Here is a 114483-nt window from a genome sequence, read left to right as displayed (position 1 = left end):
GCTCGCCATCGGCATCGTCGTCGACGACGCCATCGTCGTGGTGGAGAATGTCGAACGCAACATCGAGAACGGGCTGACGCCGCGCGCCGCCGCCTATCAGGCGATGAGCGAGGTGTCGGGCCCGATCATCGCCATCGCCCTGGTGCTGGTGGCGGTGTTCGTGCCGCTCGCCTTCATCACCGGCCTGTCCGGCCAGTTCTACCGCCAGTTCGCGCTCACCATCGCCATTTCGACGGTGATCTCCGCGATCAACTCGCTGACGCTGTCGCCCGCGCTGGCGGCGCTGCTGCTGCGCGGCCACGACACCCCGCCGGACGCGCTCCAGCGTGTCATCAACTTCCTGTTCGGCTGGTTCTTCCGTGGCTTCAACTGGGTGTTCGCACGTGGTTCGCGCGGCTATGGCGGCGGCGTGCGCGGCACGCTGAAGGTGAAGAGCCTGGTCATGGTGTTCTACGCCGTGATGCTCGGCGCCACCTGGTGGCTGTTCCAGGCGGTGCCGCCCGGCTTCGTGCCGGCGCAGGACAAGCAGTATCTCGTCGGCTTCGCCCAGCTTCCCGACGGCGCCACGCTCGACCGCACGGAAGAGGTGATCCGGCAGATGACCGAGATCACGCTGGCGCAGCCCGGCGTGTCGAGCGCGGTGGCCTTCCCCGGCCTGTCCATCGCCGGTTTCTCCAACTCGTCTAATGCCGGCATCGTGTTCTCGGTGCTCGACCCGTTCGAGGAACGCACGAGCCCGGAACTCTCCGCCGGCGCCATCGCCGGGGCGCTGAACCAGAAATATGGGGTGATCAAGGGCGCGTTCATCGCCATGTTCCCGCCCCCGCCGGTGCAGGGCCTCGGCGTCGTCGGCGGCTTCAAGATGCAGATCGAGGACCGCGCCGGCCGTGGCTATGAGGCGCTTAACGAGGTCACCAATGCCTTCATGGCCAAGGCCATGGCGGCGCCGGAACTCACCGGCCAGTTCACCACCTACCAGATCAACGTGCCGCAGATCTTCACCAATGTGGACCGTACCAAGGCGCGCCAGCTCGGCGTGCCGATCCAGGCGGTGTTCGAGACGCTGCAGGTCTATCTCGGCTCGCTCTATGTCAACGACTTCAACAAGTTCGGCCGCACCTACTCGGTGCGGGCGCAGGCCGACGCGCCGTTCCGCGCCCGGCCCGAGGACATCGGCAAGCTCAAGGTGCGCTCCAATAGCGGCGAAATGATCCCGCTCTCGGCGCTGCTGCGGGTGGAGACCACGGCCGGGCCGGAACGCGCCCAGCGCTATAACGGCTTCCTCACCGCCGACTTCAACGCCTCGCCGGCGCCGGGCTATTCCTCCGGACAGGCGCAGGAAGCGGCGATGCGGATCGCCGCCGAAGTGCTGCCGCCGGGCTTCGATTATGAATGGACCGACCTCACCTATCAGGAGATCCTCGCCGGCGATTCCTCGCTCATCGTCTTCCCGCTCGCCCTGCTGCTCGTCTTCCTGGTGCTGGCGGCGCAGTATGAAAGCCTGACGCTGCCCATCGCGATCATCCTGATCGTGCCCATGGGCCTGCTGGCGGCGCTCTATGGCGTGTGGATGGGCGGCGGAGACAACAACATCTTCACCCAGATCGGCCTTGTCGTGCTGGTCGGCCTGTCGGCGAAGAACGCGATCCTGATCGTCGAATTCGCCCGCGAGCTGGAGTTCATGGGGCGCAACCCGGTGGAGGCGGCGATCGAGGCCAGCCGCCTGCGGCTGCGGCCAATCCTCATGACCTCCTTCGCCTTCATCATGGGCGTGCTGCCGCTGGTGCTCTCCACCGGCGCCGGCGCCGAGATGCGCCATGCCATGGGCATCGCCGTGTTCGCCGGCATGATCGGCGTCACCTTCTTCGGGCTGTTCCTCACGCCCGTCTTCTACGTGCTGCTGCGGCGCCTGGCGGGCAACCGCCCGCTGCGGCAGCACGGCGAGGCCCATATCGCGCCGCTTGCGGCCGAGTGAGCCTTGCTACCCGGCCGGGAGGCCGCTTCCCGCGCGTCGGTTGCCCCCTCGACGCAAGAGAGCGCGGTTCTTCCGGCCGGTCTCGTTCGACAGGAGCGGCGGGGAATGGCACATAGAGCCTCCCGCCGCCAGGATGCCGCTGCGCATGAAGCCGATCAAAGCCGACTGGACCGATGTGGTCCTCGTCTGCCGCAAATGCGCGAAGAAGCTGGACGGCGGCTTCGGCCCTGATGCCGACCAGCCCCTGCCCAAGGCGCTGCGCGCCGCCATCGCCGCGCGCAAGGGCGGCAAGCCGATGAAGAAACCGCGCCGCAAGGGCGCTCATGTCGCGGTGGTCGAGGTGCCCTGCCTCGACATCTGCCCGAAGAACGCCGTGGTGGTCATTCCCGCCGGCCGGCCGGGGCGCTGGCTCAGCGTCGAACGCGGCACCGAGCTCGACGCGCTGCTCGACACCCTCGCCCCGGCGGCGGAACCCGCATGATCAGGCCGGCGTCTGCGCTGGCTTGTCCGCCTTCGCGGGAGGATTGAACGCCCACACCAGCGTGGTCATCAGGCTCACCCCGATGACGATACCGATCAGCCGCTCGATCGGCGGGGCCAGGCTGTCGGGCGGCGAGGTGCTGACCAGCGTCACCAGATAGGCGATGGCGCACTGGGTGCCGATATAGGCCTGGCCCGATTTGCCCAGGTGGATGCGGGCGAAGGAGAACACGCCGAGAAACAGCATCGTCGCCCACCACCACACATGCACCGCGTCGATCAGGATGACGAGCAGCGCCGCCGCCCCACCCAGCACGCAGCCGAGAATGCGCTGGAAGCCGCGATGGCGGGTCGCCAGCGGATCGCTGTCGACGACGATGAGGCTGGAAATCAGCACCTGCGGCAGTTGCGGCAGATTGAACAGCGACCACACGATGATGATGGTGAACGCCCCCAGCCCGGCGATCAGCGCCTGCCGCTCGGCGTTGAGCGCGGTGGTCGCCGCCGCCTGTGCTTTCAGACGCGCATGAAGCTCGCCGGCCCGGGGGCCGAGCGCCCAGCTCGACAGCGTGGCGCACACCACGCCGATGACGATCTCGAAACAGCGATAATGCGCGAAGCCGAAAAGCTGCGCCGGCTGGGTCATGGTGTAGAGCATCACCAGACCGAAGGTGAGCCCGCCGTAGAACCAGGCATAGCCATAGGCACTGCGCTGCCGGCCATAGGTACCCACCGCCGCGGCGATGGTGACCAGTGCAAGTTGCATCGGGTTGTATCCCTCCGCCCACTGGCCGATATAATAGCCGCTGACGACGCCGATGAAGGTGCCGAGCACGCGCAGCACGCCCTTGGTGAACAGCGCGTCACGGTCGACATTGGCGATGATCATGACGCTGAGCGCCGCCCAATAGGGCTCGTCCAGCCCCATAAGCAGCGCGACATAGACCGCGGCGAGCACGCCGGTGGCGGTGGCGAAGGCCTGCCGGTCGATGTCGCTGAAGCCGGTACCGCCCTCCTCCGCCATGGATCAGAACCAGATCAGCACGCGCGCATCCGCGCCGTTGAACAGGCCAAGGCCTTCCGGCCAGTGGTCCAGTGTCACCTCCACCGGAAAGCGGCGGGGCAGGCGGACCCAGTCGGTGGTCGGTTCGACATAGGGAATGACCTGCGGGTTGCTCGGCGTGCGGGCGACGCCGACCGCAATGCCGCTCACTCGCCCCCAATGCAGCGCCCAGGGGTCGGAGCCCAGCGTCAGCAGCGCCCGCTGGCCGACCTTGATGCGGGCGAGATGGCGTTCGCTGATATTCGCCACCACCCGGCGACGGCGGTCGGTGACGATGGCAAGCACCTCGCTGCCGGGACGCAGATAATCGCCGACGCGGGTGACGAAGGGCGCGACACGGCCGGCCTCCGGCGCGTTGACCACGGTTTTCGACAGATCGTACTTTGCCTTGGCAAGCGCCGCTTCCGCCGAGGCGATCGCCGCCTGCGCAACCGTCACCCGGCGCACCGAAACCGCAAGCTGCGCCTCGGCCGCGCTGACATTGGCCCCGGCGGTGGCGACATCCCGGATAGAGACATCAAGCGTTGCCTCGGGCGAATAGCCATCCTTCTCCAGCGCCTTGACGCGCACCAACTGGTCCTGCGCATTGGTCAGCACCGCCTGCGCCGAGGTGACGGCGGCCTTCGCGGCGCTCACCTCGTCCTGCGCGAGGTCGAGATTAGCGCGGGCGGTGGAGAGCGCCGCCTGCGTCTCCTGCACCTTCAGCGCATAGGGGGTACGCTCGATCTCGAACAAGAGCTGATCGGCCGCGACGGCCTGGTTGTTCTGCACCGCGAGCTTGGACACCGGCCCTTCGATCTCCGAGGCGAGCACCACGATGTCGCTGTTGACATAGGCGTCGCCGGTGTAGGCGAAGAACCGCACGCAGATCTCGTAGGCCGCGAACAAACCAAGGATCACCCCGACGATCAGCGATATGGGGTGGCGGACAAGTCGGCTGAGCATGAAAGACGCGGCTCCACGGATTCCGGCCCGGGGCCGGCGCGGCGCATCATCGCGGCTTTACCTCCCGCGCTCAATCCTCTCCAGCTACCGTTCCGCGGCGTGCGCGCATCGCCCGGCGCTTTTATTGCCGCCGCTCCTCGATGGCGGGCAGCATCGGCTCCTCGTCCTCTTCGCTGCGCTCGCGCGCGCCGGGATGCTCCTCGATCATCGGCCCCGGCGTCGCGGCGGCGCGGGCGGCGGCACGACGGGGCCGCGCGGGCGGGGCAAGCTCCTCCGCGCTCTGGTTCACCACCCGCAGCGGCGGCGCCATGCCCTTCTTGTCGGTGCCCAGATAGACCGTCTGATGCGGGTACGGCATCTCGATGCCGCGCACGTCGAAGGCGGCCTTGATGCGGCGGTAGAATTCGCGCCGGACGTTCCACTGGCCGAGGGGGCGGGTCTTGAAGCGCCCGCGAAGCTGGATGTGCGAGGGGTCGAGCGCCTCGACACCAACCACCTCGAACGGTTCGATGATGGTCTCCGCCAGCGGCCCGTTCGCCGCCATGTCGGCCGCGACTTCCGCCATCAGCGCCAGCGCCTCGTCGATGCTCTCGCGATAGGCGACGCGCACATCCACCACCGCATAGGCGAAGTCCTTCGACATGTTCTTGACCGTCTGCACCTCGCCGAACGGGATCGAGTGCACATTGCCGTCGAAATCGCGCATGTGCACGGTGCGGATGGTGATCTTCTCCACCAGCCCGGCATGGGCACCGACCTCCACCACGTCGCCGACGGAAATGGTGTCCTCCATCAGGATGAACACGCCGGTGATGACATCCTTCACCAGAGTCTGCGCGCCGAAGCCGATGGCGAGGCCGAGCACGCCGGCGCCGGCGAGCAGCGGAGCGATGTTGATGCCGATCTCCGACAGCAGGATCAGGCTGCCAATGGTCAGCAGCACCACGCGGAAGGCGTTCTGCAGGAAGGGCAGCAGCGTCTTCAGCCGGGTGGAATTGGGGTTGGCGACCCGCAGCCGCTCGGCGAAGGCGGTGGAGATTTCCCACAGGACGAGTCCGATCAGCACCACCACGCCGATGGAAATGAGCCGCCCGACCGCCAGCCGCCCGCCTTCCGAAGCCAGCCGCTCGAACGGCCGCGCGCCCCAGATTTCCAGCAGCACCAGCGCCGCGACCAGCATCACCAGCCCCTGCATGGCGCTGCGCAGCGCGGGCAGGTAGCGATTGGCTCGCGCCTCCAGCAAGGGATAGCGCGCGCGCATCTCGGCATTGAGCTTGAACACCCGCTCGAAGGCCCGCAGCATCAGCGCGATCACCGCCGCGGCGAGGCCGAGGGTGAGCAGCGAAAGCAGGGTGGCGCGGGCCAGGAAGGCGAAGCCGCCATCGACATCGAGCGTCCAGACCAGGAAGCCGGCGATCACATAGGCGATGGCGAGGACGTGCCAGAAATCCGCCACCGCATTGCGCAGCCGCGCCGCCCGCCCCTCGCGCGCGCCGAGACGGCGCAGACGCTGGCCGACACCCGCCCGGACCTGCAGCACGAACACCACGCACATGCCGGCGACGAACAGGGCGAGGACATTGCTGAAGAACAGATAGGTCGGCAACGCCAGGCCGAGCACCCAGGCGGCGCGCAGCAGGAAATGGCCATAGACCAGCGTGTAGGTGAAGCGGCGGACCCAGAGATAGCCATAGGCCGCGCTTTCATGATCGAGCGGAAACAGCCGCATCTGCGGCGCGTCCGGCGTCAGCACCGCGCGGGCGCCAACCAGGATCAGCCGCGCCAGCACATTGGCGTTGATGACGGTGACGACGGCGAGGCGGACGATGAAGGCCAGTTCCACCAGCGCCAGCACGCCGAAGGCCGCGGCCGCGAAGGCGGCGATGGGCACGATGTCGATCAGCGTACGCAGCGCCAGCAGCAAGGCGCGCATGAACAGACCACGCGCCGGCCGCGCCTCGATCGCCCGTCGCAGCCCCGCCAGCAGCCGCTTGGCGAGGAATTCCGCCAGCAGCGCGGCGGCGAGCACCGCGATGATCATCGTCACGGCCCAGCCGACACGCTCCAGCACCAGCGGATCGGACAGATCGGTGAAGAGCTGTTCGACCTGCGCCGGCAATTGCTCGATCTCGCCGACCAGCGACAGCACCGAGCCGGAGAAGGCGCCGAGCGACTGGGTGGCGCCGGACAGCCAGTCGTCACGGTCCGGCGCCAGCGGCTGCGCCGCCACCGGCCCGGCTGCCGGAGTTGTCGCCACACCGGTTTCGCTGTCCAGCAAGGCCCGCAGCCGGCTAAGGAAACGCGCGCGCGCCTCGTTGTCGCTCAGCGTGTCGAGCAGCGCCCGGAGGTCGGCCTGGCGCACCTCAGGCGCGGGGGCCGACGATCCGCCGGCGGCTGGTTCGGCGGCGGAGGCTCCGGAGGCCGGAGGCGGAGCGATACTGGTGGGGGCGCCGGCGGTCTGGGCCGCGAGCGGGCCGGCAAGGAGGGGAAGCGCGAGGAAACAAAGGGCGAGGACGAGGCGGCTGAGGGCACGCAGCGGCATGAGGCCTTCCGTCGGTCGCGGCCCCAGGCGGCGAAGCCACGAGGACGCAGAGTGTGGGGAGCCGGAATGGCGGGTGCGGCTTCTTAAACGCGCGAGCCGGCGATTGGTTCCGCGCGTCGCGCGATTTAACCGGCAGAGCGACAGCGACGCGATGTCGCCCCGGCCTTGCTCCCGACACCTTCATCGGCACATTGGCGCCATCGCGCTGCGGCTGTGAGAGGACATGGAAGCTTTATCCGCCGAGGTGGTCGCGTTTCTGAACGGCCACGACTATCTGATCCCGCTGGTGATCGGCCTCATCGCCTTCGGCGAATCGCTGGTGCTGGTCGGCCTCGTCATCCCCGCCACCGCGCTCATGCTCGCCATTGGCGGACTGGTCGGCACCGGCATCGTCTCGCCGCTCCCGGTCATCGCCGCCGCCATTGCCGGCGCCGTGCTCGGCGATGTCGTCTCCTATTGGCTGGGACGCTGGCTCGGGCCGCGCGTCGTGCACCGCCGCCCGCTGCTGCATTATCGCGAGCAGGTGGCGCAGGCGCGGCTGTTCTTCCGCCGCTTCGGCTTCGCCTCGGTGTTCGTCGGCCGCTTCTTCGGCCCGGTGCGCGCCACCATGCCGCTGGTCGCCGGCATGATGCGGATGGACCAGCGCCGCTTCCAGTTCGCCAATGTCTCCTCGGCCATCGTCTGGGCGCCGGTGATGCTGGCGCCCGGCTGGGTGGCCGGCAGAAGCGCGGGCGAACTCGGCGCCCACAGCCAGGGCGAATGGCTGGTGCTGATGGTCGGCATCACCCTCGTCATGCTGATCGCGACGGTCGTCGTGCTGCGGGTGATCAAGGGTCGCATCGCCAAGCGTCCGCGCGCCCGGCGCCGGCCCAGCGGGGTACCGGCGGCGTAAAGCCGGCAAGGTTTCCGACCGTCTTAACCATTTCGTAAGGATTCGTCCGCCCGGACGGCGCCTTGCGCTACTATGGCGCCCAAGAGGCTTCTGGCGGCCCGCCCGGCGCGGACGTCCGGGGCCGCAGGTCGGACGGCGGACGGATAGGCGCAATGATCGACAAGCTAGAGCCCTCCATCGGTCCCGCGCGGGCGCGTGCCGGCGAGGAAAGCGGCGGCGCGCCGCGTCCGCCGGCGCCGGCTTCCGCCCCGCGGCCCAAGGGTCCGCCGCAGGACCCGGTGGCGTTCCAGCGCTGGCTCGGCATCGAGCAATTGAAGCTGCAGATGCGCCGGCTGGAGATCGAGACCAAGCGGGCGGAGGCGCCGCCCTCCCGCGCCGCGCATCCGGCTCTGCCGGTGCTGTACGGGCTGGTGCTGGTGCTGCTGCTGGCCGGTGTCGCCTTCCTCACGGCGCAGGTGCTGAGCCTGCGCGACGAGGTGGCCACGCTGCGCGGCGCCGAAGCCACGCTCTCCGAACGTGTCGAGGCGCTGGAAGTCCCGCCGGCGCCGCAGGCCACCGCGCCGGCCACGCCACCCGCCGCGAGCGCGACGGCCCCCGCCGCGCCGGCATCGGCCGCTCCCTCACCCGCGATGCCCGGGCCCGCGACCTCCGCGCCGGCCGATCCTCTGGTGCCTCTGGCGGGCACAACGCCGACTCCGGCCCAGAATGCGCCCGCTGCGAACCCGCCCGCTCCGGCGACCGCGGCTCTGCCCGGCGCGGGCTATACGGTGCGCATCTTCGCTCCGGTCAACACCGTGCCCAAGGCGCGGGTCGACGCCTTCACCGCGCCGCTGAAGGCGGCCGGCTTCGATGTCGTGGTGTCGGATACCGGCGTGGTGCAGACCACCAGCAACACCCTCTCCTTCCACGCCGGCAGCGCCGAAATGGCGGAGGAGGTGGCGGCGCTGATCCAGAAGCGGCGGCCGGCGCTCGGGGTCGAACTGCGCGCCTCCCCCTCCATTCCCGACAGCGCGCGGCAGGTGCTGATCCTCAACCTGACCGAGGACGCCTTCAACTGAGGCGCGGGACCGCGAGCGCCCGCGCTCAGGCGGCGGCACGCCCGCGCCGGGCGGTGCGGCCGGCCTCGCGAATGGCGGCGATGTTGGCGGCATAGGCCTCGCGTCCGCCCTTGAACACGGCCGAGCCGGCGACCAGCACATTCGCCCCGGCCGAGGCGCAGAGCGCGGCGGTCTCCGGTGTCACCCCGCCATCGACTTCGAGATGGATCGGCCGCTCGCCGATCATCGCCCGCAGCCGGTAGATCTTCGGCAGCACGTCGGCGATGAAGGCCTGGCCCCCGAAGCCGGGATTGACCGTCATCGGCAGGATGAGGTCCACCTTGTCGAGGACATAGGCGACCACGCTCTCATGCGTCGCCGGGTTCAGCGCCACGCCGGCCTTCTTGCCGAGAGAGCGGATGAGCTGGAGGCAGCGGTCGAGATGATGCGTCGCCTCGGCCTGCACGGTGATGATGTCCGCCCCCGCCTTGGCGAAGGCCTCAATGTACGGCTCCACCGGCTCGATCATCAGATGCACATCGAACAGCCTGTCGGTGTGCGGGCGCATGGCCTTGATGACATCCGGCCCGAAGCTGATGTTGGGCACGAAATGCCCGTCCATCACGTCGAGATGAATCCAGTCGGCGCCGGCGCTGGCGACATCGCGCACCTCTTCGCCGAAGCGGGCGAAGTCGGAGGCGAGCATGGAGGGGGCGATGAGAACCATGGGTGTGTCTCCTGGCGAGGCCGCGTGGCGAAGTCCTGGCACCGAGTCATCCCCGGGCCTGGCCCGGGATCAACGTCTTGGGTCGCGCGTGAACAAGGCATGGATGGCCGGGCCAAGCCCGGCCATGACGCTCGAAGGCGCTCACCTGAGCGGCGGGTAGCTGTCGATGCCGCCGGAAAACACCCGGCTGGCGAGAATGTCCTCGGCAGCGAGGGTGACGAGGTCGTCCGCCGTCACCGGCCGCTCGGAGTTGAACAGCCGGTTGGCCTGGCGCAGCCGGGCACGGTCCAGCGCGTTGCGGATCGAGCGGCCATTGGCGAAATGCGGCTGCGCCATGCGCAGCTCGATATAGCGGCGGAACGCCTCCTCCGCCTCGCGGTCCATGCGGTAATTCATGGTGTCGAGAATGCGGGCGCCGATGGCGTCGAGCTCGTCGGCGGAATAGTCGGGGAAGTCGACATGATGGGCGACGCGCGAGCGAAAGCCTGGGTTGGCGGTGAAGAAGCGCTCCATCCGATCGGCATAGCCGGCCAGGATGACGACGAGATCGTCGCGCTGGTTCTCCATCACCTGCAGCAATATCTCGATCGCCTCCTGCCCGTAATCGCGCTCATTCTCCGGCCGGTAGAGATAATACGCCTCGTCGATGAACAGCACGCCGCCCATCGCCTTCTTCAGGATCTCTTTCGTCTTCGGCGCCGTATGGCCAATGTACTGGCCGACAAGGTCGTCGCGGGTCACGGTGACGAGATGACCCTTGCGGACATAGCCGAGCTTGTGGAGGATCTCCGCCATCCGCAGCGCCACGGTCGTCTTGCCGGTGCCGGGATTGCCGGTGAAGCTCATATGCAGGGTCGGGCTCACCGCCTCCAGCCCGAAGCGGCGGCGGGCGGTGTCGACGAGAAGCAGCGCGCCGATTTCGCGCAGCCGGCGCTTCACCGGCACCAGCCCCACCAGTTCGCGGTCGAGCTGGTCGAACACATCCGCCAGCCCGCTGGAAGCGAATTCGGCCTTGAGGTCGATGGAGTCCGGCACTTTCGGCGTCTCGCCGGCGCCACGGGTGGGATCGTCGATCACGGCGTCCATGGGAGCCTCCATTGGCGGTTTGGTCACCCCGGCGGCGCGCGTCGCGGCGGCCGGAATGAGGACCGGGCAGAGAAAGAAAAGGGGACCGATGCCGGGCGCGGCATTCCGACATCGGTCCCTCGCGGCCGGGGAGGAAACCGGACGACCGCGATTCTCCGTCGGGGGAGTAGTGGGGAGCCGACGGATCAGTAGCGCGCGCCTTCCGGGCGGTTAGCCGCATAGGCGCGCGTCGTGTAGCGGATCGACCTGCCGTCGATTTCCTGCCGTTCCAGCGCGAAGCCGGGTTCGTCAGTGGGACGGTCGGTGATGAAGGAGAGGCGCAGCGATTCCCACGTATGGGTGGCGTCGAAGGCGCTGACGCGGATGTATTGCCGGCCGCCATAGGCCTTGCGGCACTCGTTCAGTTCGAACATCACGCCGGCAGCGTCCGGCACGTCGAACATCGGCTGGCCCCACAATTCCCAATAGGTGTTGCGCGGGTGCGGATCGTCGGTGAACTCGATGTTCACCGCCCAGCCCTTGTCGATGCAGTACTGGACTTGGCGGGCGATCTGCGCGTCGGTGAGATCGGGCAGGAAGGAGAAGGCTCCCTGAGTCAGGCGCATGGTGGTGTCTCGCTCTCGTCATCCCGGTCGGCCGGAGGCAGCACCAGGATCGGGTTCCGGAAAAGGGTTTCCACTCTGGTCTCGCGATCCCGGATCACGCCTGCGGCGCGTCCGGGATGGCGGAACTCACTCCGCCGCCGTGGCCTGCGGCACGAAATCGGGCGTGTCGGTGGAGGAGTAGTTAAAGGTCACGTCCTTCCACGTCTCCAGCGCCTGCTTCAGCGGCAGGCAGTGGCGCGCAGCGTCCTTGAGGATTTCCGGACCCTCATTGACGATGTCACGCCCCTCATTGCGCGCGAGGATCATCGCCTCCAGCGCCACGCGGTTGGCGGTCGCACCGGCCTGAATACCCATCGGGTGGCCGATGGTGCCGCCGCCGAACTGCAGCACCACATCCTCGCCGAGCAGGTCGATGAGCTGGTGCATCTGGCCAGCATGGATGCCGCCCGAGGCGACCGGCATCAGCTTGCGGGTCGAGGCCCAATCCTGATCGAAGAAGATGCCATGCGCGAGGTTCTGCGGCACAAAATCCTCGCGGCAGAGGTCGTAATAGCCCTTGGTCGTGTGGGGGTCGCCCTCCAGCTTGCCCACCACGGTGCCGGCATGGATGTGGTCGACGCCGGCGAGGCGCATCCATTTGGTGATGACGCGGAAGGAGACGCCGTGGCTCTTCTGCCGGGTATAGGTGGAGTGGCCGGCGCGGTGCAGATGCAGGATCATGTCGTTGCGCCGCGCCCATTTCGCCATGGACTGGATCGCGGTGTAGCCGATGATCAGGTCGATCATGACGATGGAGGAACCGAGGCTCTTGGCGAACTCGGCGCGCTCATACATGTCTTCCATGGTGGCGGCGGTGACGTTGAGATAGGTGCCCTTCACCTCGCCGGTGCCGGCCTGCGCCTTGTTCACCGCCTCCATGCAGTAGAGGAAGCGGTCGCGCCAGTGCATGAAGGGCTGCGAGTTGATGTTCTCGTCGTCCTTGGTGAAATCGAGCCCGCCCTTCAGCGCCTCATAGACCACGCGGCCATAGTTGCGGCCGGACAGGCCGAGCTTGGGCTTCACCGTGGCGCCGAGCAGCGGCCGGCCGAACTTGTCGAGCCGCTCGCGCTCCACCACGATGCCGGTGGCCGGACCGTCGAAGGTCTTCACATAGGCGACGGGCAGGCGCATGTCCTCGAGGCGCAGAGCCTTGAGCGGCTTGAAGCCGAAGACGTTGCCGATGATCGAGGCCGAGAGGTTGGCGATCGAGCCCGGCTCGAACAGGTCGAGATCATAGGCGATATAGGCGAACCAGGAGCCGGGCGCGTTCGGCACCGGATCGACCCGGTAGCACTTGGCGCGGTACTTGTCGCAGGCGGTCAGGCGGTCGGTCCACACCACGGTCCAGGTGGCGGTGGAGCTTTCGCCGGCCACCGCCGCCGAGGCCTCGATCTCGTCGACGCCGTCCTGCGGGGTGATACGGAACACGGCGATCACGTCCGTGTCCTTCGGCTCGTAGTCAGGCTGCCAGTAGCCCATCTTGCGGTATTCCATCACGCCGGCGCTGTAGCGGCTGCGCTTCTCCTCGGCGGGCTTGGTCTTGTCGATCGCGTTCATGGATCTTCTCCCTGTGCGTTCCCGTCGGCGCCGCGGCTGAGGCGCGCGCCTGAAATCTCGTTGAACAGCTCCCGTCGCGGGGAGCGATTACTCCGCCGCCACCCGCGCGCCGCCGATCACCGGATCGAGGCTGCCGGAGGCGTAGCGCTTGGCCATGGCGGCCAGCGGCAGCACCTTGATCTGGCTGGCGTGACCCGCCGTGCCGAACTGCTCGAAACGCTCGCGGCAAAGGTCGCGCATCGCGTCCATGGCGGGTTTGAGGAATTTGCGCGGATCGAACTCGGCCTTGTTGGCCTGCGCCACCTTGCGGAACTGCGCCGTCATGGCGAGGCGGCAATCCGTGTCGATATTGACCTTGCGCACGCCGTGCTTGATGCCGCGCACGATCTCCTCCACCGGCACGCCCCAGGTCTGGGGCATCTCGCCGCCGCTGGCATTGAACAGATCCTGCAGCGGCTGCGGCACCGAGGAAGAGCCGTGCATCACCAGATGCACGTTCGGCAGCCGCCGGTGGATTTCCTCGATGATGTTCATGGCGAGGATGTCGCCGTCCGGCTGGCGCGAGAATTTGTAAGCGCCATGCGAAGTGCCCATGGCGATGGCGAGGGCGTCGACCCGGGTAGCGGCGACGAAATCCACCGCCTGGTCGGGATCGGTCAGCAACTGGTCATGGCTGAGCTGGCCTTCGGCGCCGTGGCCGTCCTCCTGCTCGCCGGCGCCATGCTCCAGCGAGCCGAGCACGCCGAGCTCGCCTTCCACCGAGGCGCCGACCCAGTGGGCGGCATCCACCACGCGGCGGGTGATGGCGACGTTGTAGTCGTAATCCGCAGGCGTCTTGGCGTCCTCTCTCAGGGAGCCGTCCATCATCACGGAGGTGAAGCCGTGCTGGATGGCGGAAAGGCAGGTCGCCTCGTTGTTCCCGTGGTCCTGATGCATGCAGATCGGGATCGCGGGGTACATCTCGGTCAGCGCGTCGATCATCCGCGAGAGCATGATGTCGCCGGCATAGGAACGGGCGCCGCGGCTCGCCTGCATGATGACCGGCGCGTCGACGGCCTGCGCCGCCTCCATGATCGCGATGCCCTGCTCCATATTGTTGATGTTGAAGGCCGGGACGCCGTAGCCATACTCGGCGGCGTGGTCGAGAAGCTGTCGAAGGGTGATGCGGGCCATTGGCTCTTCCTCTGGCTCAGGCGCAGGTGAGGAGGTCGCAGGTCGCGTCGACCACCGCCTCCGGGGTGATGTTGAAGTGGCGGTAGAGATCGCCCGCCGGGCCGGAAGCGCCGAAGCTCTCCATGCCGATGAAGCGTCCGCGCTCGCCGATCCAGCGGTCCCAGCCGAGCCGGGCCGCCGCCTCGATGGCGACGCGCGGGGCGGTGCCCAGCACGGCGCGGCGGTACTCATGGCTCTGGCGCTCAAACAGCTCCCAGCACGGCATGGAGACGACGGCGGCGTCGACACCGCGCTCGGCGAGCAGGTCCGCGCCCTTGAAGGCGATCTCGACCTCCGAGCCGGTGGCGAGCAGCGTCACGTCGCGCCGGCGCTTGGGCTTGCGGGCGACATAGGCGCCATAACCGACGAGGTTCTCTTCCGAATGCTCGGTGCGGAAGGTCGGAAGGTTCTGGCGCGAGAGCGCCAGCACCGAGGGCGTACCCTCCGCATGCAGAGCGAGCTGCCAGGCTTCCAGCGTCTCCACCGCATCGGCGGGGCGGAACACATAGAGGTTCGGCGTCGCCCGCAGCATGGCGAGATGCTCGACCGGCTGGTGGGTCGGCCCGTCCTCGCCGAGGCCGATGGAATCATGCGTCAGCACATAGACGACGCGCTGGCCCATCAGCGCCGAGAGCCGCATGCCGCCGCGCGCATAGTCGGAGAACACCATGAAGGTGCCGCCATAGGGAATGCTGCCGCGATGCAAGGCGAGGCCGTTCATCACCGCCGCCATCGCGTGTTCGCGAATGCCGTAATGAATGTAGCGGCCCGCGTAATTGCCCGGCGTTACCGATTCCATGCCCTTGGTCAGGGTGAGGTTGGAATGGGTGAGATCGGCCGAACCGCCAATGGTGAGGTCGGTGGCGCGGTTGATGACGCCGAGCGCCATCTCGGAGGCCTTGCGCGTCGCCACCTTCGGCGCGGTCTGCGAGAGTTCACGCTTATAGGCGGCGAGTTTCTCGTCGAAATCGGCCGGCAGGTCGCCTTCCATCGCCGCCTCGAAATCGGCGCGGCGGCCGGAGGCGGAGAGCCGCTTCTCCCAGGCCTCGCGCGCCTCGCGGCCGCGCCGGGCGATGGCGGCAAACGCCGCACGCACGTGCTCGGGCACTTCGAAGGGCGGGTGGTTCCAGCCGAGCGCCTCGCGCGCGCCCTCGATCTCGGCGGCGCCGAGCGGGGCGCCGTGCACGGCTTCCGTGCCGGCCTTGGTCGGGGCGCCGAAACCGATGGTGGTGCGGCAGGCGATCAGCACCGGCCGGTCGCTCGTCCGCGCCTCTGCGATGGCGTCGACCAGCGCGTGATGGGCATGGCCGTCGACCCGCAGCACCTTCCAGCCGGACGCCGTGAAACGGGCGAGCTGGTCGGTGGAGGTGGACAGCGCGGTGCTGCCGTCAATGGAGATGCCGTTATCGTCCCACAGCACGGTGAGCTTGGCGAGCTTGAGGTGCCCGGCGAGGTCGATGGCCTCGTGGCTGATGCCTTCCATCAGGCAGCCATCGCCGGCGATGACCCAGGTGCGGTGGTCGACGAGATCGTCGCCGAAGCGGGCGTTGAGCATGCGCTCGGCCAGCGCCATGCCGACCGCCGTGGTCAGCCCCTGCCCCAGCGGGCCGGTGGTGGTCTCGACACCGAGCGTGTGGCCGTGCTCGGGATGGCCGGCGGTGACGGCGCCGAGCTGGCGGAAGCTCTTGAGCTGCTCCGTGCCCATATCGGCATAGCCGAGCAGATGGTTGAGCGCGTAGAGCAGCATCGAGCCGTGACCGGCGGAGAGGATGAAGCGGTCGCGGTCCGGCCAGTCGGGACGGCTGGGGTCCAGCGTCACGAAGCGCGCGAACAGGGCGGTGGTGACATCCGCCATGCCCATGGGCATGCCGGGATGGCCGGACTTGGCCTTTTCCACCGCGTCCATGGTCAGGGCGCGCAGGGCATTGGCCATGTCGTCGTGCGGAAGCGCGCCGAGTTCGCGCAGGGGCGTGGCGGTCGATGGGCTGGTCAACATGCTGTCCTCCCGTTTCACGCGGCGCGCCGCTTCTTCTCGACGATGTTGAGGATCATCGGCGTGAGGATGAGCTGCATCGCGATGTCGAGCTTGCCGCCGGGGATCACGATGGAATTGGCGCGGCTCATCCACGAGCCCTGGATCATCGAGAGCAGGTAGGGGAAATCTATGCCGCGCGGGCTCTTGAAGCGGATGACGACGATGGATTCGTCGGCCGTGGGGATCCAGCGGGCGATGAACGGGTTCGAGGTATCGACCGTCGGCACACGCTGGAAGTTGATGTCGGTGTGGGTGAACTGCGGGCAGATATAGTTCACATAGTCCGGCATGCGCCGCAGGATGGTGTCGGTCACCGCCTCGGTGGAATAGCCGCGATGCGAACGGTCGCGATGGATCTTCTGGATCCATTCGAGGTTGATCACCGGCACGACGCCGATCTTGAGATCGGCATAGCGGGCAACGTCAATATTGCCACTGACCACCGCACCGTGCAGCCCTTCATAGAACAGCAGGTCGGTCGGCGTCGGGATCGGCTCCCAGGCGGTGAAGGTGCCGGGCGCGCCGCCATATTCGGCGGCTTCCTTGTCGTCATGAACATAGTGGCGGAACTTGCCGGTGCCGGTGTGGGCATAGGAGCGGAAGGTCTCCTCCAACTCCTCGAACAGGTTCGAGTCCGGCCCGAAATGGCTGTAATGGTGGTTGCCGCGCGAGGCTTCCTCGGCCATGACGCGCTTCATCTCGGCGCGGTCATAGCGATGATAGGCGTCGCCTTCGATATAGGCGGCGGTGACATCCTCGCGGCGGAAGATCTGCTCGAAAATACGCCGCACCGAGGTGGTGCCGGCGCCGGACGAGCCGGTGACGGAGATGATGGGGTGATGGATCGACATGGGTCCTCTCCGTCAGGCGCGCAGCAGGCCGCGACGGCCGAACAAAGGCGAGCGCTCCGGCATGGCGGCGGCGTCGCGGTGATAGCGGGCGATGCGCTCGACTTCGGTGCAGGAGCCAAACACCAGCGGCACGCGCTGGTGCAGATGCTCGGGCACGATGTCGAGGATCGGCAGCCGCCCATCCGTGGCGCAGCCCTGCGCCTGCTCCATCAGGAAGGCGACGGGGTTGGCCTCATAGACCAGCCGCAGGCGGCCATGGCCGTAACCTTTGCGGGCGTCGCCGGGATAGAGATAGACCCCGCCGCGGACCAGGATGCGGTAGACATCGGCCACCATGGAAGCGACCCAGCGGGTGTTGAAGTCCTTGCCCCGCGGGCCGTCGGCGCCGGCCTGGCAGTCCTCGACATAGGAGCGGATGGCAACGTCCCAATGCCGCAGATTGGAGCCGTTGATGGCGTATTCCGCCGTCTCCGGCAGCACCATTGCCCGCTCCTCGGCCAGCAGGAAGGCGCCGCTGGCGCGGTCGAGAATGAAAATCTGGGTGCCGGCGCCGACGGTCATCACCAGCGCGGTCTGCGGCCCGTAGAGCAGGAAGCCGGCGGCGAGCTGGGCGCGGCCGGTCTGCAGGAGCGAATCGCTGCCGATGAAGGGCAGGATCGAAAAGATCGTGCCGACCGTGGCATTGGTGTCGATATTGGACGAGCCGTCCAGCGGATCAACCGCCACCGCCAGCGTGCCGGCGGGATTGAGCGTCACCGCCTCATCGGCTTCCTCGGAGCCGAACAGCGCGACCGGCGCCTGCGACAGCGCCTCGCGGATGAGATCGTCGGTGATGACATCCAGTTCCTTCTGGCTGTCGCCATCGGCGTGATAGCCGCGCACCGTGGCGAGCGAGCCGGCCAGCGGGCCGGCGGCGAGCAGCTCTGAAATCTGGCGGCCGGCGTCAGCCAGCGCGATCACGGCGCTGGCGATGTCGCGACGCAAGGCGTCTGCCTGAGACCACCCCTCGAGGTGGCCCTGCAATGTCGGGCGTGTCATGGCGTTCCCCAGTTATGTTCTTGTGGGCTTGGGCCCTTTGGCGTGTCGTTTCCGGAAGCCTTCGGGCGGGGACCCGAAGCGGCGGACGCCTTTTGTTGAGATCAGACTGCCCGATTTGCCGGCGTAAGGAAATTCGAATAAATTGACCTTCAGTTTCAATTTAGCTGAAATGTAATGGTTTATGCGTAATGCCACGCTGAAGCAGCTTCGCGCTGTCGCCGCCATCGTCGAAACCGGCAGCGTCACCGGCGCCGCCAAGAAGCTGAACGTCACCCCGCCGGCGGTGACGATGCAGGTGCAACTGCTCGAACATTATCTCGGCCTGCCGCTGCTCGACCGTGCCGGCGACCGTTTCCAGCCGAGCGCCGCCGGCCGGGAGATTCTCGCCGCGACGGCGCGCATCGAGCAGGCGCTGGCCGATTGCGGCGCCGCGCTCGACGCGATGAAGGGGCTGCGCTCGGGCCGGGTGTCGGTCGGCCTGGTGTCGACGGCGAAATATTTCGTGCCGGCAGCCCTCGGCGCCTTCACCCGCGCCCATCCCGGCATCGACGTGGTCATCTCGGTCGGCAACCGTGAAGCCATTATCGCCGGCCTGCGGGCCGACGCCATCGACGTTGCCATCATGGGGCGCCCGCCGCTCGATATCGAGGTCGACAAGACGCTGATCGGCGATCATCCGCATGTGCTGATCGCACCTGCGGATCATCCGTTGCTGGGTCGGCGCATCGCGCCGTCGGCCCTCGCCAACGCGACCTTCATGTCGCGCGAGCCGGGCTCGGGCACACGCGGGCTGATGGAGCGGTTCTTCCAGCAATGGGGGCTCGACCCGCGCATCGGCATGGAGATCGATTCAAACGAGACCATCAAGCAGGCCGTCATGGCCGGGCTGGGCCTCGCCTTCATCTCCGCCCACACCATCGCCGCCGAAGTGGCGGACGGGCGGCTGGCCGTGCTCGATGTCGAGGGGCTGCCGGAGGTGCGGCAATGGTTCGTGGTGAAGCGCTCGGCCAAGCGCCTCACCCCGCCAGCGGCGGCGCTGACCGAGTTCCTCTCGCGCCGTGGCCCGGAATTCCTCCCCGACACGCTGCACCTGCCGGGTGTCGCCGAAGCGCGCGCGGCGCTGGAAGCGGAGCGACGCAAGGCACAGGCACAGAGCGGCGTATAGCCGTGCCGGTGCGCTCAGGCGTCCGGCGCGGCCTTCGCCAGCCGGCTCTGGCGCCAGCGCAGCAGGCCGGCAAGCCCGGCGAGGCACAGCGTGCCGATAATGAGCAGGAACGCCGCCGCCGCGATGGTCGGGCTGACATTCTCGCGAATGCTGGCGAACATCTGCCGCGCCAGCGTGCGTTGATTGGGGCCGGCGACAAACAGGGTGATGACCACCTCGTCCAGCGAGGTGGCGAAGGCGAACACCGCCCCCGAGACCACGCCCGGCAGGGCGAGCGGCAGGGTGATGCGCCGAAACACCGTCGCCGGGCTGGCGCCGAGACTGCTCGCCGCCCGCTCGATCGAGCCGTCAATGCCGCCCAGCGACGCCGATACGCTGACGATGACGAAAGGCACGCACAGCACCGCATGGGCGACGATGACGCCGAGATAGGTGCTGGCGAGGCCGAGGCGCGTATAGAGAATCTGCATGCCGACGCCGAGCACCACCGCCGGCACCACCATGGGCAGCAGGAAAACCACCCGCAGCAGATTGGCGAAGGGCAGCCGCGCCTCACGCAGGCCGAGCGCGGCCAGCGTGCCGATCACCGTCGCCAGCGCGGTGGCGCCGGTGCCGATGATCAGGCTGTTGAGAATGGAACGCCGCCAGGTTTCGCTGGTCTGCAGTTCAACGAACCAGCGCGAGGACACGCTCTCCATCGGATAGTTCAGGAACACGCTGGAATTGAACGCCAGCGGCAGGATGGCGATGATCGGCGCCACAAGGAAGAACACCACGGCGGCGCCGAAGGCGATCTGGGCGGCGCGGAAGACCGGCGAGTTGGCCGCCATCGCTAGGCCCCCACCATGTTGGGCGAGCGCGACAGCCGGCCATAGACGAGATAGAGCGCCGTCGTCGTCACCAGCAGGATCAGGCCGAGCGCGCCGGCCATGCCCCAATTGGCCGTGCCGGTGGCGAAGAAGGCGATGACGGAGGAAATCATCTGGTCCTCCGCCCCGCCGACCAGCGCCGGCGTGATGTAGTAGCCGAGCGCCACCATGAACACGAGCAGCGCGCCGGAGGCGACGCCCGGCAGCGCCATCGGCAGCAGCACATGCCAGAAGGCCCGCAGCCGGCTCGCCCCCAGCGAGGACGCTGCCGGCATGAGGTTGCGCGGAATGCCGAGCAGCACCGAATAGATCGGCAGCACCATGAAGGGCAGCAGCACATGGGTCATGGCGATGACCACGCCGGTGCGGTTGAAGATGAGTTGCAGCGGCTGGTCGACAATGCCGATGGCTATCAGCGCGTTGTTTATCAATCCCTCATTCTGCAGCAGGATCACCCAGGAGGCCGTGCGCACCAGCAGCGAGGTCCACAATGGCAGCAGCACGGCGAGCAGCATGACATTGCGCACCCAGCCGGTCGCGGCGGCGGCGATCATCGCATAAGGCAGGCCGATCAGCGCGCAGAGCACCGTCACCAGCGCGGCGATGGTGAAGGTGCGGATCATGATGACGCGGTTGGCCGAGCTGTCGGCGGTGATGCTGCCCTCGGTGTCGCGCTTGAGATCGACGGCGGCGAGCAAATTGCGGTCGGTATAGTTGGGCATCGCCCGCTGCAGCGCCTGCCAGTAGCGCCCCTCGCCCCAGCGCGGATCAATGCCGGCAAGGTCCACCGGCTGGCCGGGCGGCGCGTCGCGCACCGCACTGGCGGTACGGCTGAGCAAGGTGCGGAAGCCCGACACCTCGCTGTTGAGCCGGCGCACCGCATCGCCAAACGCCATCTGCTCGCTTGGCGCGCGCAGATCGGCGACAAGGGCGTCCTGCACCTCTCTCGGCGGCAACCCGTCGCCGTCCCAGGCGCCGATCACCGCCGCCGTTTCCGGCATCACCTGCCGCACCGTGCCATCGGTGACGGAGACGGTGATCATCATCACCAGCGGCCAGATGAAGAACGCCGCGAGGAACAGGAACAGCGGCGCCACCAGCAGCAGCGCGGAGAGGCGGGCGCGGGCCGGGGAGCCGCTCATGCGCCGCGCCCCGCCGCCTGGTCCGGCGCGATCAGCGTGCATTCGGACGGCTCGAAACAGGCGAAGGCGGGGCTGCCCACCGGGCCCACCGGCACGCGCCGCTGCACCTTGGCGACAAGCTCGATGCCCGGCCCGGCGAGATGGGTGCGCAGATGATCGCCCTGATACACATGATCGGTGACGGTGACGGCGATAGCATTACCCCCCGCCGCCCGCTCCTGCAGATGCAGCCGCTCGGGCCGCACCGAGGCGAGGATCGGCGCGCCAACCTCCACCGGGCCGAGCTGGGCGGCGCGCACCACCACGCCGCTGGCGATGGCGATCTCGGCGATGCCGTCGGCGACCTTGTTCACCACCCCCTCGAACAGATTGGTCTCGCCGATGAACTCGGCGACGAAGCGGGTGCGGGGGCGGTCATAAATGCCTTCCGGCGTGTCGAGCTGCTCGATGCGGCCGTGATTGAACACGGCGATGCGGTCCGACATGGTCAGGGCTTCGGACTGGTCGTGGGTGACGAAGATCACGGTGAGGCCGAGCGTGCGGTGCAGGTCGCGCAATTCGAGCTGCATGTGCTCGCGCAACTGCTTGTCGAGCGCGCCGAGCGGCTCGTCCATCAGCACCACGGTGGGCTCGAACACCAGGGCACGGGTGAGCGCGACGCGCTGCTGCTGGCCGCCGGAAAGCTGGGCCGGGCGGCGGTCCCTGAGGTGGCCGAGCCGCACCATATCGAGCGCCCGCGTCACGCGGGCGGCGGCCTCCGCCCTGCCGACGCCGCGCATGGCCAGCGGAAAGGCGACATTCTCCGCCACCGTCATGTGCGGGAACAGCGCGTAATTCTGGAACACCACGCCCATATTGCGCTTATGCGCGGGCAGGTTCTCGATGCGGGTGCCGTCAAGCCAGATGGCCCCGTGCGAGGGCTGTTCGAAGCCGGCGAGCATCATCAGCAGGGTGGTCTTGCCGGAGCCGGAAGGGCCCAGCAGGCTGACGAACTCCCCCTTCGCCACTTCCAGGTCGAGCTTGTCGACCACTTTCAACGTGCCGAAGGACTTGGTGACCTGATCGAAATGGATGAAGGGCGCCAAGCGCAATCTCCGAGTGGTGGCCTTAGCGTGTTGGCCTTAGCCCGACGTTACCCGGCCGGAAAGCCCGCTCCAAGCGAGCGAGGGCAGAAATCAAGGCATTATCCCGGACCGGTCGGGGGCCGGTCCGGGGACGCGCGGTCGACGCAACCCACGCGCACCCCGCTTGCGGGAGGGCGCGCGGATCGTGCATCGCGAGGGAGCGCGCGGACGGGCCGACAGCGCCAGCCCATCCATTCACGCGGCGAGCGCGTTATCTCACCCGCCGCTAACAGCCGCTCACTTCGCCAGCCAGGCGTTGAAGCGCTTGGTCAGTTCCTCGACATTGTCGACCCAGAAGGCGCCATCCAGCGCGATCGCGCCGGTGAGGTTGGCCTGCGTGGTCGGCAGGTCCTTCTGCAGGGCGGCGGGCACCATCGCGGCGGCTTCCTTGTTGGGCAGGCCGTAGGCGATGTATTCCGGCAGCTTGGACTGATTGGCCGGCTCGCTGGCGAAGGCGATGAAGTCCATCGCTTCCTTGGCGTTGGGGCTGTCCTTGAGGATCACCCAACTGTCGATGGCGTAGATGCTGCCCGGCCAGACGCCCTGGAAGTTCTTGCCTTCGGTCTTGTTGATGCCGGCGAGACGGCCATTATAGGCCGTGGACATCACCACCTCGCCCGAGGCGAGCAGGGAGAGCGGCTGCGCGCCGGCTTCCCACCACACGATGTTCGGCTTGAGCTCGTCCAGCTTCTTGAACGCGCGGTCGACGCCTTCCGGCGTGCCGAGAACCTTGTAGACATCCTCCGGCTTCACGCCATCGGCCATCAGCGCGAATTCGAGCGAGTATTTCGGTCCACGGCGGAAGCCGCGCTTGCCGGGGAACTTCTTCACGTCCCAGAAGTCCGCCCAGGAAGTCGGCGGGGTCTTCAGCCGATCGGCGTCGTAGCTGAGCATGGTCGACCAGACGATGGCACCGACGCCGCAGTCGCTCACCGCCGCCGGCAGGAACTTGTCCTTGCCGCCCAGCTTGGCCCAGTCGATCTTCTCGTAGAAGCCGTCGGCGCAGCCGAGTTCGAGTTCCTCGGTCTCGACCTGCACCACGTCCCAGTTCGGAACGCCAGCCTTCACCTTGGCGGCGATGACGCCGATGCCGCCGTCCCAGCTCTCGTCGAGCACGGGCTTGCCGATCTTCTTGGAGAAGGGCTCGAAATAGATCTTCTTCTGGGCGTCCTGATAGTTGCCGCCCCAGGAGACGACCGTGAGATCGCGCGCCGACGCGGTGCCGCCGGCCATCATCAGGCCGAGAGCGAGGCCGGCACCGCCGATGCGCAGAAGAGTGGACGTGGCCTTCATGGAAGTTCCCCCTGTTGTCGCTGGTGCCGCAGCAAAGCACGCTGCCAGCATGGCTAATAGAATGACCCGCCCCCTGCGGGGTGGCCCGGTTAATATAATAACCGCCTCTGCCGCGTTTTGAGGCGACCGCGCCTAGTATGTGGGCGGGTTGATGGCGCTGACAATCTCGCTCGGCTCGTCCGCCACATTGCGGAAGCGGTGCGGCAGTTTGCTGTCGAAATAATAGGCGTCGCCCACATGGAGAACCTTGGAGTTGTTTTCCACCGTCACCTCCACGGCGCCGCGGATGATCATGCCGGCTTCCTGCGCGGTGTGGGAAAACGCCTCCCCGGTATCGGCGCCAACGGCATAGGTTTCGTGCAGCACCAGAATCTGCCGGTTGGGATGATTAATGCCGATCACCCTGTAGGAAATCGCCTCGCCGCTGCCGACTTCCGGCAGTTCGGACGCCTCATAGAACGGCGAATAGGACGACATCTGCTGCAGTTCGGAAAAGAAGCCCACCAGCGTCGTCCCCAGCGCCTCCAATATGGCGGCGAGCGTGTCGATGGACGGGCTGATGCGGTCGCGCTCGATCAGCGAGATCGAGGAATGCGAGACGCCGGATCGCAGGGCGAGGCGGCGGATGCCGAGATTGCGGCGCCGCCGCAATTCGCGAATTCCCGGTCCGATATTGGGCATGGCAGGCCTCGTCTCGCGCGCAATCCTTCAGCAGTGGAGAATATAATAGACAGCCGCGCACGCGCCAATTGCCGGCATGCCCGGGGGGCCTCACCATCGCAGCGCCCACACAGGAAAGTCGCCATGCCCGCGCTCAGCTCCGCCTTTGCCGACCAGATTCACCCGCTCAAGGCGCCGCGCCCGGATGATGGCCGCGACACCAATGAGATCGCCGCTACCGTCAAGGAGGTGCTGGACGCGGTGCGCAGCCGTGGCGACGCGGCGGTGCGGCACTATTCCAAGCTGTTCGACAAGAGCGACGTGACCGCCATCGAGGTGAGCGCGGAAGAGCGCGCGGCCGCGCTGGCCGCCCTCGACCCGCAGACCCGCGCCGACACCGAATTCGCCATCGAGCGGGTGCGGGCCTTCGCGCAGGCGCAGCTCGCCACCATCCTGCCGCTGGAAGTCGAGGCGCTGCCGGGGCTTCATCTCGGCCACCGCGTGATCCCGATCGAGCGCGTCGGCGCCTATGTGCCGGGCGGGCGCTATCCGCTGCTGTCCGCGCCGATCATGACGCTGGTGCCGGCCAAGGTGGCGGGCTGCGACGAGGTGATCGCCTGCCTGCCGCCGACCGCCCACCCCGCCATGATCGCCGGCTGCCACCTCTCCGGCGCTGACCGCATCTTCCGCGTCGGCGGGGCGCAGGCGATTGCCGCCATGGCCTTCGGCACCGAAACCATTCCCGCCGTCGACAAGGTCGTCGGCCCCGGCAATGCCTATGTCAACGAGGCCAAGCGGCAGGTGTTCGGCCCCGTCGGCATCGACCAGTTGGCCGGGCCGAGCGAGATCTTCATCGTCGCCGACGAAACCGGCGACGCCGAGATGATCGCCACCGACCTTCTGGCGCAGGCCGAGCATGATGTGCGCACCCGCGTCGGCCTCATCACCACCAGCCGCGCGCTGGCCGAGGCGACGCTGGTCGAAGTGGAGAAGCAGCTCAAAACCCTCTCCACCGCCCCGGTCGCTGGCAAGGCGTGGGAGGATTTCGGCGAAATCGTCGTCTGCGACAGCGAAGAGGCGATGATCGCCTATTCCGACCATATCGCCGCCGAGCATCTGCAGGTCCATACCGCCGATCCGCACGCCACCGCCGCCAAGCTGCGCAATTACGGCTCGCTGTTCATCGGCACGCTGGCGAGCGTGGTTTATTCCGACAAATGCTGCGGCACCAACCACACGCTGCCGACCATGGGCGCCGGCCGCTACACCGGCGGGCTGTGGGTCGGCTCCTTCGTCAAGATCTGCACCCATCAGTGGCTGGACGCGCGCGGGGTCGCCGCCGTCGCCCCGCCCGCCGTGCGCCAGAGCGCCAGCGAAGGGCTGGAAGGTCACCGCCGCGCCGCCGCCTTCCGCCTGCAGGGCTGAGCGGCGGCAGGCCCAGCGCGCCCCCGTCCCCCGAGCCCCGTCGGACGGGGGCGCGCCGGGTCTGCTTTATGGAACGACGACAGAAGCCTCCACGGGCCGGAGACGCGCCGGCGGTGGAGGCTTTTGACATGAAGGGCAGGCCGGCGCGCAGCAGCCGCCCGCGCGCGGCAGCCGAGCCCGTCGCGAGCGGCGCGGCACTCAGTCCCGCTTGCCGCCGGTCAGCCAGGAGAGCAGCGGATTGGCGGGTTCGGCGGATTTCGGCATCGCCTCGACCACCACGACTTCCTCGATCTCGCCCTTCTTGAAGGAAACGAGGAAGGCATCGTAATCGGCGAGCGAGATGCAGCCATTGGAATCGCCGCGCGGCCCGAGCAGGTAGGGGTGCAGCAGGAAGCCGTTGCGCCCATACATCTTGCCGTCGCCCACCGGCGTCATCCGCACCGCCTCGGTGCCGTGGAACAGCGCCTCCCGCATGCGCAGCTTGTAGCGGTTCGGCGGGGTCGGGCCGACCATCTTCACATGCACGTAGCGCGGGTCGTCAAACTTGTCGCCATAGCCGGAATGCGCCTCCAGCTTCTTGCCATTGGGCAGATAAAGCTTCTTGGCGCGGATGTCGTAGATGGCGAACTTGTCCTCGCGCGTGGGGTAGCGCAGTTCGTCCTTGGGCGCCTCGGTGGCGGCGGGCGCCTCCGGCTCGGGGGCCACGTCTTCCTCCATCGGCGGAGGCAGCGCGGCGACCTCGGTTTCCATCGCCGGCTTGCGCGGCGGGCGCGGAGCGAGGGTCAGCGTGTCCTCGGGCTCGTCGCCGGACATCACCCGGCCGGCAAAGAGCGGGTTGGCCATGGGCAGCGGCACGGTACTCACCGTCTCCATCGGCGGCACCACCTCGTCCGGGGCGGCAGCGACGGCGGCCGGGCGCGCGACCATCGGCGCGGGATCGAACAGCCAGTCGCGCGGCGGCTCGAACACGCCGGCGGCGCGGAAATTGCGGATGTCGTCGACCGTGTAGGTCGGCGGCGGCGACGGCTCGTCCACCACCACGCTGTCCACCTCCGGCGCGACCGTCGCCGCGAGCAGCGGAGGATCGACACGCGCCGCATCGGCCGGGGTCGGAATCGCGGTGTTGGAAATCCACGCGACAGCGACCGCCACGCCAACAAATCCCGCCGAGCCGATAAGGAACGAGCCAACTAGCCGCATAGGCATCTCTATACAGACGACCGACGTTCGTGCACGACCCGCAGATTGCGCACGCCCGGTGTCAGCCTTCGGTTGCACACAGCACCGGCGCCCAAGCCCTGGCTCGCCGATGGCCCCCAAGCCAAATGGTTCCTAGCCAAGTTTAGGTAATATTTCATTAATGACGTGACGACAACCCGGCCATGGCACCGATGCACGCCGCATCCGGAACGCCCCGGGCAAGCGTGCAGCAGACGTTCAGCGCCGCGCCAGCAATGGCTTGGCCGATGGCCTTCTCCTCGTTTAGAACGACTATAGATTGGAGCGGCAAGGGGCGCCCCTCGCCGAACCCTGAGGTGATGTCTTGCCCGCCCCCGCTGTCGCCGGCCTTGCATCGCGTCTCCTGTCGCCCCTGCGGTGGCTGCTGCTGCCGGGCCTGCTGGCCGCGCTGGCGGCGGGCGGCCTTGCCTGGGCCGTCGGGCAGGACCTTCTCGCGCAACGCATCTGGGCGGGGGCGACGGCGCTGGTGCTGGCGCTGCTGGTCTTCCACATACTGGCCAGCCTGCGGCGCGGGGAATTCGGGCTCGACCTGATCGCCGCGCTTGCAATGGGCACGGCGCTGGCGTTTGGCGAGACCCTGGCCGGCGCCATCGTCGCGCTGATGTTCACCGGCGGCGAGGCGCTGGAAGCCTATGCCCAGCGCCGCGCGGCGCGGGAAATGACCGCCCTGCTCGCCCGCCTGCCGCGCACGGCCGCGCGCTATGAAGGTGGCGGGCTGACCGACGTGCCCCTCGACGCGCTGCGTCCCGGCGACCGTGTGCTGGTGCGGCGGGGCGAGGTGGTGCCGGTGGACGGCACGGTGGAGAGCGCCCAGGCGATTCTCGACCAGTCAGCCCTGACCGGCGAGCCGCTGCCGGTGCACCGGCGACAGGGCGAAGCCATCATGAGCGGCTCGACCAATGCCGGGGACGCCTTCGATCTTCGCGCCGTTCACGCCGCCGCCGACAGCACCTATGCCGGCATCGTCCGGCTGGTGGAGGCCGCGCAGCAGTCCAGGGCGCCGATGGTCCGCCTCGCCGACCGTTACGCGCTGGGCTTCCTGGCGCTGACGCTGGTTATTGCGGGCGCGGCCTGGGCGTTCAGCGGCGATCCCGTGCGGCTGCTGGCGGTGCTGGTCATCGCCACGCCCTGCCCGCTTATTCTCGCCGTGCCGGTAGCTATCATTTCCGGCATTTCCCGCTGCGCCGCGCGCGGGGTGCTGGTGAAGGATGGCGGCGCGCTGGAGCGGCTGGCCGAGCTGCGCACCGTGCTGATCGACAAGACCGGCACGCTCACCGGCGGCCGGCCGCGCATCGTCGCCATCGCCGCGCGCACGGGGCTGGCGCCGGAGGAGGTACTGCGACATGCGGCCGCGCTCGACCAGGCCTCCGCCCATGTGGTGGCCGGGGCGCTGGTGGAGGCGGCAGAAGCACGCGGCCTCGCCCTACCCTCGCCGAGCGGCATCGCCGAAGCGCCCGGCGCCGGGCTCACCGGCCGCGTGGCGGGACACGATGTGGCGGTGGGCGGCTGGGATTTCGTCACGGCGCGGCTGCCTCCACAGGCGATGGACCCGGCGATCGTCAGCGAGCGCGCCCGCTGGGCGTCCCGCCCGGGCACGGTGGTGGTCGCCGTAGCGCTGGACGGCGAACTGGCCGGCGCGCTGCTGCTGGCCGATGCGGTGCGCGAGGAGGCGCAGGCCGTGCTCGGCGCTCTGCGCGACTTGGGCGTTACCCGTCTCATCCTCGCCACCGGCGACGAGACGGCACGCGCCGAAGCCATCGCCGCCGGCCTTGGCTTCGATGCGGTGCTCAGCCAGATGACGCCGCAGGACAAGGCTGCCGCCGTCATCGCCGAGCGGCCGCACGGTCCGGTCATGATGATCGGCGACGGGGTGAACGATGCGCCCGCCCTGGCGGCCGCCGACATCGGCGTCGCCATGGGGGCCAACGGCGCCACCGGCGGCGCCTCCTCGGAAGCCGCCGGCATCGTCATTCTGGTCGACCGGCTGGACCGGCTGATCGACGCCATGCGCATCGCCCGCCGCGCCCGCGCCATCGCGCGGCAAAGCGTGGTCGCCGGCATCGGCCTGTCCACGCTCGGCATGATCGCCGCCGCCTTCGGCCTGCTGGCGCCGGTGGAAGGCGCGCTGCTGCAGGAAGCCATCGACGTGGCGGTGATCCTCAATGCGCTGCGCGCCCTGCGGGCGCCGCGCGGCGCGGCGCAGGGCTGAGCCACCGCCGATCAGCTCAGCGGTGCGATCACCGCCCACCAGCCCCAGGCCGTGAGCAGCGACAAGGGCACGCCGAGGCCGATGAGCAACGCCACCAGGTCCGGTTCCAGCTCATGCTCCAGGGCGATGATGCTCGCTCCCAGCATGGGCGGCATCGCCATTTCCAGCATCGCCACCTTGGCGACAGGATCGCCCGCCTGGCCAAGCGCGAGATAGAAGCCGATGAGCAGAGCCGGGGCGAGCAGGAGCCGGTGGCACAGGCCTAGCGCCACCGGCCCGGCGCGGCCGGCCAGCCGGTCGAGCCGCAGCGCGAAGCCCACCGCCGCCAGCGCGATCGGAGTTAGCGTGTTGGCGAGGATCTCGATCAAGTGCTGCAGCCAGTCCGGCCGGGCGAGATGGTTGGTCGCAAAGGCGATCAGCACGGCATAGAAGGGCGGGAAGGTGGCGATCCGCCGCCCTACCACGGCCAGATCAAAGCGGCCGGAGGCCGCCACCGTCGCCACCGCGATGCCCAGCGTCGAGACGGCGAGATAGGTGCCGAACAGGTCGATGACGATACCGAGCCCGAGCCATTGGCTGCCGGCGAAGGCGGCGATCATCGGCAGACCGACAAAGGAGGTGTTGCCCCAGCCGGCCACCAGGAGGATGGCGCCGGTGCGCTCCCGCGACCAGCCGAGTCCACGGCAGAGCGGCACCAGAATCACGATGGAAACCAGCACGCCGAGCCAGGGCGTCGCCGCCGCCAGCCACCAGTCCGGCCGCAGCCTCACCCCCTGCACGCTGTGAAGCGCCGCCGCCGGCAGCGCGACATTGATCACCCAGCCACCGAGCACCTTGGTCGCGCTCTCCGGCAACCGGCCGGACAGGCGTAGCAGCACGCCGATGGCGAGACACAGCACGATCAGCAGGATTTCCGACATCGCCAGCGCCCCCACGGAACCGCGTTGCGGTACCACGGTCAGGAATGCCGCAAATCCGCCGGGGCGTCACGCGGGCGGCTTGCGAGATCGCCGTGCCGTCCCGGGAGCGCTCACTGGTGTTGCCGATCCGCATCACTATATGAGCCGTGGCCGAGCCCTACCTGAAAGGGAAAAGGGCTCGCCCCAGGAGAACCTCATGAAGAAGACTGACCCCCGCCTGTGGATGTGGTCGGACGCGGTCGAGATGCTCAACCGGGCCGATCGGCTGCACCGGCAGATGTTCCAGCCGGCCGCGCGTGCCGAGGCGCCGGCGCGCCACCGCGCGCCCTGCTGGGAGCCGCCGGTCGACATGCTGGAGACCGACCATGAATTGCTGGTGCTCGCCGCGCTTCCCGGCGTCGATCCCGACCGTATGACGGTCTCGATCCAGAACGGCGTGCTCACCATCGCCGGCGCGCGCATCCTGCCGCCCGAGCTGCACAACGCCACCATCCACCGCATGGAATTGCCGCAGGGCCGGTTCGAGCGCCAGCTCGCTTTGCCGCCCGGCCGCTATGAGGTGAACCGTCCGCGCGTCGTCAATGGCTGCCTCGCCATTGTGCTGCGCAAGGTTTGAGGAGGGGGAGACCGACCATGACACACCCCGATTTCGAAAGATTTTCCCCGCTGCGCATGGCCGATGCCGGCAGCAGCAATGGCGGCGTCAACGCCCATGTGCCGGAGGATCAGATGATCCTGCTGCCGGTGCGCAATCTCGTGCTGTTCCCCGGCGTCGTCATGCCGGTGGCGGTGGCACGCCCGGCCTCCATCGCCTCCGCCCAGCAGGCGGTGCGCGAGGGGCGGCCGGTCGGCATCGTGATGCAGCGTGACGCCAGCGTGGAGGAACCCGGCCCGACCGACCTGCACCGCATGGGCGTGATCGCCAACATTCTGCGCTACGTCACCGCGCCCGATGGCACGCATCACCTCATCTGCCAGGGCGAGCAGCGCTTCCGCGTCGATGAATTCGTGCGCGAGAAGCCTTTCCTCACCGCCCGGGTGACGCGGATCGAGGAGAGCGAGACGCGCTCGTCGGAGATCGAAGCGCGCTTCGTTCACCTGCAAAGCCAGGCCAATGAGGTGATGGAGCTGCTGCCGCAGGCCCCGGCTGAGTTGGTCGCCGCCGTGCGCGGCGCCAATTCGCCTGCCGGCCTCGCCGACCTCATCGCCGCCTATGCCGACATCTCGCCGGACGAGAAGCAGGAGCTTCTGGAGACGGTCGACATCGCCGCCCGCATGACCAAGATCTCGCGGCTGCTCGCTCACCGCATCGAGGTGCTGCGGCTGTCGCAGGAAATCGGCAAGCAGACCAAGGCCTCGCTGGACGAACGCCAGCGCGAGGTGCTGCTGCGCGAGCAGATGGCCGCGATCCAGAAGCAGTTGGGCGAGGATGGCGGCAACAGCCAGGAAATCGCCGATCTGGAACAGGCGATCGCGGATGCCGGCATGCCGGAGGATGTCGAACAGATGGCCCGCAAGGAGCTGGGCCGGCTGCGCCGCATGCAGGACGCCAGCGCCGAATATGGCATGATCCGCACCTATCTCGACTGGCTGATCGCCCTGCCCTGGCGGCTGCCGGAGACGGCGCCGATCGACATCGCCGAAGCCCGCAAAATTCTGGACGAGGACCATTTCGGCCTCGACAAGATCAAGCGCCGCATCGTCGAATATCTCGCCGTGCGCAAGCTGGCGCCGAACGGCAAGGCGCCGATCCTGTGCTTCGCCGGCCCTCCCGGCGTCGGCAAGACCTCGCTCGGCCAGTCCATCGCCCGCGCCATGGGCCGCACATTCGTCCGTGTCTCGCTGGGCGGCGTGCATGACGAGGCGGAGATCCGTGGCCACCGGCGCACTTATGTCGGCGCGCTGCCGGGCAATATCATCCAGGGCATCCGCAAGGCGGGCACCCGCGACTGCGTGATGATGCTGGACGAGATCGACAAGATGGGCTCCGGCATACAGGGTGACCCGTCGGCGGCGATGCTGGAGGTGCTCGACCCCGAGCAGAACGGCACCTTCCGCGACAATTATCTCGGCGTGCCGTTCGACCTGTCGCGCGTGGTGTTCATCGCCACCGCGAACATGCTCGACACCATCCCCGGCCCGCTGCGCGACCGTATGGAGATCATCCAGCTCACCGGCTACACCGACCAGGAGAAGCTGCAGATCGCCCGCCGCTATCTGGTGCGCCGGCAATTGGAGGCCAATGGCGTGACGGCTGACCAGGTGGAGGTGGAGGACGACGCCCTGAAGGCGATGATCCGCGCCTACACACGCGAGGCCGGCGTGCGCAATCTGGAGCGCGAGATCGGGCGCGCCATCCGTCATGTCGCCGTCGACATTGCGGAAGGCACCGCGGCCACGGCGAAGATCACCGTCGGCACGCTGCCCGATCTGCTCGGCCCGCCGCTCTTCGAGGATGAAGTGGCGCTGCGGGTCTCGGTGCCGGGCGTGGCCACGGGCCTTGCCTGGACCCCGGTGGGCGGCGACATCCTGTTCATCGAGGCGACGCGCATTCCCGGGCGCGGCGGGCTGATCCTCACCGGCCAGCTCGGCGAGGTGATGAAGGAGAGCGCGCAGGCGGCATGGAGCCTCGTCAAGAGCCGGGCTGTCGAGCTCGGCATCGACCCCGGCATGTTCGCCACCAGCGACGTGCATGTGCATGTGCCGGCCGGCGCCACGCCGAAGGACGGGCCGAGCGCGGGCGTCGCCATGTTCACCGCCCTGGTCTCGCTGCTCACCGGACGCACGGTGCGCAAGGACACGGCGATGACCGGCGAAATCTCCCTCCGCGGGCTGGTGCTGCCGGTCGGCGGCATCAAGGAGAAGGTGGTCGCCGCCGCGCGGGCGGGACTGACCCGCGTGATGTTGCCGGCCCGCAACCGGCGCGACTATGAGGATATTCCTCAGGATGCGCGCGACCGGCTGGAGTTCGTCTGGCTGGAGCGGGTGGACGAGGCGATCGTCAACGCGCTGGAGCCTGCACCGATGGGCGACGCGCCCGCCCTCAAGGCCGCGAGCTGACGCGCGACCTCCACAAGACGGTCGCCCCGGTACGCCGGGGCGGCCCCGGCTCTGCGCGGTGGAGATGACGCTGGGGAGGAAACCGGCTAGAGCATTTTCGCGGGAAGCGGATTCCGGTTCGCGTAAAGAAATTGCGTCAAAACAAAACCCTAGAGACGACGCCCTGCCTTAACCGATCAATGGGTGCCATGGAGAGTTTCTGGTCGACCTACTGGCCGCATGTCGTGCTGGTCACGAGCGGCACGGTGGGCGTCGTCGCCGCCATCCATGCGGCAATGACCAAGGACGATGTGCGCGCCGCCATCGGCTGGGTCGGCGTCATCCTGCTTTCGCCGTTGATCGGCGCCTCCCTTTACCTCGTGGCCGGCATCAACCGCATCCGCCAGAGCGCGGCGGGGCGCCGGCGGGCGAGCCAGGAACGGCAGCACCGCCGGCATGAGCGCCCGCCCGCCGCCATCGCGCTCTCGCCCAGCCTCTCGGCGATGAAGCGGCTGGGCGACCGGGTCTCCGCCTTCGCGCTGACGACGGGCAATGCGGTGACAATGCTCGACAGCGGCGACGAGGCCTATCCCGCCATGCTCGCCGCCATAGGCGGGGCTCAGCGGCATGTGGCGCTGTCCACCTATATCTTCGACAATGATCCGATCGGGCTGCAATTCGCTGATGCGCTGATCGCGGCGCATAAGCGCGGCGTGGCGGTACGGGTACTGATCGACGCCATTGGCGCGCGCTATTCCCGCCCCTCCATCGTCGGCCGGCTGCAGGAAGGCGGCGTCACCACCGACCTGTTCATGGGCAATCTCATCGGCCTGCGCCTGCCCTACGCCAATCTGCGCAGCCATCGGAAGATGCTGATCGTCGACGGCACGTTGGGCTTTACCGGCGGGATGAACATCCGCGCCCAATTCACCTCCGCCCACGCGGGCGACGACCCCGCCCGCGACACCCATTTCCGCATCGAGGGGCCGGCGGTGGAGCAGTTGCTCACCGTGTTCACGCAGGACTGGGCCTTCTCCGCCGAGGAACATCTCGACGGACCGGCCTGGGCGGAGGGCGACCATTCCGAACCGCGCGGGCCGGTGGCGGTGCGGGTAGTGCCCTCCGGCCCCGACCGCAACCTCGCCTGCGCCCACAGCATGATCATGGGCGCGCTCACCATGGCGCAAAGCCGCGTAAGCCTGTGCTCGCCCTATTTCCTGCCCGACCAGCAGCTCATCGGCGCCTTCGCGGTCGCCGGACGGCGCGGGGTGGAGGTGGATGTGGTCATTCCCTCGGCCAATAATCTTAAGCTGGTCGACTACGCCATGACCGCCCAGCTCGACCAGGTGCTGGCGGGCGAGTGCCGGGTGTGGCGGGCGGGCGGCATGTTCGACCATTCCAAGCTGATGGCGGTGGATGGGTGCTGGGCCTATGTCGGCTCGTCCAATCTTGACCCGCGCAGCCTGCGGCTGAATTTCGAGCTCGACCTCGAACTCTACGATCCCACCATCGCGGCCGAGATCGAGGCGCGGATCGGCGCCATGACGGCGGCCGGCAGCCGCGAGACGCTGGACACGCTCGCCGCCCGGCCGTTCCTGAAGAAGCTGCGCAACCGCGCCATCTGGCTCGCCTCGCCCTATCTGTGAGCGTCCCGTCTCGCGGCGGCGTTTCCATGCGCGGCGCGGGCGACCGGTGCGTCAAAACAAAAGCCAGTCCCGGCGAGGGGACTGGCTTGAAGGAGACGGGTGGCCCGTCCCGGGATGTGCGTTTCAGCAGAGGCCGGCGGCGGGTGACCCGCCGCCGTGATCCTCACGCAGCGGCAACGGCGGTGGTGTCGACTTCCGAGATCGTCTTCAGGACCTGGGAAGCGATCTGGTAGGGGTCGCCCTGGGAGTTCGGGCGGCGATCTTCCAGATAGCCCTTATAGTCGTTGCGGACGAAGGAGTGCGGCACGCGGATGGAGGCGCCGCGATCGGCCACGCCATAGGAGAACTTGTTCCACGGCGCGGTCTCATGCTTGCCGGTCAGGCGCATGTGGTTGTCCGGGCCATAGACATTGATGTGGTCGTGCAGGTTCTTCTCGAACGCCGCCATCAGCGCCTCGAAATAGGCCTTGCCGCCCACTTCGCGCATGAACTTGGTGGAGAAGTTGCAGTGCATGCCCGAGCCGTTCCAGTCGGTGTCGCCGAGCGGCTTGCAGTGGAACTCGATGTCCACGCCGTACTTTTCGGTCAGACGGAGCAGCAGGTAGCGGGCCATCCACACTTCGTCAGCGGCCTTCTTGGAGCCCTTGCCGAAGATCTGGAATTCCCACTGGCCCTTCGCGACTTCCGCGTTGATGCCTTCATGGTTGATGCCGGCTTCGAGGCAGAGCTCAAGATGCTCTTCCACGATCTCGCGGGCGATGTCGCCGACATTCTTGAAGCCGACGCCGGTGTAGTACGGGCCCTGCGGCGCGGGATAGCCATGCTCGGGGAAGCCGAGCGGACGGCCGTCCTTGTAGAAGAAGTATTCCTGCTCAAAGCCGAACCAGGCGCCCTCGTCGTCCAGAATGGTGGCGCGGGCATTGGACGGGTGCGGGGTGACGCCATCGGGCATCATCACTTCGCACATGACCAGAACGCCATTCTTGCGGGCGGGATCGGGATAGACGGCGACCGGCTTCAGCACGCAGTCGGAGCTGCGGCCTTCGGCCTGCTCCGTGGACGAACCGTCGAAGCCCCACAGGGGCAGCTCCTCGAGCGAGGGGAAGTGGTCGAATTCCTTGATCTGCGTCTTGCCGCGCAGGTTCGGGGTCGGCTTGTAACCGTCGAGCCAGATGTACTCGAGTTTGTACTTCGTCATTGCGTGTCTCTCATCACTTAAGACCGGGCGGCGAACTGCCCTGGTCGTTGTGCCGGCCGTGCGACCGCCAACGGCTAGCCTCACACAAGCATATGCTGTGCCAAATGGTCGGCGCCGGGCGCAGGAAGCTGCCTTAGCGACAAGGCGATGGCAGCCGAAAGGGCCCGGCCGGCGGAAGGGGACGGCGCGATTCGCCTGAATCCTGCGGCACTTGCCGCCCTGGGCGGGCGGCACCGCACATGCTGCGCTGCGATGGCGCATGCAACTCTTGGCCCCCGCCCGCCGTTACGGGTGAAAGCCTTGCAGGGCTCTGTGGCGATGCACATATTCTATGCTCTTTGTGATTGTAAAATGAGCATCTTGCGCAAACGCAGAGCAAAAGCTGTTATATGTAAATGAAAGGCTGGCGCAGGAACGCGCAGCCGGAAAGGAGAAACGTGCCATGAACGCTCATACCCAGCGCGAAAGCGCCCAGATCGTGCCCTTCCCTGTCGGCGGACGTGCCGGTCTCGCCGCCCGTCGTCCGGACACCCTGTCTTCCGAGGCTCTGAAGGTATCTCCCCGCGTCATCATCGGGAGCTGGTACCATGAAGAGGCGATCAAGGAAGACAGCGGCCGCAGCAACTGAGTCTTGTCCGTGACCCCGTTTCGGACGACGAAAATGCCGCGTACCCGTTATCTATCCAGTGCCGTTCAAGAGGGCCGCGACTGACTGTCCGGCCCTCTTGTCATGTCGGCGCCCAGCCGTCAGCCGAAGATCGACCAGCCCATGCGGTGGGTCAGCTTTTCCAGCGCGATGCGGCCGAGATGCGAATTGCCGCTGGCGTCCAGCCCCGGCGACCACACGGCAATCGACGCCTTGCCCGGCGCCACCGCCAGAATGCCGCCCCCCACCCCGCTTTTGCCCGGCAGGCCGACGCGATAGGCGAACTCGCCGGAACCGTCATAATGGCCGCAGGTGAGCATGATGGCGTTGATGCGACGCGCCCGCTCCGGCGAGACCACGCTGTAACCCGTCGCGGGGTTGCGCCCGTGATGGGCGAGAAAGCGCCCGGCCATGGCCAATTGGCGGCAGCTCATGGCGATAGCGCAGTGGTGGAAATAGACCCCTAGCGTGTAGTCGACCGGGTTTTCCAGCACGCCGAACGACTTCATGTAATTGGCCAGCGCCCGGTTGCGGAAGCCGGTGCGCTGTTCGGAGGCCGCCACCGCCTCGTCAATGCCAATGGCGGGATCCTCGGCGAGGAACTGCAGAAAGCGCAAGATTTCGCCCAGCGCCTCGCGCGGCTGATGGCCGGAGAGGATGACATCGGTGACGGCGATGGCGCCGGCGTTGATGAAAGGGTTGCGGGGGATGCCCTGCTCCGCCTCAAGCTGAACGATGGAGTTGAACGCGCTGCCCGAAGGTTCGCGCCCCACCCGGCGCCAGAGCCGGTCGCCGACCTTGCCCAGCGCCAGGGTGAGGGTGAAAACCTTGGACACGCTCTGGATTGAAAACGGCACCTCGGCGTCTCCGCCGGTCACCACCCGCCCCTCGCGGTCCACGACTGCCATTCCGAAGGCGCTGGCATCGGCGCGCGCCAGTTCGGGAATGTAGCTCGCCACCTCGCCCCGGTCAGGGCGGGCGCGCATTTCGTCGGCAATCTCCAGGACGACATTTTCGAGTTCGGGCACGGGCTTGGGTCACCTTGACTGACGGGCTCGGCACCGCCTTTAGCGCGGCACGGCGGAATAAAGCCAGCCCTGCAAGCCGGGTGCCGCCACCGCGTCGATGAGGCGGCGTTCTGGCAAGCGGGTCGCGACGATCGGGAGCAGCATGGATCATCGAGAGCGCCGTTGCTGCCGGCGCCGTCAACGGAGTGACGCTGATGACCCGTCGTGCCGCCCACACCAGCCTCGCGCTTGCCGGCGCGCTCAGCCTCGCCCTTGCCGTCGTGTCCCATCAGGCGGCGGCGGAGGGCATCGCCGTGCGCAACATCGTTCTCGTGCACGGGGCCTGGGTCGACGGCTCGGGCTGGCGGGCCGTCTACGACCATCTGGTCGCCAAAGGCTTCCATGTCAGTATTGTACAGGAGCCCGAAACCTCCTTTGCCGACGATGTCGCCGCCACCACCCGGGTGCTCGACCGGCAGGACGGCCCGACCCTGCTCGTCGGCCACTCCTATGGCGGCTCCATCATCACCCAGGCGGGCGTGCATCCCAAGGTCGCCGGCCTCGTCTATGTCGCCGCCCATGCCCCTGATATTGGCGAGGACGAAGCCACCCTCGGCAAGACCATGCCGAGCGTGCTGGCAAAGACGGAAGGGGCAGTCCAGAAGACGCCGGACGGATTCACCTCGTTGGACCCGACCCTGTTCCCCAGCTTGTTCGCCCCCGATCTGGCGCTGGAGCGGGCGCAATTCGAGGCGCGCGGGCAGGTACCGGCCGCCGCCAGCGTGTTCAGCACCCCGCTCACGGCCGCCGCCTGGCAGTCAAAGCCGAGCTGGGGCATCGTCGCCGGCGCCGACCAGATCATCAATCCGGAGCTGGAGCGCTTCTATTACGAACGGGCAGGCGCGCCGATCACCACCATCCCCGGCGCCAGCCACTCCGTCTACGAATCCCATCCGCGCGAGGTGGCCGCTGTGATCGGACGGGCGGCGGCGGAACTGGCCGAAGGCGCGCCGGGCAAGGGCGCGTCGGGCAAGCGGGAGGCCGGCAAGCGGGAATCCGCCAGGTCGGCGGACTGACCGGTCGCTCAGCCCGGCTTCTGCTTGCCGATCTCCGGCCTGAGGACGATCAGCGCGCCGCCCAGCGCGATCCACAGGGCGACGATATAGGGCCACAGATTGTCCGGGAAGGATGGCACGGGATAGACGGAATTGTAGAGCGGCCACAGCATGGCCAGCGTGCCGAACACGCCGAGCACCCGCCAGAGCTGGCTGCCGGAGCGCCGCGCATGCACCGCCGCCGCGGCAGTCACGCCGAGATAGGCGACGATCAGCGCCAGCACGCCGATGGTTCCGACGCTGTCATAATATCTCGCCGGCCCGATGAAGGGCGCCCAAGCCAGCAGCCCGGCGAGCATGGCCAGGCTCACAATGGTGACGGCGACAGAGGGCGTGCCATAGACGGGATGCACCTTTGCCAGCGTCGGGGAAAGACCGCCGCGGCCAAGCACGAACAGCATGCGCGCACCGGCCGACAGCGTGCCCAGCACACAGGAAACCGCCGAGACGCAGGCGGCGAGGTCGAGCGCGGTGGCGATGTGGACATTGCCATAGCGCAGCGCCAGCGTGTTCAGCGGCGCCTCGCTGGCGGCCAGCGCCTTCATGTTGTCGAGCCCGAAGCCGATGACCTGGATATAGGAAGCGAAGACAAAGAACAGCCCCGCCGCCACCACCGAGCCGACCAGCGCGATGGGAATGGTGCGGCGCGGCTTCCCCGCCTCTTCCGCCAGCGTGGCTGCCGCCTCGAAACCGGCAAAGGAGAGCACGGCGAAGACCACGGCATAGCCGATACCCCACCAGCCGACACTCGGATCGGGATGGAACGGGGCGAGCGACAGTCCGCCTTCGGCGTTCACGGCGGAAAGGATGCGCAGGCCGAGATAGATGATGACGGCGACGGAAGAGAGTTCCAGCGTCAGCATGACCCGCGTCGCGAGGCGTACGTCACGCCAGGCGAGCAGCGTACCGCCGGTGAGCGCGGTCACTGCAATGGGCAGCCACCAGCCGCCGAGGTCGATGCCATGATCGTCCAGCGCCGCGCTGAGGAAATTGCCGACCAGCGCTGCGCTGCCCGAGCCTCCGGCGATGTAGAGCAGCACCATGCACCAACCGGCGATGAAGCCGGCGCGCGGGCCGAAGGTTTGGCCGATATAGGCGTAGCCGGAACCGGCGCTGGTCACCCGGCTGGCGAAAAAGACAAAGGAAAGGCCGACAAGGGCGACAACGAGGGTACCGACGGCGAAACCCAGCGGAGCGCCCGTGCCGGCGGCGCCGACGGCAAGGGTTACGTTGAGAGCCATGCCCATGGTGGGGGCGATGACCGAGAGCGACAGGCCAATGGCTTCGATCGGCCCGAGTTCACGCCGCAGTCCGTCGCCCGTCTTCGCCATCGGTGCACCCCTTTACCCGCGCCGGTTTATCCGGCACGGGTGAAGGGGTGGCAACGGCGAAATTTGATCTTATCGCGTACCCTGTTCCGGAGCCGGCGACGGCGTGTAATGGGCATCCCGCCCTTCGGGCTTGCGCTCGCGTTCTCCCGCCTTGTCGTCCTGCTGGGGATTGGCGCTGCGCGAATGGCCTGCCTCGTCCGGAGCGCGCTCCTTCTTCTCGGCGCGGCGGTCGCCCGGCTTGGCCGGACCCTTATTGTGCTGGTCGGCGATGATCATCGAAATCTCCTGTCTGCATCGGCTATTGCCTTAGCCGGGGGTGCGGGGCGGGGCGCCGCGCGGCCTGTGGTGCGGGTCTGCCGTGCCGGCGCCCTCTACCGCGTCGCGGGGCCGCACCAGCCCGATATCAACGAGCAGTTGAACGAACCATTTCCTCATGGCGCCTCTCAGCTCCGTTTGCGGCTGCCGGCCTGCCCGCTCATCGCCCCAGCGCGGTCGTTGGTCGGCACGCCGCGTCCGCGCCGGCCCTTCGGCACTTCCAACGTGCGGCGAATGCTCTCGATCTCGCTGATCGGCGCGTTGCCGCCCTGGCCGGGGTCGAGGGCGGAGTTCGGATCGACCGCGGGATCGAGCGGCACGGGAGGGCGCTCCGCGCTCTCGATGCCTCCCTCCTCGGAAGGGGCGGGAAAGCCATCGGCCGCGCCTACAGGCTCGGGCGGCGCCTCCGCCGCATCCACCGGCCGGAAGGCCGAGCCGCCATCCGCCATGGCGCGGCCTTCGGCCACCAGCATGTCGCGCGCGAGGAACCAGTAATGGTCCGAACGTCCGTCCGGCCTTCCCTCGCTTTCCCACAGCCGATGGGCGCGCGCTCTTATCTCGTCATCAGTGAGGCTCATGGACGTTCTCCCTGTTTCATCAGGTCAACGCCCGGCGGCGGCGCCTGTTCCGACCCGGCCCGGGCGCCCGCTGGTGCGAGGCGCGGGCGCAGTTCGATATCGGCGATGACCGGAAGATGATCGGAGGCGTGGCGCGCCTCGGGGTCGGTGAAGCTGCGCACCAGCATGCCGGGGCGGCTGCCATAGATGCGATCGAGCCGCAGCAGCGGCCAGCAGGCGGGAAAGCTGCGGTGCTCGGTGCTTTCGGGGAGCACCCGCGCCAGCGTCCGCCGCACCGGCCGGAAGGCGAACCAGTCGTTGAAGTCGCCCATCATCACCGTCGGCGTACCACAGCCATTGCGGGTCATCCGCGCCAGCCGGGACGCCTGCCGCCAGCGCTCGGCGAGGGCGAGGCCGAGATGCACCGCCACCACCCGGAGCGGACCCTGCGGCGTGTCCACCCGGGCCTCGATCGCCATGCGGGGCTCGCGCCGGCGGACCGAGAGATCATGCAGCACGATGCCGTGTGTCGGCCAGCGCGAGTAGAGCACATGGCCGTAATGGCCGTCGGGGACGGCAACGGTCCGCGCTTCCGCGAGATGGCCGATGCCGAGTCCCTCCAGCGGGGCAAGGCTGGCGACACCGCGCCCGCGCGTGTCGACCTCCTGCAAGGCCAGGATGTCGGGCTGGTGACGGGCGATGAGAGCGGCGATGCGGTCGAGATCGAAGCGTCGATCAGGCCCGACACCACCATGTATGTTCCAGGTCATCAGCCGCAGGCGCGAAGGCACAGCCACGTTCACGCCGGCCTCCGCAGCCGCGTGAGAAGGAACTGCAACCCGAGCGAGCAGGCCACCCAGAGCGCGACGAATGCGATCAGCAGTCCCACCCGCCCCAGGGTCGGATTGGCGATCACCTCGACAATCTGGTGTCCCAGCGCGCTCAGCACCACCAGGCCCGGCAGCAGACCCAGCGCGGTTCCAAGCACGAAATCCACCACCCGCAGTCCCGCCGCCCCGGCGACGAGGTTGATGAAAGTGAATGGCGCGGCCGGCACCATGCGCATCATCGCCACGGTCAATATGCCCTGATTGGCGAGGCCGCGGCGGATGCGGTTGATGCGCGGACCGATGAAGCGGCGCACCACGCCGGCGCCGAGATGCCTACCGATGAAGAAGGTCACGACCGCGCTGGCGAGCGCGCCGAGGCCAGCCAGAAGCGCACCGGTCCAGCCGCCATAGACGGCGACCGTGGCGATGATGAGCACCGACACCGGAAACACCACCAGCCCGCCCAGCACATAGATGCCGACAACAAGGGCGGCACCCCAGGGGCGGTCGGCCATATTGCCGAGTGCGGCGATGATGCGGTCCGGCTCGGAGAAAGGCGAATGAGCCCAGGCGACCACCAGGGCGGACAGCACGGCGAGCCCCGCCACCAAAGCGGCGATCCGCCAGCGGCGCGGCTTGCCCGGCGCCTCCGACGCCCGCTCGTCATAGAGCGGCTCGGGCGGATCGGCGATGGCGCTGATCTGCGGCAAGGCGAGATCGGAGGCGACGGGGGGCAGATCGACGAGCCGCCGGCCGGCGGCGCCGAGGTGCGAGGCGGCGATGAGCCCCTCACGGGTGAGGAGTTCCTCCACCTGTTCCGGCGCGTGGCCGATATGCTCGCCAAGCAGCCGGTCGCGGATCGCCGCCACCCCGTGCCGCTCGCGCGCGTCACGGGCCTCGATCACCAGGTCGCATTCGCTGTCGAAGCCCATCGAGCGGTTGCAGATATTGGCCGAGCCGACCCGCAGCATCCGGTCGTCGACGATGAGCACCTTGGCATGGACGAAGATTTCGACCGTCACGTCCCCGGATGTCACCTGCGGGAAGACGAGACGCGCGCGCCCCGCCAGCCCCTCCTGCTCCAGCCGCGCCCGCAGCCGCTCGCGCGGTACCCCCATCACCTGCTGCTCGATCCAGGAGCGGTAGATGTTCGGCGTCACCATCAGCGCTTCGAGTTCGGGGCGCTCCTTCATCCGCGCCACCAGCCGCTCGGTGAAGCGCTCGCAGGTGATGAACTGGTTTTCGACATAAATCATGCGCTCGGCACGGTCGATCATGTCGAACAGCAGTGTTTCCACCTCGCGGGCGCCCGCCGCTCCGTCATAGGACGGCAGGGTCCGGGCGATGCCAATGGCGACTTCGGTGAAATCGACCGACAGCCCCTCCGGCCAACGATGGCCACGCGCCCGCGCCGGGTTGAGCCGCTCGGAGGCGGCGCGCTGCCAGCGCTCACGGAACAGCGCGCCCAGCGCAGCGGCCGCTTCGCCATCGACCGCCATCTGCACGTCGTGGAACGGCTCGTAGAGCGACCCCTGCGGATCGCGGCGCCGCGGGTCGCCAGGGGTATGAGCGGCGGTGTCCCAACGATGGCCGGTGATATCCAGCCCGCCGGAAAAGGCGAGTGAATCGTCAATCACCACGATCTTCTGGTGGTGAGAGGCACCGATCGGCAATTCGTCGTCGAGACACAGTTCGATCTGCTTAGGCGTCGCCCAGAGGAAGGAGAGGATCGGCGCGAGTTCCCGCTCCAGCGCGAACATCACCGAATAGTCCCACAGCAGCAGGCGGATGCGCAGGCGCGGATTGCGCGCCACCAGCGCGGAGAGGAACGCCGCCAGCGTCTCGGGCAGGCCATCCTCGGCCGTTCCGCCTTCGCCCACCAGCTTCATTCGGCTGTCGAGGTCCCAGCCGGCGATGTGGATCGTTTCCCGCGCCTCCCGCATCGCCGCGCGCAACGCGCCGAAATAGGCGGCACCATCGACCAGCACACGCGCGCGCGCAGCCGGCGCCACGCGCCAGACATTTCGCCCGGCGGCGAGCACCGGCCCGCTTTCCTGCCGCCTCGGCGGGTTCGGCCCCTCCGGCACCGGCTGGGAGGCCATGGCGCTTTCGATCGCTTCGGGACTTTGGTCCTGGCGCATGTCTTGTCGCAGGTTCTGGCTGACGGACATCGGCTCGCATTCTCGGGGGCTAACGACCTGCGCTAACCGGGGAAGAGCCCCTGCGGTTCCCGGCTGGAGGTAGGCCGGGGCGGGATAGGTTTGGCGGAAACGGCTCAGCCCATCATCACGGCGGCGAAGACACCGGCGCCGAGCGCCACCACAAGCAGCAGGCCGACGACTGCGGTGACGAAGGACACGCCGGGCACAGTCGTGCCCTTGTCGTCATAGGGTCGGCCGCGTTCATCCGTGCCACCGCCGGCACTGGAAGGGCCTATCACCTGCGCGACCATGGCCCGCTCGGTCTCGGCAGGAGCACCGGCTGCCTCGTCATCCGTGCCGAGCGGTGCCGCCGCGGGATCGGGAAACGGCACCTTGTCGTGGGTACGCCCCTCGTCAATGTCGCCGCGCAGGCGCTCGGTGTCGGCCATGATCGTCTCCCCGGCGGGCAATAGTGGGCGTTCGACAATCAACGCGCCGCGACACGATCGGTTCAGCGGCCGGAACCTCGGAGCGGCCCCGCGATTGTTGGCGGAGACACCACCTATCGGGGGACGTTCAGTGGCGCCGCGCGGCCTGTGGAAAGGCTATCTCAAACTCTCGCTGGTCACCTGCCCGGTCGCTCTCGCGCCGGCCACCAGCGGGGCGGAGCGCATCCGCTTCCACACGCTGAACCGGGTGACCGGCAATCGGGTGGAGGGCATCTATGTTGATTCCGAAACCGGCGAGACGGTGGGCTCCGACGACCAGGCACGCGGCTATGAGCGCGAGGCGGGACGGCACATCATCCTCGAGGACGACGAACTCGACGCAGTGGCGCTGGACAGCAACCGCACCATCGACATCGCGACCTTCGTGCCTGCCGATACCGTGGAGTGGATCTGGTACGACACGCCGCATTTCCTGATACCCGATGATCCTGTCGGCGAGGAAGCCTTCGCGGTGATCCGGGAGGCGATGCGCGCCGCCGGCAAGGTCGGCCTGTCGCGCGTGGTGCTGCACCGGCGCGAGCGGCCGGTCATGCTGGAGCCGCGCGGGCGCGGCATCGTGCTGTGGACGCTGCATTACGCGGACGAGTTGCGCCGGCCGGAGGGTTATTTCGAGGACATCGAGGAGAAAGCCGACCGCGATCTTGTCGGGCTGGTCGGGAAGCTGATCGACACGCGCACGCAAGACTGGGACGCGGCGCTGGTGCGTGATCCGCTACAGGCCAATCTCAAGCAGCTCATCGCCGCGAAGAAGAAGAAGAAGCGGCCGGCCAAGCGGCGCGCGGCGCGGGTGGAGGAGGACGACGCGCCGACAAATGTGGTCAACATCATGGACGCGCTGAAGAAGAGCCTTGCGGCCGAGCGCGGCGGCGCCTCCGGGCGCCGGCGCTAGCCTGCCTCAGCGCGGCGGATCCTCGTCTTCCGGAAGTGGCGAGGCGCGACGCGGCGCCTTTTCCGCCCGGGACTCTACCAGGCGCTCCAACGGCAACATGGTGACGAGCAGGCCGATGGTGGTCGCCAGCGCCAGAAACACCAAGTGCCAGGAGGCGATGGCGCAGGCGACGCCGAGCGCCGCCGTCACCCACACGGCGGCGGCGGTGGTGAGGCCGTGGACTTCAAGCCGCGTGCGGTCGCGCAACACGACGCCAGCGCCGAGGAAGCCGATGCCGGTCATCACCCCCTGCACGATGCCCTGCACCACGCGGCTGGTAGCGTCCGGATGCCCTTCCATGCCTTCGACCTGCAGGGCGGACAGCGAGATGAGCGCCGCGCCCAGCCCCACCAGCCCGAGCGTGCGCATGCCGGTAGGCTTGCCGCGCAGGTCGCGATTGAAGCCGACGATCATCCCGCACGCGGCGGCCGCCATCAGCCGGACCAGGTTCTCGATCTCTTCCGGGGTCAGCCAGAGTGCTTGAGGCAGCCTTTCCATCAGGCTTTCCTCCCCCGACCCTTGCCGGTGCGGGCCGTGGGAAGAGGTGCGGCGGCGGCACGAAAATCAGCCCAGGGGTCGGCGTCGAGATTGGCGAGCCGGGCCGGCGCCTCGGTGAGGGTGAAATGCGCGCCGCCGGTGAGCGCGTCGAGTTCATCCCACGCCACCGGCATCGACACACCGGCGCCGGGACGGGCGCGCGGGCAATAGGCCGCCACCGCCGTGGCGCCGCGGCCGTTGCGCAGATAATCGACGAAGATACGGCCCTTGCGGCGAGCCTTGGTGGCAACCGCGATGTAGCGTTCAGGATCGTCGGCGGCGAGAGAATCGGCGAGCGCCTTCGCGAAGGGCTTGGCGGTCTCCCACGTCGCTGTCGGCTTCAGCGGCACCACCACATGCAGGCCCTTGCCGCCGGAGGTCTTGACGAAGGCCGGCAGGCCCTGCGCTTCCAGCCGGGCGCGGATCTCCCGCGCGCCGGCGACCACGCCGTTCCAACCCACGGCCTCGCCGGGGTCCAGATCGAAGATGAGCTGGTCCGGCCGTTCGATGTCTGTCAGCGGCGCGCCCCAGGGATGTATTTCCAGCGCGGCGGACTGGACGAGGGCGATCAGCCCGTCAAGATCGTCGATATAAAGCAGTTCCTCAGCGTCCTTGTCCGTGGCGATCTTGATCGCCTTGTTCATCCCGCGCCAGGAGTGCTTCTGGAAAAACGCCTGACCTTCGATGCCATCGGGGCAGCGCAGCAGTGCCAGCGGCCGCACGACGACGAAGGGGGCGATGAAGCGCCAGATGTCGGCGTAATAGTCGGCGAGGCCCTGCTTGGTGATCCCCTCGGCCGGCCAGTAGATGCGGTCGGGATGGGTGAGCTTCACCCGCGAGCGCGGCGCGGTACGGTCGACAGCCATGGCCTCACCCTTCGCCGGCGTCTCCCGGACAATCTCGCGCGCCGGCTTGTCCTCGCGCAAGCCGCGAAAAGCGGCGTGACGCAGATGCTGATCGCCGGTCCAGCCACGAAACTCCACCTCGGCCACGAGTTCGGGTGCCACGAAGGTGACGCCGCGCCGTTCCTCCGCCGTTAGCGTCTGGCCAAAGGGGCTCCGGTCGCGGGTGATCTTCGCCAGCCGGGCATGGAGGCCGCGCGCCAGTTCGCGCGAAAAGCCGGTGCCAACCCGGCCTACCGGCACCAGCTTGCCCGCCTCGTATACCCCGAGCACCAGCGAGCCGATGGCGTTGTTCTGCGACGTGGAGGGCGTGAAGCCGCCAATGACGAATTCCTGCCGAAAGGCGCATTTCGACTTCACCCAGTCGCGGCCACGGCCGGGGCGATAGGGGGCGCCCGCCCGCTTCGACACCAGCCCCTCCAGGCTCAGCCGGCACGCATGGCGGAGCATGGCGTCGCCATCTTCCGCGAGGTGCTCGCTATAGCGCAGGCCGTCATCGGCGCCGGCCAGCATTTGCTCCAGAAGCTGCTTGCGCTCGGTGAGCGGACGGCCGGTAAGGTCGCGCCCGTCGAGATGCAGCAGATCGAAGGCATAGAAGAGGAAGCGGTCCGCCCGCCCTTCCGCCAGGTCGTGCTGCAGCAGGCTGAAATTGGATACACCGGCGCTTGACTCCACCACCAGTTCGCCGTCGATCAGCGCCGTCTCCACCGGCAGCGACTCCAGCGCCTCGACCAGCGCCTTGCCGAAACGCGGCGTCCAGTCGAGACCCGAGCGGGTAAGCAGCTTCACCCGGCCCTTGCCCTTGGCGCTCTTGTCGATCCGCGCCTGCAGCCGGTAGCCGTCAAACTTGATCTCATGAATCCAAGCCGTGCCGACCGGCGCCTTGGCGACCAGCGTGGCCAATTGCGGCTCGATGAAATCGGGGAGCGCCACCACAGATTCCGCCTTGCGACTCCTCACGGTGGATCGGGTCGCGGCCCTAGCGGCGGGGCCCTTGCTGCCGGCCTTCTTTGCGGTGGTTCTGGCTTTCTCGGGAGCGGAGGCCGCGCCTGTCGCAATGGCCTCCATGCTGCGGCCGGTCTTCACCGAGTCCGGCCGTTCCTCAAGGATGTCCGCCGCGCCTTCCGGCCGGGCGGCATCGTCTTCGGCCTTGATCAGCAGCCAGTTGTCCGCCTTCTCGCCCCGGCGCTTGGCCATCCGCACCAGATGCCAGCGCCCGTGCAGCTTATCGCCATGCAACTCGAATTCGAGATGGCCCTTCCTGTAGCCCCGCGCAGGATCGCCGATGGGCTCCCAGCTTCCGCGATCCCAGAGCATGACGGTGCCGCCGCCATATTCGCCCTTCGGAATGGTGCCCTCGAAGCTGCCATAGTCGAGCGGATGGTCTTCCACATGCACGGCGAGCCGCTTCTCGCCCGGCACCAGGCTCGGGCCCTTGGTGACGGCCCAGCTCTTCAGCACGCCGTCCAGTTCCAGACGCAGATCATAATGCAGGCGGCGGGCGGCGTGCTTCTGGATGAGATAGGAATGGCCGGCGGCGGCGCTCTCAGTGCCCTCCGGCTCCTGCGTGCGGGTGAAGTCGCGCTTGCGGCGATAGAGATCGAGCGCCATGACGCTCACCCGGCCTTGCGGGTGGGCGCGCGGCCGGTCTTGCGGGCGGCGGGCTTTTTCGGCTCCGCCTTTGCGGCGGCCTTTCCGGTGCCGCCCTTCTTCCGCGCCGGCGGCTTGCCACCGGAAACGCCCGCGCTCTCGCGCAGCGCGTCGAGCAGGCTCACCACCTTGGCGGCCGGCTTCTTCGGCGGGGCGATCTTGCGGCCCTCCATCTTGGCCTTGACCAGTTCCGCCAGCGCGTCGTCATAGCGGTCGTCGAACGTTTCGGGCTGGAAGCGGCCGGATTTGGTGTCGATGATGTGGCGGGCGAGATCGAGCATTTCCGGCTCCATCTTCAGCTCGGCAATGTCCTCGAAGGCCTCCTCGGCCGAACGCACCTCGTAATCATAATGCAGCGTGGTGGCGATGATGCCCTCGTCATAGGCGCGGATCAGCAGGCTGCGCGGGCGGCGGAACAGCACCGCCGTCGCCACCGCCGCCACCTTCTTCGTGCGCAGCCCCTCACGAATGACCGCAAAGCTCGCCTCTGACGCAGCGTCGACCGGACGCAGATAATAGGGGCGGTCGAAATACAGACTATCGACCTGGGTGCAGGGCAGAAAACTCTCAATGGTCAGCGCCTTGTCGCCCTTCGGCGTCACCTCGGCGATCTCATCCGGCTCCAGCACGACGAAGTCGCCGGCATCGAGCTCATAGCCCTTCACCTGCGCCTCGCGCTCGACCAGTTCTCCGGTATCGGAATCGACAAAGCGGCGCGAGAGGCGGTTGCCGGTGGCGCGGTTCACCATGTGCAGGCTTACCCGGTCACTCGCGCTTACCCCCGTATAGAGCCCGACGCCGCACACCAGTTCGCCCAGTCGCAGAAATCCCTTCCAAGTTGCGCGTGCGGCCATGCCTGCCTCTCACGGGTGCAAAGGTGCTGGCGACTAACGCGCCGCGGCGCGGGCTGTTCCCGCGATGCGCGGCGGGCGCCAAAGCGCCCGCCGGCAGTCGCCGCGTCCAGGACAGCGCGTCAGGCGACCTTGCGCCGCTCGTGCCGGCCCTCGCCGATTTCCTCGACGATCTTGGCCACAAAGGCCTTCAGATCCGCCGGAGAACGGCTGGTGATGATACCCTGATCCACCGCCACCTCGCGGTCGACCCAGTTGCCGCCGGCATTCTTCACATCGGTGCGGATCGAGGCGTAGGAGGTGACGGTGCGCCCGCGCACGGCGTCGGCTTCCACCAGCAGCCACGGACCATGGCAGACGGCAGCCACGACCTTGCCGCTGTCGAGAAAGGCGCGGACGATCGCCATCGCCTCAGTGTTCACGCGCAGCAGATCCGGGTTGATCTGTCCCCCGGGAATGACCAGCGCGTCATAGTCCTGCGGTTTTACCGCCGCGAGCGAGAGGTCGGCGTCGACGCTCTCACCCCAGTCCTCTCCCTTCCAGCCGCGGATGGTCTTGCCGTCCGGGCTCGCAACCTCGTCGCGGGCGCCGGCGGCGCGCAGTTCGTCGCGCGGCACCATCAGTTCGGACTGTTCGAAGCCGTTGGCGGAAATGATGAGGATGCGTGCATCGGCGATCTTCGCCATGGAGTGTCTCCTGAAATGTGGTCGAGCCCCCTGCCCGTCGGGTGGCGAACGTCCGCGCGGCGCCGATGTTCCCACCACGGCTTGTCCCGCCGCTGGAGCAGGGGCGGGACAAGCCGGAACCAACGCGGCGGCTTTTCGTTGGCCTGCAACCACTTTCACCGATGCCAGCGACAGGAGCCGCCCCATGCGCGATCACCCGCGTCCGCCATTCGAAGAGCAGAAGCAGCCGATGCCCGGGCGGACGGAGATGATGTCGCCCCGACCCGACCATGGCGAGCAGAGCTATAAGGGCTCCGGCCGTCTGGAGGGCTGCAAGGCGCTCATCACCGGCGCGGACAGCGGCATTGGCCGCGCCGTCGCTCTCGCCTTCGCGCGCGAGGGCGCCGACGTGCTGATCGCCTATCTCGATGAACATGAAGATGCGGAAGCCACCGCCGCTCTGGTGCGCGAGGCCGGCCGGCAGGCAGTGCTGATGCCGGGCGACATCCAGCACCCCGCGCATTGCCGGGCACTGGTGGAGAAGGCGGTGGAGGCCTTCGGAGGCCTCGATCTCCTCGTCAACAACGCCGCCCATCAGGCCACGTTCGACGACATCACGGAAATTCCCGACGAGGAATGGGACCTGACCTTCAAGGTCAATATCCACGCCATGTTCTATCTCACCAAGGCCGCCGTGCCGCACATGAAGCCCGGCAGCGCCATCATCAACACGGCCTCGATCAATTCCGACAAGCCGAATCCCAGCTTGTTGGCCTATGCCACCACCAAGGGCGCCATCCAGAACTTCACCGTGGGGCTGGCCCAATTGCTGGCGGAAAAGGGCATCCGTGCCAATGCGGTGGCGCCGGGGCCGATCTGGACCCCGCTCATCCCCGCCACCATGCCGGCAGAGAAAGTGGCGCAGTTCGGCGCGCAGGTGCCGATGAAGCGTCCTGGCCAGCCGGCAGAACTCGCCAGTGCCTATGTGATGCTGGCTGATCCGCAGTCGAGCTATGTCTCCGGCGCCACCATCGCGGTGACCGGCGGCGCGCCGATGATGTGAATTCCGGAGGAAAAAGCGATGCGCATGCAAGAAGCGACAGGTTCCGCCGTCTACCGGCTGCGCGGCAGCGAGGGCGAGTGGCGCGTCGACGCCGATGGCGAGGTCGGAATGGCCTATGCGAGCAAGGAAGCGGCCTTCGAGGCCGCCGTTGCCGCCGCGACCAACGCCATCCGCGACGGCTACGACGTGACGATTACCGTGCCGGGTGCGGGAGCAAGCATGCTTGGCACCGAGGATACGGGGCGCCCCGGGCCAGCGGAGGGCTGACCGCGGTGACGGCACATCGCCGCCGCCCGATGCAATGTTGAACCGCAGGGATTAGTCATGGAACTGATGTTCGGTCTCGGAGTACTGCTGCTTCTCGGCGTGCTGGCCTATGCCATGCACCAGTCGAAGCGGCGGCGTCAGGCAAAGGATATTGAACTCCCCGAGGAGAGGGTGGATCGCAAGAGCCCGCTCTAGCGCGGCGTCTGCGCTGCGCCACGCCGGCAGGCCAGCGCCAGCAGCGCCGCGAGCGCCCGAACGTCACCGAGCGCCGCCGCCTTTTCGCGGGGAGTCAGCGCGACGAGCGCGCCCTCGAGCGTCTCGGCATCCTCGACCTTCGCCGCTGCAATCAGCCGTTCCGGCGCATAGTCGCCCCGTTGCCGCTCTCCCTGGGTGAGCTGGGCGCGATGGAAGGCCAGAAGGTCCGGTGCGGCGGCGAGATGAGCGATCGCCTCGGCCGGCGCGGGCGGAGCGCCGGCCTGCCGCAATTCGCGGGCCCGCCGCAGCACGAGGGGCGCGGCCTGTTCCTCCGGGATGCGGAACAGGCCGGAGAGAGTGTCCCGCGCCGCGCCCGTCCACAGCACCAGCGGGATGGCGAGGGCAAGCCCGAGCACGACGGGCGTCATCCAGAGGAAGAGCGGCAGCGAGATGCTGAGCGCCGCAGTGCCAAGCAGCCATCCCGCCACGGTGTGCGGCAGGAAGAATCGCACCACCGACGCGGTGTCGATCCGGTCATCATCGCGCCGCTGCGGCTGCCAGCCACCATCCTGCCCGGCCAGAATGCCGGCCACCGCCATGGATTGGGTGAACATCGTCACCGGCGCCAGCAATCCGGAAATCAGCGTTTCCCCCAGCATGCCGGCGAGGGCGAGCAGGCCGCCGCCGAAACGACGGCGTGTGGCGCGGGAGCCGAGCAGCGCGACATAGGCGAAGCATTTCGGTAGCAACAACACTGCCATCGTGGCGATGAATACCTGCACGGCGCGGATCGGGTCCTGCGCCGGCCAGTTCGGAAACAGCGAGAGGCCGGAGGAAAAATAGTCCGGCGGTACGAAGCGGGCCTGCAGCGCGGTGGCGAGGCCCGCCAGCAGCATCACCAGCCACAGTGGGGCGGTGAGATAGGAGCCGATGCCGGTGAGCAGATGCAGCCGGCTGATCGGGTGCAGCCCCCGCGCCGGCAGCACCGCGATGTGCTGGAGATTCCCCTGGCACCAACGCCGATCGCGTACTGCGAGGTCGGTCAGGGTTGGCGGGCCCTCCTCATAGGAACCCTCCAGCCAGGGCACCATGTGCATTCCCCAGCCGCGCCGGCGCATCAGCGCCGCCTCGATGAAGTCATGGCTGAGAATATGGCCGCCAAAGGGCTTCGGCCCCTTCAGTTCCGGCAGCCCGGCGCCCTCGGCGAAGGCGCGGGTGCGGATCATCGCATTATGGCCCCAGTAATTGCTCTCAGGCCCACTCCAACTGGCAAGCCCGTGGGCAATAAGCGGGCCATAGAGCCGGCCGGCGAATTGCTGCAGCCGGGCGAACAGGGTGCGCCCGCCGACGATCACCGGCAGGGTCTGGATCAGCCCCGCGCTCGGATTGGCCTCCAGCGCGGCGGCGAGCCGCACGATGCACTCGCCCGTCATCACGCTGTCGGCGTCGAGGATCAGAAAGCTCTCATAAGCTCCGCCGAAGCGCGTCACCCATTCCGCTATGTTTCCCGCCTTGCGTCCGGTATTGCGCGGGCGGCGGCGGTAGAACAGGCCGCCCTCGACGCCCCGACGGGCACGCAACGCGAGAAAGCCCGCTTCCTCGGCGATCCAGATGTCGGGATCGGTGGTGTCGCTGAGGATGAACACGTCGAAATTCGCGCCCGCCCCGGTGGCTGCAAGCGATTCACAGGTCGCCTCGAGGCCGGCCAGGACGCGGGCGGGGTCCTCATTATAGATCGGCAGCAAGAGCGCGCTGCGCGCGGCGAGTGCGGGCAAGGGCCCATCCGCCGCGATGCCGAGCTGCCCGCCGCGGCCGCGCAGCAGGCTGACAAAGCCAAGCAGGGCGTTGGTGAAGGCAAAGCCGATCCAGGCAAACAGCACAACGAACAGGCAGAGCACCAGATATTCCAGCAGGGTGACGCCGCCGACGTCCAGCACAAGGTACATTTCCCGCGCGGCGAGCACGGTGAGCACCGCCGCGCCGCCGAGCACGAAGGCGCGCCGCAGGATCAGTTGCACCGGACGGGGGCCCGGCGCCGTGGCCATCGCCACCCGTCCGAGCGGCTGAACGGGCATGGGAAGCGGCGATTCCGCCGGTAAGGCCGGCGAGGGGTCGCGACCGGCGCCAGCGGCGCTCACCGGCTGATGGGGGGCGGGGCGGCTCACGCCGTCCACCGGTAGATCCAGCTTTCGGCCATGCGCTCCTCGCCCCGCAGCAAATCCGCCCGCAGTTCGGCCAGGGTGGCCCCACGCGGCTCCAGCGCGAAGGCGACCCGCCAGCCGCCAATCTCGGGATTGGGCTGCAGGACAACATCGCGAACCTCGCCAGCGCTGGCGGTCACCCGTGCGGCAAGGCTCTCCGGCGGCAGGTCCCGGACCTTGTCGCCGACGATATCGAGCACGAACAGGCGGCGGTCGCTGTTGCCGCCGACCCTTGTGGCGACAACGCGGCCGGCATCGCTGCGGTCCGGCCCGTCCCAGCCCCAGTGCAGGCGATAGGTCGATGTATATTCCCTTCCCTTGCGCAGCGGCTCGCGCGGGCGCCAGAAGGCCACGATGTTGTCGTGGATTTCTTCCGGCGTCGGGATCTCGACCAGCACCACCGACCCGTCACCCCAATCGCCGATGGGCTCGACCCAGACGCTCGGCCGACGCTCATAGCGCGCCTCAAGGTCCTGATAGTCGAAGAAGGAGCGCTGGCGCTGCATCAGGCCGAACCCCCTTATGTCAGGAACGGCGAAGGACGAAATCTGCAGGCGCTGAGGGTTGGAGAGGGGCCGCCAGAGTCGCTCCCCGGGGCCGGTGACGATGGCGAGGCCATTGGCGTCGCACACCATGGGCCGGAAATCGTCAATGCCATCGCGGTCATTGGGGCCGAACATGAACATGCTGGTGAGCGCGCCGATGCCCACCTGGTCGATGTCCACCCGTGGATAGACCGTCATCTCCACCGACATCAGCGTCGGCTCGCCGGGACGGATGGTGAAGCGGTGCGCGGCGGTCGCGCTCGGGCTGTCGAGCAGCGCGTGGACCACCAGCGAATCGACGCCCGGCCGCGGCTTCTCCAGCCAGAAGGCACGGAAGGAGGGAAACTCCTCACCGCCGGCATCGCCCGTCTTCACCGCCAGCCCGCGCGCGGAGGAGCCATAGATCTGCCCCTTGCCGACGGCGCGGAAATAGCTGGCGCCCTGAAAGGCGGCGATCTCGTCGAAATAGTCTGGACGATTGATCGGCCCGTGCAGACGAAATCCGGAAAAGCCGAGATCGGTGCGGTCGGGCGGCTGAGGCACGCCATGCTCGAAGCGGAACATGCCGGGATCATAGGCGATGCGGCGCGCTTGGCCGTCGGCCACCTGATACACGTCGACCCGCTCGCGGAACAGGAAGCCGCGATGGAAGAGTTGAGCCTGAAACGGTGTATTGTCGTTGCGCCAGAGCGACCGCTCCGCATTGAAGCGGATGTTGCGATACTCGTCATAGCCGAGATTTTCGAGCGTCTTCGGCATGCGGCCGTCGCCGGGCTGATACGGCTTGGTCGCGAGGGTGCGGGCAAGCTGGCGGACGGTCTGCGCGTCGAAAGGGGCGGCATTGTCCTCTTCCTCGGAAAAGGCCTCGCTTATGCCGAGACGCGAGAACGGCACCGGCGCCAGCGCCAGGAGCCCCAGTCCCAGCAACAGGTGTCGTCGATGCATGCCTAACCTCGCGCTTTCCAGGGCGGCACGCCCTTCCCGCGGGGACAAGTGCGCAAGGCGCCGAGGGTTCCAGGATTTGTGCGGCGCGGCACATTTACGCGCCGCAGCGGTGCGCCGTTCTCCCGTTGCACCGCAGCATGATCTGCTCTAAGCAGCATCCACTCGTCAGGACCCGGTGAAAGCCCGGGTGGCTCTTCCGGCCGCCGATCCGCCGGACCACGCATCGTCAGCGCCCGCCCCGTCCGCCTCACCCGCGGAAGGCCCGCCCTTTGCGAAGATTGCTTCTCATGACATCGACCACCCGTTATTTCCGTGACTGGACTGCCAATATCCGCGGCGACATTCTCGCCGGAATCGTCGTCGCCCTCGCCCTCATCCCGGAAGCCATCGGCTTCTCGGTCATTGCCGGCGTCGATCCCAAGGTCGGCCTGTTCGCTTCCTTCGCCATTGCCTGCGTGTCCGCCATTGTCGGCGGCCGGCCCGGCATGATCTCGGCCGCCACTGCGGCGACCGCCGTGGTGATGGTCTCACTGGTACGCGATCACGGACTGCAGTACCTTTTTGCCGCCACCATTCTGATGGGGCTCATCCAGCTTCTCGCCGGCCTTCTCAAAGTCGGCCGGGTGATGCGCTTTGTCTCGCGCTCGGTCATCACCGGCTTCGTCAACGCGCTCGCCATCCTCATCTTCATGGCGCAACTGCCCGAACTGATCGGCGTGCCCGTCGAGACCTACCCGATGATCGCCGTCGGCCTCGCCATCATTTATCTGTTTCCGCGTCTGACCAAGCTGGTCCCCTCGCCGCTGGTCGCCATCGCCGCGCTCACCCTGTTCGCGTGGTGGAGCGGGATGGACCTGCGCATGGTAGGCGATCTCGGCGACCTGCCGTCCGGTCTGCCGATGCTCACGCTGCCCAACGTACCGCTCACGCTGGAGACGCTGCAGATCATCCTGCCCTATTCGCTCACTTTGGCCGCCGTCGGCCTGCTGGAATCTCTGCTCACCGCGCAGATCGTCGACGACATGACGGAGACGACCAGCAACAAGAGCCAGGAATGCATCGGCCAGGGCACCAGCAACATTGCTGCGGCCCTGATCGGTGGCATGGGCGGGTGCGCCATGATCGGCCAGTCGGTGATCAATGTCAGTTCCGGGGGGCGCGGGCGGCTGTCAACCTTCGTGGCCGGGGCGTTCCTGCTGTTCCTGATCCTCGTCCTCGACGACCTCGTGCGCATCATCCCGATGGCGGCTCTGGTCGCTGTCATGATCATGGTGTCGATCGGCACCTTCTCCTGGCGCTCGATCCTGGAGTTGCGCACCAATCCGCGCTCCTCCTCCCTCGTCATGCTGGCGACCGTTATCACCGTGGTGACCACGCATGATCTCGCCATTGGCGTTCTGGTGGGCGTGTTGCTGTCAGGTGTGTTCTTCGCCGGCAAGGTGGCGCAGCTCGTCAGTGTCGGCGAGATCATCGACGAGGCGGCCGGACGGATCACCTTCGTCGTCGAGGGCCAGATCTTCTTCGCCTCGTCCGAGGTGTTCCTCGCCGCCTTTGATTTCGACAACCCGGCGCGGGAGGTGGTGATCGACCTCACCCATGCGCATTTCTGGGATATCACCTCCATCGGCGCGCTCGACAAGGCGGTGCTGAAGTTCCGCAAGGCGGGAGCAAGCGTGGAAGTGATCGGTCTCAACGAGGCGAGCGCCACCATGGTCGACCGCTTCGCCGTCCACGACAAGCAACTGCCGGCCGCCGCCAGCCTGCATTGAAGGCGGCGCGCTACAATGCGCGCGCCATCGCCTCGATCCGCGCCAACACCTCGGCGATCTCCTCCGAGGTGACGGTGAGCGGCAGGGAGAGGCCGATGGCGTCGTCGCCCTTGGCGGTGGTGGAGAGTCCTTGGGCAAAGGCGCTCGCCACCAGATGATCGGCGAAATGAGTCCCCGGCGCCTGCCCGCAACGGCCGGCGTCGAACTCCACCGCCAGCAACAGCCCCAGCCCGCGCACCCCGCGCAGCACGGGCACGCGCGCGGCGATAGCGGCCACGCCGTCGTGTAGCTGCCGGCCCGCCTCGGCGGCGCGGGCGACAAGGCCGTCGCGGGCAATGACCTGAAGCGTCGTCAACGCTGCGCGTGCGGTAAGCGGGTTCTTCTCATGGGTATAGTGCCCCAGTTCCAGTTCGGGGGCGACATCAAGCCCCGCATCGCCGATGACGGCCGCGATCGGCAACATGCCCCCACCCAAGGCCTTGCCGAGCACGACAAGGTCCGGCACCACGCCGAAATGCTCAAAGGCGAAGAAGCGGCCGGTCTTGCCGAGACCGGAGGGGATTTCGTCGAAGATCAGCTTGGTCCCGTGCGCGTCGCACAGGGCACGGACGGCCGGCCAGGCTCCCGGCGGCGGCACGTGACAGTTGGAGCGTAGCGGTTCGGCAATCAGCGCTGCGACGCGCCGCGTGGCGAGCCGGTCCTCGATCTGCTCCAGCATCCGCGCCGCGCCGTCCTCGCCCGCCCAATAGGGAGTGACGTGATGGCGTCCCGGCAGGAAGGCGCCCAGCCGCGGGTCCGGCGTCGCCGAAGAGAGGCCGAAGGCGCCGAAGCCATGGCCGTGATAGGCGCCTTCCAGCGACAGCGTCTCGGAACGCCCGGTGGCGACCCGCGCCAGCTTCAACGCGATCTCGACGGCGTCGGAGCCGCCAGTGGCGAACAGCACCCGCGCCGGCCCCCCCGGCCAATGCCCCTGCAACGCCTCGGCCAACAGCACGGCGGGCTCATTTGTGAAACGGCGCGGCGAAAAGGCGAGCCGGTCGAGTTGCTCCGCCACAGCCGCCGCAATCTCCGGATGTCCATGGCCGAGATGGTGCGCAGTGTTGCCATGCAGGTCGATGAGACGCCGGCCTTCGCTGTCCTCCAGCCATATTCCCCGCGCCGCGCGCAGGGCGGCCAGGGCCGGCGTTGAACCCTGCTGGTGGAAGAAAGCCGCCGCGTCGCGGGCAGGAAGGGCGGGATCTACCATTTTTCACCCGGAGTTTTGCGGCGCTTCGAATGCGCGGGGCGCGAGGAGACCCCGCTACCAGCCATAAGCCGCGCACCATCGCAAGCGGCTCCGGAATGACAGGCGGCTATGTATGGCAGGCCTGGCGCGCGGCGCTTGGCGCGCGTTGAGCTTCACGCACCCTTCGTCGTGTCCTCGACTTCGACCTCGGGACGGTCGCCACCCTGGGCGACTTCCTCATGCCAGCGCCCGCTGCGGTCCTGATAGGCGATCGGGCGGGTTTCGCCAGAAAGGGACTGACGAGCCGCCGCCTCGCGTGCGGCCGCAAGGGCCGAATCGTGCGTGGGATGAGTTTCGGAGAAAACGTCGCCGAGCTTGTAGGCCCAGCCGCCATCATGTTCGACGATCTCGTAGCGAATATGGCTCATGGGTGATCCTCCCGCCTTCTAACCCGTAAGTTCGGCTGACAGTTCCGAAGACTGACAAGGCAGCCTGCCCCACGAAGGGAGGCTCCCCTTGCCGATTGCCACGCCCGACGCCCGGAGACCGCCTTTCTGCAACTCATTTGCAGTTGCAAGGTAGCGAAGTTGACGTAGAATGCTTTTGCAACTCATTCGCAAAAGGAGCATCCCAGCATGACGACACCCTCGCGACGTGCCGTGCTTGTCCGCCTCGGTGCCGCCGGTGTTCTGGCCGGAGTACTGATGGCGGGGCTGGCCGGTGCCTCCGCCGCGCGGGCGCAGGAGAGCGCGGGCGCCGCACCAAAGTTCAAGGCTGTGACGACCTTCACCGTCATCGCCGACATGGCGCGCAATGTGGCAGGCGATGCGGCGGTGGTTGAATCGATCACCAAGCCCGGTGCCGAGATCCACAATTACGCCCCCACACCCGGCGACATCCAGCGCGCCCAAGGTGCGCAGCTTATCCTCTGGAACGGGCTGAACCTCGAACTCTGGTTTGAGAAATTCTTCCGCAATCTCAAGGATGTACCGAGCGTCGTCGTTTCCGCTGGCGTCGAACCGATCAGCATTTCCCAGGGGCCCTATAGCGGCAAGCCCAACCCGCATGCCTGGATGTCGCCCGCCAACGCGCTGATCTATGTCGACAATATCCGCGACGCCTTCATGAAATATGACCCCGCCAACGCCGCGACCTATGCGGCGAATGCGGCTGCCTACAAGGCGAAGATCGAAGCCGCCGTGGCGCCGATCCGCGCTGAACTCGACGCTATTCCCGCCGACAAGCGCTGGCTGGTGTCGAGCGAGGGGGCCTTTTCCTATCTCGCACGGGATTTCGGGCTGAAGGAGCTTTATCTCTGGCCGATCAATGCCGACCAGCAGGGCACGCCGCAGCAGGTGCGCAAGGTGATCGACGCGGTGCGGGCCAACAAGATTCCCGCCGTGTTCAGCGAAAGCACCGTCTCCGACAAGCCGGCGCGGCAGGTAGCGCGCGAGACCGGGGCGCTCTATGGCGGCGTGCTCTATGTGGACTCGCTGAGCGAGGCCGACGGCCCGGTGCCGACCTATATCGACCTGCTCACTGTCACCACAGGCACGCTGGAAAAGGGCTTGGCCAAGGGGCTATCGCAATGAATGTTCGGACCCCCGTCGCCACTGCCGAGGGCCTCGCCGTCCGCCATGTCTCGGTGACCTATCGCAACGGCCACACCGCGCTGCGCGACGCCAGCTTCGCTATCCCGACAGGCACCATCACGGCGCTGGTCGGGGTCAATGGCTCGGGCAAGTCGACCCTGTTCAAGGCGATCATGGGGTTCGTGCGGCTCGCCTCCGGCGACATTCGCATTCTCGGCGACAGCGTCACGGCAGCGCTGAAGCGCAACCTCGTCGCCTATGTGCCGCAGAGCGAGGAAGTGGACTGGAACTTCCCCGTACTGGTGGAAGACGTGGTGATGATGGGGCGCTACGGCCATATGGGGCTGATGCGACTGCCCCGCGCCGCCGACCGGGCCGCCGTCACCGACGCGCTGGCCCGCGTCAATATGAGCGAGTTCCGCAAGCGGCAGATCGGCGAACTCTCCGGCGGGCAGAAGAAGCGCGTCTTCCTCGCCCGCGCGCTGGCGCAGGACGCGAAGGTGATCCTGCTCGACGAGCCGTTCACCGGGGTCGACGTGAAGACCGAGGAGGCGATCATCGCCCTGTTGCGGGCGCTGCGCGACGAAGGACGGGTGATGCTGGTGTCCACCCACAATCTCGGCAGCGTGCCGGAATTTTGCGACCGTACCGTGCTGGTGAAAGGCACGGTGCTCGCTTCCGGCCCAACATCGGAGATTTTCACCGAGGCCAATCTGGAAAAGACTTTCGGCGGCGTGCTGCGCCATTTCGTGCTCGACGGTGCGGGCTTGCACGCCGACGATGACAGCCGCCAGCTCGCCGTGCTGAGCGACGACGAGCGCCCGCTGGTGTTCTATGGCGAGAAGGGTGAGCGCCCGCCGCGAGCGACGGAGACCGCGCCGTGATGACACTGCTGGCCGAGCCCTTCGGCTATGAATATATGCGCAATGCCATGTGGGTCTCGGCTCTCGTCGGGGCGGTGTGCGCCTTCCTCTCCTGCTATCTCATGCTCAAGGGCTGGTCGCTGATCGGCGACGCGCTGTCGCACGCCATCGTGCCGGGCGTGGCGGGTGCCTACATGCTCGGCCTGCCCTTCGCCATCGGCGCCTTCTTTTCCGGCGGGCTAGCTGCCGCGGCGATGCTGTTCCTCAACCAGCGGACAAGGCTGCGGGAGGACGCGATCATCGGGCTGATCTTTTCCTCCTTCTTCGCGCTCGGCCTGTTCATGGTCTCGCTTTCGCCGACCTCGGTGAACATCCAGACCATTGTGCTCGGCAACATCCTCACCATCACGCCGGAGGACACGCTGCAACTCGCCATCATCGGCACCGTGTCGCTGGCGATCCTTCTGGTGAAGTGGCGCGACCTGATGGCGGTGTTCTTCGACGAGGCGCATGCCCGCTCCATCGGCCTCAAGCCCACCGCGCTGAAAATCATGTTCTTCACCCTGCTAGCCGCCTCCACAGTGGCCGCGCTGCAGACGGTGGGCGCCTTTCTCGTCATCTGCCTGGTCGTCACGCCCGGCGCCACCGCCTATCTGCTGGCCGACCGTTTTCCCCGCCTGCTGGCGATCGCCGTCGCTATAGGCGCCGGCACCAGCTTTCTCGGCGCCTATGCCAGCTATTTCCTCGACGGCGCCACCGGCGGCATCATCGTGGTGCTGCAGACCCTGGTGTTCCTCACCGCCTTCGTCCTCGCCCCGAAGCACGGCATGCTGGCGGCGCGGCGGCGGGCGGCCGAAGCCCTCAAGGCGGAGGCATCGGCATGATCGAGACCCTGCTCTCCCCCTTCCAGTTCGACTTCATGGTCAATGCCCTCGTCATCTCCGGGCTGGTGGCGGTGCCGATGGCGCTGCTTTCCTGCTTCCTGGTGCTGAAGGGATGGTCGCTGATGGGCGACGCCATTTCCCACGCGGTTTTTCCCGGGGTGGTACTGGCCTACATCCTCGGCTTGCCGCTGGCGCTGGGCGCCTTCGCCGCCGGCATGTTCTGCGCGGTGGCGACCGGCTATCTCAAGGACAATAGCCGCATCAAGCAGGACACGGTGATGGGCATCGTGTTCTCCGGCATGTTCGGTGTCGGGCTGGTGCTCTATGTGAAAATCCAGTCCGAGGTGCATCTCGACCATATCCTGTTCGGCGACATGCTCGGCGTCTCCTGGCGCGACATTGGCGAGACCGCGGCGGTCGCGGCGGTGGTGGCGGCGGTCATCGCGGTGAAATGGCGCGATTTCCTGCTCCATGCCTTCGATCCCATACAGGCCCGCGCCGTCGGCCTGCCGGTCGGGTGGCTGCATTACGGCCTGCTGTGCCTGATCTCGCTCACCATTGTCGGTGCGCTCACCGCCGTGGGGCTGATCCTCGCCATCGCCATGCTGATTGCGCCGGGCGCCATCGCCTTTCTGCTCACGCGGACCTTCGGCGCCATGCTGGCGGCGGCGCTCAGCGTGGCGGTGATCGCCTCGCTGCTGGGCGTCTACCTTTCCTTCTTCCTCGATAGTGCCCCGGCCCCGACCATCGTTCTGCTGATGAGCTTCGTCTTCATCGCCGCTCTGCTGCGGTCTTCACTGGCGGCGCGCCGGGTGCAGGCGGGAGAGGCGGGCTAACCGCCTCTTCCCCGTCAATGCGCGAAGGCTTCCCCGATGCCCTGGTCCTCCGGCTCGCGCGGAGTGAGACCGGTATGGTCGAGGGAGACCAGACGCGGGGCCATCTGCGTGTCGACCACCGCCGGCGTGCGGTCGTCGATCGTGCCGGTCCAACCGCCGCCGAGCGCCTTGTTGAGCGCGACATAATCGGTGGCGATGGCAACCTGGCTGGTGAGCACGGAATCGTCGGCCGAATAGGCCGAGCGCTCGGCCACGAGCACGTCGAGGAAGCTTGACGAGCCGCTCTGGTAGAGCGTGCGCGCCAGCGAGACCGCCTGCCGATAGGAGGCGGCGGAGGCACTCAGGCTCTTATATTTGAGCCGTTCCTGCTGCAGCGAGACGCTGGCATTCTCGACATCCTGCAGCGCCGTGAGCACGGCGGCGCGGTAATTGAGGAAGTACTCGTCGCGCTGAGCCTGAGCAAATTCCACGGCCGCCTTGAGCTGGCCGCCATTGAAGATGGGGATGCTCACGCTCGGGCCGAAGCTCCAGCTCACGCTCGAGCTCTTGGCGAGGTCGCCCAACGTCGCCCCCGAGGTGGAGATGGAACCGGTCAGGCTCACATCGGGATAGAGCGCCGCTTCCGCCTGACCGATCTGGGCCGTGTACTGGGCATATTGGCGCTCGGCGAGGCGCACATCAGGCCGCGAGAGCAGTACATTGGCCGGCACGCCGCGCGGGATCGGCTTCACCGGGGTGGGAATCGCCGCCGGCTTCTTCATCAACCCGTTCAGCGCGCTTGGCGGCTGGCCGAGCAGGATGGCGAGCTGATGCACGCTCTGCTGGTAGTTCGACTCAAGTTCGGGAATATTGGCCTCGGTGCTCGCAGCCTGCCCCTCCGCATTGGCGACATCCGCGGCCGAGGCCGAGCCGACCTGCAGCTTGGTGCGAGTGAGAGCGGCGGTTTCTCGCTGCGAGGCGGCGGTACGGCGCGCCAGCGCCGCCCGCGCCTGATAGCCGCGCGCTTCGGCATAGTAGGTCGCCACGTCGCCGATGAGGGTAAGCAACGTATTGCGCAACGTCTCCTGCGCGGCATCGAGCCCATAGGTGGCCGCCTCGGCCGCACGGCGATTTTCGCCGAACAGGTCGAGTTCCCAGCCGGCATTGGCGCCAAGGTCGAACGAATCGAACGGTCGCGCCACGGTAACCGTGCCGGTATCGGAGACGTTGCTGCCATTGGCGGCGCGCGTATAGCTGCCCGAACCCGTCAGTGTGGGAGCAAGCGCGGCCATCGCCTCCCGGCGGGTGGCGCGGGCCTGCCGCACCCGGGCTTTGGCCGTGGCGACATCAAGATTGCCCGCCACCGCCTCGTCGATCAGGCGGTTCAGCGTCGGGTCGCCGAGCCGTTTCCACCATTGCGCCAGTTCCGGCGGATGATTGTCCCCTTCCTCGCCGGTGACGGTCACCGTTGGCGAGGCCGTCCCCCATTTTGCCGGCAGGGTGAGGTCGGGCGCACGGTAATCCGGCCCCACCGCGCATCCGCCGAGCAGGGCGGCAACGAAAGCCGTGCCGGCGAGGCGAGGCAGCACGGCGCGGAAGGAGAAGCAGGTCGCGGGCGGCAGGGACATCGGTTCACCTGAGAGGCGAAGACAAGAGGCGGCGGAGCGGCGCGGGTCAGGCCTGCGGGGCATGGGGTGCCTCCCCGGAATCGGCGTTCGGGGCGGCGGCCGCGCTGGGCAGCTTGCCGGGGAAGAACCGGCGGACGACCACGAACAGCAGCGGCACGAAGAACAGGCCGAGCACCGTGGCCGCGATCATGCCGCCCATCACGCCAATGCCGATGGCGTTCTGGGCGCCGGAGCCCGGTCCGCTGGCGATGGCGAGCGGCGTCACGCCGAGGATGAAGGCGAAGGAGGTCATCAGGATCGGACGCAGCCGCTGGCGGGCCGCGTCCAGGGTCGCCTCGACGAGGCTCACCCCATGCGCTTGCCGCTCAATGGCGAATTCGACGATCAGGATCGCGTTCTTCGCCGCGAGGCCGATGGTAGTGAGCAGGCCGACCTTGAAATAGACGTCGTTGCTCTGGTCGAACAAGGTGGCCGCCAGCAGCGCGCCGAATATGCCGATCGGCACCGACATCAGCACGGCGAAAGGGATCGACCAGCTTTCATAAAGCGCGGCGAGGCAGAGGAAGATGACCAGCACGGAAATGGCGTAGAGCGCCGTCGCCTGATTGGCGGAGAGACGTTCCTGATGCGACAGGCCGGTCCATTCATGGGTGAAGCCCGGCGGAAGCTGGCCGACTAGCGTGTCGATGGCGTCCATCGCCACGCCCGAAGAGACGCCCGGCGCCGCCTGCCCCTGTATCTCCACCGCCGAGGCGCCGTTGAAGCGCTCCAGCCGAGGCGAGCCATAGGTCCAGCGCGTCGAGGCGAAGGAGGAAAAGGGCACCATCGTGCCGCTGGAGTTGCGGACCTCCCATTTGGCGAGATCCTCCGGCTGCATGCGGAAATCGGCGGCCGACTGGAGATAGACCTTCTTCACCCGGCCGCGGTCGAGGAAGTCGTTCACATAATCGCTGCCCCAGGCGGTGGAGAGCGTGTCATTGATGTCTGCGAGCGACACGCCGAGCGCGCTCGCCTTCTCCTGGTCGATATCGACCACAAGCTGGGGCTGGTCCTCCAGCCCGTTCGGCCGCGTCGCCACCAGGCGATGATCCTGGGCGGCCATGCCGAGAAGCTGGTTGCGCGCCGCCATCAGCTTTTCGTGCCCGACGCCGGTCATGTCCTGAAGATAGAAGCTGAAGCCGCCGGAATTGCCCATGCCCTGGATCGCCGGCGGATTGAGCGTGAAGACCATCGCGTCGCGCACATGAAGCTGCGCCATGGCGCGGCCGGCGACGGCGGCGGCGGAGACGGCGGGCGACTTTCGCTCATCAAAAGGCTTCAGGCGGATGAAGGCGATGCCGAGATTCTGGCCCTCGCCGCTGAAACCGAAGCCGTTGACGGTGAAAATGCCCTCGACCGCCTCTTTTTCCCCTTCGAGGAAATGCTGGCGGACGGTGTCCAGCACCTTCTCGGTGCGGTCCGCGGTCGCGCCGGCCGGGAGCTGCACCATAGTGATGAGGATGCCCTGGTCCTCCTCCGGCAGGAAGGAGGATGGCAGCCGCACGAACATCCAGCCCATGCCGATGGCGAGCACGAGGAAGATTGCGAGGAAGCGCCCCGCACGCGCCAGCACCCCGGCGGCCCCGCTGCGATAGGCCGTGGTGGTGCGGTCGAAATTGCGGTTGAACCAGCCGAAGAAGCCACGGCTCTTCGCATGCTCGCGCGGCGGCTTGAGGATGGTGGCGCACAGCGCCGGCGTCAGTATCAGCGCCACCAGAACCGAGAGGATCATCGCCGAGACGATGGTGACGGAGAACTGCCGGTAGATGACGCCGACCGAGCCACCGAAAAACGCCATGGGAATGAACACGGCCGACAGCACGGTGGCGATGCCGACCAGCGCGCCGGTGATCTCGCCCATGGATTTGCGGGTCGCCTCCTTGGGCGACAGGCCCTCCTCCTCCATCACCCGCTCGACATTCTCCACCACGACGATCGCGTCGTCGACGAGCAGGCCAATGGCCAGCACCATGGCGAACATGGTGAGCGTGTTGATGGAGTAGCCGAACAGCGCCAGCACGCCGAAGGTGCCGAGCAGCACCACCGGCACCGCCAGAGAGGGGATGAGCGTCGCGCGGACGTTCTGCAGGAAGATGAACATGACCACGAAGACAAGACCGATGGCCTCGACCAGCGTGCGCACCACCTCCTCGATCGACAGCAGGACGAAGGGGGTTGTGTCGTAGGGATAGACGACGTCGACATTCTCCGGGAAGGTCGGCTTCATCCGCTCGATGGCGGACTTCACCCGCTCCGCCGTGGCGACGGCATTGGCTCCCGTCGCGAGATTGATGGCGAGGCCACCGGCCGGCATGCCGTTATAGCGCGAGGCAGTGGTGTAGCTCTCTGCCGCCAGTTCGACTGTGGCGACATCATTGATGCGCACCAGCGAGCCGTCGGACGTGCTCTTGACGATGATGTTGCGGAACTGCTCGGGTGTCTGCAGCCGCGAACGGGACGTGACGGTGGCGTTGAGCTGCTGGCCGGGGCGTGCCGGCAGCCCGCCGACCTGCCCGGCCGACACCTGTGTGTTCTGCGCCTGTATGGCGCTGGCCACATCGCTCGGCATCAACTGGTACTTGGCGAGCTTTTCCGGGTCGAGCCAGATGCGCATGGCATAGGAGGAGCCGAACAGCGTGGTCGAGCCCACGCCCTCGATACGCCGCAGCGTGTCGTTGAGGGTTGAATCGACATAGTCCGACACGTCGGTGGACGACATGCGACCATCGGTCGAGACGAAGCCGATCACCATCAGGAAGCCGTCGGACGCCTTGTCGACCGAGATGCCATTGGTCTGCACCACGCTCGGAAGTTGCGGCGTCACCAGTTGCAGCTTGTTCTGCACCTGCATCTGCGCGATGTCGGGATCCGCCGCATTGGTGAAGGTGAGCGTGATCGTCGCTTGCCCCGTCGAGGTCGAGGTCGCCGACATGTAGTCGAGATTGTCTATGCCGGTCAGGCCCTGCTCGATCACCTTGGTGACCGAGTTCTCCACGGTCTGGGCGTCGGCCCCGGGATAGGAGGCGGTGACGCTGACCGTCGGCGGGGCGATCTGCGGATATTGCGCGATTGGCAGGGTGTTCAGCGCCAGCACGCCGCCGAGCATGACCAGCAGCGCCAGAACCCAGGCGAAAACGGGGCGGTCAATGAAAAAGCGGGACATGGTCGCGCCCTCACTTCGACGGATTGGGTGAGGCAGCGGTTGGCGGCGAGGCCTGGTCTTTGCCGGGCGCCGCGCTCTGCTGCCCGCGCTCCAGCACCTCGCCGGTGGTGTCGTCCACCACCACATCGACGGGGGTGACATCCTGTCCGGGGCGCGCGAACTGGCTACCCTCGACAATGACCCGGTCGCCGTCACGGATACCGCTGTCCACCAGCCAGCTATTGCCGACGCTGCGCGAGACGGTGAGCACGCGCTGCTCGACCTTGTTATCGCCATTGACGACAAGCGCGACAGGTTCACCCTTGGTGTTGCGCGTCACGCCGCGCTGGGGAACGAGGAAACTGTCCGGCGCCACGCCCTCCTCGATGATGGCGCGCACATACATGCCCGGCAGCAGCAGCCGCTCGGGATTGGGAAACTGCGCGCGCACGCCATAGGTGCCGGTGGTCGTATCCACATAGGCCGAGGTGAATTCGAGCGTGCCGGGATGGGCGTAGGTCTCGCCATTGTCGAGTTCCAGCCGCACCTGGACATTGTCGCCGGAAATCTTGATCCGTCCGTCGCGGATCGCCTGTCGCAGGTTCAGCAGATTGGTGCTGGACTGTGTGACATCGACATTGATCGGATCGAGCGTACGTATCGTGGTGAGCGCGGTGTCCTGGCTCGCCGTCACCAGTGCGCCGGGGGTCAGTGTCGACTTGTCAATCCGCCCGCCGATCGGGGCGGTGATGCGGGTGTAATCGAGATTGATGCGGGCGGTGTCGACATCCGCCTTGGCAGCGGCAACGTCGGCCTTGGCCTGCGCCAGCGACGCAACCGCGTCATCGTAATCCTGCTTGCTGACAGCGTTCTGCTTGATCAGCCCTTCGTAGCGATCGACCTTGGACTGGGCGCTGGGCACCGCCGCCTCGGCCTTCTGCAGGCTCGCCTGCGCGCTGTCATAGGAGGCCTGATAGCTCGCCGGGTCGATCTGGTAGAGGGCGTCGCCCGCCTTGACCTCGGAACCTTCCTCGAAGAGCCGCGACTTGATGATGCCGCCGACCTGCGGACGCACTTCGGCGACGAGCGAGGCCGTGGTGCGGCCCGGCATCTCGGCGGTGATGGCGACGGATTGCGGGCTGACCGTCACGACGCCGACCTGCGGCCGTCCCTGCGGCCCCGGCCCCTGCGGCGGACCGCCGTCGCGACCATCGCACCCGGAAAGCGCGAGGATCAGGGCGAAAGCCGCGGGAATGCGCATCGAACGTGCGGCGTAGAATGACGACACCGTGAAATTCCTATTTATAGTACCGTTCCGTATCTATATTATCCGCATTGTCTGTCTGTCAATTGACCGGTGGAGGGTCACGGTGAGGGGGGTGCCAGTCACGTGTCAGAGAGCAAGATGCAGATGAGGGCGACGCGGCCCCGTCCGCGCGGCCGCCCGAAGGCCGTGCCGGACGCCGCAAAGCGCCGGTCGATCGTGAATCAGGCGCTGCTCATCTTCCAGGAGCTGGGCTATGCGCGCATGACCACTGACATCGTCGCGTCCCGCTGCCGCATTTCCAAGACCACGCTTTACCGGCTGTTCCCCAGCAAGTCGGAGCTCATGGCGGCGATCATCGAAACGCATAATGAGAGCATGATCGCCCTGCCCGGCGATTACGACCACCTGCCGCTGTCGGAGGCGCTGGAGCGCATCTTCTTCAACGATCTCGACGACGAAGCCGACCGCCAGCGTTTCGCGTTCCTGCAGTTCCTCATCCTCGAAGCGGCGGTAAATCCGGAACTCAAGGCGATCTCCGAGAAATTCGGACGGCGCGCCGTGCTGAGGCTCCTGGCGGACTGGATCGACAGCCAGTGCGCGCTGGGGCGCCTCGACGTGCCGGACGCGCTCGACGCCGCCACCATGCTCATCGACATGGTGGGCGGCTCCATCGCGCTGACCCGCGACGGCCAGATGCAATGGCCCGGCAGCGCACGTCGGCGAGCTTATGTGAGCGAGTGCATCCGCGTATTCATCGGCGGAGTGGCACGGCGCGATGTGCCGGGGAGCGCAAGGGAACCGAGCCGAACGCGCGCGCTTCAGCGCGAGGACAATCCCAGCGCAGCGCAGGTGACTTCGCTTTCGCGCGCGAGTTCCTCGAACTGAGCCGCCCGCCCGTTGCCGGCACGCCAGAAATAGCCCATCTCGCGGCTGGCCGGCCAGCCGTCGAGGGTGAGCAGGGCGATGTCGTCCTCCATGCGGAATTCCGAGCGCGCATAAAGCTCGGGAAACAGCGACATGCCCATGCCCATGACAACCATCTGCCTTAGCGCGTCGAGGCTGGTGCCCTCATAGTCCTCCCGCATCTCGGCTCCGCAGGCGGCGGCGAGTTCGCGCGTGCGCTCGAACAGATGATGCCCCCGCCCGAGGGTGAGCAGACGCTCGCCGCGCAGCGCCTGCGGCTCGACATGGCCGATGGCGGCAAGCGGATGGTCCTTGGGCACGCCGAGAAAGATCGTCTCGCGGCACAGTCGGCGGAAAGTGACGGCATGGCCGGAATCAGGCGCCGGCCCTAGCCCGCAGTCGATCGCGCCAGACACCACTTCGCGCAGGATCGTCGCTGGGCGCTCCTCCTTGATGTAGATCTGCAGCGCGGGAAAACGGGCATGCAGCGGCGAGAGCAGGTGCGGCAGGAAATAGGGGCCGAAGGTCGGCGCCACACCCAACCGGATCAGCCCACCGAGATTGCGCGCCCCGCTCGCCGCCACCGCGACGATGTCGTCCAGCGTCAGCAGTACCGAACGCGCCGCCTCGATGACCCGAAGACCAATGGCGGTCGGCTGAACACGGCCTGGGGTCCGGTCGAACAAGATGGCGCCGAGTTGCGCCTCCAATTGGCCGATCTGCACCGACAGCGTGGGTTGCGAGACATGGCAGCGGCGCGCCGCCGCGCCGAAATGGCCGGTTTCGGCAAGCGCAACGGCATATTCCAACTGACGATGCGTGGGGCGAAAGGCCACTTCTAATAGCTCCAGGCTATCAATGATATTGAGACTATGCATTGGAACTATGAACCCGTCTACGCCATCTTCCCCGCAGCGAAAGGAGGTTGACGTGGACCAGTTCCTCAAGTCACTGACGACCCGGAGCCAGTTGCTCGATGTCGAACTCGCGGCCGAGCGCCGCCGTGAGAAACCGGATGGCGAGCGCCTGATGGCACTCAAGCGCATCAAGCGCCAGCTCATCGCCCAGATCGACTATCTGCGCCGCGAGGGGCGTGAGCGGACCGAGATGCGTGCCACACGCCGGCCCGGACGCTTTACCGATCTGGCGCTTCCGCGCCTGCGCTAAACGCCCCCTTTCGCGTCACGCCGAGGTCCGGGTCCCTCTGACGGCCCCCGCCGCCATGTCGGTCCTCACGCTAACCCGCTCCCAGCATCCGCCTGCATGAACGACCTGTGCCGCCACTCCGGCGCCGCAGGTCGGCATGCCGGCGCGCGTCGTGGAGCCTGAACCGAGGACCCCATGGACACACTGATATCGCTGATCACCGCCGACATTGTCGGCACGCCCGCCTGGCTCTGGCTGAGCTTCCTCGCCATCGTCTTCGTGTTGCTCGCCTTCGACCTCGGCGTGCTGAACAAGGGCGACAAGGAACTCGGCATCGGCGAAAGCCTGCGTCTCTCGCTGTTCTACATCGCTGTGGCCGTGCTGTTCGGCGGCTGGGTATGGTACTCGCGCGGCGCCGACGCCAGCATGCAGTACTTCACCGGCTATGCCATCGAGAAAGCGCTGTCGATCGACAATGTCTTCGTCATCTCCTTGATCTTCAGCTACTTCGCCATTCCTCGCATCTACCAATACCGCGCCCTTGTCTGGGGCATCATCGCCGTGCTGGTGCTACGCGGCATCATGATCGGCGTCGGCGCCGCGCTGGTGCAGGAATATGACTGGGTGCTGCTGCTGTTCGGCGCGTTCCTCGTCGCCACCGGCATCAAGATGCTGATCGTCAAGGAAGGCGAGCAGGACATCTCGAAGAACCCGGTGGTGCGCCTGCTCTCGCGCATCCTGCGCGTGACGCCTCAGTTGCACGGCCAGCGCTTCATCGTGCGCCAGCCGCACCCGGTGACGGGCAAGATGGTGCTGTGGGTAACGCCGCTGTTCCTGGCGCTGGTGGTCATCAACATCGCCGACCTGATCTTCGCGGTCGACTCGGTGCCGGCGATCTTCGCCATCACCACCGACACCTACATCGTCTTCACCGCCAACATCATGGCGATCCTCGGCCTGCGCGCCCTCTACTTTGCCCTGGCCGCCATGGTGCACCGCTTCGAATACCTGAAATACGCCCTGGCGCTCGTGCTGGTGTTCATCGGCGGCAAGATCTTCTGGAACTACTACTACGGCAAGCTCGACCCGGCGATTTCGCTGGGCGTGACGGTGGCGATGATCGCCGGCGGCATTTTCTTCTCGCTGTGGAAGACCCGCAAGAACGAGCTTGGCGCGCACTGACCACACAAGGGCCGGCGCCACGGCGCCGGCCCTCCCATCACCTCCTTCCGGGCCGGGCCGGCAACCGCAGAGCGGTGCCGCGTCCGGCCCTTGCCTGACAGCCCACTCGCCCTCGCCAAGGAAGCTCCTCCATGTCGCTCGCCAGCGCCGCCCTGCTCTCGCCACCTGTCCTGTGTTTCGGGCTGGGAGCGCTTGCCTGCGCCTTGCGCAGCAATCTGCGTGTGCCGGCGCCGGTGTTCGAGGCCGTGTCGATCTATCTCCTGCTGGCGATCGGCCTGAAAGGCGGTGCGGAACTGGCGGAAACACGCTGGGCCGATTTCGCCGGGCCCGCGGCTGCGGCCCTCGCGCTCGGGCTGCTCATTCCGCTGTGGTGCTATGGCGCCCTGCGCCGGATCGCCGGCTTCAGCGTCGCCGATGCCGCCTCGCTCGCCGCGCATTACGGCTCGGTCTCCGCCGTCACCTTCATCGCCGTGGTCAGTTATCTCGAACGGGCCGGCCTCCCTCATGAAGGCTTCATGACCGCCCTACTGGCGCTGATGGAGGCGCCCGCCATCGTCGTCGCCCTCGTCATCGCCCGGCTCGCGGGGGCGGGAGGCGACGGCACGGTGCAGGGGCCACCCTCGCTCGGGCCGGCGCTGCACGAGGTCGTCTCAGCCAAGAGTTTTCTGCTTCTGGTCGGCGGGCTGGTGATCGGCGGGATCATCGGCAAGGCCGGACTGGCGCCGGTGCGGCCGTTTTTCGGCGATCTGTTCCTCGGCTTCCTGTGCCTGTTCCTGCTGGAACTCGGCATCGTTGCGGCGGAAAAGGCCGACGCGGCGTGGAAGGCGGGCGGACGCCTCTTCGCCTTCGCCCTGCTCGCGCCGCTAATCAATGGCGGGCTCGGCCTGCTCGCCGGCCATGCGGCCGGGCTCTCGCAAGGCGGCGCGGTGGTGCTGGCGACGCTGGCGGCGAGCGCCTCCTACATCGCCGCCCCGGCCGCGGTCCGGCTCGCCCTGCCGGAAGCGAACGCGGCCTATTCGCTGGCTGCCTCGCTGGCCATCACCTTCCCCTTCAATGTGGTGCTTGGCATACCGCTCTATGCCGCGCTTGCGGGCTTGCTTTACGGCTAAGCCCGGACAATTTCAGCCGGCCATCATCTCCGGCAGGGTGACGAGTTCGATGCCGGCTGCGCGCAGCGCCGCGCAGCAGGCGGTGGCGACGGCGAGGGCGGTGGGCTCGTCGCCGTGCAAACAGAGCGAGTCGAACCTTGTCGGCATGCGCCTGCCTTGCACTGATACAATCTCGCCCTCCAGCACCATGCGTACGGCGCGTTCCGCCGCCACGGCGGGATCGCGGATCATCGCGTCGGCATAGCTCCGCGCGCGCAGATTGCCGTCATCCTCATAAAGGCGGTCGATGAAGGCCTCCCGCGCCAGCGGCACGCCGAGATCGACCGCCGCCTTCTCCATCTCGGTGCCCGACAAGGCGAGATAATAGAGCGCCGGGTCGACCACCTTGATGGCGCGGGCGACGGCGCGGGCATAGTCCCGCTCCACCGCGCACATATTGTTGAGCGCGCCATGCGGCTTCACATGGGTGACCTTCACCCCGGCATAGGCCGCCATTCCGGCGAGGGCGCCAAGCTGGTAGGCGACGAGATATTCGAGATCGTCCGCGTTCATGCGGATCTGCCGGCGGCCGAAGCCCCAGAGATCGTTGAAGCCGGGATGGGCGCCCACCGAGACGCCGTTCTCCTTCGCCTTGAGGCATACCTCGCGCATGATGGTAGCGTCGCCGGCGTGAAAGCCACAGGCGACATTGACGCTGTTGACGATTTTCAGCATCGCGTCGTCATTGCCGATGGCGTAATGCCCGAAGCCCTCGCCGAGATCGGCATTGATGTTGATGCGTTTCGCCAACAAACTTCTCCCACCGCCTGACATCCGCACGTTCAAGCCTTTATACGGTAACAGATTTCACGGCGGAACCACGCAGCGGGACGGCGCGCAGGGGGAGCGATGACGGCGACACGCATCCGCGAAACGGCGCGTTTTCTTCCCGTCGGCGACACCGCCTTCGCGGTCGAGTTCGGGGAGCGCATCGACCCGGCGATCAACGCCCTCGTCCACCGCACCGCCGCGCTTTTGGCCGCCGCGCCGCCGGCGGGGCTGGTGGAGACCGTGCCCAGCTTCCGCTCGCTGCTGGTGCATTACGATCCGCTGATCACGAATGCGGAGGTATTGAAAGGGCTTATCGGCGCGCTGGAACTGGACGATGCGGCCAGCACCAACCCCGCCCGCATCTGGCGGATCCCGGTGCTGTATGGCGGCGCGGGGGGGGCGGACCTCGCCGAGGTCGCGGCGGCGACCGGACTGAGCGAGGCGGAGGTGGCCGCGCTGCATGCCGGCACGCTCTACCGCGTTTACGCGCAAGGGTTCTTGCCGGGTTTCGCCTATCTCGGCGACCTGCCGGCCGCGCTCGACCTGCCGCGCCGGGCGAGCCCGCGGGTCCGGGTGCCGCCGGGCTCGGTCGCCATCGCCCAACGCATGACCGGCATCTACCCCGTCGCGTCGCCGGGCGGCTGGCACCTCATCGGCCATACGCCGCTGCGCTTCTTCGATCCCGCCCGAATGCCGCCGACCCTGTTCGCGCCGGGCGACGGGGTGCGGTTCGTGCCGGTGAACGCCGACGCCCATGCCGCCATTGCCAAGGCGGTCGCACAGGGGCTCTATCTGCCTGAAGCGGAAGGGATATCGGCGTGAGCGCCCAGCTCGCCATCCTCCAGCCCGGCCTGCAGACGACGGTGCAGGATCTTGGACGCACGGGCTTTCAGGCCTATGGCGTGCCGGTGTGCGGGGCGCTGGACAGCATGGCGCTGCGGCTCGCCAATGCGCTGGTGGGCAACGCGACCGGAGCGGCAGCGCTGGAAATTCGCCTGCTCGGCCCGGTATTTGAGGTCGCCGGCGGGCCGCTGCGGATGGCGCTGACGGGCGCGCAGGCGGATATCGAGGTGACAATTGGCGGCGAAACGCAGCGCTATGGCGCGTGGCGGGCCATTGACGTGCCGGACGGCGCGCGGGTGCGCATCGGCGCTCTGACCGGCTCGGGCTGCGCGGTGCTGGCTGTCGCCGGCGGGATCGACGTTCCGCCCGTCCTTGGCTCGCGATCAACCGATCTCAAGGGCGGCTTTGGCGGCCATGAGGGACGGGCGCTGATGGCGGGCGACCGGCTGAATGTTAACATTCCCAACGCCTTAGGCCCCTGCCTCGCCCTGCCCTCCCTAGCCGGCGCCGCCGGCGAGGTGACGCTGCGGGCGGTGCCGGGACCGCAGGCCGACGCCTTCACCGAGGCGGCGCTGGCGACCTTCTTCAGCGCGCCCTACCGCGTCTCGCGCGAGGCCGACCGCATGGGGCTGCGGCTCGAAGGGCCGGCGCTGGGCTTTCGCGGCGGCGCCGACATCGTCTCGGACGGCATCGTCACCGGCGCGGTGCAGGTGCCGGGATCGGGGCTTCCCATCCTCCTGCTCGCCGACCATCAAACCATTGGCGGTTATGCGAAAATCGCCACCGTCATCTCCGCCGACCTGCCGCTGGCCGGCCGGCTGGTGCCGGGCTCGACGCTCCGCTTCCAGGCGGTGAATGTGGTGCAGGCCGAGGAGGCACGCCGAGCGGCAGAGGCGGAGCTGCAGCGGCTGCTCGCGACGCTGGCGCCGGTGCGCGAGAGCGGGCGCATCGACATCGCAGCGCTGTACGACGCCAATCTGATCTCGGGCGTGACCAGCGGCGTGTGAAGCTATTTATCAAAATAATAGAGTTACTTATGCCCCTCCCCGCCGGATGTGGGCGATCAGCGCTTCCACCGCCGCGCCATAGCCTGAGGGGCCCAGACCGATGATGCAGCCGGTCACTGCCGCCGCCAGCGGGGCGTGGTGGCGGAAGGGTTCGCGCGTGAACACGTTGCTCACATGCACCTGGAATGCCGGCTTGGCGACGGCGGAAAGGGCGTCGAGCACGGCGATGGAGGTGTAGGAGAGGCTGCCGGCGTTGATGACGATGCCGTCCGCTCCGTTGCGCGCCTCCTGAATCCAGTCGACCAGCAGGCCCTCATGGTTGGTTTGCCGGAAATCGACCGACGCGCCAAGGGCTTGCGCCCGCGCGCGGCAATCCTCCGCGATGTCCTCAAGCGTCAGCGCGCCATAGGGGCCGGTGGGGTCGAGGCCATAGAGATTGGTGTTGGCGCCGTTGAGAACGAACAGGCGCAGCGACGGCAAGCTCATGATATCCAACGCTTTTTCGGAGAAGATCAGGCGACGCGCTCGCGCGGGCGGGTGGCGGCCATGGCAGGGCGGGCGTCGAAGCCGGCGAACCATTCCGCCGCCGCCGGACGGCCCTCGCGCCATTGCAAATCTGCATAGCGGAAGTCGAGATAGCCGAGCGCGCAGCCGAGGGTGATGAGGCCGATGTGGTGGACAGTGAGACCGATGAGGCCGGTGCGGACAGACTGCTCGATGACATCGAGCGCGCCCGATATCTTCGCCATCTGCGCCTCCCGCCACTCCGGCCAGCGCAGCGCCTCCGGCCGCATCACCGTCTCGTAGCGTGTGCCGACGGCGGCATCGAGCAGCCCGTCGCCGAGCGCCTGCATTGTCAGCGCCGGCCACCGCGCCGGGCCGGTGGGGAAGAGGTCGCGGTCGCCGGCGAGGCCGGCGAGATATTCGCAGATGACGGCGCTGTCATAGAGCACCGCGCCGTCGTCCAGCACCAGCGCCGGGATCTTGCCAAGCGGATTGAGCGCGGTCAGCGCCGGGTCGCGCTGCAGCGGGCTGGCGGCGTTGAATACAATCTCGATGCGGTCCGCCAGCCCGGTCTCCAGCGCGACGACCATGACCTTGCGCACGAAAGGCGATGTGGGGGCGTGGAGCAGTTTCACGGGATCTGGTCCTCCGCGCCGATGGCGGCAAGCGCGGCGCGCGCCACCTCGACATCCTCCGCCCCCTTGCCCGAACCGACGCCGATGCCGCCGACGCAGACGCCGTCAATGATGATGGGAAGCCCGCCTTCCAGATTGGTCAGCCGCTGGCCGGCGGCGAGGGAGAGCTTGATCTCGTCGGCCGGGTTCAGCCGGGAGGAAGGCTGGCGGTGCGAGGCGGCGGTGATCGCCTTGGACAGCGAGGTCTCGCGCGAGAGCAGCTTGGCGCCGTCCATCCGCACGAAGGCGAGGAGGTTGCCGCCTTCGTCGACGATGTTGATATTCTGCGGCACGCCCATATCGCTCGCTCTGGCGACGGCGGCGGCGAGCATTTTCAGCGCGCCCTCATGGGTGAGCTTCAGCGCCGGACGGGTGACGGACATGGGGCCTCGCTTGGGTGGCGGGAGGTGCTTCTTGAAACGGCGTCATCCCGGACGGGCCGAAGGGCCCGATCCGGGATCATGGGAGAATGGGCGAGCGATCCCGGCTCTCCGCTGCGCGTCGGCCGGGATGACGATCAGCGCCGCCCCTCACTCATCCCCCGGCACGCCGTAGGAGGGCGCGGTGGAGGGATCGAGCGCGCGGGTGACATAGGCGTCCATCTGCGGCTTCCACAATTCCCACAGCGCGGCCAGCGCGCCGATCGGGTCGCTGTCGTGCCAGTCCACCCGCAGGTCCGCCACCGGCCACGCAACCTTGTCGACGATCAGCATGCCGACCGAATGCACCGGCCCCTCCTCGCCGCCGGCGATGAGCGCCGCTTGCATGGCGGCGACCAGCCGGTCGCCGAGGGGGCCGGGAGCGGCGGCGAAGGCCTCGATCATCGCCTGCGGCACATGCTTTGAGGCGAGAAGATTGCCGGCCGCCACCACGCCCTCGCCCTCAGCGATGTGATGGGTGCCGAGTGTCTTGCCGCCGGAAAAGCCGGCGGTGCGGCCCTCAGTGTCCACCAGCGCGATCTGGCGATAGTCGATATGCGCCCCCTCCGCCGCCAGCCTGGCCAGCGCCTGCGGCGCCGAGAGGCCGGCGGCCATCAGCTCCAGCCCCTTCGGCCCCAGCGTCGGATCGGTGATGTTCTGTGTCGCCACCGCGCCGACGCCGGCGCGGGCATGGGCGCAGCGCGCCGCCACCGCCGGGGAGGAGGAGGACACCGCGATGCCAAACTGCCCGGTGCGCGGGCAGCGGGCGGAGATGGAGAAGGTCATGCGCGCCTCACGCGGGATCGGGGATGACGGCGGTGACCTCGATTTCGACCAGCCATTCCGGCCGCGCCAGCGCCGGCACGACGAGGCCGGTGGAACAGGGGAACACGCCGCCCATCCACTTGCCCATCTCCTGATACACCGCCTCGCGGTAGCGGATGTCGGTGAGGTAGACGACGATGCGGCAGATATGGCTCATCTCGCTGCCCGCCTCTTCCAGCAGCATCTTGATATTGGCCATCGCCTTGGCGGCCTGCGCGCCGGCATCGCCGATGTGCAGGCTCTCGCGCGTGTCGAGATCCTGCGCCACCTGTCCGCGCAGGAACACCATGGTTCCCCGCGCCACCACCCCCTGCGAGAGGTCGTTGTTCAGCTTCTGCTCGGGATAGGTCTGCTTGGTGTTGAAGGGGCGGATGCGCGTGTGCGTCGGCATGAAGGGGCTCTTTGCTGGAGAGGGAGAGACAGGGGGACGGCGCTCACGCCACTTCAAGCCGGCGGTAGCTTCGGTTGGAATAGACGAGCGGATGCTCGGCATGGGTTTCCAGCGCCACCACATCGCCGGTGACGATGCGGTGGGTGCCATAGTCGAACACATGCGCCAGCCGGCAGTCGAAGCGGCACAGCGCCCCGCGCAGCAGCGGCGCGCCGGTGGCGAGGCCGTCCCAGTCGCCGGCCCCGAACCGGTCCTCGCGCAGTTCCGGCACCAGCCCGGCGAAGGAGTCCGCCACGCGCTGCTGGCCCTGGGCGAGGATGTTGGCGGCGAACACGCCATTGGCGAGCAGCACCGGCAGGCAGCGGCTGTCCCGGTGCAGGCAGAACAGCACCGAGGGCGGTTCCAGCGACAGCGAGGACAGGCTGGAGACGGTGACGCCGACACGGCCATGCGCCCCGTCGCTCGTCACCACGGTCACGCCGGCGGCGGTGCGGCCCATGGCGTGGCGGAAGGCGGCGGGGTCGATGGCGTGCATCGGCGTCTCTCCTCAGTTGGCGCTGGCGACCTTGCCGGTCACCTTGTCCGACAGCCCGGCCGCCTTGCGGACGAAATCCAGCGGGCCGGAGAAGTCGAAGGCGTTGTAGACGGCGTTGAGGTGGTTGAAGTGCGGGGCCTGCGCGAACTGCACGAAGGTCAGCCGATGGCCGGCATAGTCGGAATTGAGCAGGTCGCGGGCGAAGGCCAGCAGCTTGCGGCGGTCCTCCGCCTCCCACTGCTTGTTCAGCGTGTAGAACTTCTTCAGCCAGTCGCCGGAGCCGGCATTGTGGAAGGCGGCGGCGTTGGGGGTGACGCAGATCTGCCCGCCGCACAGCTCGCGGGCGATGTGCATCATCGCCGGCAGGTTGGAACAGCCATGCACGCGCCCGGCATAGAGCAGCGACTGGTTGGGCATCAGCAGCCCGCCGGGGCTCTTTTCGGCCAAAGCGATCGAGGCGGTGAGATGGGCGTTGATGCCCTCGCGGTAGCAGACGAGATCGGCCAGTTTCTCCCGCACCGATTGCAGCTTGTCGAGGCCGGTCTGCTTGGCGTTCCACATCGCCGCGCCGATCATCATGTCGGCGACATAGAGCAGGCGGTGGACATAAGGAAACGCCGAGTAGCGGTGCAGCGTGGCGCGGATGTACTGCGCCGCCTTGGTGTGACGGTAGAAGAACACGTTCTCCCACGGGATCAGCACATTATCGAAGATGACGAGGGATTCGACCTCGTCGAACTTGTTGGCCAGCGGGTAGTCCTGCGGGTTGGTGCGGCCGGCGAAGGAGGAGCGGCAGATCTGCTTCACGCCGGGCGCGCTCATCGAGATGATGCCGCCGACCGCATAGTCGGAGAGCGTCTCATTGGTCCAGGCGCCGACGGTCGGCTTGAGAAAGGCCTGGTCGGCATAGGCCGCGGCGGTCTCGTATTTGGCGCCGCGGATGACGATGCCGGCATCGGTCTCCTTGACCACATGCACCATCATGTCGGGGTCCTGCTCCTGCGGCGGCAGGGAGCGGTCGCCCTTGGGGTCGGTATTGGCGGAGATGTGGAAGATGTCGTTGTCGAAGATGTTCTGCACATGCCGGTCGACATTGTCGGCGAAGCGCGGGTCGAACTCGGCCAGCACGTCGCGCCCGTCGATCAGCGACCACACCTCGCCAATGGTTTCGTCGCCAACGCGGGTGACGACGCCGCCAATGTCCTTCATCACGAGATCGACGGCTTCGAGCTTGTCGGTCCAGTCCTTGGTCTCGCGCGGCGGCTTGTAGAAGATGGTGTTGCGCTTGTTCTCCTCGACATAGGTGAGGCGGTCCTGATAGGCCGGCTCATGCGCCATGTCGTACATGCGGGCGCGCACATCGACGATCGGCTTGAAGGCGGGATGAGTGGTGACATCCTTCACCCGCTCGCCGTCCATCCAGATTTCGCGGCCGTCCTGAAGACCCTGCCGATAGTCCTGCCCTGTGCGGATCATAGAAGCATCCTTTTCCTGTGAGGAAATATTGCGTTGGGCCAATAGATCGGTAAAATATTTTGATTGATTGCTCGACATAGAAAAAGCTGATGAACATCTCCCTGCGCGCGCTGCGCTACGTCGTCGCCACCGCCGATTTCGGCAATCTGACCGAAGCGGCGCGGCATCTGAACGTCTCGCAGCCCTCGATCTCGGCGGCGATCGCCCAGTTCGAGGCGGAATACGGCGTGCAGGTCTTCGTGCGCCACCATGCAAAAGGCGTGACGACCACCATTGCCGGCACCCGCATCATCAACGAGGCGCGGCTGCTGCTGAACCATGCCCGCGATTTCGGCCAGAATGCCCGCGCCATGGCGGACGAGGTGCGCGGCGAGATCGCGGTCGGCTGCTTCTGGACCATCGCCACCCATTTCATGCCGGGGCTGCTCTCGGCCTTCGCCGGCTCGCATCCCGGCATCACGGTGAGCCTCGACGAGGGCGACCAGCAGCAGATTCTCGACGCGGTGATTTCCGGCCGCACCGAGATGGCGCTGTCCTATGAATTCGCCCGGCCGGAGGAGGTGATGGCCGAGCCGCTGGCGGAACTGCCGCCCTATGCGGTGCTGCACCCCGACCATCCGCTGGCGCAGCGCGAGCGCATCAGCCTCGCCGATCTGCGCGACGAGCCTTTCATCCTGCTCGACCTGCCGCATTCGCGCGACTATTTCATGGGTCTGTTCGCCTCGGTGGGGGTGGAGCCGCACATCGCCTTCCGCTCGCGCGCCTATGAGCTGACGCGCGGCCTTGTCGGCCATGGGCGCGGCTACACCATCCAGAACGTGCTGCCGCGCACCCAGATCACCCATGATGGCGGGCGCGTCGCCTCGGTGCCGCTGACCGACACGCTCCCCCCCGTGCGGCTGGTGAGCCTGCGCCTGCGCCGGCAGACGCCGCGCCCGGCGGTGGAAGTGTTCGCCCGCCACCTGAAGAATTCATTCGCCCCCGGCGGCCTGTTCGCGCCCGGCACGCTCTCGCCGCGGGCGACGGTGCGATAGGTTCCGCCTATCCACTGCATCCGCAAACTGTTTCCCGCGCCGATTGCCTGCGGGGCGGGCGGCTCTCTAGAGCAGAAGAGACGAACAGGAGCGAGCGGCGATGAACGGATTGCGGGTGATCGGGCCGGCGGAACACCGGCTTGTGCCGTGGAAGAATGGCGGCGGTATCACCCGGGACGTGCTGCTGCTGCCCGAGGGCGCCTCGCATGAGGATTTCGACCTGCGCATCAGCCTGGCGCCGATTGTCGCGGAAGGGCCGTTCTCCTCGTTCCCCGGCATCGACCGGCACATCACCCGGCTCAGCGCCAACCCGCTCTCCCTCGCCTTCGCGCAGGAGACACGGGCGCTGGCGCGGCTGGAGCCGTTCTATTTCGACAGCGTGCTGCAGCCGCGCTCGCTGCTGCAGGACGGGCCGGCGGAGGTGCTGAATGTGATGACCCGGCGCGGGCGCTGGCATGCGCAGGTGATGCCGGCCACCGGCGGCAATGGCCCGCTGCTCGCCGCCCCCGAGGGCGGACGGGTGATGCTCCACGCCGTGACCGGCATCTGGCAGGTGGGCGATGCCGCCGGCGCGGTGCTGGTGCGCCCCGGCGAGACGCTGCTGGCCGCCGACGCGCAGACGCTGCGGGTAAGCTGCGAGCCGGCTGGCGAGGCGGTGGTGGCCTTTCTCACCCCCACCGGGGCGCGCGCGGCGGCTGCATAAGATTTGTCTATTTTATGTAACGGGTAAAAGTATTTTCCGATCCAAGCTTCGCAGCGCACCATTTCCCGACAGGAAAAATAACAAAACCTTCGGAGACGGGTTCGATGAAGCGGGAACATGCCCGGCGGCATGGGCTGGCCGCGCGCGGCCATAACGTCGCGACGTTGCGTCAGGCGCGGACATGAGCCGCGATGCACTGGTATTCTACAGCGCGGTGGACGATGCCGCCGCGTGGCGCGCGGCGCTGACCGCCGAACTGCCGGATCTCGACTTTCGCGTCGATCCCGATGTCGGCGAGGCGAGCGAGGTGCGCTACGCCCTCGTCTGGCAGCCGCCGGCGAATTTCTTCGCGCGCTTTCCCCGGCTCGAACTGGTGACCAATCTCGGCGCCGGCGTCGACGCGCTGGTGCGCCGCGACGATCTGGTGCCGGTGAAATTCTCGCGCCTGTCCGACCCCGGCATGGTGGCGATGATGACGAGCTATGTCGTCTTCGCCGTCACCCGCTATGCCCGCGACATTCCGGTGTTCGAGCGGGCCAAAAGGCGCGGCGAATGGGAGTATGTGCACCCGCGCGCGCTTTCCGAGATCAAGGTCGCGGTGCTCGGCCTCGGCGAACTCGGCGGGCCGGCGGCGCGTCTTCTGGCGCAGATGGGCTTTACGGTGAGCGGCTGGTCGCGCTCGCCGAAGGACATTGCAGGCGTCGCCTCGCATACCGGCCGCGACGGGCTGGAGCATGTGCTGGCTGAGAACGAGATCATCGTCAGCCTGCTGCCCCTCACCCCGGACTCGCGCGGCCTTCTCGGCGCCGCCGAATTCGCGCTCATGCCGAAAGGGGCGAAGTTCATCAATGCCTCGCGCGGGGCGGTGGTGGACGAGGCGGCGCTGATCGCGGCGCTGCGCGCGGGGCAGGTGGCGGAAGCGACGCTCGACGTGTTCGAGACCGAGCCGCTGCCCACGGGCCATCCGCTGTGGAGCCTCGACAATGTGCTCATCACCCCGCATCTCGCCAGCATCACCGTGCCTGTCCTGGCGGCGCGCGATGTCGCCGAGAGCATTCGCCGCGTGCGGGCCGGCCTGCCGCCGCTGCACGAGGTCGACCCCGGCCGCGGCTACTGAACGCCGCCGCCCCATTCCTGCGCGCGGTCTTCCGCGCGCACTTCCAGAGACTGCGCCAGACGCGCCCGCCTGAAGGCGCGCGGCCAGAACATCCGGGCGGTCCGCCGCCCCAATCACAGAGGTGGAACATGAAGAAGCTGTGCATTGCACTCGGCGCCCTGGCCGTGATGGCCGGCGCCGCCCTCCCCGCATCGGCCCAGGAAAAGCTGGTGGTCAGCACCTGGGGCGGAAACTGGAAGGCCGGCGTCGAGATCATCGGCAAGGAATTCACCAAGCGCACCGGCGTCGAGGTCGAGTACATCACCGGCGGCACGCTGGACCGCCTCGCCAAGGCGAAGGTGGCGCGCGACAACCCGGAATCCGACCTCGTCAACACCACCGCCCATGTCGGCTATCTCTATTATTCCGACGGGCTGATGGAAAAGCTCGACTGGTCCAAGATCCCGAACGCCGCCAAGCTCTACCCGATGGCCAAGCGCTCGGACTACACGGTGGCGGACTATGTCTATGTCTACACCCCCGCCTTCCGCACCGACCTGATGCCGAAGGGCTTCAAGATCACAAGCTGGGAAGATTTGTGGAGCCCGGCGCTGGAGGGCAAGCTCGGCCTGCCGGATTTCGACCCCAGCCACATCATCATCGCCGCCACCCGCCTCGCCGGCGTGAAGCCGGAAGAATGGGACAAGGTGAAGCCGAAGCTCCTGGAGCTGAAGAAGAACATCAAGGCGTTCTACCAGTCGGACGCCACCAGCCAGAACCTGATGCGCACCGGCGAGACCCCGGTGCAGGTGCTGCTCAACATCAATGGCTACCATCTGGAAAAGCTCGGCATGCCGGTGGAGATCGACGTGCCGAAGGAGGGCGCGGTGGCCGGCACCGATGTGTGGGGCATCAATGCCGGCTCGAAGAAGAAGGAGCTGGCGCTGCAGTTCCTCAACATCGCGCTGGAGCCGGCGATGCTGGCGCAGCTCTGCAACTTCCACAAATGCTCGCCGCTGACGGCGGAGGCCAAGCTCGACCCGGAGATCGCCAAGCTGCCGGGCATCTTCACCAGCCAGGAGGCGATCGAGAAGGGCACCATCGTGCTTGAGGACAAGACCTATGCCACCCTGCTGCCGCAGTGGAAGGCGTGGTTCACCGAGAACATGATGCACTGACGGCAGGCGCGGCCCGAACGCCGTCATGGCCGGGCTTGGCCCGGTCATGGACGGCCTTCGCGGGCGATGCCCCCACAGCGTCATCCCGGCCGCAGGCGTAGCCGAAGAGCCGGGATCGCCCTCAAAGCCGGGCGCGCCCGGACGCCGCTGCGATCCCGGATCGGCCTGCGGCCGTCCGGGATGACGCCATCTGGTAGGGCGGGCCGGGCCTGCGTCTTTTGAGGTTCCCGTTCTCATTTCCCACGATCCCGGATCGACGCTTCGCGTCGTCCGGGATGACGGCAGAAAGTCATGATCCAGCGCCGGCCCTTCTTCCTCACCTTCCTCGCCCCCGCCGTGCTGACGGCGGTGATCCTCGCGGCGGCGCTGTTCGAGGTGCTGCAGTACAGCGTGCGCGAATTCGTGCCCGGCTCGCTCAATGTCGGCGGGCTGACGCTGGACAATTTCACCCGCATCAACCGGCCGATCTACTGGTGGGTGCTGCTCGACACCTTCTATATCAGCCTGCTGACCGCGATCTTCTCGCTGCTGCTGAGTTACCCCGTCGCCTATGCGCTGGTACGGGCCAAGCGCGACTGGGTGCGCTCGCTGCTGGTCTCGCTCTCCATCACCCCGCTGTTCACCGGCGAGATCGTGCGCACCTTCTCCTGGATGCTGATGCTCGGCTCGGACGGCTTCATCAACTCCATGCTGCGCAAGCTCTCGCTGATCGAGATGCCGCTGCAGATCATGTATACGCGGCTCGGCGTGGTGGTGGCGCTGGTTCAGTTCTCCATGCCGGTCATGATCATCCTGCTCGCCACCGCGATCAGCCATGTCGACCGCGACTGCGAGAAGGCCGCCGCCAATCTCGGCGCCAGCCCCGGCGCGGTGTTCTGGCGCATCACCCTGCCGCTCACTCTGCCGGGCATTCTCTCCGGCATCGTCGTGGTGTTCGCCTGGACGATGAGCGCCTTTTCCACCCCGCAGCTCATCGGCGGCGGCAAGGTGCTGATGATCTCCAACCTCGTCTATCTCCAGGGCTTCTCGGTGCTGAACCTGCCCTTCGCCGCGACGCTGAGCGTGATCGCGCTGATCGCCGCGCTCGGCAGCCTGGTGCTGATGAAATCCCTGACCGGCCGGCTGGAAAAGCGGCTGGCGGTGCGCTGAGGAGGATGCACATGAAATCCCTGCGCTCATTCGGCTTCTGGAGCCTCGTCGTCGCCATCCTCACCTATATGACGCTGCCGACGCTGGTCGTGCTGATGACCTCGGTGAACCCGACCGAGATCCTCGCCTTTCCGCCCGAGGGCGTCTCGTTCCAGTGGTACGAGAAGGCGCTGACCTATCCGGACTTCCAGCGCGCCTTCAAGAACGGGCTGATCGTCACCTCGCTCGCCTCGACGCTAGCGCTGGTCGTCGGCTCGGCCTTTGCCTGGCTGGTCCACCGCTATGAATTTCGCGGGCGCGGGGTGCTGGAGGCGGTGCTGTGGTCGCCGTTGATCATCCCGCATTTCACCCTGGGCTTCGGCTTCCTGCTGCTGGGCGGGGCGCTGGGGGTGCAGCAGGGCTACAGCATGATCGTGCTGGCGCATATGGTGCTGGTGATGCCGTTCGTGACGCGCGCGGTCTATGTCAGCCTCGCCGCCATCGACCCCGATCTCTCCCGCGCCGCCGCGAATCTCGGCGCCTCGCCCTTTCATGTGCTCACCCGCATCGAGTTGCCGCTGGTGCTGCCGGGCATGGCGGGCGGCTGGCTGATCGCCGCCGTGCTGTCGCTGACCGAGTTCACCGCCTCGCTCTATGTCACGGGCAGCCGGACCCAGACGCTGCCGGTCGCCATGTATAATTACATCCGCGAATATGCCGACCCGACCGTTTCGGCGATTTCGGCGCTGCTGATCATCGCCACCACCCTCATCATGTTCATCGCCGACCGCGCCTTCGGCCTGCGCCGGGTGCTGGCGATCGACACGCACTAACTGACTGCCTGCCGGAGAGCCGACGCCCATGACCGCCCCAAGCCCCGCCCCCGCCGCCGTCGAGCTGGTCCGTGTCCGCAAGGAATTCGGCAGCGCCGTCGGCGTCGCCGATGTGTCGCTGACCATCGGCCAGGGCGAGTTCCTGACCCTGCTCGGCCCCTCCGGCTGCGGCAAGTCGACCCTGCTCGGCATGATCGCCGGTTTCCTTACCCCCACCGCCGGCAAGATCGTGGTCGACGGCGTCGACATCACCGAGGTGGAACCCTACCGGCGCGACATCGGCATGGTGTTCCAGTCCTATGCGCTGTTTCCGCATATGAACGTGTTCGACAACATCGCCTTCGGCCTGCGCATGCGCAAACTGCCCAAGGCGGAGATCGCGAACGAGGTGCGCCGCGCCATCGCGATGATGAAGCTGGAAGGCTTCGAGGAGCGGCGGGTAAGCCAGCTTTCCGGCGGCCAGCGCCAGCGCGTCGCGCTCGCCCGCGCCACCGTCATCCGCCCCAAGGTGCTGCTGCTCGACGAACCGCTCTCCGCGCTCGACAAGAATCTGCGGGCGCAGATGCAGGTCGAATTGTCGGAACTGCACCGCAAGACCGGGCTCACCACCATTTTCGTCACCCATGACCAGGGCGAGGCGCTGAGCCTGTCCGACCGCATCGTGGTGATGAACCGGGGCGAGGTGCAGCAGGTGGCGACGCCGATCGAGCTCTACCGCACGCCGGCCAATGGCTTCGTCGCCTCCTTCATCGGCGAGATCAACGCCCTGCCGGTGGCGCGCTATGAGCGCGCTGGGGCGGAGGCGGCGCTGGTGCTGCCCGGCGCGGGGCGGCTCACCGCGCCGGCGCAGCCGCATTGGGGCTTCGGCCATGGGGCCGAGGTGCGCGCCTTTCTGCGCCCGGAACATGTGCGCCCGGCGCGGCCGGGCGAAGAGGGCGCCAATATCGTGCAGGGCGTGGTGGCGGCGCATATCTATCAGGGCTCGCACACCATCACCCGGGTGGAGGTGGCGGGGCTCGGCCTGGTCGAGACCCGGGTGACCGGCGCCGATATTGTCGGCGCGCACCCGGTCGGCGCGCCGGTCGCGCTGGTGCTCGATCTCGGCGAGGCGGTGCTGCTGGCGGCGCACTGAGCACCGCGCCCCTCCCCTCTCGCCGCCGCCGCGTGCCGGAGATATGGATTGACCCGCCGGGCCTGCTTCTACCGGCGGGAGTCGTCCATGAAATATGTTCTGCCCGGCCTGCTCTGCTTCAATGCCGGCTTCATCGACACAGCCGGCTTCGTCGCCCTGCACGGGCTGTTCGCCGCGCATGTGACCGGCAATCTCGTCACCTTCGCCGCCGCCATCGCGGAAGGGCGGATGCCCTCGATCTCGAAAATCATCGCGATCCCGGTGTTCTGCCTCGTCGTCATCGCCGCGCGGCTGCTGAGCCGGGCGCTGGTGACGCGGGGCTATGACGATTTCCGCATCCTGATGGCGGCGAAGCTGATCCTGCTCGCCCATGCGGCGCTGGTGGCGATCCAGCTCGGCGCGCCGCTGGCGGCCGATACGCCCAATGCCATCATGATGGGCATGACGCTGGTGAGCGCCATGGCGCTGCAGAACGCGCTGCACCGCACCCACCTTACCGATGCGCCGCCCTCCACCGTGATGACCGGCACCATCACCCAGCTCTTGCTCGACGTGACTCATGTCTGGAAGCCGCATCCCGGCGCCGATCACGGGCAGGTGCGCACGCGGCTGCGCCGCTTCGGCGTCTTCCTCGCCAGCTTCGCCGCCGGCTGCACCATAGCGGCGGTGCTGTATCTGCTGGCGGGAATGTGGTGCTTCCTGCTGCCGCCGCTGGTGGCGGTTATGGAAATCTATATGCTGCCGCCCCCGGCGGCGCCCGCCGGGGGCAAGGGCTAGAAATGCTCTAACTCTCTGATTATACGCAATTCCTGTCGCAAACCGCTCGGCGCTTTTGCGGGAATGGCTCCCGGCGCGGGGCGGGCGGAGCGTGCGCGATCCGCCCGCCCACCGCTCAGAGCGCCGCCAGCTCGGTGACGAACTTGGTGCGCAGGAAGGCGTCGAGCCCCTCGATGCCGCTTTCCGAGCCATAGCCGGATTCGTTGACACCGCCGAAGGGCGTTTCCGGCGTCGACACCGCCATGTGGTTGACGCCGACAAGGCCGGCATCGAGCGCTTCTTCCGTGCGCGCCGCCAGCGCGCCGGAACGGGTGAAGACGAAGGAGGCGAGGCCATAGGGCAGCGCATTGGCGCGCTCGATCACCTCGTCGAAGCCCGCGAAAGAGGTGAGAGGGGCGATGGGGCCGAAGGGCTCGTTCGACATGATCGCCGCATCGGCCGGCACGTCGGCGAGCACGGTCGGGGCGAAGAAGTGGCCCTGATTGCCGACGCGCGTGCCGCCCAGCTTCAGGCTCGCGCCCTTGGCGACGGCGTCGTTCACCAGTTCCTCCATCACGGCCAGCCGGCGGCGGGCGATCATCGGGCCCATATTGGTGCCAGCGTCGAGGCCGTTGCCGACCTTCAGCGCCGAGGCCAGTTCGACGAAGCGGGCGACGAAGGGCTGGTACAGCGATTCATGGATGAAGAAGCGGGTCGGCGAGGTGCAGACCTGGCCGGCATTGCGGAACTTGAACGCCACCAGCGTGCGGGCGGCCAGCTCCAGATCGGCATCGCCATGGACGATGACGGGCGCATGACCACCCAGCTCCATGGTGCAGCGCTTGAGCGTATCGGCGGAGAGCCGGGCGAGTTCCTTGCCCACGGCGGTGGAGCCGGTGAGCGTCACCGCCTTCGGGATCGGCGAGGCCAGCAGCACGCGGCTGACATGGGCCGGCGCGCCGAACACCATATTCAGCACGCCCGCCGGCAGGCCGGCCTCCTGGAAGCAGCGGGCGATGGCGACCGCCGTGCCGGGCGTCTCTTCCGCCGGCTTGATGATGATCGAGCAGCCCGCGCCGAGCGCGCCGGCGATCTTGCGGATGACGTTGGAGGACGGAAAGTTCCAGGCGGCGAAGGCCACCACCGGGCCGACCGGCTCCTTCAGCACCATCTGGCGGACATTGGCCATGCGGGCGGGCACGATGCGGCCATAGGCGCGCTTGCCTTCTTCCGCGTACCAGCGGGTGGCATCGGCGGCGAACTGCACCTCCGGCACGGCTTCGCCGAGCGGCTTGCCGTTCTCCAGCGTCAGGAGGCGGCCGATGCGCTCCTTGCGCGCCTCGATGAGGTCGGCGGCCTTCATCATCAGCGTGTAGCGCGCCTGCGCGGTCATCGCCTTCCAGACCTTGAAGCCGCGCTGGGCGGCGTCGAGCGCGCGGGCGAGATCGGCGTCGGAGGCGTGCGGCACGGTGGCGAGCACCTCGCCCGTCGCCGGGTTTTCCAGCGCCTCGCTCTTGCCCTCGGAGCCCTGGCACCAGGTGCCGTCGATCAGCAGCTCAATGGTTTCATCATAGGTGGAAAGGTCGGTCATGGGGGTCTCCGGTGCCTGAAAAGAAATGCGTGTCGGCGTCAGCGGCAGAGGAAGCCGTCGGGCAGAGGATCGCCCGCCGCCAGCACGAAACGGTGCTCGCCGGTGATGTGGGCGAGGCCGACAATATGCGGCGCGATGGCTCCCGGTTGGCCGTCGACCGCCCGCGCGGTGGCGGTGAAATCGACGCCAAGGATGTTGCGGGTGCGGATCGGCTGGTCGAGGCGCAGTTCGCCGCGCGCCACCATCTGCGCCAGCCGGGCGGAAGAGCCGGTGCCGCAGGGCGAGCGGTCGAACTTGTTGGATTCCAGCACCACGAGCTGGCGGCTCACCAGCCCCTCGTCGTCCGCCTCGGTCTCGTAGAACAGGATGGAATCGACCGGGCGCGAGGCGCCGGGCACCGCGCCGGCGGTGATCTTGGCGTTGAGCGCCGCCTTCAGCGCCGCGCCAACCGCCATGGCATGCGACACGCCGGACGGCGCCAGTTCCACCCCGGCGGCGCGGGCGGCGATGAGGCCGTACCAATTGCCGCCCCACACCACATCGGCACTGACATTCACGCCGGCGGCGGTGACAAGCACATTGCAGGCGGCGACATGGGCCGGGACATTCTCGAAGGTGACGGCGGCAACCATCCCCTGCTCGCGCTTCACATGCACGGTGATGATGCCGGCCGGCACTTCCAGCGTGAAGGAGGAGTGCGGCGCGTCCGCAGGGCCGATCAGCCCCATATGGTCGAGCGTGACCGCGAGCCCGATCGTCGCATGGCCGCACATCTCCAGATATTTGTAGCTGCCGAGGAAGAAGGCGCCGAAATCCGCCCGCGTGCTTTCCGTCATGACAACGCCCACCATCGCCGCATGGCCGCGCGGTTCATGCAGCAGGAAGGTGCGCAGCGGATCGAAGCGGGCGCGGAAATCCTCCGCCCGCGCCTCCACCGTGTCGCCCTTGAGCGGGGGCACGCCACCGGTGACGACGCGGGTGGGGTGCCCCGCCGTGTGGCTGTCGATGGTGGAAATCCAGCGCCTCATCGTCATGGCGGGGCCCTTTGCTAGCGGCCGGACTTGATGGTGTCGGCGATCTTCTCGCCGGCCATGATCGTCGTCAGCATGGTGTTGGCGCTGATGACCGCCGGCATGATCGAGGCATCGACCACGCGCAGCCCCTCGACGCCGATCACCCGCGCGGCGCTGTCGACCACGGCGCGCGGATCGTCCGGGCGGCCGATGCGGCAGGTGCCGGAAGCGTGCCAGCTTCCGCAGGCATTCTCGCGGATCCAGGCGCGCAGCCCCTCGCGGTCGGCCATCATCTCGCCTGCCTTGAGGCCGGGGGTGATGATGTTCTCGATCATCAGTTTGCGCGCCAGCGGGCCGGTGCCCATGATGCCGGCGGCCATCAGCGTCATGAACCAGTTGGTGCGGCTGACCGCCCCGAGCTTGCGCACGCGCTCGGAGAAGGTGGCGGGGAAGATGCTCTCGATCACGCCGTTCATCGCCGGATCGGTGACGATGCCCCACAGCCGGTGCATGCCGTCCTCCAGCCGCGCGAGGTCGCGCTCATCGGAAAGCTGGCGGAAATTGACGAAGGGCGCGGTCGCGGCGTCGCGTCCCTGCAGCCGCACCTCGCCGGTGGAATAGGGCCGGTTGACGCAGACGAGGATGGAGGCCAGCCGCCGGCCCAGCGGGTGCCAGGCGGCGCGGTTGGACGGCAGCACGAACATGTCGCCCGGCGTGGTGTCCGGCAGGCCGGACGAGTAGCGATAGCCGAGCTGGATGTGGCGGCGCTGGCTGGCCGGCAGGCGCGCGGATTTCGGCAGATAGGCGGCGAAGGCCACCATCGGGTGGTCCTGCAGGTTCTGACCGACGCCCGGCCGGTCCGCCCGCACATTGAGGCCGAACTCTTTGAGATGCGCCGCCGGGCCGATGCCGGCGCGCATCAGATGCGCCGGGGTCTGCAGCGCGCCGGTGGAGAGGATCACCTCGCGCGCGGTGAGGGTCACCGGCCCCTGCGGCCCCTGCGCCTTCAGCCCGGTGACGCGGCTTCCCTCGAACAGCAGCTCCGTCATCTCGGTTTCGGCGAGAATGGTGAGGTTCGGCCGGGCGCGCACCTCGCGGGTGAGATAGGCGCGGGCGGTGGAAACGCGCTTTCCCTCCACATTGTTGATGGTCATCGGGAAATAGCCGTCGTCGAAGACGCCGTTATGGTCCCGGATATTGGGCACGCCCTTCTTGTCGAGCACCTTCGCCACGGTTTTGGCGAAGGGCGACCAGTCCTGTTCCGGGATGCGGCGCAGCGGCAGCGGGCCGTGGCTGCCATGGAGCTGGCTGTCGCCATAATCGAGGTCGGTTTCGAGCTTGCGGAAATAGGGCAGCACATCGTCCCAGCCCCAGCCCTCGGCGCCGTCCTCGCGCCAGTGCTCATAGTCCCAGGGCACGCCGCGAAAGGCGAACTGGCCATTGATCGAGGTGCCCCCGCCCATCACCCGCGCCTGCTCATAGCGCCGCCCCGCCGCGCCGGGCTTGGGGTCGTTGAGGTGGATGGACAGGTTCTGCCAGTGATAGAGCCGGTTGAAATAGGCGACGATCGGATAGGCGTCGAGCGTGTCGGCCGGCTCAAGGCCGGGCGGCGTGTCGCGCCCGGCCTCGATCAGCGCCACCTTGAGGTTCGAGGCTTCCGACAGCCGGCTGGCCAGCACGGCACCCGCCGCGCCGCCGCCGACGACGATGTAGTCATATGCGTGTTCGGACATTTTTTCAGCCGTGGTTGAGCCAGACGGTCTTGAAGCGCAGGAAGCCTTCGAGCCCCGCGCGCCCCATTTCCTTGCCGAAGCCGGAGCCGGCGAAGCCGCCCTGCGGGGTGGCGAAATCGGGCTGGCGGCCATGGCCGTTGACCCAGACCGTGCCGGCGCTGAGGCGGGCGGGCAGCGCCAGCGCCTTGGCGGCGCTTGTGGTGTAGAGGCTGGCGGCGAGCGCGTAGCTGGGATGGTTGGCCATCGCCAGCGCCTCGTCCTCGTCGTCATAGGCGTAGACGGAGAGCACCGGGCCGAAGAATTCCTCGCGGAAGCCGACCGACGTATCGGGCACGCCCGAAAGCACGGTCGGCTCGACATAGGCGCCGGCGTTCATGTTCGCGCAGCGCCGGCCGCCGGTGAGCACGGTGGCGCCGTCGGCCACCGTCTCCGCCAGCATGCGGTCGATGCGCGCCGCCTGCTTCTCGCTGATGATTGGCGGCAGGCTCGCGCGCGTGTCCCAGGTGGGGCCGGCGACGCGCGCCTGCGCGAGGCCGATGATCTTGTCGGTGAGTTCGTCCAGCAGCCGGCGCGGCGCGATCAGCCGCGTGCCGGCGGTGCAGACCTGGCCGGCATTGGCGAGGAAACCGCCGGCGATGGTGGCGGCGAGCGCGTCGAGGTCGTGCGCGTCGTCCATGACGAGCTGGGGCGTCTTGCCGCCGAGTTCCAGCGTGAGCGGCTTGGTGCCGGTCATCGCCGCATCCGCCATCACCCGCGCGCCGGTGGCGGAGGAGCCGGTGAAGGTGATCTTGCCCGTGAGCGGGTGGCACACCAGCGCCGAGCCGGTGGCGCCGGCGCCCTGCACCACATTGAACAGGCCGGCGGGCAGACCCGCCTCGATGGCGAGTTCGGCGATCATGACAGCCGAGGAGGGCGTCAGCTCGGAAGGCTTCAGCACCACCGCATTGCCGGTCACCAGCGCCGGCGCCGACTTCCAGATGGCGTTGATGGCGGGGAAGTTGAACGGGGCGATGGAGGCGACGACGCCATAGGGCTCCGGCTTGAGGAAGGTGGTGCCGCTGTTCGCTCCGGCGATCAGCGAGCCCTCGATCTTGTCGGCCCATTCGGCGAAATAGCGCACGGCGCCCGCCGCGCGGACGAGGTCGCGGGTGAGGACGTCGGCCACCGGCCGGGTCGTCGTCGCCGCTTCCAGCCGCCCGAGCTCGGTGCGCCGCGCGTCGATGAGGTCGGCCCATGCCTTCAGCACCCGCGCCCGCTCCAGCGCCGTGGCGGTGGCCCAGCCGGACGCGGTGCGGGCCTTGGCGGCGCTGCGCATCGCTGCGTCCACCAGCGCCTCGTCCGCCGCGCGGATCGTGCCGATCGCCGCGCCGTCGGACGGGCGGATGAGCGCGATTTCCGCGCCGTCGCCGGCGAGGCGCCGCCCGTCGATCAGGTGATCGGTGATGGCGGTGACGCCGTTCGGGTCGAAATCGTGGGACATGAGCCTCTCCTGCACCCGCTTGCTCAGACGCCCGTGAGGCGGAAGCCCTGCTGGAACGGGTCGTTGGGATCGAGGAAGAAGTTGAAGCTGCCGGTGAGATAGGCCGAGCCGGTGACGGTGCAGCGGATCGCCGGCAGGTCGCCGACGGTGGCCTCGCCATGGATCTCGCCGGTGAACACGGTGTCGAGGATGCCGGCATGGCGGAAGCTGTCGCCCACCTTCAGCTCGCCCTTGCCGTGCAGCATGGCCATGCGCGAGGCGGTGCCGGTGCCGCAGGGGGAACGGTCGATCACGGTCGGCGGGCAGACGACGACGTTCTTGCCGTCGAAGCGCACGCCGTCACCCTCGCCAACGATCTCGATCTGGTAGATCTCGTTGACATGGGCCAGCGTCGGGTGCTGGACCGGAATGTCCTTCAGCCCGGCGCGCAGCTCCGCCGCCGCGCTCACCAGCGCCCAGGCATTGTCGGTGGTCAGGTCGAGGCCGAGGTCGGCGCCCTTGACGATGAGGTAGAAATCGCCGCCGAAGGCGATGTCGGCGCGGACCTTGCCGAAGCTCCTGGTCTCCACCATCACGTCGCGCTGGTGGAGGAAGCTCAGCGGCATTTCCAGCGTGACGGAAACGGCGCGGCCATTCTCCACCTTCACCCGCGCCGGGACGACGCCGGCCGGCGTGTCGAGCCGCACCAGCGTCTCGCCTTCCTGCGCAGTTATGTAGCCGGCTTCGACCGCGATAGTGGCGACCGCCATGGCGCAGTGGCCGCACATCGGCGGATAGGTATCCGGCTCAAGAATGAGCATGCCGATATCGGCGTTGGGCGAACAGGCTTCGGTGAGCACGGCGGCCGGCATGTTGAACGAGCCGCGCGGCTCGAACAGCACGAGCTGGCGCAGCCAGTCGCGGCTCATCAGATCGGCGCGCTTTTCCACCATGGTGGCGCCGCGGATCGGCCCGAAGCCGGAGGTGATGAGGCGCAGCGGGCAGCCGGCGGTGTGGGAATCGATGCCCTGGATGATGCGGGTCGAGCGCATGGGAATGTCCGTTCAGGCGAGCGTGTTGATGAGGGCGGCGACGTCGGCCTCGGCGAGGATCTTCGCCACGGAAGCCTGCTGCGCGTCGGTGAAGGGCAGCAGCGGCTCGCGCGGAATGCCCACGGGCTGGCCGAGCGCGTTCATCGCCGCCTTGATGCCGGCATAGAAGCTGCCGCTCTTGAAGCAGCGATAGATGGCGAACAAGGCCGGCTCCAGCCGGTCCGCCGTGGCGGCGTCGCCCGCGGCGCAGGCGTCGAAATAGGCGCGCACGAGGCGGCCGGAGAGCTGGTGCGCCATGGCGACGACGCCGACCACGCCGAGCGGCAGGGAGGAGCGGATCATCGTCTCATAGCCGACGAACACCGCCAGCTCGCCCTTCACCTTCTGGCACAGCTCGGCGACCTGCTGGATGTCGCCGGAGGAATCCTTGATGGCGACGACATTCGGAATCTCCGCGAGGCGCGCCACCAGATCGGGGGTGATGTTGACGCCGATGCGGACCGGGCTGTTGTAGAGCATGACCGGCAGGCCGGAGGCGGCGCAGATGCGGCGGTAGAAATGCTCGGCCTCGCGCAGATCGGGCTTCGCGTAGATCGGCGGCAGGGCAAGGATACCGTCGCAGCCCGTGGTCTCGGCCGCCTTTGTCAGTTCCAGCACCACATCGGTGTGGAGGTCGGAGACTCCCGCCAGCACCGGCACGCGGCCGGCGGCGACCTTCACCGTCGCTTCGAACAGCTTCACCCGCTCGGCGACGCTCATGGCGTAGAACTCGCCGGTCGAGCCGCAGACGATGAGGCCGTCGGCGCCATTGGCGATATTGGCCTCGGCCAGCGCCTCGAAGCGCGGGAAGTCGATCGGCCCCTCGGGCAGGAAGGGGGTGACGAGGACACTGTGAATGCCCTGCCAGTTGGTCTTGCTCATGTGCGGTCTCGTTTCAGGAAGGCTGTGTCGGGACAGAGCGGGGGCGTGGCGTGGCACGCGGCCCCGCGCGGAAGACGTTCGAGGTGTGGAAGGCGCCGGGCGGCGCGTCAGGTCTGAAGCAGCGGGCGCATCAGCTCGGCGGTGGCGTGGAAACGGTTGACGAAGGCGCGCACGCGCTCAATGGTGGGATGCAGCAGCACCTCCTGCGGCGTGCCCTCGGCGCAGATCGCGCCCTGATCAAGGAACACGACGCGGGTGGCGACCTCCAGCGCGAAGCCCAGCTCATGGGTGACGACCAGCATCGTCATCCCCTCGCGGGCCAGCGTGATCATGGTGTTGAGCACCTCGCCGACCAGCTCCGGGTCGAGCGCGGAGGTCGGCTCGTCGAACAGCATCAGCGAGGGGCGCATATTGAGCGCGCGGGCGATGGACACGCGCTGCTTCTGCCCGCCCGACAGCCGGCCGGGCATGCGGTCGGCGAACTCGGCCATGCCGACCTTGGCGAGCAGGTCCATGGCGCGGGCGCGGTTGGTGGCGTCCGCCTCGCCCAGCACGGTGCGCGGGCCTTCCATCACATTGGCCAGCACGTTCATGTGCGGGAACAGGTTGAACTGCTGGAACACCATGCCGACGCGGCTGCGCATGGCGGCGACTTCGCGGCCGCTGATGCGGGCATTGTCGTGCCCGTCCGGCGCCCGGTCGAAAATGGTCGAGCCGTCGACGGTGATGCGGCCGGAGGCGGGCTGTTCCAGCAGGTTGACGCAGCGCAGCAGCGTGGTCTTGCCCGAGCCGGACGAGCCGAGCAGCGCCACCACCTCGCCGGGATAGACGGTGAGGTCGATGCCCTTGAGCACCTCATGCGAGCCGTAGCGCTTGCGGAGCTGGCTCACCTCGACCAGCGCGGGGGCGTCGGCGGGAAGACGGGTCATGGCGGGGCCCCCTCTCAGTGACGGCGCATCTCGAGCCGGCGCGCGAGATAGTTGGAGGGAATGAGAACGGCGAGGAAGATGAGGCCGACGACGGTGTAGACCTCCATCGGCCGGTAGGTGAAGGAGGAGACGTAGCTTGCCTGGTAGAGCAGGTCCGGCACGGTGAGCACCGAGAGCAGCGTGGTGTTCTTCATCTGGATGATGGTCTGGCCGGCAAGCGGCGGGATCATCTGGCGCAACGCCTGCGGCAGGATGATGCGGCGCATCGCCTGCCAGGAGCGCATGCCCAGCGCCTTGGCCGCGTCCGCCTGCCCATGGTCGAGTGCCTGGATGCCGGCGCGCAGGATTTCGGCATAGTACGCCCCGCCATAGAGGCTGAGGGCGAGAATGCCCGCCGCCTGCTTGGAAATATTGATGCCGGCGAAGATCGGCAGCGCGTAATAGCTCCACAGCAGCCACACCAGCAGCGGCACGTTGCGGAAGAACTCGACGAACAGCATGCCGATGATGCGCAGCGCCTTGAGCGGCGAGAGCTGCACCAGCGCGATCAGCAGCCCGACGATCAGGCCGAGGACGCAGGTGATCACCGTGTATTCGAGGGTGACGACCAGTCCCCAGGCGAACAGATGGGCGTTTTGGGTGATGACGGACCAGTCGAACACGGCGCAGCGACCTTGCGGGGGAGGGAAAGGCCGGTGCCGGCGGCAGGCGCCGGCACCGTAGGTAACGTCGACGAGGGGGACGACGTCAGAAGTTGAACTCGGGCGGCAGCACCGAGAGGTCGATGCCGCGCGCCTCGAAGGCCTTTCGCAGCTTGCCCTGGGCCAGGCCGAGGGCGCGCTGCTGGTTCACCCAGTTGGTGAGCCAGTTCTCGTAGCCCTCATTGCCTTCCTCGCGGCGCATGCCGATGGTCGCGGGGTTGAGCAGCATCGGGCTCGGCAGCACGATCTGGCCGTTGATCGCCTTGGACACGTCGATGGCGTCGAACACGGCGAGGATCATGGCATCGGCGCGGTTGGCCTGAAGCTCCATGATGCCGAGCGGGCGGTCTTCCACCACGATGATGTTGGCCTTCGGCGTCAGCGCCTCGGCGACGACCTGCATCGTGCCGCCCTTCTGCACGACGATGCGCACCGACGGGTCGTTCAGCTCGGCCCAGGTCTTCTTGGCGAAGCCCGGCTTGGTGACGATGGCCCAGGCATCGGTGAACAGCGGCACGCTGAGATAGTCCACCACCAGGCCGCGCTTGGGGTTCGGGTTCAGGCCGAAGGCGATGTCGATCTTGTTGGCCTGGAAGTCGGCGGCGAGGTTGCCCCAGGTGGTTTCAACCGGCACGACCTTGACGTTGAGCAGGGTGGCGATGTCGTTCGCCCAGTCCATGTAGAAGCCGCTCCACGCGCCGGTGTTGCGGTCGCGGATATAGCCCGGCTCCTCGCCGATCATGACCGGCACGCGCAGCTCGCCGCTCTTGCGGATGCGGTCGAGCACGAGGTTCGGATCGGCGGCGAAGGCGGACTGGAAGGTCGAGAACGCCAGCACGACGGCGCCGACGAACATGAGGACGAAAGAGCGGAAAAGCGAGCCGGCGGCCGGAGACGGCCGGAGGGACGAGGCGGTGGTCATCGTCGGTTCCCTAGTTCTCTGGTTTGGTGTTGAGGCGAGGCCTATCGCAGGAAGCCGCTGCCGAGCGGATCGCCCATCTCCTGGATGAGCGTCGCCACGGCTTTCAGATGCGCGCGTCCCGTGATCCGGGTCGTGGCGGCCACGGCACCGCCGGCGCCGTGGGTCAGGGTGATGAGTTCGCCGGACAGGCGCCCGCCGAACAGGCTGACCGCGTCGAGCCGCGTCCCCGGCTGCGCGGCGCCGGTGGCGGCGCGCAAGGCGAGGAGGCAGGCAAGGCCGGCGACGCCGGGGGAGCGGTCGAATTTCTGCCGATCAATGGCGAGGAACTGGCGCACCGCGCCGGCCTCGTCCGTGCCGTGAAACAGCACGGAATCGACGCTGGGCTGCGCCCCGCGCCGGCGCGGCAGCGCCTCGTTGAGATGGCGGCGCAGGCTGTCACCCAGGGCGAGCAGCCGGTCGATATGGCTCGCCTCCAGCGTCAGCCCGGCGGCCTGCGCGTCGACGAGCGCGGTGCAGTCGCCGCACATGGCGATGGCGACATCGAGGTCCAGCCCGTCGATCGCCACGCGCCGGCCCGCCTCCGCGATGAGGGCGGGCGGCATGTCGAGGGCGATGGCGTCGGCGTCGCCGTCCACACCCACCTCGACGCTGAGGATGCCGTTCGGTACCTCGATGGTGAAGCGCGTGTGGCGGGTGAGGCGGCCGAGCGCCCGCAGCGCGGCGGTGTAGCCCATGATGGCGTGGCCGCACAGGCCGGGATAGCCATAGGAGGAGATGAAGAAGGCGCCGAAATCCGCCGCGCTGGAGGCCACCGGCACCAGACCGAAGGCGCCGGAATGGCCGCGCGGCTCGTGCAGCAGCATCGGGCGCAGGCTGTCATAGCGCTCCGCGAACTGCCGCGCCTTGCCGGCGACGCTGTCGGCGTCCAGCCCTTCCAGCGGCTCGATCAGAATATGGGTCGGATGGCCCTCGGTGTGGGTTTCGATGACGCGGAAGGTGCGCGCGCCCGAGGGCAGCTCCAGGCTGAGCGCACCCTCGCCAATGCCCTCGCCAATGCCGGCGCCGAGGCCGAGCCGGCGGTCGCTGCGCTCGAAGCTCATGGAGGAGAGGCGGTCGCTGTCGGTGTTGATCCACAGCACCTTGGCCGGCACCGGCCCGGTGTTGCGCCAGCGATGGGCGATGCGGCTGTTGAAATAGGCGCCGTCGCCGGGGTTCAGCACCTCGGCGTCGCGGTCGGCGAGCGCGAGTTCGAGCGAGCCTTCCAGCACATAGATCAGTTCCTCGCCCTCATGGGCGTAGAAGCCGTCGCTCTCGCGCTCGGGGTCGATGGTCCACACCTCCGCATCCATCAGCCGCTGCGAGACGGTGAGCTGCTCGATGGTGACGCCGGGGCCGAAGGAGCCGACGATGCGCCCCTGCCCCCGGCGCACCACGGGAAAATCGCGCCCCTTGGTGCCGCCGAGCAGTTCCGCCAGCGTGCGGCCGAACACTTCGGCGATGGCGTTGAGCCGCGCTGGCGACAGGAAGGCGACGCCGCGCTCGAACATGGAGAGATGCGAGGTGGCGATGTCGGTGCGCTCGGACAATTCGCGCAGCGACATGCCCGCTTCCTGGCGCAGGCCACGCACGCGGGCGCCGAGATGGTTGAAGGCGACCGGCGCCGCCTCGCCTTCCGGTGCGGGAGCGGCCTCCTCCTCGCTGTCGAGCAGCCGGCGGATGGCGGAAAGGCTCTGGCCGTCGACGCGGCGCATGCGGTCGATGCGGCGCACCCGCTCGATCTCCGCCTCGCCATAGGAACGATGCCCGCCGGCCGACTTGCTGGGGGTCAGCAGGCCCTGATTCTCCCAGGAGCGCAGGGTCGACACCGCAATGCCGGTCACCTTGGCGACATGGCCGATGGAGAAGGGGAAGCGGGCGGCCGGCTGGGTCATGCGGTCTACATACCGTTTGTAGAAACACCGAACATGCGCAGACGGTATGCGGATTTATTGAACGAGTCAATCGACGCGGCGGGCGCATTTACCACCGAACGCTGCCGCAGCGGCCGGCGCACCGCTTGTGCGCCCTCTGCAACTGGTATAATGACTATCTCAAGATATGAGTGAGCAGAGACTCACCATAGAGGAAACGCACGACAGGCTGGGCGGCGCGCATATGCGCGGCGGAGCGGCCTTGCGTGCCGAGCCAGGACAGCCGCATGCCCGCGCCCCACCGGATCGAAGCCGACTATCTGATCGAGACCGCCTATGATCCCCGCCGCGCCGCCGAGGCGATGGCGGGCGAACAGTCCAGCGGTACCTTCGTCGCCATTCCCGGCGAGACGCCGGAGCTGAAGGAGCGTTCCGCCGCCCGGATCGAGGCGCTGGAACTCGTGGGCACCGCGGAGGCCCCCTCCCTGCCCGGCGCCGGCCATCCCGCGGGCGGGGTGATCCAGCGGGCGCGCGTCACCCTTTCCTGGCCGATGGACAATCTCGGCCCCTCACTGCCGAACCTGCTGGCGACCGTGGCCGGCAATCTGTTCGAACTGAAGCAGTTCTCCGGCCTGCGCCTTCTCGACATCCGCCTGCCGCAGGATTTCGCACAGGCCTATGGCGGGCCGAAATTCGGCATCGCCGGCACGCGCCGTCTCGCCGGGGTCGAGGGGCGGCCGATCATCGGCACCATCGTCAAGCCGAGCGTCGGCTTCGGGCCGACCGAGACGGCGGACCTTGTGAAGCTGCTGGCGGAAGCGGGCATCGACTTCATCAAGGACGACGAATTGCAGTCCGACGGCCCGCATTGCCGCTTCGAGGACCGGGTGCGCGCGGTGATGCGCGTCATCAACGACCATGCCGACCGCACCGGCAAGAAGGTGATGTTCGCCTTCAACCTGACTGGCGAAATCGACCAGATGCGCCGCCGCCACGATCTCGTGCAGGAACTCGGCGGCACCTGCGTCATGGCCAGCCTCAACTCGGTCGGCCTTGTCGGCATGATCGAACTCGGCCGCTTCACCGAGCTGCCGCTGCACGCCCACCGCAATGGCTGGGGCTATCTCTCGCGCGCGCCGATGCTCGGCTGGTCCTATGTCGCCTGGCAGAAGATCTGGCGGCTGGCCGGTGCCGACCACATGCATGTGAACGGCCTCGCCAACAAGTTCTCCGAGGCTGACGACAGCGTCATCGCCTCCGCCCGCGAGTGCCTCACCCCCCTGTTCGACGACAAGCCCTGCATCGCCATGCCGGTGTTCTCCTCCGGCCAGTCGGCCAAGCAGGCGCCGGGCACCTATGCCGCGCTGGGCTCCGCCGACCTGATCTTCGCCGCCGGCGGCGGCATCATGGCCCATCCGGACGGCCCGGCGGCGGGCGTCGCCTCGCTGCGCGAGGCGTGGGAAGCGGCGATGACCGGCGTGCCGCTGCCCGACTACGCCCGCGACCACACCGCGCTCGCCCGCGCGCTGGAGACCTATGCGGCATGAGCCCGGCGCCCGCCACCTCCCCTGCGCTGCCGGACGGCCCGCTCGTCGCCTTCTATGGCGACGACTACACCGGCTCGTCGGCGGTGATGGAGGTGCTGAGCTTCGCCGGCCTGCCGACCGTGCTGTTCCTCGAACCGCCGACGCCGGCGCGGCTCGCCCGCTTCGAGGGGATGCGGGCCATCGGCGTTGCCGGCATCGCCCGCTCGCAGCCGCCGGAATGGATGGATGAGGCGCTGCCGCCGATCTTCGAGCAACTGGCCGCGCTGAACGCGCCGATCAGCCATTACAAGGTGTGCTCGACCTTCGATTCCTCGCCCGAGATCGGCTCCATCGGCCGCGCGGCGGAAATCGGCGAGCGCATTCTCGGCGGCGACTGGCACCCGCTCATTGTCGGCGCCCCGGCCATCGCCCGCTACCAGGCCTTCGGCAACCTCTTCGCCGCGATTGACGGCAGCGGCTACCGGCTCGACCGCCACCCTGTCATGGCGCGCCACCCGGTGACGCCAATGAACGAGGCGGATGTGCGCCTTCACCTCGCGCGGCAGACGGAGATGCCGGTCGGCCTCGTCGATTTCGTCGCCATGAAGACCGGAAGGGCCGAGGCGCAACTCGCCGCCGAGCGCGCGGCCGGCGCTCGCATCCTCGCGCTCGACGTGCTCGACGACGAGACGCTGGCGCAGGCCGGGCGGCTGGTGTGGGAACAGCGCGGCGAGCGGCTGTTCGCCCTCGGCTCGCAGGGGCTGGAATATGCGCTGGTCGCCTATTGGCGCCGCGCCGGGCTTCTGGCAGCGGAAGCGCCGACGGCACCGCCGGCGCGGGCCGCGCGCATCGCCGTCGTCTCCGGTTCGTGTTCCCCGATCACGGCGGTGCAGATCGGCCACGCATTGGAGAACGGCTTCGAGGGCATAAGGCTCGACGCGACGCACGCGGTGGATGCGGGCGCCTGGAAAGCCGAAATCGCGCGCGGCACGGCGGCGGCGCTCACCGCGCTGGAGGCCGGCCGCGACCCGCTCATCTTCACCGCCAGCGGCCCGGATGACCCGGCGGTGCCGGCGCTCGGCCACGCGATCGACGCGGCAGGCGCCGCCCCGGCGCAAGTCAACGCCCGCATCGGCGACGGGCTCGGGCGGGTGCTGGATGCGGTGGTCGAGCGGGCCGGGCTGACGCGCGCCGTGATTTCCGGCGGCGACACGTCGGGCCATGCCGGCATGGCGCTCGGCATCTATGCCGTGACCGCGCTGGCGCCGCTCGCGCCGGGCTCACCGCTCTGCCGCGCCTATGCGGAAGGGCCTCATGACGGGCTCGAAATCACGTTCAAGGGCGGCCAGATGGGCCGGCCGGACTTCTTCAGCGCTGCCAAAGGCGGCGCCAACCATTGACCCAAGGGAGAGAATTCCGATGAAAAAGATCGCCCTGCTCGGCGCCGGCGGAAAGATGGGCGTCCGGCTCGCCACCAATCTCCAGGGCTCGCCCTATGAGGTGATGCATGTCGAGCCGACCGAGGCCGGCCGGACCCGGCTGAAGGAGAAGACCGGGCTCGACTGCGTCGACGGCGACAACGCGCTCGCCGATGCCGATGCCGTGCTCATGGCTGTGCCGGACCGGCTGATCGGCAAGATCGCGCACACCTTCATCGAGAAGGTGAAGCCCGGCACCGCCATCATCATGCTCGACGCCGCCGCCCCGCATGCGGGCGAACTGCCCAAGCGCGAGGATGTCACCTATTTCGTCACCCATCCCTGCCACCCGCCGATCTTCAATGACGAGGTGACGGAAGCGGCGAAGAACGACTTCTTCGGCGGCGTGCACGCCAAGCAGCACATTGTCTGCGCGCTGATGCAGGGACCGGACGAGCACTATGCCCAGTGCGAGCAGATCGCCCGCACCATCTACAAGCCTGTCATGCGCGCGCATCGCTGCACGGTGGAGCAGATCGCCATCATGGAGCCGGCGCTGGCGGAGACCATCGGCGCCACGCTCTGCCTCGCCCTGCGCGAGGCGACGGATGAGGCCGTGCGCCGCGGCGTGCCGCGTCAGGCGGCGACCGACTTCCTGCTCGGCCATCTGACCATCGAGCTCGCCATCGCCTTCGAGATTTTCCCCGAAGGCAAGTTCTCCGACGGCGCGCTCTATGCCATCGACCAGGCCCGGCCGCAGATTTTCCGCGAGGGCTGGCTGGAGCGCATTTTCGACCCCAAGGCCGTGCAGCGCTCGGTCGAGGAAATCTGCAACCCGCCCAAGGCCGCCTGAAGCGGCGCCCCGCCGGGCGCGACCGCCCGGCTCGTCCGGGGCCCTCGACGGCCCCGGACGCATCAAATCCAACAGGGACAGGAACGCCATGAACCGGATTATCGCCCTCGCGGCCGCCGCCGCGCTCAGCCTCGCTGCCGCGCCCTTGGCCACGCCAGCCTTCGCCACCACCGTCATCAAGGCCGGCCACGGGACGCAGACCGCGCATCCCACCCATATCGCGCTTGAGAAATTCGCCGAAATCGTCGCCGAGAAGAGCAAGGGCGACCTCAAGATCGAAATCTATCCCGACCGCCAGCTCGGCGAGGAGCGCGAAATGGTCGAGGGGCTGCAGCTCGGCACGGTCGACATGGCGGTGGTCTCCACCGGCCCGCTGGTCGCCTTCGTGCCCGCGCTCGGCACGGTGGACCTGCCCTTCCTGTTCAAGAATTCGGCGCATGCCTACAAGGTGCTGGACGGCGAGATCGGCCAGGATCTGCTGGCGCAGTTCCAGAGCCGCGGCATTGTCGGCCTCGCCTGGTGGGAAAATGGCTGGCGCAGCCTGACCAGCAAGAAGGAAGTGAAGTCGCCCGCCGACCTCAAGGGCATGAAGCTGCGCACCATGCAGAACCCGGTGCACATCGCCGCGTTCAAGGAACTGGGCGCCTCGCCGATCCCGATGGTGTGGGGCGAGGTGTTCACCAGCCTCAGCCAGGGCGTGATCGACGCGCAGGAGAACCCGGTCACCATCGTCTACAGCAATTCACTGTGGGAGGTGCAGAAGTACATGACGCTGACGCGGCACGTCTATGGCCCGCATCTGGTGCTGTTCAGCCAGCAGGTGTGGGACGGCCTCACCCCGGCGCAGCAGACCATCCTGAAGGACGCCCTGGTCGAAGCGACGAGCTTCCAGCGCCAGACCTCGGCCCGGCTGGAGGCCGAGCAGCTCAAGAAGCTGACCGACAAGGGCATGATCGTCGAAGAAGTCGACATCACCCCGTTCCAGGAAGCCACCGCCAACACCGCCTCGGCGTTCAAGAACATTGATCCGGCCGTGGTCGCCAAGATAAAGGCGGCGGCGAACTGAGCCCGCGCCGGCGGCGCGCCCGAAGGACGGGCGCACCGCTTGTGCCCCCTGCGCCTTCCGCGCGCGCCCGCCGCTGCGGCAATCAAGGTGTGACATGCTGCTGAAGTTCTGGACCGGCGTCGAATGGCTGGCGCGCGCCCTGCTGTGCGCGCTGCTGAGCGCCATGGTGATTGTCTGCCTCGGCCAGGTGATCTGGCGCTACGTCTTCAACGACCCGCTGACCTGGTCGGAGGAACTGGCGCGCTTCCTTTTCGTCTGGGTCGGCTATCTCGCGGCGTGGTTCGCCTGGAGCAAGCGGGCGCATATCGCGCTCGACGCGGTGACCTATCTGCGCCTGCCCGGGCTGGAGCGGGCCTGCGGGAGGCTGGTGGAGCTGATCGTGCTGCTCTATTGCGGCGCGACGCTCGCCGCCTGCATCGGCTTCCTCCGCCTCACCAGCAACCAGCCCTCCGCCGTGCTCGATGTGCCGATGAGCACGGTCTATGCCGGCTACGCGGCCATGTGCGTCCTCATCATCGGCGACATCCTGATCGGCTGGATCTATGGCGCCCGTCCGCCCTCGCCGGCGGCTTCGCAGGAGTAACATCCATGGCCACGGTCCTCTTCATTGCCTTCGCCGTCCTGCTGATCCTCAACATGCCGGTGTCCTTCGCCCTCGCCGTGGCCTCGGTGATGGCGCTGCTCTATGGCGGCCTGCCGCTGGCGCTGGTGGTGCAGAAAATGACCGCCGCCATGGACAGCTTCGTGCTGCTGGCGGTGCCGTTCTTCCTGCTCGCCGGGCACCTGATGGCCCGCAGCGGCATCGCTCGCGACATCATCGACTTCGCCGATGCCGTGGTCGGCTGGATGCGCGGCGGGCTGGCACACGCCAATATCGGCGCCGGCATGCTGATGGGCGGCATGACCGGCTCGGCGGTGGCGGAAGCCTCCTCCACCGGCGGGGCGCTCATTCCCCCCATGCTGAAGAAGGGCTATGGCGCGCCGTTCACCGCCGCGGTGACGGCGAGCGCCTCGACCATTTCCGTGGTCATTCCGCCGTCCATCCCGATGATCGTGTTCGCCGTCGTCACCGGCGTCTCGGTGAGCGACCTGTTCATCGCCGGCATCATCCCCGGCATTCTGATGACGGTCGCGCTGATGGTCACGGCGTGGCTGATCGCGGTGCGGCAGGGCTACCAACGCGGCCCCCGCCCGACGCTGGGCAGCATCGCCCGCGCCACCCGCGCCAGCGTCTGGGGCCTGTTGATGCCGGTCGTCATCATCGGCTCGATCCGCTACGGCATCGCCACCCCGACCGAGGCGTCGGTGGTCGCGGTGCTCTATGGCGTGGTGGTCGGGCGCTATGTCTATCGCAGCATCGCCTGGCGCGACCTGCCCGGCATCATCCTCGACAGCGCCGTCACGACCGGCATCGTCATGCTGATGATCGCCGCCGCCTCGGTCTATGGGCTGATCGTCACCCGCGAGCAGATTCCGCAGGCGGCCGCGCAGTTCATCCTGGAGCTGACCAACAACCCGCAGCTCGTGCTGCTGCTGATCCTGTGCGTCTATCTCCTCGCCGGCATGCTGCTGGACCTCGCCGCCAACATCATCATCCTGGTGCCGGTGCTGTGGCCGCTGGTGAAGCGGCTCGACATCGACCCGGTGCAGTTCGGCGTGGTGACGGTGATCGGCCTCGCCATCGGGCTGATCACCCCGCCGGTGGGCGCCTGCCTGTTCGTCACCTGCGGCATCGCCAAGACCGACCTGCTGCGCGGCAGCCGTGCGGCGGCGCCCTTCATCCTGGCGCTGGTCGCCGTGGTGCTGCTGATCATTGCCGTGCCGGGCATCGCCACCTGGCTGCCCTACAGCGCCAAGGGGATGCATTGAGACGATGCACCAAGGTCGCCGCCGCTGCACCCCAGGCTGGCCGGCTGCGGACGCCACTGGTATGCTGAACATGCCGACCCGCCGGGATGGGTCCGAGGGCAGGAGCGTGTGAATGGCCGATGTTTCCGACACCATAGTGCGACGAAAGCTGTCTCATGAGGTGTTCGACCGCCTGAAGGCGCTCATCACGTCCGGCGAACTGGGGCCGGGCGACGCCCTGCCCTCCGAGCGCGACCTGATGGAACGTTTCGGCGTCGGCCGGCCCGCCATCCGCGAGGCGATGCAGGCGCTGGCCAATATCGGCCTGATCGCCATCACCCATGGCGAGCGGGCGCGGGTGCAGCAGCTTTCCGCACGCTCGCTGTTCCAGCAGGTGGACCTCACCGCGCAGATCCTGCTTTCCGCCTCGCCGGACAGCCTGGAGCATCTCAAGCAGGCCCGCCGCTTCTTCGAGCGCGGCATGGCGCGCGAAGCCGCCCAGCGCGCCGAGGCGGCGGACATCGCCGCCTTGCGCGGCATTCTCGACCAGCAGGCCAAGGCGGTGAGCGAGCCCAAGCAGTTCATCGCCTATGACATGCGCTTCCACACCCAGATCGCGGCGATTTCCGGCAACCCGATCTTCGAGGCGGTGAGCGAGGCCATGCTGTCCTGGCTGCGCCAGTACTACACGGAGATGCTGACCTGGTCGGGGCGCGAGAATGTGACGCTGGTCGAGCACGAGGCGATCATCGACCACATCGCCCGCCATGACGCGGATGGGGCGGAGGCGCTGATGGTCAAGCATCTCGACCGTTCCAGCGCCCTCTTCGCCCGTCCGGGCTGACGGCTCACCCTTCCAGCCGCAGCACCGCATAGGGCGGCAGGGTGAGGCACCCGCCGGCGAGCGCGGCCGGGCGCGGTCCCGCGCCGCCCAGCACGGCACTCTCATCGAGCAGCAAGGCCCGCCCGCCGAAAGGCAGGCCCACCGCCTGTTCCAGCGGGGTGAGATTGGCGGCCAGCATCACCCGGTCGCCGGCCGGCGTCGCCCCGGCCAGTGCCAGCACCCGCGCCGGATCGGCCGAGGCCAGGGCGAAAGCCGGCGCTCCGCCGACCGCCGCCAGCCAGCGTGCGGCATGGAAGACCGGGCGGCGTACCGCCCCGCCCTCGCCCTCGCCCTCGGCCAGCAGGCCGAACGGCCCGGTGAGGGCCGCGCCGGTGAAACTCTCCACCCCCGCTTCCGCGAGGCGCGCGGCCATGCCGACCAGATAGGCGGCGGCGAACAGCCCGTCCTGCCGTGGGTCGATCTCCGCCATCGGCAGGCGCCGGCGCTCAGGATTCGGCATCACCCGCGCGCCATAGGGATTGTGCCGCATGCCGATGGTCGAGGGGCCGAGGCGGTAGGGCTTGTCCGCCCCGATGATGGCCCGCGCCGAGCGCAGGATGAAGGGCAGCGCCTCCAGCGTCTGCATCACCGCGCGGTCGTCGGCGTCGTGGACAATGGGACAGATGCAGTGGGTGACATAGTCCAGCAGCGCCACCGGCGGGCGCTTGCGGTTCAGCTCGGTGAAATAGCTGAACATGCCGCCGCCGAGCCGGAGCCCGGGAAAGGCGCGGCGGGCGGCTTCATAGACCTTCTCCAGCGGCGGACAGGGCGGCCAGACGCTGCCCGGCGGGACCGAGCGCCGGTCCACCGCCGGGCTGACCGCGAGCGCGTCGAGCCTGAGCCCGGCCGCCGCCACCTGCCGGGCGAGATCGCCCAGTTCATCGTCCAGCGGGCGCGCGCAGGGGACCACATATTCCAGCACGGCTTCCGCGCCATGGACCGCCGCCAGGCGTGCGAAGTCAACAAGCTCCACCGGCCCGTGCCCGGCCGTGGGGTCGAAGTGGAGCAGCAGCGACTGCGGCGCGAGGGCCGCCAGTTCGTCGCCCGTCTTGAGCGTCGCGGCGGCCTGATCGGGGGCGATCACCAGCCCGAAGTCCGGCAGCCGTCCACCGGCGGCGCCGAGCGTGAGCGTCACCGGCGCGTCATCCGGTCGGGAGGGCGGCGCGGCGCCTTCTGCCGCGATGTCGAGCGTCACGCGCTGGCGCAGCGGCACGCCCGCCGGCAGCACATAGGGCCAGGGCAGCGCCAGCGGGCGCACATAGGTCTTGTAGGAGGCATCCGACCAGTTGCGCTGGTCTTCCATCTCGAATGTGTCGCCTTCCATGCGGCAGGTCGCCCGCACGCCGGGCGCGACAGTGTGGGTGATCGCCCGCATGTCCTTGAAGGGCTGCGCCGGGTCGATAAGCTCCGGCAGACGGGCGGGCACGCGGGTGCCGTCGACATGCTCCACCTCCACTTCGCTGCCGGCGAGGCCGACAATGGGATGGAGAATAGTGAAGCCGCAGCGATTGGTGAGGAAGTCGCCTTCCGGCACCGCCTCACCCTCGAAGACGAGGCGGGCCGGTGTTCCCTCGATGCGGCCGTGATAGACGAGCCGCTCCCCGCCCGGCCCCACGCAGGCGGCGCGGTAGCGCACGGTGAAGCGCCCCTCGCCTTCCTCGATGAAGAGATCGCTGAGCGCTGGCGCATAAGTGCCCCAGTCCGCATCGCGCACCAGGAAGGAGATCGCCCGCAGCACCTCGATGCCGTGGAAGCGGATGTTGCGCAGATTGCCGGCGATCAGCTCCGCGCTCAGCGGGCCGGCTTCGAGCCGGCGCGTCTCCGGCTCCGGCTCGGCGGTGCCGAATAGCGCGAGCCGGCGCGCCTCGGGACAGACGGCGGCGCTCATGGCGTCACGCCCTCCGGCTTGGGGGCGGCGCGGCGGCGGCGCACCGCGCGCCCGCCCGCCAACGCCAGCACGGCGATGACGACGATGCCCTGCACGATGTCCTGCGTGCCCGCCGGCAGGCCGGCGATCTGCATGGTGGTGACGATGAGAACCAGCAGGAAGCTGCCGCACAGCGTGCCGAGCGCGGTCGACGAGCCGCCAAAGATCAGCGATCCGCCCAACACCACCGCGCCGAGCGACTGCAGCAGATAGGGCTGACCCATCTCCAGAAAGGCGCCGCCGACATAGGCGCCGAGCAGCATGCCGGTCAGCGCCGCCAGCAGGGCGGAGGCGAGGAAGGCGCCGGTGACAACGCGGCCGGTGTGGATGCCGGCCAGCGCCGCCGCCCGCTCATTCTGCCCGACGGCGGAGAGGCGGCGGCCATAGACGGTGCGCCCGAGCAGCAGGCCCGCCAGCGCCACCGCGACCAGCGCGATGACCAGCATCAGCGGCACGCCCTCGACCCGGCCGGCGGCCAGCGTCTTGAGCAAGGGGCTCATGGAGAAGCCCGCCGCCCAGCGATTGGCGATCAGCGTCGCGGTGGCGAGGATATAGCCGGTCGCCAGCGTGGCGATGATGGCGGGGATGCGCAGCACCACGACCAGCAGCGCATTTGCGAGCCCGGTCACCAGCCCGATGCCGAGCACCGCCGCCAGCGCCAGCGGCAGGCGGGCGTCCGAGCCGGCGGCGACCACGATGCTGGCATAGGCGCTGAGCGTCAGCACGCTGGCGATCGACAGGTCGATATTGCCGCGGCCGGTGGTGACGACCAGCATCTGGCCGAGGGCGACGAGGGTGAGGAAGCTGGCGGAGACCGCCACACCGGAGAGCGCATGCAGGCTGAACCGCCCGGTGGTGAGCGACAGCACCGCCCACAGCAGCAGCACGCCGAGCGCGGACCACACCCAGCGATGGCGCTCCAGCCGCTCCATCAGTGTTGTCATCGGCGGGCCTCCCGGCGATCGGCCAGCGCGCGCAGCGCCAGCATGGACAGGAGCAGGCAACCCTGCACGGCAGCATTGTAATCGGTGGAAACGCCGAGCGCGCCCAGCAGCGCGCCGATAAGGGCAAGGGTCAGCGCGCCCGCGACCACGCCGAGCGGCGAGACCAGCCCGCCGATCAGCGCGCAGCCGCCCATGACGACGGCGGCGACGCTGATGAGGGTGAAGGGCGCGCCAGCATTGATGTCGCTCGCCGTGTTGATGGCGGTGAGAGAGAGCCCCGCCGCCAGCGCGAACAGGCTCGCCAGCATGTAGCGCAGCACGGCGTAGCGCAGCGGCGACCAGCCGCCCAGCGTCATCGCCGGCGCATTATTGCCGAAGCCGCGCAGCACCACGCCGAGCGGGGAACGGTCGATGGCGAGGGCGACGAGCGCCGCCACGCCGATGAGCACCAGGCTGGCCGGCACCTCGAACAGCGTCCAGGCGAAGGCGGCCGAGAGCCAGTCGGGCGAGGCGCCGCCGGGGGTGGGCTGCAGCGTGTAGCCGATGCCGATCCAGATGAAAGAGGCGCCGAGCGTCACCACGATGGCGGGAATGCGTCGCAACTGGATCGTCGCGCCGATCAGCCCATAGGCGAGCACGCAGGCGACGAGCGCCAGCACCCCCAGCCAGGGCGTATCGAACAGCAGCGTGGCGCTCACCACATTGACCAGCCCGGCGAAGGCACCGACGCCGAGGTCGATCTCGCTGCCGCCGACGACGAACATCTGCGCCAGCGCCACCAGCACCAGCGCCAGCGCCGGCCCGAGCAGCAGTTCGAGGCCGAACATCGACACAGTGAGCGGGTTCACCCAGGCCATCAGCGCGAAGACGGCGGCAAGGCTTGCGAAGGGGGCGAGATCGACCAGCCGGTCGGCGAGGCCGCGCGCGCCGGCGGTGGCATCGCGCTCGCCCGTTCCGGGGGCGGCGAAGGAGGCATCGACGATCGCCTGCTCGCTGATCTCGGCACCAACAAGTTCGCGCACGATGCGCCCGCCGGCGAACACCAGCACGCGGTCGCATTCCAGGAACTCGATGTCTTCCGTCGAGTGCCAGATGACGAGCCGTCCCGCCCGCGCCACCGTGCCGATGAGGGCGTAGAAATCCTCCTTGGCGCCGACATCGACGCCGCGCGTGGGATCGTCGAACAGGATCGTGTCGGCCTCGCCCACCAGCGCCCGGGCGACGAGCGCCTTCTGCTGGTTGCCGCCGGAGAGGTCGAGAATGGGGGAATCGAAACGGGCGGGATCGAGCTTCAGCTTCTCGGCCGCGGCACGGGCGGCCGCGCGCTCCTGCGCCTCCCGCACCAGACCCAGCGGCGCCCGGCCTTCCAGCCGGCCAAGTGCGATGTTGGAGAGCACGTTCCACAGCGGGAACACGCCTTCCTTCTGGCGGTCGCCGGAGACGAAGCTTGCATCGCCGCGGCGGCAGATGCCCCCGCCGGGGCTTCGGTGAAGCCGGTGCAGCAGATCGCGCTGGCCGGAGCCTTCCAGCCCGGCGAGGCCGACCACCTCGCCGGCGCGCAGCACCACATCCCGCCCGAGCGGAGCGACAAGGGCGCCGGAGAGCCGGACCCGCTCCGGCGCGTCCTCCGCAATGGCGGGACGGCCGGCGCGGCGGGAGCGCATCTCGCTCTCGCTCGCCCCGCCCATCGCCTGCACCAGCGCCTCGACGCTCGCCTCCGCCGCCGGCCCGCACCAGACGGAGCGGCCATTGCGCAGCACCAGAACGCGGTGGGCGATGTCGACCACCTCCTGCAGCTTGTGGCTTATGAAGATGAAGGCGAGCCCCTGCGCGGTGCGGGCCTTGATATAGGCGCGCAGCTGGCGGCTGCGCTCCAGCCCGAGCGAGGAGGTCGGCTCGTCGAGGATGACAAGCCGCACCTGCGGGGTGGCGACGGCGCGGGCGATTTCCACCATCTGCCGCTGGCCGATGGCGAGATGGGCGACGCGGGCATCGACCGAAATGCCGTGATCGGGAAACACCTCGTCCAGCGCGGCGCGGGCACGGGCGCGAAAGCCGCGGCGCCAGCCGGGCAGAGCGCGCGCCGCCTCCGGCGCTTCGAGAAAGAAGTTCTCCGCCACCGTGAGATTGTCGCACAGCGACAATTCCTGATGCACGATACGGATACCGCCGGCCTGCGCCAGCGTGGTGTCGTAGAGATCGGTCGCGATGTCGAGGCCGCGCAGGGCGATGCGGCCCTCATCGGCACGGGTGACGCCGCACAGGATGCGCATCAGCGTCGACTTGCCGGCGCCATTGCCGCCGACAAGGCCCAACACCTCGCCGGGGGCGATGACGAGGTCGATGCCGTCATTGGCCCGCGTCGGCCCGAACGCCTTGCAGATGCCGGACAGACGCACGACCGGCGCCGCCGGGTCGCGGCCGGGACCGCCGCCCGCTGGCGGCACGGCGACGCGAGGGGTGGAGCGGGGCGGCGCCGACGCACCGGCGGCACGTGCCGGTGCGTCCTGCGCGGCAGAGGAGGCTGCCGTCATCATGCGTGTCCGTGGTCGCTTCAGGGACGGTCGGCGGGTCAGTTGCCCGCCTTGGCCTTGAGCAGATTGTCCTGCACCCATTGCTGGGAATAGGACGGGCTGACAATGACGCCCGCCGGCAGGCCCGCATAGTCCTTGAGGTTCTCGTCGGTCACGGTGGCGACCGGCATGATCATCAGCTTGGGCGGATTGGCGCCCTTCACCAGCTCATAGGCAAGCCAGAAGGCGGCGCCGCCAATGCCCGGGGTGGTGTTCATCGAAATGGTGGAATAGCCATTGGCCTCTTTTTGCTTGGCCCACCATTGGATGAAATTGGACGAGCCGCCGCCCTCGATGACCGGCATTTTCGTCGTATACGCGCCGCCATACTGGTCGAAGGCCTGGGCGATGCCGGTGTCGTCCGAGCCGCCCTGCGCCAGCACGGCGTCGACCTGCGGCAGGCTGGGCAGCGCGTTGGCCACGGCCGACTGGGCGACCGAGGCGGTGGCCTGGCCATAGACGGTGGCGACCACCTTCACATCGGGATAGTTCTTCAGCACCGCTTCCTGCGCGCCATACATGTCGGCATCCGGCGCCGAGCCCTTCACGCCGCGCACGACGATGACATTGCCCTTGCCGCCGATCTTCTTCAGCACCCATTCGGCCTGGTCGCGCTTATAGCCCTTGAAGTCGAAATTGAGCTGCCAGTTGCACGGCGCGGAGGCGACGGAATCGAACGACACCACCTTGATGCCGGCCTTGCAGGCTTTCTCGATGATCCCGTTCACCGCCGTCTCGGAGGCGGCATCGACGGCGATGGCGTCCACCTTCTTGAGGATCAGCTCGGCGATCTGGCTGTTCTGCTGGGCGACGGTGCCGTCGCCGTTCAGGATGATGTAGTCGGCGATCTTGCCCTCGGCCTTGGCCTTCTCGGCCGCTTCCTTGAAGGCATCGACCATCTGGTGACGCCAGCTATTGCCGAAATAGGCATTGGCCAGCGCGATCACCGGCTTGTCCGGCGTGGCGGAGGCCGGCAGGACGCCGGCGGCGGCGAAGGCAAGGGCCGCGCAGGCGGTGGCGCAGGCGCTCGCATAGGCGCGCGAAAGGGTTTTCAGGCGCATCATTTCCTCCCATTGGCCCCATTGGTGAGGCT

General features: G+C 68.0%; 101 protein-coding genes, 1 pseudogene and 1 other annotated feature (1 of these 103 only partly in view). Of the genes and pseudogenes, 42 read left to right on the top strand and 60 right to left on the bottom strand.

The features are described 5' to 3' along the window. Both AAC979_RS01520 and AAC979_RS01515 read left to right on the top strand, forming a co-directional pair. A pseudogene (locus AAC979_RS01520) lies at positions 1 to 1975 on the top strand (efflux RND transporter permease subunit); it begins 1205 nt to the left of the window's first position. Positions 1976 to 2120: 145 nt separating this feature from the next. Next, positions 2121 to 2456, top strand: a complete 336-nt coding sequence (locus AAC979_RS01515) for a (2Fe-2S) ferredoxin domain-containing protein (RefSeq protein ID WP_371345057.1) — start codon at positions 2121 to 2123, stop codon at positions 2454 to 2456. Here the strand turns inward: AAC979_RS01515 and AAC979_RS01510 are convergent, their stop codons facing one another. The 3 genes from AAC979_RS01510 to AAC979_RS01500 all read right to left on the bottom strand — a co-directional run bounded on the left by AAC979_RS01510 (position 2457) and on the right by AAC979_RS01500 (position 7005). Then, the gene (locus AAC979_RS01510; RefSeq protein WP_371345056.1) at positions 2457 to 3479 is read right to left on the bottom strand and encodes an FUSC family protein; all 1023 of its coding nucleotides are present in this window, start codon (positions 3477 to 3479) and stop codon (positions 2457 to 2459) included. 3 nt (positions 3480 to 3482) lie between these two features. Next, positions 3483 to 4463: an HlyD family secretion protein gene (locus AAC979_RS01505; protein ID WP_371345055.1), complete on the bottom strand. Its 981-nt coding sequence runs from the start codon at positions 4461 to 4463 to the stop codon at positions 3483 to 3485. Positions 4464 to 4584: 121 nt separating this feature from the next. Beyond that, the gene (locus AAC979_RS01500; protein ID WP_371345054.1) at positions 4585 to 7005 is read right to left on the bottom strand and encodes a mechanosensitive ion channel domain-containing protein; all 2421 of its coding nucleotides are present in this window, start codon (positions 7003 to 7005) and stop codon (positions 4585 to 4587) included. 223 nt (positions 7006 to 7228) lie between these two features. Here AAC979_RS01500 and AAC979_RS01495 point away from each other — a divergent pair, with 223 nt between their 5' ends. Beyond that, complete coding sequence (locus AAC979_RS01495; protein WP_371345053.1) at positions 7229 to 7897, top strand: DedA family protein; 669 nt, start codon at positions 7229 to 7231, stop codon at positions 7895 to 7897. A 152-nt stretch (positions 7898 to 8049) separates the two neighbouring features. Continuing rightward, positions 8050 to 8955 carry a hypothetical protein gene (locus AAC979_RS01490; RefSeq protein WP_371345052.1) on the top strand — a complete coding sequence of 302 codons (906 nt, stop codon included), beginning with the start codon at positions 8050 to 8052 and terminating at the stop codon, positions 8953 to 8955. Positions 8956 to 8980: 25 nt separating this feature from the next. Here the strand turns inward: AAC979_RS01490 and rpe are convergent, their stop codons facing one another. From rpe to AAC979_RS01450, 8 genes are all read right to left on the bottom strand, one after another. Beyond that, positions 8981 to 9661 (bottom strand): ribulose-phosphate 3-epimerase, encoded by a 681-nt coding sequence (gene rpe, locus AAC979_RS01485; RefSeq protein WP_371345051.1) that lies wholly within the window; start codon positions 9659 to 9661, stop codon positions 8981 to 8983. 141 nt (positions 9662 to 9802) lie between these two features. After that, positions 9803 to 10747 carry a CbbX protein gene (cbbX, locus tag AAC979_RS01480; RefSeq protein WP_371345050.1) on the bottom strand — a complete coding sequence of 315 codons (945 nt, stop codon included), beginning with the start codon at positions 10745 to 10747 and terminating at the stop codon, positions 9803 to 9805. Positions 10748 to 10932: 185 nt separating this feature from the next. Then, entirely contained in the window at positions 10933 to 11352 is a 420-nt protein-coding gene (locus AAC979_RS01475) for a ribulose bisphosphate carboxylase small subunit (protein WP_371345049.1), read from the bottom strand. Positions 11353 to 11478: 126 nt separating this feature from the next. Next, complete coding sequence (locus AAC979_RS01470; RefSeq protein ID WP_371345048.1) at positions 11479 to 12948, bottom strand: form I ribulose bisphosphate carboxylase large subunit; 1470 nt, start codon at positions 12946 to 12948, stop codon at positions 11479 to 11481. 87 nt (positions 12949 to 13035) lie between these two features. Beyond that, on the bottom strand, positions 13036 to 14121 hold the full coding sequence (gene fba, locus AAC979_RS01465; protein ID WP_371345047.1) for a class II fructose-bisphosphate aldolase: 1086 nt from the start codon (positions 14119 to 14121) through the stop codon (positions 13036 to 13038). A gap of 16 nt (positions 14122 to 14137) precedes the next feature. Continuing rightward, positions 14138 to 16156, bottom strand: a complete 2019-nt coding sequence (tkt, locus tag AAC979_RS01460) for a transketolase (RefSeq protein WP_371345046.1) — start codon at positions 16154 to 16156, stop codon at positions 14138 to 14140. 14 nt (positions 16157 to 16170) lie between these two features. Then, the gene (locus AAC979_RS01455; RefSeq protein ID WP_371345045.1) at positions 16171 to 17046 is read right to left on the bottom strand and encodes a phosphoribulokinase; all 876 of its coding nucleotides are present in this window, start codon (positions 17044 to 17046) and stop codon (positions 16171 to 16173) included. A 12-nt stretch (positions 17047 to 17058) separates the two neighbouring features. After that, positions 17059 to 18084 (bottom strand): class 1 fructose-bisphosphatase, encoded by a 1026-nt coding sequence (locus AAC979_RS01450; RefSeq protein WP_371345044.1) that lies wholly within the window; start codon positions 18082 to 18084, stop codon positions 17059 to 17061. Between the two features lie 181 nt (positions 18085 to 18265). Here AAC979_RS01450 and AAC979_RS01445 point away from each other — a divergent pair, with 181 nt between their 5' ends. Continuing rightward, complete coding sequence (locus AAC979_RS01445) at positions 18266 to 19249, top strand: LysR family transcriptional regulator (protein WP_371345043.1); 984 nt, start codon at positions 18266 to 18268, stop codon at positions 19247 to 19249. 14 nt (positions 19250 to 19263) lie between these two features. On the opposite strand, the gene AAC979_RS01440 is transcribed toward AAC979_RS01445, so the two are convergent. The 5 genes from AAC979_RS01440 to AAC979_RS01420 form a co-directional block, all read right to left on the bottom strand. Next, the gene (locus tag AAC979_RS01440; RefSeq protein ID WP_371345042.1) at positions 19264 to 20079 is read right to left on the bottom strand and encodes an ABC transporter permease; all 816 of its coding nucleotides are present in this window, start codon (positions 20077 to 20079) and stop codon (positions 19264 to 19266) included. Positions 20080 to 20081: 2 nt separating this feature from the next. Further along, entirely contained in the window at positions 20082 to 21260 is a 1179-nt protein-coding gene (locus AAC979_RS01435; protein ID WP_371345041.1) for an ABC transporter permease, read from the bottom strand. Beyond that, positions 21257 to 22345: an ABC transporter ATP-binding protein gene (locus AAC979_RS01430; RefSeq protein ID WP_371345040.1), complete on the bottom strand. Its 1089-nt coding sequence runs from the start codon at positions 22343 to 22345 to the stop codon at positions 21257 to 21259. Before AAC979_RS01430 ends, AAC979_RS01435 begins: the two co-directional genes overlap by 4 nt. Before the next feature lie 276 nt (positions 22346 to 22621). After that, a complete protein-coding gene (locus tag AAC979_RS01425; RefSeq protein ID WP_371348975.1) occupies positions 22622 to 23620 on the bottom strand; it encodes an ABC transporter substrate-binding protein in 999 nt (332 codons plus the stop codon). Between the two features lie 189 nt (positions 23621 to 23809). Further along, positions 23810 to 24358: a cupin domain-containing protein gene (locus AAC979_RS01420; RefSeq protein ID WP_371345039.1), complete on the bottom strand. Its 549-nt coding sequence runs from the start codon at positions 24356 to 24358 to the stop codon at positions 23810 to 23812. A 123-nt stretch (positions 24359 to 24481) separates the two neighbouring features. Between AAC979_RS01420 and hisD the strand changes: the two genes are divergently transcribed. After that, positions 24482 to 25762 carry a histidinol dehydrogenase gene (gene hisD / locus AAC979_RS01415; RefSeq protein ID WP_371345038.1) on the top strand — a complete coding sequence of 427 codons (1281 nt, stop codon included), beginning with the start codon at positions 24482 to 24484 and terminating at the stop codon, positions 25760 to 25762. Positions 25763 to 25960: 198 nt separating this feature from the next. Here hisD and AAC979_RS01410 read toward each other — a convergent pair whose 3' ends face one another. Continuing rightward, the gene (locus tag AAC979_RS01410; protein WP_371345037.1) at positions 25961 to 26914 is read right to left on the bottom strand and encodes a tlde1 domain-containing protein; all 954 of its coding nucleotides are present in this window, start codon (positions 26912 to 26914) and stop codon (positions 25961 to 25963) included. A gap of 475 nt (positions 26915 to 27389) precedes the next feature. Here AAC979_RS01410 and AAC979_RS01405 point away from each other — a divergent pair, with 475 nt between their 5' ends. Further along, a complete protein-coding gene (locus tag AAC979_RS01405; protein ID WP_371348974.1) occupies positions 27390 to 29210 on the top strand; it encodes a heavy metal translocating P-type ATPase in 1821 nt (606 codons plus the stop codon). Between the two features lie 11 nt (positions 29211 to 29221). On the opposite strand, the gene AAC979_RS01400 is transcribed toward AAC979_RS01405, so the two are convergent. Next, complete coding sequence (locus tag AAC979_RS01400) at positions 29222 to 30166, bottom strand: AEC family transporter (protein ID WP_371345036.1); 945 nt, start codon at positions 30164 to 30166, stop codon at positions 29222 to 29224. 160 nt (positions 30167 to 30326) lie between these two features. Here AAC979_RS01400 and AAC979_RS01395 point away from each other — a divergent pair, with 160 nt between their 5' ends. The 3 genes from AAC979_RS01395 to AAC979_RS01385 all read left to right on the top strand — a co-directional run bounded on the left by AAC979_RS01395 (position 30327) and on the right by AAC979_RS01385 (position 34815). Further along, positions 30327 to 30746 (top strand): Hsp20/alpha crystallin family protein, encoded by a 420-nt coding sequence (locus AAC979_RS01395; protein ID WP_371345035.1) that lies wholly within the window; start codon positions 30327 to 30329, stop codon positions 30744 to 30746. A 17-nt stretch (positions 30747 to 30763) separates the two neighbouring features. Further along, positions 30764 to 33190, top strand: a complete 2427-nt coding sequence (gene lon / locus AAC979_RS01390) for an endopeptidase La (RefSeq protein WP_371345034.1) — start codon at positions 30764 to 30766, stop codon at positions 33188 to 33190. Positions 33191 to 33378: 188 nt separating this feature from the next. Next, on the top strand, positions 33379 to 34815 hold the full coding sequence (locus AAC979_RS01385) for a phospholipase D-like domain-containing protein (RefSeq protein WP_371345033.1): 1437 nt from the start codon (positions 33379 to 33381) through the stop codon (positions 34813 to 34815). Between the two features lie 163 nt (positions 34816 to 34978). Here the strand turns inward: AAC979_RS01385 and AAC979_RS01380 are convergent, their stop codons facing one another. Continuing rightward, entirely contained in the window at positions 34979 to 36013 is a 1035-nt protein-coding gene (locus AAC979_RS01380; protein WP_371345032.1) for a glutamine synthetase beta-grasp domain-containing protein, read from the bottom strand. A gap of 442 nt (positions 36014 to 36455) precedes the next feature. On the opposite strand from AAC979_RS01380, the gene AAC979_RS01375 reads away from it, so the two are divergent. Continuing rightward, positions 36456 to 36641, top strand: a complete 186-nt coding sequence (locus AAC979_RS01375) for a DUF2735 domain-containing protein (protein WP_371345031.1) — start codon at positions 36456 to 36458, stop codon at positions 36639 to 36641. 119 nt (positions 36642 to 36760) lie between these two features. Here AAC979_RS01375 and AAC979_RS01370 read toward each other — a convergent pair whose 3' ends face one another. After that, positions 36761 to 37645 carry a glutaminase gene (locus tag AAC979_RS01370; protein ID WP_371348973.1) on the bottom strand — a complete coding sequence of 295 codons (885 nt, stop codon included), beginning with the start codon at positions 37643 to 37645 and terminating at the stop codon, positions 36761 to 36763. A 236-nt stretch (positions 37646 to 37881) separates the two neighbouring features. On the opposite strand from AAC979_RS01370, the gene AAC979_RS01365 reads away from it, so the two are divergent. Further along, complete coding sequence (locus AAC979_RS01365; RefSeq protein WP_371345030.1) at positions 37882 to 38742, top strand: alpha/beta fold hydrolase; 861 nt, start codon at positions 37882 to 37884, stop codon at positions 38740 to 38742. 8 nt (positions 38743 to 38750) lie between these two features. Here AAC979_RS01365 and AAC979_RS01360 read toward each other — a convergent pair whose 3' ends face one another. The 6 genes from AAC979_RS01360 to AAC979_RS01335 all read right to left on the bottom strand — a co-directional run bounded on the left by AAC979_RS01360 (position 38751) and on the right by AAC979_RS01335 (position 44404). Next, positions 38751 to 40112, bottom strand: coding sequence for an APC family permease (locus AAC979_RS01360; RefSeq protein ID WP_371345029.1), 1362 nt, complete (start codon positions 40110 to 40112; stop codon positions 38751 to 38753). Between the two features lie 69 nt (positions 40113 to 40181). Continuing rightward, the gene (locus AAC979_RS01355) at positions 40182 to 40388 is read right to left on the bottom strand and encodes a hypothetical protein (protein WP_371345028.1); all 207 of its coding nucleotides are present in this window, start codon (positions 40386 to 40388) and stop codon (positions 40182 to 40184) included. A gap of 167 nt (positions 40389 to 40555) precedes the next feature. Further along, entirely contained in the window at positions 40556 to 41005 is a 450-nt protein-coding gene (locus AAC979_RS01350) for a DUF2934 domain-containing protein (protein ID WP_371345027.1), read from the bottom strand. Then, positions 41002 to 41787, bottom strand: a complete 786-nt coding sequence (locus tag AAC979_RS01345) for an endonuclease/exonuclease/phosphatase family protein (RefSeq protein ID WP_371345026.1) — start codon at positions 41785 to 41787, stop codon at positions 41002 to 41004. Before AAC979_RS01345 ends, AAC979_RS01350 begins: the two co-directional genes overlap by 4 nt. Beyond that, positions 41784 to 43916: a VTT domain-containing protein gene (locus tag AAC979_RS01340; protein ID WP_371345025.1), complete on the bottom strand. Its 2133-nt coding sequence runs from the start codon at positions 43914 to 43916 to the stop codon at positions 41784 to 41786. Before AAC979_RS01340 ends, AAC979_RS01345 begins: the two co-directional genes overlap by 4 nt. Before the next feature lie 173 nt (positions 43917 to 44089). Beyond that, the gene (locus tag AAC979_RS01335; RefSeq protein ID WP_371345024.1) at positions 44090 to 44404 is read right to left on the bottom strand and encodes a hypothetical protein; all 315 of its coding nucleotides are present in this window, start codon (positions 44402 to 44404) and stop codon (positions 44090 to 44092) included. A 130-nt stretch (positions 44405 to 44534) separates the two neighbouring features. Between AAC979_RS01335 and AAC979_RS01330 the strand changes: the two genes are divergently transcribed. Continuing rightward, positions 44535 to 45353 carry a Ku protein gene (locus AAC979_RS01330; RefSeq protein ID WP_371345023.1) on the top strand — a complete coding sequence of 273 codons (819 nt, stop codon included), beginning with the start codon at positions 44535 to 44537 and terminating at the stop codon, positions 45351 to 45353. A 6-nt stretch (positions 45354 to 45359) separates the two neighbouring features. Here AAC979_RS01330 and AAC979_RS01325 read toward each other — a convergent pair whose 3' ends face one another. The 4 genes from AAC979_RS01325 to AAC979_RS01310 form a co-directional block, all read right to left on the bottom strand. After that, positions 45360 to 45890, bottom strand: coding sequence for an MgtC/SapB family protein (locus AAC979_RS01325; RefSeq protein ID WP_371345022.1), 531 nt, complete (start codon positions 45888 to 45890; stop codon positions 45360 to 45362). Beyond that, the gene (ligD, locus tag AAC979_RS01320) at positions 45890 to 48442 is read right to left on the bottom strand and encodes a DNA ligase D (RefSeq protein WP_371345021.1); all 2553 of its coding nucleotides are present in this window, start codon (positions 48440 to 48442) and stop codon (positions 45890 to 45892) included. Before ligD ends, AAC979_RS01325 begins: the two co-directional genes overlap by 1 nt. A gap of 5 nt (positions 48443 to 48447) precedes the next feature. Then, positions 48448 to 49335, bottom strand: a complete 888-nt coding sequence (locus AAC979_RS01315; RefSeq protein WP_371345020.1) for a Ku protein — start codon at positions 49333 to 49335, stop codon at positions 48448 to 48450. A gap of 119 nt (positions 49336 to 49454) precedes the next feature. After that, positions 49455 to 50018, bottom strand: a complete 564-nt coding sequence (locus AAC979_RS01310) for a type 1 glutamine amidotransferase domain-containing protein (protein WP_371345019.1) — start codon at positions 50016 to 50018, stop codon at positions 49455 to 49457. Positions 50019 to 50202: 184 nt separating this feature from the next. Here AAC979_RS01310 and AAC979_RS01305 point away from each other — a divergent pair, with 184 nt between their 5' ends. Genes AAC979_RS01305 through AAC979_RS01295 form a run of 3 tightly spaced genes read left to right on the top strand, consistent with a single transcriptional unit; the run spans position 50203 to position 51522 of the window. Then, positions 50203 to 51060 carry a glucose 1-dehydrogenase gene (locus AAC979_RS01305; protein ID WP_371345018.1) on the top strand — a complete coding sequence of 286 codons (858 nt, stop codon included), beginning with the start codon at positions 50203 to 50205 and terminating at the stop codon, positions 51058 to 51060. Between the two features lie 18 nt (positions 51061 to 51078). Then, positions 51079 to 51327 carry a hypothetical protein gene (locus AAC979_RS01300; RefSeq protein WP_371345017.1) on the top strand — a complete coding sequence of 83 codons (249 nt, stop codon included), beginning with the start codon at positions 51079 to 51081 and terminating at the stop codon, positions 51325 to 51327. 57 nt (positions 51328 to 51384) lie between these two features. Continuing rightward, on the top strand, positions 51385 to 51522 hold the full coding sequence (locus AAC979_RS01295; protein ID WP_371345016.1) for a hypothetical protein: 138 nt from the start codon (positions 51385 to 51387) through the stop codon (positions 51520 to 51522). Here the strand turns inward: AAC979_RS01295 and mdoH are convergent. Beyond that, on the bottom strand, positions 51519 to 53696 hold the full coding sequence (gene mdoH / locus AAC979_RS01290) for a glucans biosynthesis glucosyltransferase MdoH (protein WP_371345015.1): 2178 nt from the start codon (positions 53694 to 53696) through the stop codon (positions 51519 to 51521). The two genes, AAC979_RS01295 and mdoH, sit on opposite strands and share 4 nt — an antisense overlap. Further along, positions 53684 to 55213, bottom strand: coding sequence for a glucan biosynthesis protein (locus AAC979_RS01285; RefSeq protein ID WP_371345014.1), 1530 nt, complete (start codon positions 55211 to 55213; stop codon positions 53684 to 53686). The genes mdoH and AAC979_RS01285 overlap by 13 nt, the downstream gene beginning before the upstream one ends. Positions 55214 to 55378: 165 nt before the next feature. Further along, positions 55379 to 55434 (top strand) — a sequence feature (sul1 is cis-regulatory element that is thought to sense ions involved in sulfur or methionine metabolism; They are found in Alphaproteobacteria). A 66-nt stretch (positions 55435 to 55500) separates the two neighbouring features. Between AAC979_RS01285 and AAC979_RS01280 the strand changes: the two genes are divergently transcribed. Next, entirely contained in the window at positions 55501 to 56982 is a 1482-nt protein-coding gene (locus AAC979_RS01280; protein ID WP_371345013.1) for a SulP family inorganic anion transporter, read from the top strand. Positions 56983 to 56992: 10 nt separating this feature from the next. Here AAC979_RS01280 and AAC979_RS01275 read toward each other — a convergent pair whose 3' ends face one another. Further along, the gene (locus AAC979_RS01275; RefSeq protein ID WP_371345012.1) at positions 56993 to 58228 is read right to left on the bottom strand and encodes an aminotransferase class III-fold pyridoxal phosphate-dependent enzyme; all 1236 of its coding nucleotides are present in this window, start codon (positions 58226 to 58228) and stop codon (positions 56993 to 56995) included. A 152-nt stretch (positions 58229 to 58380) separates the two neighbouring features. Beyond that, a complete protein-coding gene (locus AAC979_RS01270) occupies positions 58381 to 58635 on the bottom strand; it encodes a DUF2188 domain-containing protein (protein ID WP_371345011.1) in 255 nt (84 codons plus the stop codon). 207 nt (positions 58636 to 58842) lie between these two features. On the opposite strand from AAC979_RS01270, the gene AAC979_RS01265 reads away from it, so the two are divergent. The 4 genes from AAC979_RS01265 to AAC979_RS01250 are packed head-to-tail and all read left to right on the top strand — an operon-like array spanning position 58843 to position 62382. Next, positions 58843 to 59799 carry a metal ABC transporter substrate-binding protein gene (locus AAC979_RS01265; protein ID WP_371345010.1) on the top strand — a complete coding sequence of 319 codons (957 nt, stop codon included), beginning with the start codon at positions 58843 to 58845 and terminating at the stop codon, positions 59797 to 59799. Continuing rightward, positions 59796 to 60683, top strand: a complete 888-nt coding sequence (locus AAC979_RS01260) for a manganese/iron ABC transporter ATP-binding protein (RefSeq protein ID WP_371345009.1) — start codon at positions 59796 to 59798, stop codon at positions 60681 to 60683. The genes AAC979_RS01265 and AAC979_RS01260 overlap by 4 nt, the downstream gene beginning before the upstream one ends. Continuing rightward, positions 60683 to 61546: a metal ABC transporter permease gene (locus tag AAC979_RS01255; protein ID WP_371348972.1), complete on the top strand. Its 864-nt coding sequence runs from the start codon at positions 60683 to 60685 to the stop codon at positions 61544 to 61546. Before AAC979_RS01260 ends, AAC979_RS01255 begins: the two co-directional genes overlap by 1 nt. Beyond that, the gene (locus tag AAC979_RS01250; RefSeq protein WP_371348971.1) at positions 61537 to 62382 is read left to right on the top strand and encodes a metal ABC transporter permease; all 846 of its coding nucleotides are present in this window, start codon (positions 61537 to 61539) and stop codon (positions 62380 to 62382) included. The genes AAC979_RS01255 and AAC979_RS01250 overlap by 10 nt, the downstream gene beginning before the upstream one ends. A 14-nt stretch (positions 62383 to 62396) precedes the next feature. Here AAC979_RS01250 and AAC979_RS01245 read toward each other — a convergent pair whose 3' ends face one another. The 3 genes from AAC979_RS01245 to AAC979_RS01235 are packed head-to-tail and all read right to left on the bottom strand — an operon-like array spanning position 62397 to position 68431. Beyond that, positions 62397 to 63989 (bottom strand): efflux transporter outer membrane subunit, encoded by a 1593-nt coding sequence (locus AAC979_RS01245; RefSeq protein ID WP_371345008.1) that lies wholly within the window; start codon positions 63987 to 63989, stop codon positions 62397 to 62399. 46 nt (positions 63990 to 64035) lie between these two features. Then, positions 64036 to 67191, bottom strand: a complete 3156-nt coding sequence (locus tag AAC979_RS01240; protein ID WP_371345007.1) for an efflux RND transporter permease subunit — start codon at positions 67189 to 67191, stop codon at positions 64036 to 64038. A 10-nt stretch (positions 67192 to 67201) separates the two neighbouring features. Continuing rightward, positions 67202 to 68431, bottom strand: coding sequence for an efflux RND transporter periplasmic adaptor subunit (locus AAC979_RS01235; RefSeq protein WP_371348970.1), 1230 nt, complete (start codon positions 68429 to 68431; stop codon positions 67202 to 67204). A gap of 144 nt (positions 68432 to 68575) precedes the next feature. Between AAC979_RS01235 and AAC979_RS01230 the strand changes: the two genes are divergently transcribed. Continuing rightward, on the top strand, positions 68576 to 69322 hold the full coding sequence (locus AAC979_RS01230) for a TetR/AcrR family transcriptional regulator (RefSeq protein ID WP_371345006.1): 747 nt from the start codon (positions 68576 to 68578) through the stop codon (positions 69320 to 69322). Here AAC979_RS01230 and AAC979_RS01225 read toward each other — a convergent pair. Next, entirely contained in the window at positions 69256 to 70176 is a 921-nt protein-coding gene (locus tag AAC979_RS01225) for a hydrogen peroxide-inducible genes activator (RefSeq protein ID WP_371345005.1), read from the bottom strand. The genes AAC979_RS01230 and AAC979_RS01225 overlap by 67 nt on opposite strands. A 94-nt stretch (positions 70177 to 70270) precedes the next feature. Between AAC979_RS01225 and AAC979_RS01220 the strand changes: the two genes are divergently transcribed. From AAC979_RS01220 to AAC979_RS01210, 3 genes are all read left to right on the top strand, one after another. After that, positions 70271 to 70507 (top strand): hypothetical protein, encoded by a 237-nt coding sequence (locus tag AAC979_RS01220; RefSeq protein WP_371345004.1) that lies wholly within the window; start codon positions 70271 to 70273, stop codon positions 70505 to 70507. 174 nt (positions 70508 to 70681) lie between these two features. Continuing rightward, complete coding sequence (locus AAC979_RS01215; RefSeq protein ID WP_371345003.1) at positions 70682 to 71668, top strand: TerC family protein; 987 nt, start codon at positions 70682 to 70684, stop codon at positions 71666 to 71668. A gap of 131 nt (positions 71669 to 71799) precedes the next feature. Next, complete coding sequence (locus tag AAC979_RS01210; protein ID WP_371345002.1) at positions 71800 to 72777, top strand: sodium-dependent bicarbonate transport family permease; 978 nt, start codon at positions 71800 to 71802, stop codon at positions 72775 to 72777. Positions 72778 to 72789: 12 nt separating this feature from the next. On the opposite strand, the gene AAC979_RS01205 is transcribed toward AAC979_RS01210, so the two are convergent. Next, positions 72790 to 73566, bottom strand: a complete 777-nt coding sequence (locus tag AAC979_RS01205) for a LamB/YcsF family protein (protein ID WP_371345001.1) — start codon at positions 73564 to 73566, stop codon at positions 72790 to 72792. Between the two features lie 99 nt (positions 73567 to 73665). Here AAC979_RS01205 and pxpB point away from each other — a divergent pair, with 99 nt between their 5' ends. Beyond that, on the top strand, positions 73666 to 74409 hold the full coding sequence (gene pxpB / locus AAC979_RS01200) for a 5-oxoprolinase subunit PxpB (protein ID WP_371345000.1): 744 nt from the start codon (positions 73666 to 73668) through the stop codon (positions 74407 to 74409). After that, a complete protein-coding gene (locus AAC979_RS01195; protein WP_371344999.1) occupies positions 74406 to 75437 on the top strand; it encodes a biotin-dependent carboxyltransferase family protein in 1032 nt (343 codons plus the stop codon). Before pxpB ends, AAC979_RS01195 begins: the two co-directional genes overlap by 4 nt. A gap of 27 nt (positions 75438 to 75464) precedes the next feature. Here the strand turns inward: AAC979_RS01195 and AAC979_RS01190 are convergent, their stop codons facing one another. From AAC979_RS01190 to AAC979_RS01160, 7 genes are all read right to left on the bottom strand, one after another. After that, entirely contained in the window at positions 75465 to 75932 is a 468-nt protein-coding gene (locus AAC979_RS01190) for a type II 3-dehydroquinate dehydratase (RefSeq protein ID WP_371344998.1), read from the bottom strand. A 17-nt stretch (positions 75933 to 75949) separates the two neighbouring features. After that, positions 75950 to 76576: a glutathione S-transferase family protein gene (locus AAC979_RS01185; protein WP_371344997.1), complete on the bottom strand. Its 627-nt coding sequence runs from the start codon at positions 76574 to 76576 to the stop codon at positions 75950 to 75952. Continuing rightward, a complete protein-coding gene (locus tag AAC979_RS01180) occupies positions 76573 to 76998 on the bottom strand; it encodes a heme-binding protein (protein WP_371344996.1) in 426 nt (141 codons plus the stop codon). The genes AAC979_RS01185 and AAC979_RS01180 overlap by 4 nt, the downstream gene beginning before the upstream one ends. 147 nt (positions 76999 to 77145) lie before the next feature. Then, positions 77146 to 77820 (bottom strand): DUF1028 domain-containing protein, encoded by a 675-nt coding sequence (locus AAC979_RS01175; protein ID WP_371344995.1) that lies wholly within the window; start codon positions 77818 to 77820, stop codon positions 77146 to 77148. A gap of 7 nt (positions 77821 to 77827) precedes the next feature. Further along, positions 77828 to 78250 (bottom strand): RidA family protein, encoded by a 423-nt coding sequence (locus tag AAC979_RS01170; protein ID WP_371344994.1) that lies wholly within the window; start codon positions 78248 to 78250, stop codon positions 77828 to 77830. A 43-nt stretch (positions 78251 to 78293) separates the two neighbouring features. Beyond that, positions 78294 to 78785, bottom strand: a complete 492-nt coding sequence (locus AAC979_RS01165; RefSeq protein ID WP_371344993.1) for a flavin reductase family protein — start codon at positions 78783 to 78785, stop codon at positions 78294 to 78296. Positions 78786 to 78797: 12 nt separating this feature from the next. Beyond that, positions 78798 to 80261 carry a 4-hydroxyphenylacetate 3-hydroxylase family protein gene (locus tag AAC979_RS01160; RefSeq protein ID WP_371344992.1) on the bottom strand — a complete coding sequence of 488 codons (1464 nt, stop codon included), beginning with the start codon at positions 80259 to 80261 and terminating at the stop codon, positions 78798 to 78800. 89 nt (positions 80262 to 80350) lie between these two features. Between AAC979_RS01160 and AAC979_RS01155 the strand changes: the two genes are divergently transcribed. The 8 genes from AAC979_RS01155 (at position 80351) to AAC979_RS01120 (ending at position 88142) form a co-directional block, all read left to right on the top strand. Beyond that, the gene (locus AAC979_RS01155; RefSeq protein WP_371344991.1) at positions 80351 to 81295 is read left to right on the top strand and encodes a LysR family transcriptional regulator; all 945 of its coding nucleotides are present in this window, start codon (positions 80351 to 80353) and stop codon (positions 81293 to 81295) included. Between the two features lie 100 nt (positions 81296 to 81395). Further along, positions 81396 to 81998: a HutD family protein gene (locus AAC979_RS01150; RefSeq protein ID WP_371344990.1), complete on the top strand. Its 603-nt coding sequence runs from the start codon at positions 81396 to 81398 to the stop codon at positions 81996 to 81998. Between the two features lie 181 nt (positions 81999 to 82179). Further along, complete coding sequence (locus AAC979_RS01145) at positions 82180 to 83115, top strand: 2-hydroxyacid dehydrogenase (RefSeq protein ID WP_371344989.1); 936 nt, start codon at positions 82180 to 82182, stop codon at positions 83113 to 83115. A gap of 128 nt (positions 83116 to 83243) precedes the next feature. Continuing rightward, positions 83244 to 84272, top strand: a complete 1029-nt coding sequence (locus AAC979_RS01140; protein ID WP_371344988.1) for a PotD/PotF family extracellular solute-binding protein — start codon at positions 83244 to 83246, stop codon at positions 84270 to 84272. 291 nt (positions 84273 to 84563) lie between these two features. After that, positions 84564 to 85421: an ABC transporter permease gene (locus AAC979_RS01135; RefSeq protein ID WP_371344987.1), complete on the top strand. Its 858-nt coding sequence runs from the start codon at positions 84564 to 84566 to the stop codon at positions 85419 to 85421. An 11-nt stretch (positions 85422 to 85432) separates the two neighbouring features. Next, positions 85433 to 86233, top strand: a complete 801-nt coding sequence (locus tag AAC979_RS01130) for an ABC transporter permease (protein WP_371344986.1) — start codon at positions 85433 to 85435, stop codon at positions 86231 to 86233. Between the two features lie 28 nt (positions 86234 to 86261). Then, positions 86262 to 87365, top strand: coding sequence for an ABC transporter ATP-binding protein (locus AAC979_RS01125; protein WP_371344985.1), 1104 nt, complete (start codon positions 86262 to 86264; stop codon positions 87363 to 87365). A gap of 87 nt (positions 87366 to 87452) precedes the next feature. Continuing rightward, positions 87453 to 88142 carry a YoaK family protein gene (locus AAC979_RS01120; protein WP_371344984.1) on the top strand — a complete coding sequence of 230 codons (690 nt, stop codon included), beginning with the start codon at positions 87453 to 87455 and terminating at the stop codon, positions 88140 to 88142. A gap of 115 nt (positions 88143 to 88257) precedes the next feature. Here the strand turns inward: AAC979_RS01120 and AAC979_RS01115 are convergent, their stop codons facing one another. The 10 genes from AAC979_RS01115 to AAC979_RS01070 form a co-directional block, all read right to left on the bottom strand. Continuing rightward, positions 88258 to 89712: an NAD-dependent succinate-semialdehyde dehydrogenase gene (locus tag AAC979_RS01115; RefSeq protein WP_371344983.1), complete on the bottom strand. Its 1455-nt coding sequence runs from the start codon at positions 89710 to 89712 to the stop codon at positions 88258 to 88260. Positions 89713 to 89750: 38 nt separating this feature from the next. Continuing rightward, the gene (locus tag AAC979_RS01110) at positions 89751 to 90746 is read right to left on the bottom strand and encodes a proline racemase family protein (protein ID WP_371344982.1); all 996 of its coding nucleotides are present in this window, start codon (positions 90744 to 90746) and stop codon (positions 89751 to 89753) included. Between the two features lie 14 nt (positions 90747 to 90760). Next, positions 90761 to 92458, bottom strand: coding sequence for a GMC family oxidoreductase (locus AAC979_RS01105; RefSeq protein ID WP_371344981.1), 1698 nt, complete (start codon positions 92456 to 92458; stop codon positions 90761 to 90763). 4 nt (positions 92459 to 92462) lie between these two features. Further along, a complete protein-coding gene (locus AAC979_RS01100) occupies positions 92463 to 93938 on the bottom strand; it encodes an aldehyde dehydrogenase (RefSeq protein ID WP_371344980.1) in 1476 nt (491 codons plus the stop codon). Between the two features lie 23 nt (positions 93939 to 93961). Beyond that, positions 93962 to 94969 carry a proline racemase family protein gene (locus AAC979_RS01095; RefSeq protein ID WP_371344979.1) on the bottom strand — a complete coding sequence of 336 codons (1008 nt, stop codon included), beginning with the start codon at positions 94967 to 94969 and terminating at the stop codon, positions 93962 to 93964. A 12-nt stretch (positions 94970 to 94981) separates the two neighbouring features. Next, the gene (dapA, locus tag AAC979_RS01090) at positions 94982 to 95890 is read right to left on the bottom strand and encodes a 4-hydroxy-tetrahydrodipicolinate synthase (RefSeq protein WP_244378377.1); all 909 of its coding nucleotides are present in this window, start codon (positions 95888 to 95890) and stop codon (positions 94982 to 94984) included. Between the two features lie 107 nt (positions 95891 to 95997). After that, positions 95998 to 96819, bottom strand: coding sequence for an amino acid ABC transporter ATP-binding protein (locus AAC979_RS01085; protein WP_371344978.1), 822 nt, complete (start codon positions 96817 to 96819; stop codon positions 95998 to 96000). A 14-nt stretch (positions 96820 to 96833) separates the two neighbouring features. Continuing rightward, positions 96834 to 97481, bottom strand: a complete 648-nt coding sequence (locus tag AAC979_RS01080; protein ID WP_371344977.1) for an amino acid ABC transporter permease — start codon at positions 97479 to 97481, stop codon at positions 96834 to 96836. Between the two features lie 85 nt (positions 97482 to 97566). Beyond that, positions 97567 to 98442, bottom strand: a complete 876-nt coding sequence (locus AAC979_RS01075) for a transporter substrate-binding domain-containing protein (RefSeq protein WP_371344976.1) — start codon at positions 98440 to 98442, stop codon at positions 97567 to 97569. Positions 98443 to 98483: 41 nt separating this feature from the next. Continuing rightward, complete coding sequence (locus AAC979_RS01070; RefSeq protein WP_371344975.1) at positions 98484 to 100373, bottom strand: proline racemase family protein; 1890 nt, start codon at positions 100371 to 100373, stop codon at positions 98484 to 98486. Between the two features lie 266 nt (positions 100374 to 100639). On the opposite strand from AAC979_RS01070, the gene AAC979_RS01065 reads away from it, so the two are divergent. The 7 genes from AAC979_RS01065 (at position 100640) to AAC979_RS01035 (ending at position 107907) form a co-directional block, all read left to right on the top strand. Beyond that, complete coding sequence (locus AAC979_RS01065) at positions 100640 to 101899, top strand: ribulose-bisphosphate carboxylase large subunit family protein (RefSeq protein ID WP_371344974.1); 1260 nt, start codon at positions 100640 to 100642, stop codon at positions 101897 to 101899. Further along, complete coding sequence (locus tag AAC979_RS01060) at positions 101896 to 103278, top strand: four-carbon acid sugar kinase family protein (protein WP_371344973.1); 1383 nt, start codon at positions 101896 to 101898, stop codon at positions 103276 to 103278. Before AAC979_RS01065 ends, AAC979_RS01060 begins: the two co-directional genes overlap by 4 nt. Before the next feature lie 19 nt (positions 103279 to 103297). Beyond that, complete coding sequence (locus AAC979_RS01055; protein ID WP_371344972.1) at positions 103298 to 104149, top strand: phosphogluconate dehydrogenase C-terminal domain-containing protein; 852 nt, start codon at positions 103298 to 103300, stop codon at positions 104147 to 104149. A gap of 88 nt (positions 104150 to 104237) precedes the next feature. Then, positions 104238 to 105215, top strand: coding sequence for a TRAP transporter substrate-binding protein (locus AAC979_RS01050; protein WP_371344971.1), 978 nt, complete (start codon positions 104238 to 104240; stop codon positions 105213 to 105215). A 94-nt stretch (positions 105216 to 105309) separates the two neighbouring features. Further along, entirely contained in the window at positions 105310 to 105798 is a 489-nt protein-coding gene (locus tag AAC979_RS01045; protein ID WP_371344970.1) for a TRAP transporter small permease, read from the top strand. 5 nt (positions 105799 to 105803) lie between these two features. Continuing rightward, positions 105804 to 107084 carry a TRAP transporter large permease gene (locus AAC979_RS01040; RefSeq protein WP_371344969.1) on the top strand — a complete coding sequence of 427 codons (1281 nt, stop codon included), beginning with the start codon at positions 105804 to 105806 and terminating at the stop codon, positions 107082 to 107084. Between the two features lie 112 nt (positions 107085 to 107196). Beyond that, positions 107197 to 107907 (top strand): transcriptional regulator NanR, encoded by a 711-nt coding sequence (locus tag AAC979_RS01035; protein ID WP_371344968.1) that lies wholly within the window; start codon positions 107197 to 107199, stop codon positions 107905 to 107907. A 4-nt stretch (positions 107908 to 107911) separates the two neighbouring features. Here AAC979_RS01035 and AAC979_RS01030 read toward each other — a convergent pair whose 3' ends face one another. Genes AAC979_RS01030 through AAC979_RS01015 form a run of 4 tightly spaced genes read right to left on the bottom strand, consistent with a single transcriptional unit; the run spans position 107912 to position 114451 of the window. Continuing rightward, positions 107912 to 109834 (bottom strand): hypothetical protein, encoded by a 1923-nt coding sequence (locus tag AAC979_RS01030; protein ID WP_371344967.1) that lies wholly within the window; start codon positions 109832 to 109834, stop codon positions 107912 to 107914. Further along, entirely contained in the window at positions 109831 to 110817 is a 987-nt protein-coding gene (locus AAC979_RS01025; RefSeq protein ID WP_371344966.1) for an ABC transporter permease, read from the bottom strand. Before AAC979_RS01025 ends, AAC979_RS01030 begins: the two co-directional genes overlap by 4 nt. Further along, a complete protein-coding gene (locus AAC979_RS01020) occupies positions 110814 to 113354 on the bottom strand; it encodes an ATP-binding cassette domain-containing protein (protein WP_371344965.1) in 2541 nt (846 codons plus the stop codon). The genes AAC979_RS01025 and AAC979_RS01020 overlap by 4 nt, the downstream gene beginning before the upstream one ends. A 35-nt stretch (positions 113355 to 113389) precedes the next feature. Next, on the bottom strand, positions 113390 to 114451 hold the full coding sequence (locus tag AAC979_RS01015) for an ABC transporter substrate-binding protein (RefSeq protein WP_371344964.1): 1062 nt from the start codon (positions 114449 to 114451) through the stop codon (positions 113390 to 113392). Positions 114452 to 114483: the final 32 nt, after the last annotated feature.

It is taken from the genome of Ancylobacter sp. IITR112, from assembly GCF_041415945.1.
Lineage (GTDB): Bacteria > Pseudomonadota > Alphaproteobacteria > Rhizobiales > Xanthobacteraceae > Ancylobacter.
Note: the sequence above shows the minus strand (reverse complement) of the source record. Positions and strands in the feature narration are given on the sequence as shown.

Coding starts and splice junctions, on each gene's coding strand:
- hisD (WP_371345038.1), top strand. CDS start 24,482: ATGCCCGCGCTCAGCTCCGCCTTTGCCGACCAGATTCACCCGCTCAAG.
- AAC979_RS01070 (WP_371344975.1), bottom strand. CDS start 100,373: ATGACCCAGCCGGCCGCCCGCTTCCCCTTCTCCATCGGCCATGTCGCC.
- AAC979_RS01130 (WP_371344986.1), top strand. CDS start 85,433: ATGAAATCCCTGCGCTCATTCGGCTTCTGGAGCCTCGTCGTCGCCATC.
- AAC979_RS01125 (WP_371344985.1), top strand. CDS start 86,262: ATGACCGCCCCAAGCCCCGCCCCCGCCGCCGTCGAGCTGGTCCGTGTC.
- AAC979_RS01105 (WP_371344981.1), bottom strand. CDS start 92,458: ATGTCCGAACACGCATATGACTACATCGTCGTCGGCGGCGGCGCGGCG.
- AAC979_RS01075 (WP_371344976.1), bottom strand. CDS start 98,442: ATGACCACCGCCTCGTCCCTCCGGCCGTCTCCGGCCGCCGGCTCGCTT.
- AAC979_RS01510 (WP_371345056.1), bottom strand. CDS start 3,479: ATGGCGGAGGAGGGCGGTACCGGCTTCAGCGACATCGACCGGCAGGCC.
- dapA (WP_244378377.1), bottom strand. CDS start 95,890: ATGAGCAAGACCAACTGGCAGGGCATTCACAGTGTCCTCGTCACCCCC.
- AAC979_RS01100 (WP_371344980.1), bottom strand. CDS start 93,938: ATGTCCCACGATTTCGACCCGAACGGCGTCACCGCCATCACCGATCAC.
- AAC979_RS01420 (WP_371345039.1), bottom strand. CDS start 24,358: ATGCCCAATATCGGACCGGGAATTCGCGAATTGCGGCGGCGCCGCAAT.
- AAC979_RS01300 (WP_371345017.1), top strand. CDS start 51,079: ATGCGCATGCAAGAAGCGACAGGTTCCGCCGTCTACCGGCTGCGCGGC.
- AAC979_RS01500 (WP_371345054.1), bottom strand. CDS start 7,005: ATGCCGCTGCGTGCCCTCAGCCGCCTCGTCCTCGCCCTTTGTTTCCTC.
- pxpB (WP_371345000.1), top strand. CDS start 73,666: ATGACGGCGACACGCATCCGCGAAACGGCGCGTTTTCTTCCCGTCGGC.
- AAC979_RS01310 (WP_371345019.1), bottom strand. CDS start 50,018: ATGGCGAAGATCGCCGATGCACGCATCCTCATCATTTCCGCCAACGGC.
- AAC979_RS01440 (WP_371345042.1), bottom strand. CDS start 20,079: ATGGCGGCCAACTCGCCGGTCTTCCGCGCCGCCCAGATCGCCTTCGGC.
- AAC979_RS01150 (WP_371344990.1), top strand. CDS start 81,396: ATGAACGGATTGCGGGTGATCGGGCCGGCGGAACACCGGCTTGTGCCG.
- AAC979_RS01115 (WP_371344983.1), bottom strand. CDS start 89,712: ATGACCGACCTTTCCACCTATGATGAAACCATTGAGCTGCTGATCGAC.
- AAC979_RS01325 (WP_371345022.1), bottom strand. CDS start 45,890: ATGGAAAGGCTGCCTCAAGCACTCTGGCTGACCCCGGAAGAGATCGAG.
- AAC979_RS01335 (WP_371345024.1), bottom strand. CDS start 44,404: ATGGCCGACACCGAGCGCCTGCGCGGCGACATTGACGAGGGGCGTACC.
- AAC979_RS01445 (WP_371345043.1), top strand. CDS start 18,266: ATGCGTAATGCCACGCTGAAGCAGCTTCGCGCTGTCGCCGCCATCGTC.
- AAC979_RS01355 (WP_371345028.1), bottom strand. CDS start 40,388: ATGATCATCGCCGACCAGCACAATAAGGGTCCGGCCAAGCCGGGCGAC.
- ligD (WP_371345021.1), bottom strand. CDS start 48,442: ATGGCGCTCGATCTCTATCGCCGCAAGCGCGACTTCACCCGCACGCAG.
- AAC979_RS01435 (WP_371345041.1), bottom strand. CDS start 21,260: ATGAGCGGCTCCCCGGCCCGCGCCCGCCTCTCCGCGCTGCTGCTGGTG.
- AAC979_RS01215 (WP_371345003.1), top strand. CDS start 70,682: ATGGACACACTGATATCGCTGATCACCGCCGACATTGTCGGCACGCCC.
- AAC979_RS01140 (WP_371344988.1), top strand. CDS start 83,244: ATGAAGAAGCTGTGCATTGCACTCGGCGCCCTGGCCGTGATGGCCGGC.
- AAC979_RS01365 (WP_371345030.1), top strand. CDS start 37,882: ATGACCCGTCGTGCCGCCCACACCAGCCTCGCGCTTGCCGGCGCGCTC.
- fba (WP_371345047.1), bottom strand. CDS start 14,121: ATGGCCCGCATCACCCTTCGACAGCTTCTCGACCACGCCGCCGAGTAT.
- AAC979_RS01065 (WP_371344974.1), top strand. CDS start 100,640: ATGCCCGCGCCCCACCGGATCGAAGCCGACTATCTGATCGAGACCGCC.
- AAC979_RS01395 (WP_371345035.1), top strand. CDS start 30,327: ATGAAGAAGACTGACCCCCGCCTGTGGATGTGGTCGGACGCGGTCGAG.
- AAC979_RS01110 (WP_371344982.1), bottom strand. CDS start 90,746: ATGACGATGAGGCGCTGGATTTCCACCATCGACAGCCACACGGCGGGG.
- AAC979_RS01280 (WP_371345013.1), top strand. CDS start 55,501: ATGACATCGACCACCCGTTATTTCCGTGACTGGACTGCCAATATCCGC.
- AAC979_RS01175 (WP_371344995.1), bottom strand. CDS start 77,820: ATGACCTTCTCCATCTCCGCCCGCTGCCCGCGCACCGGGCAGTTTGGC.
- AAC979_RS01020 (WP_371344965.1), bottom strand. CDS start 113,354: ATGATGACGGCAGCCTCCTCTGCCGCGCAGGACGCACCGGCACGTGCC.
- AAC979_RS01145 (WP_371344989.1), top strand. CDS start 82,180: ATGAGCCGCGATGCACTGGTATTCTACAGCGCGGTGGACGATGCCGCC.
- AAC979_RS01450 (WP_371345044.1), bottom strand. CDS start 18,084: ATGACACGCCCGACATTGCAGGGCCACCTCGAGGGGTGGTCTCAGGCA.
- AAC979_RS01230 (WP_371345006.1), top strand. CDS start 68,576: ATGCAGATGAGGGCGACGCGGCCCCGTCCGCGCGGCCGCCCGAAGGCC.
- AAC979_RS01055 (WP_371344972.1), top strand. CDS start 103,298: ATGAAAAAGATCGCCCTGCTCGGCGCCGGCGGAAAGATGGGCGTCCGG.
- AAC979_RS01050 (WP_371344971.1), top strand. CDS start 104,238: ATGAACCGGATTATCGCCCTCGCGGCCGCCGCCGCGCTCAGCCTCGCT.
- AAC979_RS01085 (WP_371344978.1), bottom strand. CDS start 96,819: ATGACCCGTCTTCCCGCCGACGCCCCCGCGCTGGTCGAGGTGAGCCAG.
- AAC979_RS01235 (WP_371348970.1), bottom strand. CDS start 68,431: ATGCGCATTCCCGCGGCTTTCGCCCTGATCCTCGCGCTTTCCGGGTGC.
- AAC979_RS01385 (WP_371345033.1), top strand. CDS start 33,379: ATGGAGAGTTTCTGGTCGACCTACTGGCCGCATGTCGTGCTGGTCACG.
- AAC979_RS01060 (WP_371344973.1), top strand. CDS start 101,896: ATGAGCCCGGCGCCCGCCACCTCCCCTGCGCTGCCGGACGGCCCGCTC.
- AAC979_RS01120 (WP_371344984.1), top strand. CDS start 87,453: ATGAAATATGTTCTGCCCGGCCTGCTCTGCTTCAATGCCGGCTTCATC.
- AAC979_RS01170 (WP_371344994.1), bottom strand. CDS start 78,250: ATGCCGACGCACACGCGCATCCGCCCCTTCAACACCAAGCAGACCTAT.
- AAC979_RS01340 (WP_371345025.1), bottom strand. CDS start 43,916: ATGGCCTCCCAGCCGGTGCCGGAGGGGCCGAACCCGCCGAGGCGGCAG.
- AAC979_RS01360 (WP_371345029.1), bottom strand. CDS start 40,112: ATGGCGAAGACGGGCGACGGACTGCGGCGTGAACTCGGGCCGATCGAA.
- AAC979_RS01165 (WP_371344993.1), bottom strand. CDS start 78,785: ATGCACGCCATCGACCCCGCCGCCTTCCGCCACGCCATGGGCCGCACC.
- lon (WP_371345034.1), top strand. CDS start 30,764: ATGACACACCCCGATTTCGAAAGATTTTCCCCGCTGCGCATGGCCGAT.
- AAC979_RS01270 (WP_371345011.1), bottom strand. CDS start 58,635: ATGAGCCATATTCGCTACGAGATCGTCGAACATGATGGCGGCTGGGCC.
- AAC979_RS01030 (WP_371344967.1), bottom strand. CDS start 109,834: ATGAGCGCCGCCGTCTGTCCCGAGGCGCGCCGGCTCGCGCTATTCGGC.
- AAC979_RS01490 (WP_371345052.1), top strand. CDS start 8,050: ATGATCGACAAGCTAGAGCCCTCCATCGGTCCCGCGCGGGCGCGTGCC.
- AAC979_RS01505 (WP_371345055.1), bottom strand. CDS start 4,463: ATGCTCAGCCGACTTGTCCGCCACCCCATATCGCTGATCGTCGGGGTG.
- AAC979_RS01025 (WP_371344966.1), bottom strand. CDS start 110,817: ATGACAACACTGATGGAGCGGCTGGAGCGCCATCGCTGGGTGTGGTCC.
- AAC979_RS01255 (WP_371348972.1), top strand. CDS start 60,683: ATGACACTGCTGGCCGAGCCCTTCGGCTATGAATATATGCGCAATGCC.
- AAC979_RS01155 (WP_371344991.1), top strand. CDS start 80,351: ATGAACATCTCCCTGCGCGCGCTGCGCTACGTCGTCGCCACCGCCGAT.
- AAC979_RS01315 (WP_371345020.1), bottom strand. CDS start 49,335: ATGGCCGCACGCGCAACTTGGAAGGGATTTCTGCGACTGGGCGAACTG.
- AAC979_RS01095 (WP_371344979.1), bottom strand. CDS start 94,969: ATGCGCTCGACCCGCATCATCCAGGGCATCGATTCCCACACCGCCGGC.
- AAC979_RS01470 (WP_371345048.1), bottom strand. CDS start 12,948: ATGAACGCGATCGACAAGACCAAGCCCGCCGAGGAGAAGCGCAGCCGC.
- AAC979_RS01035 (WP_371344968.1), top strand. CDS start 107,197: ATGGCCGATGTTTCCGACACCATAGTGCGACGAAAGCTGTCTCATGAG.
- cbbX (WP_371345050.1), bottom strand. CDS start 10,747: ATGGACGCCGTGATCGACGATCCCACCCGTGGCGCCGGCGAGACGCCG.
- AAC979_RS01045 (WP_371344970.1), top strand. CDS start 105,310: ATGCTGCTGAAGTTCTGGACCGGCGTCGAATGGCTGGCGCGCGCCCTG.
- AAC979_RS01265 (WP_371345010.1), top strand. CDS start 58,843: ATGACGACACCCTCGCGACGTGCCGTGCTTGTCCGCCTCGGTGCCGCC.
- AAC979_RS01350 (WP_371345027.1), bottom strand. CDS start 41,005: ATGAGCCTCACTGATGACGAGATAAGAGCGCGCGCCCATCGGCTGTGG.
- AAC979_RS01135 (WP_371344987.1), top strand. CDS start 84,564: ATGATCCAGCGCCGGCCCTTCTTCCTCACCTTCCTCGCCCCCGCCGTG.
- AAC979_RS01475 (WP_371345049.1), bottom strand. CDS start 11,352: ATGCGCCTGACTCAGGGAGCCTTCTCCTTCCTGCCCGATCTCACCGAC.
- AAC979_RS01285 (WP_371345014.1), bottom strand. CDS start 55,213: ATGCATCGACGACACCTGTTGCTGGGACTGGGGCTCCTGGCGCTGGCG.
- AAC979_RS01515 (WP_371345057.1), top strand. CDS start 2,121: ATGAAGCCGATCAAAGCCGACTGGACCGATGTGGTCCTCGTCTGCCGC.
- AAC979_RS01375 (WP_371345031.1), top strand. CDS start 36,456: ATGAACGCTCATACCCAGCGCGAAAGCGCCCAGATCGTGCCCTTCCCT.
- AAC979_RS01015 (WP_371344964.1), bottom strand. CDS start 114,451: ATGCGCCTGAAAACCCTTTCGCGCGCCTATGCGAGCGCCTGCGCCACC.
- AAC979_RS01260 (WP_371345009.1), top strand. CDS start 59,796: ATGAATGTTCGGACCCCCGTCGCCACTGCCGAGGGCCTCGCCGTCCGC.
- AAC979_RS01370 (WP_371348973.1), bottom strand. CDS start 37,645: ATGCGCGCCCGCCCTGACCGGGGCGAGGTGGCGAGCTACATTCCCGAA.
- AAC979_RS01295 (WP_371345016.1), top strand. CDS start 51,385: ATGGAACTGATGTTCGGTCTCGGAGTACTGCTGCTTCTCGGCGTGCTG.
- AAC979_RS01425 (WP_371348975.1), bottom strand. CDS start 23,620: ATGATGGCCGGCGGCACCGCGTCGGCGCGCGATCTCACGGTCGTCTCC.
- AAC979_RS01275 (WP_371345012.1), bottom strand. CDS start 58,228: ATGGTAGATCCCGCCCTTCCTGCCCGCGACGCGGCGGCTTTCTTCCAC.
- AAC979_RS01455 (WP_371345045.1), bottom strand. CDS start 17,046: ATGTCGATCCATCACCCCATCATCTCCGTCACCGGCTCGTCCGGCGCC.
- AAC979_RS01040 (WP_371344969.1), top strand. CDS start 105,804: ATGGCCACGGTCCTCTTCATTGCCTTCGCCGTCCTGCTGATCCTCAAC.
- AAC979_RS01160 (WP_371344992.1), bottom strand. CDS start 80,261: ATGATCCGCACAGGGCAGGACTATCGGCAGGGTCTTCAGGACGGCCGC.
- AAC979_RS01180 (WP_371344996.1), bottom strand. CDS start 76,998: ATGTCCGTCACCCGTCCGGCGCTGAAGCTCACCCATGAGGGCGCGCTG.
- rpe (WP_371345051.1), bottom strand. CDS start 9,661: ATGGTTCTCATCGCCCCCTCCATGCTCGCCTCCGACTTCGCCCGCTTC.
- AAC979_RS01380 (WP_371345032.1), bottom strand. CDS start 36,013: ATGACGAAGTACAAACTCGAGTACATCTGGCTCGACGGTTACAAGCCG.
- AAC979_RS01240 (WP_371345007.1), bottom strand. CDS start 67,191: ATGTCCCGCTTTTTCATTGACCGCCCCGTTTTCGCCTGGGTTCTGGCG.
- AAC979_RS01210 (WP_371345002.1), top strand. CDS start 71,800: ATGTCGCTCGCCAGCGCCGCCCTGCTCTCGCCACCTGTCCTGTGTTTC.
- tkt (WP_371345046.1), bottom strand. CDS start 16,156: ATGTTGACCAGCCCATCGACCGCCACGCCCCTGCGCGAACTCGGCGCG.
- AAC979_RS01245 (WP_371345008.1), bottom strand. CDS start 63,989: ATGTCCCTGCCGCCCGCGACCTGCTTCTCCTTCCGCGCCGTGCTGCCT.
- AAC979_RS01305 (WP_371345018.1), top strand. CDS start 50,203: ATGCGCGATCACCCGCGTCCGCCATTCGAAGAGCAGAAGCAGCCGATG.
- AAC979_RS01495 (WP_371345053.1), top strand. CDS start 7,229: ATGGAAGCTTTATCCGCCGAGGTGGTCGCGTTTCTGAACGGCCACGAC.